Source organism: Paraburkholderia sp. BGA-UO-ETr-F21 (genome assembly GCF_059567925.1).
In genome coordinates this window covers 343,557-458,899 of the sequence record NZ_JCAQOY010000037.1, presented here as the reverse complement: position 1 = coordinate 458,899, position 115,343 = coordinate 343,557, and the positions used below count along the sequence as shown (strand labels likewise).

Annotated in this window: 98 protein-coding genes and 1 pseudogene (2 of these 99 cut by a window edge); 49 read left to right on the top strand and 50 right to left on the bottom strand. The window is 63.6% G+C overall.

Translation table 11 applies throughout. From position 1 onward, the window contains the following. The 4 genes from AC57B1_RS25715 to AC57B1_RS25700 all read left to right on the top strand — a co-directional run. A protein-coding gene (locus tag AC57B1_RS25715) for a 2-hydroxyacid dehydrogenase (RefSeq protein WP_496419076.1) crosses the window boundary here: on the top strand, window positions 1-755 show its 3' portion. Its footprint begins 172 nt before the window's first position; the window shows 755 of its 927 coding nt (coding positions 173-927); its start codon lies beyond the left edge, outside the window; the stop codon is at window positions 753-755. A gap of 183 nt (window positions 756-938) precedes the next feature. Then, complete coding sequence (locus AC57B1_RS25710; protein ID WP_408353816.1) at window positions 939-2,336, top strand: aspartate aminotransferase family protein; 1,398 nt, start codon at window positions 939-941, stop codon at window positions 2,334-2,336. A gap of 51 nt (window positions 2,337-2,387) precedes the next feature. After that, window positions 2,388-2,885 carry an Lrp/AsnC family transcriptional regulator gene (locus tag AC57B1_RS25705; RefSeq protein WP_011491802.1) on the top strand — a complete coding sequence of 166 codons (498 nt, stop codon included), beginning with the start codon at window positions 2,388-2,390 and terminating at the stop codon, window positions 2,883-2,885. Window positions 2,886-3,026: 141 nt separating this feature from the next. Beyond that, window positions 3,027-3,425: a hypothetical protein gene (locus AC57B1_RS25700; protein WP_408482840.1), complete on the top strand. Its 399-nt coding sequence runs from the start codon at window positions 3,027-3,029 to the stop codon at window positions 3,423-3,425. 36 nt (window positions 3,426-3,461) lie between these two features. Here the strand turns inward: AC57B1_RS25700 and AC57B1_RS25695 are convergent, their stop codons facing one another. Continuing rightward, a complete protein-coding gene (locus tag AC57B1_RS25695; RefSeq protein WP_408353820.1) occupies window positions 3,462-4,403 on the bottom strand; it encodes a LysR substrate-binding domain-containing protein in 942 nt (313 codons plus the stop codon). A 167-nt stretch (window positions 4,404-4,570) separates the two neighbouring features. Between AC57B1_RS25695 and AC57B1_RS25690 the strand changes: the two genes are divergently transcribed. From AC57B1_RS25690 to AC57B1_RS25665, 6 genes are all read left to right on the top strand, one after another. Next, window positions 4,571-5,653: a tartrate dehydrogenase gene (locus tag AC57B1_RS25690; RefSeq protein ID WP_496419075.1), complete on the top strand. Its 1,083-nt coding sequence runs from the start codon at window positions 4,571-4,573 to the stop codon at window positions 5,651-5,653. A 43-nt stretch (window positions 5,654-5,696) separates the two neighbouring features. Further along, on the top strand, window positions 5,697-6,686 hold the full coding sequence (locus AC57B1_RS25685; protein ID WP_496419074.1) for a succinylglutamate desuccinylase: 990 nt from the start codon (window positions 5,697-5,699) through the stop codon (window positions 6,684-6,686). A gap of 33 nt (window positions 6,687-6,719) precedes the next feature. Continuing rightward, window positions 6,720-7,064: a cupin domain-containing protein gene (locus AC57B1_RS25680; RefSeq protein ID WP_408184811.1), complete on the top strand. Its 345-nt coding sequence runs from the start codon at window positions 6,720-6,722 to the stop codon at window positions 7,062-7,064. 349 nt (window positions 7,065-7,413) lie between these two features. Continuing rightward, window positions 7,414-8,631 carry a porin gene (locus AC57B1_RS25675; RefSeq protein WP_286162094.1) on the top strand — a complete coding sequence of 406 codons (1,218 nt, stop codon included), beginning with the start codon at window positions 7,414-7,416 and terminating at the stop codon, window positions 8,629-8,631. Between the two features lie 77 nt (window positions 8,632-8,708). Continuing rightward, a complete protein-coding gene (locus tag AC57B1_RS25670) occupies window positions 8,709-10,067 on the top strand; it encodes an MFS transporter (protein WP_408353826.1) in 1,359 nt (452 codons plus the stop codon). Window positions 10,068-10,298: 231 nt separating this feature from the next. Further along, window positions 10,299-10,625 carry a hypothetical protein gene (locus AC57B1_RS25665; RefSeq protein WP_408299466.1) on the top strand — a complete coding sequence of 109 codons (327 nt, stop codon included), beginning with the start codon at window positions 10,299-10,301 and terminating at the stop codon, window positions 10,623-10,625. Between the two features lie 22 nt (window positions 10,626-10,647). Here AC57B1_RS25665 and AC57B1_RS25660 read toward each other — a convergent pair whose 3' ends face one another. The 6 genes from AC57B1_RS25660 to AC57B1_RS25635 form a co-directional block, all read right to left on the bottom strand. Beyond that, the gene (locus AC57B1_RS25660; RefSeq protein WP_496419073.1) at window positions 10,648-11,808 is read right to left on the bottom strand and encodes a glycoside hydrolase family 53 protein; all 1,161 of its coding nucleotides are present in this window, start codon (window positions 11,806-11,808) and stop codon (window positions 10,648-10,650) included. Between the two features lie 126 nt (window positions 11,809-11,934). After that, entirely contained in the window at window positions 11,935-13,899 is a 1,965-nt protein-coding gene (locus AC57B1_RS25655) for a beta-galactosidase (RefSeq protein ID WP_496419072.1), read from the bottom strand. 37 nt (window positions 13,900-13,936) lie between these two features. Continuing rightward, complete coding sequence (locus AC57B1_RS25650) at window positions 13,937-14,788, bottom strand: carbohydrate ABC transporter permease (protein ID WP_091803125.1); 852 nt, start codon at window positions 14,786-14,788, stop codon at window positions 13,937-13,939. Between the two features lie 20 nt (window positions 14,789-14,808). Continuing rightward, window positions 14,809-15,714: a carbohydrate ABC transporter permease gene (locus AC57B1_RS25645; RefSeq protein ID WP_408184816.1), complete on the bottom strand. Its 906-nt coding sequence runs from the start codon at window positions 15,712-15,714 to the stop codon at window positions 14,809-14,811. 85 nt (window positions 15,715-15,799) lie between these two features. After that, the gene (locus tag AC57B1_RS25640) at window positions 15,800-17,053 is read right to left on the bottom strand and encodes an ABC transporter substrate-binding protein (protein WP_091803132.1); all 1,254 of its coding nucleotides are present in this window, start codon (window positions 17,051-17,053) and stop codon (window positions 15,800-15,802) included. A 119-nt stretch (window positions 17,054-17,172) separates the two neighbouring features. Further along, window positions 17,173-18,312 carry an ABC transporter ATP-binding protein gene (locus tag AC57B1_RS25635; RefSeq protein ID WP_408353832.1) on the bottom strand — a complete coding sequence of 380 codons (1,140 nt, stop codon included), beginning with the start codon at window positions 18,310-18,312 and terminating at the stop codon, window positions 17,173-17,175. A 203-nt stretch (window positions 18,313-18,515) separates the two neighbouring features. Between AC57B1_RS25635 and AC57B1_RS25630 the strand changes: the two genes are divergently transcribed. From AC57B1_RS25630 to AC57B1_RS25620, 3 genes are read left to right on the top strand one after another with little or no spacing between them, the layout of a single operon-like run. Next, window positions 18,516-19,532, top strand: coding sequence for a LacI family DNA-binding transcriptional regulator (locus tag AC57B1_RS25630; protein WP_091803138.1), 1,017 nt, complete (start codon window positions 18,516-18,518; stop codon window positions 19,530-19,532). A 2-nt stretch (window positions 19,533-19,534) separates the two neighbouring features. Beyond that, entirely contained in the window at window positions 19,535-19,747 is a 213-nt protein-coding gene (locus AC57B1_RS25625) for a hypothetical protein (protein ID WP_143048395.1), read from the top strand. Next, entirely contained in the window at window positions 19,722-21,194 is a 1,473-nt protein-coding gene (locus AC57B1_RS25620) for an NAD-dependent succinate-semialdehyde dehydrogenase (protein ID WP_091803140.1), read from the top strand. Before AC57B1_RS25625 ends, AC57B1_RS25620 begins: the two co-directional genes overlap by 26 nt. Before the next feature lie 114 nt (window positions 21,195-21,308). Here the strand turns inward: AC57B1_RS25620 and AC57B1_RS25615 are convergent, their stop codons facing one another. Continuing rightward, a complete protein-coding gene (locus tag AC57B1_RS25615; protein ID WP_496419071.1) occupies window positions 21,309-22,034 on the bottom strand; it encodes a haloacid dehalogenase type II in 726 nt (241 codons plus the stop codon). A 313-nt stretch (window positions 22,035-22,347) separates the two neighbouring features. Here AC57B1_RS25615 and AC57B1_RS25610 point away from each other — a divergent pair, with 313 nt between their 5' ends. The 10 genes from AC57B1_RS25610 to AC57B1_RS25565 all read left to right on the top strand — a co-directional run bounded on the left by AC57B1_RS25610 (window position 22,348) and on the right by AC57B1_RS25565 (window position 31,835). Further along, complete coding sequence (locus AC57B1_RS25610; protein ID WP_408353836.1) at window positions 22,348-23,706, top strand: MFS transporter; 1,359 nt, start codon at window positions 22,348-22,350, stop codon at window positions 23,704-23,706. A 72-nt stretch (window positions 23,707-23,778) separates the two neighbouring features. After that, complete coding sequence (locus tag AC57B1_RS25605; RefSeq protein ID WP_496419326.1) at window positions 23,779-24,981, top strand: acyl-CoA dehydrogenase family protein; 1,203 nt, start codon at window positions 23,779-23,781, stop codon at window positions 24,979-24,981. 23 nt (window positions 24,982-25,004) lie between these two features. Next, window positions 25,005-25,556 carry a 4-hydroxyphenylacetate 3-monooxygenase, reductase component gene (gene hpaC, locus AC57B1_RS25600; RefSeq protein ID WP_408353838.1) on the top strand — a complete coding sequence of 184 codons (552 nt, stop codon included), beginning with the start codon at window positions 25,005-25,007 and terminating at the stop codon, window positions 25,554-25,556. Between the two features lie 2 nt (window positions 25,557-25,558). After that, complete coding sequence (locus AC57B1_RS25595; protein WP_408353840.1) at window positions 25,559-26,266, top strand: EthD family reductase; 708 nt, start codon at window positions 25,559-25,561, stop codon at window positions 26,264-26,266. 29 nt (window positions 26,267-26,295) lie between these two features. Next, window positions 26,296-27,270: a LysR family transcriptional regulator gene (locus AC57B1_RS25590; RefSeq protein WP_408353842.1), complete on the top strand. Its 975-nt coding sequence runs from the start codon at window positions 26,296-26,298 to the stop codon at window positions 27,268-27,270. Next, the gene (locus tag AC57B1_RS25585) at window positions 27,267-28,166 is read left to right on the top strand and encodes a LysR family transcriptional regulator (RefSeq protein ID WP_408353844.1); all 900 of its coding nucleotides are present in this window, start codon (window positions 27,267-27,269) and stop codon (window positions 28,164-28,166) included. Before AC57B1_RS25590 ends, AC57B1_RS25585 begins: the two co-directional genes overlap by 4 nt. A 124-nt stretch (window positions 28,167-28,290) precedes the next feature. After that, a complete protein-coding gene (locus AC57B1_RS25580) occupies window positions 28,291-29,613 on the top strand; it encodes an MFS transporter (RefSeq protein ID WP_496419070.1) in 1,323 nt (440 codons plus the stop codon). Between the two features lie 97 nt (window positions 29,614-29,710). Next, window positions 29,711-30,760 (top strand): amidohydrolase family protein, encoded by a 1,050-nt coding sequence (locus tag AC57B1_RS25575; RefSeq protein ID WP_496419069.1) that lies wholly within the window; start codon window positions 29,711-29,713, stop codon window positions 30,758-30,760. Next, window positions 30,757-31,425, top strand: a complete 669-nt coding sequence (locus AC57B1_RS25570) for an RraA family protein (protein ID WP_496419068.1) — start codon at window positions 30,757-30,759, stop codon at window positions 31,423-31,425. The genes AC57B1_RS25575 and AC57B1_RS25570 overlap by 4 nt, the downstream gene beginning before the upstream one ends. 11 nt (window positions 31,426-31,436) lie before the next feature. Then, window positions 31,437-31,835, top strand: coding sequence for a hypothetical protein (locus AC57B1_RS25565; protein ID WP_496419067.1), 399 nt, complete (start codon window positions 31,437-31,439; stop codon window positions 31,833-31,835). A gap of 27 nt (window positions 31,836-31,862) precedes the next feature. Here the strand turns inward: AC57B1_RS25565 and AC57B1_RS25560 are convergent, their stop codons facing one another. The 3 genes from AC57B1_RS25560 to gcvA form a co-directional block, all read right to left on the bottom strand. Further along, complete coding sequence (locus AC57B1_RS25560) at window positions 31,863-32,717, bottom strand: AraC family transcriptional regulator (RefSeq protein WP_091803181.1); 855 nt, start codon at window positions 32,715-32,717, stop codon at window positions 31,863-31,865. Between the two features lie 26 nt (window positions 32,718-32,743). Beyond that, on the bottom strand, window positions 32,744-33,457 hold the full coding sequence (locus AC57B1_RS25555; protein ID WP_091808848.1) for an alanyl-tRNA editing protein: 714 nt from the start codon (window positions 33,455-33,457) through the stop codon (window positions 32,744-32,746). A 105-nt stretch (window positions 33,458-33,562) separates the two neighbouring features. Next, entirely contained in the window at window positions 33,563-34,453 is an 891-nt protein-coding gene (gene gcvA / locus AC57B1_RS25550; RefSeq protein ID WP_177205117.1) for a transcriptional regulator GcvA, read from the bottom strand. A gap of 131 nt (window positions 34,454-34,584) precedes the next feature. Between gcvA and AC57B1_RS25545 the strand changes: the two genes are divergently transcribed. The 7 genes from AC57B1_RS25545 (at window position 34,585) to AC57B1_RS25515 (ending at window position 43,597) form a co-directional block, all read left to right on the top strand. Next, entirely contained in the window at window positions 34,585-35,430 is an 846-nt protein-coding gene (locus tag AC57B1_RS25545) for a transketolase (RefSeq protein WP_091803187.1), read from the top strand. Next, entirely contained in the window at window positions 35,427-36,425 is a 999-nt protein-coding gene (locus tag AC57B1_RS25540) for a transketolase family protein (protein WP_496419066.1), read from the top strand. The genes AC57B1_RS25545 and AC57B1_RS25540 overlap by 4 nt, the downstream gene beginning before the upstream one ends. Window positions 36,426-36,517: 92 nt before the next feature. Further along, entirely contained in the window at window positions 36,518-37,282 is a 765-nt protein-coding gene (locus AC57B1_RS25535) for an SDR family NAD(P)-dependent oxidoreductase (RefSeq protein WP_091803195.1), read from the top strand. A 156-nt stretch (window positions 37,283-37,438) separates the two neighbouring features. Next, complete coding sequence (locus tag AC57B1_RS25530) at window positions 37,439-38,482, top strand: TRAP transporter substrate-binding protein (RefSeq protein WP_091803200.1); 1,044 nt, start codon at window positions 37,439-37,441, stop codon at window positions 38,480-38,482. A 4-nt stretch (window positions 38,483-38,486) separates the two neighbouring features. Beyond that, window positions 38,487-40,346, top strand: coding sequence for a TRAP transporter large permease (locus tag AC57B1_RS25525; protein ID WP_496419065.1), 1,860 nt, complete (start codon window positions 38,487-38,489; stop codon window positions 40,344-40,346). Window positions 40,347-40,552: 206 nt separating this feature from the next. Continuing rightward, complete coding sequence (gene tkt / locus AC57B1_RS25520; protein ID WP_496419064.1) at window positions 40,553-42,613, top strand: transketolase; 2,061 nt, start codon at window positions 40,553-40,555, stop codon at window positions 42,611-42,613. Window positions 42,614-42,631: 18 nt separating this feature from the next. Further along, complete coding sequence (locus AC57B1_RS25515; RefSeq protein WP_496419063.1) at window positions 42,632-43,597, top strand: D-2-hydroxyacid dehydrogenase; 966 nt, start codon at window positions 42,632-42,634, stop codon at window positions 43,595-43,597. A gap of 90 nt (window positions 43,598-43,687) precedes the next feature. Here AC57B1_RS25515 and AC57B1_RS25510 read toward each other — a convergent pair whose 3' ends face one another. Beyond that, complete coding sequence (locus tag AC57B1_RS25510) at window positions 43,688-44,464, bottom strand: SDR family NAD(P)-dependent oxidoreductase (protein ID WP_408353936.1); 777 nt, start codon at window positions 44,462-44,464, stop codon at window positions 43,688-43,690. A gap of 193 nt (window positions 44,465-44,657) precedes the next feature. On the opposite strand from AC57B1_RS25510, the gene AC57B1_RS25505 reads away from it, so the two are divergent. Together AC57B1_RS25505 and AC57B1_RS25500 are read left to right on the top strand one after the other, a co-directional pair. Further along, window positions 44,658-45,245: a TetR/AcrR family transcriptional regulator gene (locus AC57B1_RS25505; RefSeq protein ID WP_408353862.1), complete on the top strand. Its 588-nt coding sequence runs from the start codon at window positions 44,658-44,660 to the stop codon at window positions 45,243-45,245. A 292-nt stretch (window positions 45,246-45,537) separates the two neighbouring features. Further along, a complete protein-coding gene (locus AC57B1_RS25500) occupies window positions 45,538-46,200 on the top strand; it encodes a hypothetical protein (RefSeq protein WP_496419062.1) in 663 nt (220 codons plus the stop codon). A 64-nt stretch (window positions 46,201-46,264) separates the two neighbouring features. On the opposite strand, the gene AC57B1_RS25495 is transcribed toward AC57B1_RS25500, so the two are convergent. The 7 genes from AC57B1_RS25495 to AC57B1_RS25465 form a co-directional block, all read right to left on the bottom strand. Beyond that, window positions 46,265-47,134, bottom strand: coding sequence for an alpha/beta fold hydrolase (locus AC57B1_RS25495; RefSeq protein ID WP_408353866.1), 870 nt, complete (start codon window positions 47,132-47,134; stop codon window positions 46,265-46,267). A 93-nt stretch (window positions 47,135-47,227) separates the two neighbouring features. Next, window positions 47,228-48,472: a 3-(3-hydroxy-phenyl)propionate transporter MhpT gene (mhpT, locus tag AC57B1_RS25490; protein WP_408353868.1), complete on the bottom strand. Its 1,245-nt coding sequence runs from the start codon at window positions 48,470-48,472 to the stop codon at window positions 47,228-47,230. Between the two features lie 94 nt (window positions 48,473-48,566). Next, window positions 48,567-49,583 (bottom strand): 4-hydroxy-2-oxovalerate aldolase, encoded by a 1,017-nt coding sequence (gene dmpG / locus AC57B1_RS25485; RefSeq protein WP_091803227.1) that lies wholly within the window; start codon window positions 49,581-49,583, stop codon window positions 48,567-48,569. Between the two features lie 13 nt (window positions 49,584-49,596). After that, window positions 49,597-50,538 carry an acetaldehyde dehydrogenase (acetylating) gene (locus AC57B1_RS25480; RefSeq protein WP_496419061.1) on the bottom strand — a complete coding sequence of 314 codons (942 nt, stop codon included), beginning with the start codon at window positions 50,536-50,538 and terminating at the stop codon, window positions 49,597-49,599. 24 nt (window positions 50,539-50,562) lie between these two features. Next, entirely contained in the window at window positions 50,563-51,375 is an 813-nt protein-coding gene (locus AC57B1_RS25475; RefSeq protein WP_496419060.1) for a 2-keto-4-pentenoate hydratase, read from the bottom strand. Window positions 51,376-51,393: 18 nt separating this feature from the next. After that, the gene (locus AC57B1_RS25470; protein WP_408353876.1) at window positions 51,394-52,344 is read right to left on the bottom strand and encodes a 3-carboxyethylcatechol 2,3-dioxygenase; all 951 of its coding nucleotides are present in this window, start codon (window positions 52,342-52,344) and stop codon (window positions 51,394-51,396) included. A 1-nt stretch (window position 52,345) separates the two neighbouring features. Next, window positions 52,346-54,196, bottom strand: coding sequence for a bifunctional 3-(3-hydroxy-phenyl)propionate/3-hydroxycinnamic acid hydroxylase (locus AC57B1_RS25465; protein WP_496419059.1), 1,851 nt, complete (start codon window positions 54,194-54,196; stop codon window positions 52,346-52,348). Between the two features lie 248 nt (window positions 54,197-54,444). On the opposite strand from AC57B1_RS25465, the gene AC57B1_RS25460 reads away from it, so the two are divergent. Further along, window positions 54,445-55,257 carry a DNA-binding transcriptional regulator gene (locus tag AC57B1_RS25460; protein ID WP_408353880.1) on the top strand — a complete coding sequence of 271 codons (813 nt, stop codon included), beginning with the start codon at window positions 54,445-54,447 and terminating at the stop codon, window positions 55,255-55,257. Window positions 55,258-55,442: 185 nt separating this feature from the next. Next, window positions 55,443-55,733, top strand: a complete 291-nt coding sequence (locus AC57B1_RS25455) for a hypothetical protein (RefSeq protein ID WP_091803241.1) — start codon at window positions 55,443-55,445, stop codon at window positions 55,731-55,733. A gap of 235 nt (window positions 55,734-55,968) precedes the next feature. On the opposite strand, the gene norR is transcribed toward AC57B1_RS25455, so the two are convergent. Beyond that, the gene (gene norR / locus AC57B1_RS25450; RefSeq protein ID WP_496419325.1) at window positions 55,969-57,561 is read right to left on the bottom strand and encodes a nitric oxide reductase transcriptional regulator NorR; all 1,593 of its coding nucleotides are present in this window, start codon (window positions 57,559-57,561) and stop codon (window positions 55,969-55,971) included. Between the two features lie 111 nt (window positions 57,562-57,672). On the opposite strand from norR, the gene hmpA reads away from it, so the two are divergent. Beyond that, on the top strand, window positions 57,673-58,854 hold the full coding sequence (gene hmpA / locus AC57B1_RS25445) for an NO-inducible flavohemoprotein (RefSeq protein ID WP_408353884.1): 1,182 nt from the start codon (window positions 57,673-57,675) through the stop codon (window positions 58,852-58,854). 39 nt (window positions 58,855-58,893) lie between these two features. On the opposite strand, the gene AC57B1_RS25440 is transcribed toward hmpA, so the two are convergent. From AC57B1_RS25440 to AC57B1_RS25425, 4 genes are all read right to left on the bottom strand, one after another. Then, window positions 58,894-59,181: a hypothetical protein gene (locus AC57B1_RS25440; RefSeq protein ID WP_408353886.1), complete on the bottom strand. Its 288-nt coding sequence runs from the start codon at window positions 59,179-59,181 to the stop codon at window positions 58,894-58,896. A gap of 71 nt (window positions 59,182-59,252) precedes the next feature. Continuing rightward, window positions 59,253-59,564, bottom strand: a complete 312-nt coding sequence (locus AC57B1_RS25435) for a hypothetical protein (RefSeq protein WP_143048396.1) — start codon at window positions 59,562-59,564, stop codon at window positions 59,253-59,255. A gap of 104 nt (window positions 59,565-59,668) precedes the next feature. Then, window positions 59,669-60,193 carry a phasin family protein gene (locus AC57B1_RS25430; protein ID WP_091803257.1) on the bottom strand — a complete coding sequence of 175 codons (525 nt, stop codon included), beginning with the start codon at window positions 60,191-60,193 and terminating at the stop codon, window positions 59,669-59,671. 374 nt (window positions 60,194-60,567) lie between these two features. Further along, window positions 60,568-61,599: an alpha/beta fold hydrolase gene (locus tag AC57B1_RS25425; protein WP_408353888.1), complete on the bottom strand. Its 1,032-nt coding sequence runs from the start codon at window positions 61,597-61,599 to the stop codon at window positions 60,568-60,570. Window positions 61,600-62,001: 402 nt separating this feature from the next. Between AC57B1_RS25425 and AC57B1_RS25420 the strand changes: the two genes are divergently transcribed. The 4 genes from AC57B1_RS25420 to AC57B1_RS25405 are packed head-to-tail and all read left to right on the top strand — an operon-like array spanning window position 62,002 to window position 68,505. Next, window positions 62,002-63,513, top strand: a complete 1,512-nt coding sequence (locus AC57B1_RS25420) for an efflux transporter outer membrane subunit (protein WP_496419058.1) — start codon at window positions 62,002-62,004, stop codon at window positions 63,511-63,513. Further along, the gene (locus AC57B1_RS25415) at window positions 63,510-64,583 is read left to right on the top strand and encodes an HlyD family secretion protein (RefSeq protein ID WP_496419057.1); all 1,074 of its coding nucleotides are present in this window, start codon (window positions 63,510-63,512) and stop codon (window positions 64,581-64,583) included. The genes AC57B1_RS25420 and AC57B1_RS25415 overlap by 4 nt, the downstream gene beginning before the upstream one ends. A gap of 20 nt (window positions 64,584-64,603) precedes the next feature. Further along, window positions 64,604-67,378 (top strand): ribosome-associated ATPase/putative transporter RbbA, encoded by a 2,775-nt coding sequence (gene rbbA, locus AC57B1_RS25410; RefSeq protein WP_496419056.1) that lies wholly within the window; start codon window positions 64,604-64,606, stop codon window positions 67,376-67,378. Window positions 67,379-67,380: 2 nt separating this feature from the next. Beyond that, window positions 67,381-68,505, top strand: a complete 1,125-nt coding sequence (locus AC57B1_RS25405) for an ABC transporter permease (protein ID WP_496419055.1) — start codon at window positions 67,381-67,383, stop codon at window positions 68,503-68,505. A 72-nt stretch (window positions 68,506-68,577) separates the two neighbouring features. Here AC57B1_RS25405 and AC57B1_RS25400 read toward each other — a convergent pair whose 3' ends face one another. From AC57B1_RS25400 to AC57B1_RS25360, 9 genes are all read right to left on the bottom strand, one after another. Continuing rightward, window positions 68,578-69,030 (bottom strand): CBS domain-containing protein, encoded by a 453-nt coding sequence (locus tag AC57B1_RS25400; protein WP_408299401.1) that lies wholly within the window; start codon window positions 69,028-69,030, stop codon window positions 68,578-68,580. Window positions 69,031-69,363: 333 nt separating this feature from the next. Then, window positions 69,364-69,693, bottom strand: a complete 330-nt coding sequence (locus AC57B1_RS25395; protein WP_496419054.1) for a chaperone modulator CbpM — start codon at window positions 69,691-69,693, stop codon at window positions 69,364-69,366. Continuing rightward, window positions 69,690-70,640 carry a DnaJ C-terminal domain-containing protein gene (locus AC57B1_RS25390; protein WP_496419053.1) on the bottom strand — a complete coding sequence of 317 codons (951 nt, stop codon included), beginning with the start codon at window positions 70,638-70,640 and terminating at the stop codon, window positions 69,690-69,692. Before AC57B1_RS25390 ends, AC57B1_RS25395 begins: the two co-directional genes overlap by 4 nt. 189 nt (window positions 70,641-70,829) lie before the next feature. Continuing rightward, the gene (locus AC57B1_RS25385; protein ID WP_496419052.1) at window positions 70,830-73,139 is read right to left on the bottom strand and encodes a glycoside hydrolase family 65 protein; all 2,310 of its coding nucleotides are present in this window, start codon (window positions 73,137-73,139) and stop codon (window positions 70,830-70,832) included. Further along, entirely contained in the window at window positions 73,126-73,878 is a 753-nt protein-coding gene (locus AC57B1_RS25380; RefSeq protein ID WP_496419051.1) for an HAD family hydrolase, read from the bottom strand. Before AC57B1_RS25380 ends, AC57B1_RS25385 begins: the two co-directional genes overlap by 14 nt. A gap of 174 nt (window positions 73,879-74,052) precedes the next feature. Continuing rightward, the gene (locus tag AC57B1_RS25375) at window positions 74,053-75,216 is read right to left on the bottom strand and encodes a response regulator (protein WP_408353906.1); all 1,164 of its coding nucleotides are present in this window, start codon (window positions 75,214-75,216) and stop codon (window positions 74,053-74,055) included. Beyond that, a complete protein-coding gene (locus AC57B1_RS25370) occupies window positions 75,213-78,179 on the bottom strand; it encodes a PAS domain S-box protein (RefSeq protein WP_496419050.1) in 2,967 nt (988 codons plus the stop codon). Before AC57B1_RS25370 ends, AC57B1_RS25375 begins: the two co-directional genes overlap by 4 nt. Further along, window positions 78,172-83,181: an ATP-binding protein gene (locus AC57B1_RS25365; protein ID WP_496419049.1), complete on the bottom strand. Its 5,010-nt coding sequence runs from the start codon at window positions 83,179-83,181 to the stop codon at window positions 78,172-78,174. The genes AC57B1_RS25370 and AC57B1_RS25365 overlap by 8 nt, the downstream gene beginning before the upstream one ends. Before the next feature lie 25 nt (window positions 83,182-83,206). After that, window positions 83,207-83,887 carry a response regulator transcription factor gene (locus AC57B1_RS25360; RefSeq protein ID WP_091803302.1) on the bottom strand — a complete coding sequence of 227 codons (681 nt, stop codon included), beginning with the start codon at window positions 83,885-83,887 and terminating at the stop codon, window positions 83,207-83,209. A gap of 360 nt (window positions 83,888-84,247) precedes the next feature. Between AC57B1_RS25360 and AC57B1_RS25355 the strand changes: the two genes are divergently transcribed. Beyond that, window positions 84,248-85,717 (top strand): ATP-binding protein, encoded by a 1,470-nt coding sequence (locus tag AC57B1_RS25355; RefSeq protein ID WP_496419048.1) that lies wholly within the window; start codon window positions 84,248-84,250, stop codon window positions 85,715-85,717. Window positions 85,718-85,769: 52 nt separating this feature from the next. Here the strand turns inward: AC57B1_RS25355 and AC57B1_RS25350 are convergent, their stop codons facing one another. The 3 genes from AC57B1_RS25350 to AC57B1_RS25340 form a co-directional block, all read right to left on the bottom strand. After that, a complete protein-coding gene (locus AC57B1_RS25350; RefSeq protein WP_496419047.1) occupies window positions 85,770-86,207 on the bottom strand; it encodes a response regulator transcription factor in 438 nt (145 codons plus the stop codon). A 13-nt stretch (window positions 86,208-86,220) separates the two neighbouring features. Then, window positions 86,221-86,847: a response regulator transcription factor gene (locus AC57B1_RS25345; protein WP_496419046.1), complete on the bottom strand. Its 627-nt coding sequence runs from the start codon at window positions 86,845-86,847 to the stop codon at window positions 86,221-86,223. Between the two features lie 88 nt (window positions 86,848-86,935). Next, on the bottom strand, window positions 86,936-88,441 hold the full coding sequence (locus tag AC57B1_RS25340; RefSeq protein WP_496419045.1) for an ATP-binding protein: 1,506 nt from the start codon (window positions 88,439-88,441) through the stop codon (window positions 86,936-86,938). A gap of 468 nt (window positions 88,442-88,909) precedes the next feature. Here AC57B1_RS25340 and AC57B1_RS25335 point away from each other — a divergent pair, with 468 nt between their 5' ends. Further along, a complete protein-coding gene (locus AC57B1_RS25335; RefSeq protein WP_408353920.1) occupies window positions 88,910-89,323 on the top strand; it encodes a hypothetical protein in 414 nt (137 codons plus the stop codon). A 50-nt stretch (window positions 89,324-89,373) separates the two neighbouring features. Then, window positions 89,374-89,631 carry a hypothetical protein gene (locus AC57B1_RS25330; protein ID WP_408353922.1) on the top strand — a complete coding sequence of 86 codons (258 nt, stop codon included), beginning with the start codon at window positions 89,374-89,376 and terminating at the stop codon, window positions 89,629-89,631. 130 nt (window positions 89,632-89,761) lie between these two features. Here the strand turns inward: AC57B1_RS25330 and AC57B1_RS25325 are convergent, their stop codons facing one another. Continuing rightward, the gene (locus tag AC57B1_RS25325; RefSeq protein ID WP_408353924.1) at window positions 89,762-90,232 is read right to left on the bottom strand and encodes a hypothetical protein; all 471 of its coding nucleotides are present in this window, start codon (window positions 90,230-90,232) and stop codon (window positions 89,762-89,764) included. A gap of 323 nt (window positions 90,233-90,555) precedes the next feature. Between AC57B1_RS25325 and AC57B1_RS25320 the strand changes: the two genes are divergently transcribed. From AC57B1_RS25320 to AC57B1_RS25310, 3 genes are read left to right on the top strand one after another with little or no spacing between them, the layout of a single operon-like run. Then, window positions 90,556-92,904 carry an FdhF/YdeP family oxidoreductase gene (locus AC57B1_RS25320; RefSeq protein WP_408353926.1) on the top strand — a complete coding sequence of 783 codons (2,349 nt, stop codon included), beginning with the start codon at window positions 90,556-90,558 and terminating at the stop codon, window positions 92,902-92,904. Next, window positions 92,894-94,291 (top strand): cytochrome ubiquinol oxidase subunit I, encoded by a 1,398-nt coding sequence (locus AC57B1_RS25315; RefSeq protein ID WP_496419044.1) that lies wholly within the window; start codon window positions 92,894-92,896, stop codon window positions 94,289-94,291. Before AC57B1_RS25320 ends, AC57B1_RS25315 begins: the two co-directional genes overlap by 11 nt. A gap of 25 nt (window positions 94,292-94,316) precedes the next feature. Then, the gene (locus AC57B1_RS25310) at window positions 94,317-95,306 is read left to right on the top strand and encodes a cytochrome d ubiquinol oxidase subunit II (protein WP_496419043.1); all 990 of its coding nucleotides are present in this window, start codon (window positions 94,317-94,319) and stop codon (window positions 95,304-95,306) included. 79 nt (window positions 95,307-95,385) lie between these two features. On the opposite strand, the pseudogene AC57B1_RS25305 reads toward AC57B1_RS25310, so the two are convergent. From AC57B1_RS25305 to poxB, 12 genes and pseudogenes are all read right to left on the bottom strand, one after another. Then, window positions 95,386-96,282, bottom strand: a pseudogene (locus AC57B1_RS25305) (IS3 family transposase). Between the two features lie 120 nt (window positions 96,283-96,402). After that, entirely contained in the window at window positions 96,403-96,816 is a 414-nt protein-coding gene (locus AC57B1_RS25300; protein ID WP_496419042.1) for a DUF3331 domain-containing protein, read from the bottom strand. Window positions 96,817-96,971: 155 nt separating this feature from the next. Beyond that, a complete protein-coding gene (locus tag AC57B1_RS25295; protein WP_496419041.1) occupies window positions 96,972-97,160 on the bottom strand; it encodes a hypothetical protein in 189 nt (62 codons plus the stop codon). Then, entirely contained in the window at window positions 97,147-98,103 is a 957-nt protein-coding gene (locus AC57B1_RS25290; RefSeq protein ID WP_496419040.1) for a helix-turn-helix domain-containing protein, read from the bottom strand. Before AC57B1_RS25290 ends, AC57B1_RS25295 begins: the two co-directional genes overlap by 14 nt. Before the next feature lie 342 nt (window positions 98,104-98,445). Further along, window positions 98,446-99,144, bottom strand: a complete 699-nt coding sequence (locus tag AC57B1_RS25285) for a response regulator transcription factor (RefSeq protein ID WP_496419039.1) — start codon at window positions 99,142-99,144, stop codon at window positions 98,446-98,448. Then, window positions 99,134-100,957, bottom strand: a complete 1,824-nt coding sequence (locus AC57B1_RS25280; RefSeq protein WP_496419038.1) for a PAS domain-containing sensor histidine kinase — start codon at window positions 100,955-100,957, stop codon at window positions 99,134-99,136. The genes AC57B1_RS25285 and AC57B1_RS25280 overlap by 11 nt, the downstream gene beginning before the upstream one ends. 347 nt (window positions 100,958-101,304) lie before the next feature. Further along, window positions 101,305-101,742 carry a PRC-barrel domain-containing protein gene (locus AC57B1_RS25275; RefSeq protein ID WP_408353649.1) on the bottom strand — a complete coding sequence of 146 codons (438 nt, stop codon included), beginning with the start codon at window positions 101,740-101,742 and terminating at the stop codon, window positions 101,305-101,307. A gap of 212 nt (window positions 101,743-101,954) precedes the next feature. Beyond that, the gene (locus AC57B1_RS25270; protein WP_408353647.1) at window positions 101,955-102,911 is read right to left on the bottom strand and encodes an HlyD family secretion protein; all 957 of its coding nucleotides are present in this window, start codon (window positions 102,909-102,911) and stop codon (window positions 101,955-101,957) included. A 63-nt stretch (window positions 102,912-102,974) separates the two neighbouring features. After that, complete coding sequence (locus AC57B1_RS25265) at window positions 102,975-103,175, bottom strand: DUF1656 domain-containing protein (protein ID WP_091803346.1); 201 nt, start codon at window positions 103,173-103,175, stop codon at window positions 102,975-102,977. Continuing rightward, entirely contained in the window at window positions 103,159-104,688 is a 1,530-nt protein-coding gene (locus tag AC57B1_RS25260) for an efflux transporter outer membrane subunit (protein WP_496419037.1), read from the bottom strand. Before AC57B1_RS25260 ends, AC57B1_RS25265 begins: the two co-directional genes overlap by 17 nt. After that, entirely contained in the window at window positions 104,661-106,838 is a 2,178-nt protein-coding gene (locus AC57B1_RS25255) for an FUSC family protein (RefSeq protein ID WP_496419036.1), read from the bottom strand. Before AC57B1_RS25255 ends, AC57B1_RS25260 begins: the two co-directional genes overlap by 28 nt. Window positions 106,839-107,311: 473 nt before the next feature. After that, window positions 107,312-109,033 (bottom strand): ubiquinone-dependent pyruvate dehydrogenase, encoded by a 1,722-nt coding sequence (gene poxB / locus AC57B1_RS25250; protein WP_496419035.1) that lies wholly within the window; start codon window positions 109,031-109,033, stop codon window positions 107,312-107,314. Window positions 109,034-109,363: 330 nt separating this feature from the next. On the opposite strand from poxB, the gene AC57B1_RS25245 reads away from it, so the two are divergent. Next, window positions 109,364-110,284, top strand: a complete 921-nt coding sequence (locus tag AC57B1_RS25245) for a LysR family transcriptional regulator (RefSeq protein WP_408353639.1) — start codon at window positions 109,364-109,366, stop codon at window positions 110,282-110,284. Window positions 110,285-110,291: 7 nt separating this feature from the next. Here AC57B1_RS25245 and AC57B1_RS25240 read toward each other — a convergent pair whose 3' ends face one another. Continuing rightward, window positions 110,292-113,234, bottom strand: coding sequence for an ATP-binding protein (locus AC57B1_RS25240; RefSeq protein ID WP_496419034.1), 2,943 nt, complete (start codon window positions 113,232-113,234; stop codon window positions 110,292-110,294). 286 nt (window positions 113,235-113,520) lie between these two features. Here AC57B1_RS25240 and AC57B1_RS25235 point away from each other — a divergent pair, with 286 nt between their 5' ends. From AC57B1_RS25235 to AC57B1_RS25225, 3 genes are all read left to right on the top strand, one after another. Then, the gene (locus AC57B1_RS25235) at window positions 113,521-114,240 is read left to right on the top strand and encodes a TetR/AcrR family transcriptional regulator (RefSeq protein ID WP_408353635.1); all 720 of its coding nucleotides are present in this window, start codon (window positions 113,521-113,523) and stop codon (window positions 114,238-114,240) included. Window positions 114,241-114,450: 210 nt separating this feature from the next. Then, on the top strand, window positions 114,451-114,936 hold the full coding sequence (locus AC57B1_RS25230) for a VOC family protein (RefSeq protein ID WP_408353633.1): 486 nt from the start codon (window positions 114,451-114,453) through the stop codon (window positions 114,934-114,936). Between the two features lie 2 nt (window positions 114,937-114,938). Beyond that, window positions 114,939-115,343, top strand: the 5' end (the start) of a protein-coding gene (locus AC57B1_RS25225; protein ID WP_496419033.1) for an FAD binding domain-containing protein. It continues 819 nt past the right edge of the window; 405 of the gene's 1,224 nt are visible here — the first part of the coding sequence; its start codon is at window positions 114,939-114,941; its stop codon lies beyond the right edge, outside the window.

The following is a 115,343-nucleotide window of genomic DNA, read 5'->3' as shown; positions in this document are numbered from 1 at the left end:
ACCTGGAAGTCGTGTTCTCGGTCGGCGCGGGCATCGATCAGTTCGATCTGTCCGGCGTGCCGGAGCATGTGCCCGTGGTGCGCATGATTGAGCCGGGCATCGTGGAAGGCATGGTCGAATATGTCACGCAGGCTGTGCTGACCATTCATCGCGATCTGTTCGATTACGGCCTTCAGCAACAGCAGCAGGTCTGGCGCGAGCTGCCGCTCAAGCCCGCCAGTCAGCGCCGTGTCGGTGTGCTCGGGCTCGGCGTGCTCGGCACGGCCGTGCTGGAACGGCTGCGTCTGTTCGGTTTCGACTGTGCGGGATGGAGCCGTTCGGCTCGCGAGATCGAGGGCGTCGACTGTTATGCCGGTGAAGGCGCACTGGATGCGTTTCTCGCTCGCACCGACATCCTCATCTGCCTGCTGCCGCTCACGCCCGCCACGCGCGGGCTGCTCAATGCGCAGTTGTTCGCGAAGCTGCCGCGCGGAGCCTCGCTGATTCAAACAGGGCGTGGTCCGCATCTGAATCAGCAGGATTTGCTCGCGGCGCTCGAGAGCGGTCAGTTGCACAACGCCATTCTCGACGTCACCGATCCCGAGCCGCTGCCCGCCGGTCATGTGTTGTGGACGCATCCACGCGTGCGTATCACGCCGCATATCGCGAGTGCGACGCGGCCCGACACCGCCGTCGACGTAGTGCTGGAGAACCTGCGCCGCCATCGCGCGGGCTTGCCTATGGTTGGCCAGATCGACCGCGCGCAAGGCTATTGAGGGCAGAACCGGACGAAATGCCCGTGCGACACGGCTTTTCAGCGTTCGCAGCATAAAATGCTGAGGTCACGCATCAAAACGCGTCGTGCGCGCTTTTCAGGCAATTGTTTAGGTGAGCAGGCGATCGCCGCTGATCAGTAGTATGGGACGGTCAACAGCCCCTTCCCGCGACGAGAAACCATCATGCCGATTCAATCGCTTATCGAAGCCGACCGCAAGCATCTGATTCACCCGGTCATCAACTACCGCGCCCATGAAGCACGCGGCGTCACCGTCCTCGAGTCCGCCAGCGGCGCGTTTCTGCGCGACGCGGCCGGCAACGAACTGCTCGACGCGTTTTCCGGACTCTGGTGCGTGAACGTCGGCTACGGCCAGCAAAGCATTGTCGACGCCGCTACCGCGCAGATGCAAAAACTGCCCTACGCAACCGGCTATTTCCATTTCGGCTCGGAGCCGGCCATCGAACTCGCTCAAAAGCTGGTCGAGGTGTCGCCTGCTTCGCTGCAGCACGTCTACTTCACGCTCGGCGGTTCGGACGCGGTGGATTCGGCACTGCGCTTCATCACGCATTACTTCAACGCCACGGGGCGCGCGTCGAAGAAACACATCATCGCGCTGCAACGCGGCTACCACGGCTCGTCGACGACCGGCGCCGGCCTCACCGCCCTGCCCGCGTTCCACCGCAACTTCGATCTGCCGCTGCCGAACCAGCATCATCTGCCGTCGCCGTATGCGTACCGCAGCAACTTCGCCGACGACGCTGCGCTGATCGCCGCCTCGGTGGCCGCGCTCGAAGCGAAGGTGGCTGAACTCGGCGCCGACAACGTCGCCGCGTTCTTCTGCGAGCCGATTCAGGGCTCGGGCGGCGTGATCGTGCCGCCGGTCGGCTGGCTCACGGCAATGCGTGAAAGCTGCCGTAAGCTGGGCATCCTGTTCGTCGCCGATGAAGTCATCACCGGCTTCGGCCGCACCGGTCCGCTGTTCGCCTGCCAGGGAGAAAACGTCGAGCCGGATCTGATGACGGTGGCCAAAGGCCTGACCGCGGGCTATGCGCCGATGGGCGCCGTGCTGATGTCGGACGAAATCTATCAGGGCATCGCCAACGGCGACGCCGAGGCGGTGGTCGGCCATGGCCATACGTATTCGGCGCATCCGGTGAGCGCGGCGATCGGCCTGGAAGTGCTGCGCCTCTATCACGAAGGCGGGCTGCTGGCGAACGGCGTGGCGCGCGCACCGCGCTTCGCGCGCGGCCTCGACGCGCTGCTCGCGCATCCGCTGGTGGGCGACTCGCGCCACCGTGGCCTGCTCGGCGCGCTCGAACTCGTCGCCGACAAGGACAGCAAGGCGGGCTTCGACCCGGCGCTCAAACTGTCTGAACGGATCGCCGCCGCCGCGTATGAAAACCGCCTGATTTTCCGGGCCTTCGGCGACAACATTCTCGGCTTCGCACCGGCGCTCTCGTACACCGAGGCCGAGTTCGATCTGATGTTCGAGCGGCTTGAAAAGACCCTCGACGACGTGCTCGCACAAGCCGATGTGCGCGCCGCATTGAAGGTCAAAACTCATGCCACCGCATGCTAGAGTAGAGGGCCATCCCAGCCCCACACCGATCGCCGGAGCGATAACGTTACGATGAGCAGCGACTGCAAGCTAGACCGGATTGACCTGCGCATACTTTCCCAGTTGCAGAAGAAAGGCCGCATAACCAACGTCGAGCTTGCCGACGCGGTCGGCCTTTCGCCCAGTCCTTGCCTGATCCGGGTCAAGCGTCTGGAGAAAGCCGGCTACATCATCGGCTACGGTGCGCAGATCCAGCTCGAAAAGCTCGGCGATGTGCAGATCGTGTTTACCGAAGTCACGCTCGCCGATCACCGGCGGGAAGACTTCATCAAGTTCGTGAATGCGATCCGCGACGTCGACGAGATCGTCGAGTGCCATCTGGCGAGCGGCGGCTACGACTACCTGCTGAAGTTCGTCACGCGCAGCGTGAGCCATTACCAGAGCATCGTGGAAGGACTGCTGGAACGCGACATCGGGATCGAGAAGTACTTCAGCTACGTGATCATCAAGTCGCCGTTCGTGAAGAGCCACTACCCGCTCGAAACGCTGTTCTCGCAGAATCATCACTAGGCCGTCTCTGGAACCTTGCATGATTGGGATATGCGGCCCTGCGAAGCTGAGTCGAGGACTGCTGAACCGACGTCAGCGCGAATCCGCGCCATTCAGACAGGGGGCGCGATGATTCGACGCCTACTATTCGCAGCTTTCGCCATGACGTTTGGTGCAGGCACCTCCGCCGCACAGACGAAGTCCCCTTCGGTCGGCGATTTCGTGGGCAAGTGGGTCGTCACCGACGTGGTGGACTATTCGGATATATCTGGCGGTATCCCCGAGGCAAAGCGGATTCTCGGCAAGACCATGACGATTACGCCGAAGTCGATTGCGTTCGACAAGGAAAGCTGCGTACCGCGTCCAGGCTTTACAGTTATCGACGTGGATACAGAGACAGAGTTGAACAGGCAATTCGGACTCACCGTCAACGAAACCGGCTTACCCGCGCGAACGACGTTGCTCCATAGCGAAAACTGCTTCGCAGTCTTCGGAATGAGCGACTACAAAATCGTGTTCGGATGGGACGGGATCATCGTGCGCGCAATACGCGAAAAGTAAGCGTAATGATCCGATCGATCAGCAACGCGCGTCAGGTCACCCCATCTCCCCCCCGGCCGCACCCTCGGCCGGCGGACTCCACTGTGCGAATTCCTCACTCAGAAAGTCGACGCAGACCCGCACCTTCGCCGACTGCGCGAGCCGTGCCGGATACACCGCCCACAGATTCGCCGGTTGCGTGACCTCGGGCAGCACCTGCTGCAACTGACCGCTTTCGAGCAGCGGCCGCACGTCCCACATGGAACGCAGCACGATGCCGCGCCCGGCCAGTGCCCACTCCACCGCCACTTCGCCGTGATTGGTCGACAATGGTCCCGTGACCTTGATCGAGACCGTCTCGCCGCGCAACGTCAAACGCCAGAGCCCGAACGGATGGTCGCGCTCCTTGATCGCGAGACACGCATGCGAGGACAACTCGGCAAGCTGGCGCGGCGCGCCATGCCGCGCAAGGTAGCCGGGCGACGCACATAGCACGCGATGATTCGACGCGAGCCGCCGCGCGATCAGATGCGGCGCGATCTCGTCGCCAATGCGCACATCCAGATCGAAGCCTTCGCCGCCCACATCGACGAGACGGTCGAACAGATCGAGCCGCACGCTCAACTGCGGATAGCGCTCGGAAAAGCGCGCGAGCGCGGGCGCGACGAAACGGCGGCCAAAGCCGAAGCTGCTGGAAATGCGCAGCTTGCCGCCGGGTATGCGGCGGGTGGTGGAGACGTCTTCCACCAATTGATCGACGTCGTCGAGAATCTTTTCGGCCCACGTGTAGACGCGCTCGCCCGCTTCCGTGATCGCCACCCGGCGCGTGGAACGGTGCAATAAACGCGTACCGAGCGTAGTCTCGAGCACGTTGATGCGTTTGCTGACGTACGCCGCGGACACTGACAGGGCCTCCGCCGCCGCGCTGAAACTGGACTTGCGCGCCACTTCGCAAAACACGCGCAAGTCGCCGAGATCGGGTGATGGGACGGCGCTCATAGGTCGATGGATGGCAACGGAGTTTGTACACGAATCGTGCACAGTGGCTTAACTAAAGCGATCATTTTAGTCTCAAACAGCAGGAATAAAATAGCCGTTATCGAATCGTCCAGCTACCCCAAACAGTCCCAAGCAGCCCCAAACAATCCCAAGCGGAGGAGCACAACATGTCGAAGAAATATCGGATCGCAGTCATTCCCGGCGACGGCATCGGCGTCGAAGTCATGCCGGAAGCCATTCGCGTGCTGGAGGCGGTGAAAACGCGCTTCGGCATCGAGCTGGAGTATCAGCACATTGAATGGGCGAGCTGCGAGTACTACGCGACGCACGGCAAGATGATGCCGGACGACTGGAAAGCGCAACTGCAATCGGCGGACGCGATTCTGTTCGGCGCGGTCGGCTGGCCCGACACGGTGCCCGACCATATTTCCCTGTGGGGCTCGCTCTTGAAGTTCCGCCGCGAATTCGACCAGTACATCAATCTGCGCCCCGCGCGCCTCTTTGCCGGCGTGCCTTCGCCGCTCGCGGGCCGCAAGGCGGGCGACATCGATTTCTGGATCGTGCGCGAGAACACCGAGGGCGAATATTCGTCGGTGGGTGGCGTGATGTTCGAAGGCACGGAGCGCGAATTCGTGCTGCAGGAATCCGTTTTCACGCGGCACGGCAGCGAACGCGTACTGAAGTTCGCGTTCGATCTCGCGCAACGGCGCGAACGCAAGAAGATCACGGTGGCCACCAAAAGCAACGGCATCGCGATCAGCATGCCGTGGTGGGACAAAGTCGCAGCCGGCATTGCCGCGCAGTATCCGGACGTGACGTGGGACAAACAGCACATCGACATTCTCTGCGCGCGCTTCGTGCTGAACCCGGATCGCTTCGACGTGGTGGTCGCCACCAATCTGTTCGGCGACATTCTGTCCGATCTCGGCCCCGCCTGCACCGGCACGATCGGTCTCGCGCCGTCGGGCAATCTGAATCCGGACCGCAAGTTTCCGTCGCTGTTCGAACCGGTGCACGGCTCGGCACCGGACATCGCTGGCAAAAACATCGCCAATCCGATCGCGATGATCTGGTCGGCCGCGATGATGCTCGACTTCCTCGGCAACCACGCCGGCAAGGAGCGCGAGGCGCACGACGCGATTCTCGCCGCAATCGAGGCGACGCTGGTTGAAGGTCCGCATACCGGCGACCTCGGCGGCAAGGCGAACACCACCGAGGTTGGCCGGGCGATCGCGGCAAAGCTCGCCTGAGCTCGCCGGTCAACCCGCACACTCTCTGCAAGGACACACTCGCATGAGCACGGAAGCCTACCCTATCGAAGTCGAATTCCCCGATATTTCGGGCCACGAACAATCGGCATCCGGTATCGCCTATGTCCACGCGTTCGACTCGGGTGCGCCGGGTCCGCACGTGATGATCAACGCGCTCACACACGGCAACGAAGTGTGCGGCGCGATCGTCGTGGACGAGTTGCTGCGGCGCGCGCTGCGGCCACGCCGTGGACGCCTCACACTGGCGTTCGCGAACGTCGACGCATATCGGAGTTTCGATTCGGCGCAGCCGGACGCGGCCCGCTTCGTCGATCAGGATTTCAACCGCGTATGGACTGCCGCGGTGCTCGACGATACTTCGCGCACGTCCAGCGAACTGGAGCGTGCGCGCGCGATGCGGCCCGTGATCGACAGCGTCGATCTTCTACTCGATCTGCACTCCATGCACGAGAAGAGTAAGCCTTTGATCGTGGCGGGACCGCTGCAAAAAGGCATCGACCTCGCCGTGCGACTCGGCACGCCCGCCACCGTGATCTGCGACGAAGGCCATCCGGAAGGCCGCCGCATGCGCGATTACGAAGGCTTCGGCGACCCCGCCAGCGCAAAGAACGCGCTGCTGATCGAATGCGGACAGCATTGGGAACGCAATGCGGTTGCGGTCGCGCGCGATACCACCGCGCGCTTTCTGCTGCTGGCCGGCGTGGTCGATGAAGCGGATCTGCCGGCCGGCTGGCTTGCGCCATTGCCGGGCGTGCAGCATATCGTCCGCGTAACGCAGCCGGTGGTGGCCACCAGCATGGATTTCCGTTTCGCGGCGGCGTATACCGGTCTCGAAATCTTTCCCGAGGCCGGTGCCGTAATCGGCTGGTCGAACGGCGAGGCCATCACCACGCCCTACGACGACTGCATGCTCGTCATGCCATCGCTGCGGCAACTGCGGCCGGGCGTGACCGTGGTGCGGCTGGGCAAGATCGAGCAGACCGTGACGAACACCCCAACCCATGGCCAATGAAACGGCCCATCCACACTCAAAGGTAACGTAGCGATGAAGGTACAGCAGCTCAAGCAAAGCGTGAATCTGCAGAATCTGGAGGACTGGGGCACGGCCGGGCTGCCCGGCACGACGCCGATCCAGGTGTCGGGCGTGCAACGCGTCATCAAGGGCAGCGAGGCCATCGACACCGGCATTTTCGAATGCACCGCGGGCACTTATCGCCGCTCGGTCAAGCAGGCCGAAGTGATGCACTTCATTGCCGGACGCGGACGCTTCACGCCCGATAACGAGGAGACCATCCACTTCGAGAGTGGCGACACGCTCTTCTTCGAAGCCAACACCGAAGGGCTGTGGGAAGTCGAGGAAACCATGCGCAAGGTGTACGTCATCTTCTGACCACCGTTTCACGCTGTTCACCGAGCGCCGCGCTGCACCATGCCGGCCCTGCGAGGGCCGCGCTCGCCCTTCTGCCAACACCCTGTCTCACCCCGGCGCGCCAAAGCGCGCCGCGGCCTCCGTCGTTCTTCGCGCTGTCCAGCGCCTTCTCCCGGTCGATGTGCATCCGCAACAGAGTGGGGTAATCCCGCGTTGACCCCTCGTCGCCATCTTACTTACAGTTCAGTCTTGTTCGCACAAAGAATCGCTGTTCTACATACGAACAGAACGGCGGAGAAAAATCAAACGACGACCGGGTCGCCAACCACGCTCAAGTCAGTCGAAGCAGGTCGAATTGGAGAATACCTTTATGAATCGCAATATCACTATGACCCGGATCGCATGCGCGATCGCCGCTCTCGCCAGCGCACCGGTTTTCGCGCAAAGCAGCGTCACGCTGTACGGTATCGTCGATGCCGGTATCGGCTATCAAAGCAGCGCAAGCTCGCTTGGCTCGAACGCCGGCGGCAAGTCCAAAGTGAACATGATCAACGGCGTATGGGCCGGCAGCCGCTTCGGTTTGAAGGGCGGCGAAGATCTCGGCGGCGGCACCAAGGCCATCTTCCAGTTGGAATCCGGCTTCAACTCGAGCACCGGCGCCCAGCAATACACGAATGCGATGTTCGGCCGCCAGGCATGGGTCGGCGTGACGAACCCGACCTACGGTACGCTGCAGGCCGGCCGCCAGTACACGGCTTACTACTCGCTGCTGTCGCCGTATAGCCCGACCACGTGGCTCACCGGCTACTACGGCGCGCACCCGGGCGACGTCGACGCGCTCGACACGATTTACCGCGCGAACAACTCGCTCGTCTATACGTCGCCGAAACTGTACGGCTTCACGTTCAGCGGTTCGTACGCCCTCGGCGGCGTGCCGGGCAGCCTGAACCGCGGCTCGACCTGGAGCGGCGCGGTGCAGTACATCAACGGCCCGGTTGGCGTCGCGGTGGGCTTCATGCGCATCAACAACTCGACGCTGGGCGGCGGTGCCTACGGCGCGGATTCCACCGTGTCGAACAACGGCGCGCAGCCGGGCGTGTCGGCCGTGACCAACGGCTATCAAACGGCACAGGCGCAGCAGCGTTTTGCCGTGACCGGCGGCTATAACTTCGGCAATGGCTGGGACGTGTCCGCGGCGTACTCGAATGTGCAGTACATTCCGGGTATCAACTCGAGCTTCCGCGACACGGCGATCTTCAATACGGGCGGTGTCGTGCTGCACTGGAAGCCAACTGTTTCGTGGGACTTCGCGACCGGCTACAGCTACACTCGCGCTACCAAGGCGAACGGCATCACGAGTTCGGCGCAGTACCAGCAGGTCAACCTGTCCGAGTACTATTCGTTGTCGAAGCGCACCGGCCTTTATGCATTGCAGGCGTTCCAGCGCACCAATGGCAATACGCTGGGCACGGCCGGCTCGGGTCACATCATCAGCGCGACGGCAACCATCGGCGACGGCTTCCAGAGCGCGCCGTCGTCCTCGCGTAGCCAGTTCGCCGCAGGCGTGGGCATCGTGCACCGCTTCTAAAACCGGCGCACGATCGTAAAAAAGAGGAAGGCTCGTTACGGCGGGCCTTTCCGTATTCCGCAGTCAGGAGACACATCATGAGCCGCAGCAACGCTGTGAACGTTCAGACCTTCCTCAACGAACATCCCTTTTCGCCGTTCCAGTGGCTCGTCTTCTTCATGTGCTTCATCATCGTCCTGCTGGACGGTTTTGACACGGCCGCGATCGGCTTCATTGCGCCTTCCCTGATCGCCGAATGGGGCATCACCAAGCCGGCGCTTGCGCCGGTGCTGAGTGCCGCGCTATTCGGCCTCGCCTGCGGCGCACTCGGCTCGGGACCGCTGTCCGACCGGCTCGGGCGACGTTCGCTGCTGCTCGGCTCGGTGCTGCTGTTCGGCGTGGCATGCCTCGCCTCGGCCTTCTCGAACAGCATCGGACAATTGACGACGCTGCGCTTCATCACCGGCGTGGGTCTGGGCGCGGCCATGCCGAACGCCGTCACGATGATGGGCGAATACTGCCCGGATCGCCGCCGCGCGACCGTGATCAATCTGATGTTCTGCGGCTTTCCGCTCGGCGCCGCGTTCGGCGGATTTCTCGCGGCGTGGATGATTCCGCATTTCGGCTGGCGCAGCGTGTTGCTGCTCGGCGGCATCACCCCGCTCCTGCTGCTGATCCTGCTGGCGATCAAGATGCCGGAGTCGGTGCGCTACATGGTGGCCAATAGCCAGCCGGTCGAACGGATTCGCGCGGCGCTCTCGCGCATTTCGAGCGAAGCGGCGCAAGCGGGCACCTTCATCATGACCGAAACCGCGCCGCAAACCGGCGGCAAGGGCGTGGCGGTGGTGCTGTCGCGCTCGTACATCATCGGCTCGGTGATGCTGTGGATCACCTATTTCATGGGCCTCGTCATCTTCTACGCGTCGATCAACTGGATGCCGATTCTGCTGAAGGACGCCGGCCTCACGCCGCAACGCGCGACGCTGATTTCCGCGCTGTTCCCGCTCGGCGGCGTGGGCGCCGTGCTGTGCGGCGTGCTGATGGACCGCTTCAACGCGAACCGGATCATCGCGGCCTGCTATGCATTGACGGCCGTGAGCGTGTATTTCATCGGCCAGGCGGTGGGCAACGTGGGCGCGCTGGTGTTCGTCGTGTTCGTGGCCGGCGTGTTGATGAATACCGCGCAGTCGTCGATGCCGGCGCTCGCCGCCGCGTTCTACCCGACCGAAGGCCGTGGCACGGGCGTGGCGTGGATGCTCGGCATCGGGCGCTTCGGCGGCATTGCGGGCTCGTTCCTCGTGGCCGAACTGACGCGCCGCCACTTCACGTTCGCGGGCATCTTCGCCATGGTCGCGGTGGCGGGTCTGATTTCGTGCGTGGCGTTGCTGATCAAACAGGCGGCACGGCCGCATGTGTCGAACGTGAGCGCCTCGAAGACGGAGTCGTTCGGGCATTGAGCGTATGAGGCGTGCGCATGCTGCGGATGCCATCCGGCAAGGGATGCGCCGCATGACCCGATGGCTGTTTGAAGCCGCCCTGCGAGGCGGCTTTTTCTATCGCGGCGTCGCGTGAAAAAACGCGGCGCGCCACTTCCCGATAAACTACGTGCCTGTTGGCAAGTTCGGTTGCCGCGTTGGCGCATGCCATCGCGCTGGCAACATTGCTCATCTCACCACAGGGTTCAAGGAATGAAACGCGTAGTCGTTGCCGCGCTGCTCGCGGCGTGCCTCGCGCAACCGGCCGCTCAGGCCGTCGCGCAAACCGTCAGCGATCAGTGCTTTGCGATCGGCGATATCGCCGGCCAGGTCGCGTCGTGGCGCGCGCATAAAAAGACCAAGGCGCAAGCGCTCGACCAGGCGGCCAAATACTACAAGGACGCGGCTGACCGGCAAGCGGTCAGCACCATCATCGAGAAGATCTACAGCCCGGACGCGCCGCGCATGACGCCGGACCAGGCCAGCATGGCGTTTACGTCGGACTGCGCGAACCGTCAGGCGCAGGCGCCCGCGAAGTAGCGCCCGCGCGCTCAACTAGCCACTAACGTTTGCGAAAGGCATCGAGCGACGTCAGCGCGTTGCCGTGGAAATCGAACAGCGTGTTGTTGTCCCACTGATCGCCGGCGCCGAGCTTCCATCCGACATTCGGCGTCGGAATCCATTCCGGCTCCCACCAGAACACGCCTTTGCCGTGGCCATCCGGTATCGCCTCGACAATGTCCGTCAACGCGCCGAGAAACTGCGCCTGGCCCGCCGGCGTCTGCGGATAGCTCGCCGTCCCGACGTTGGTCATCGCGTTCGGTTCGGAATCGCCGTCGCTGGTGGTCCATGGATAGGCCGTCTCGACCACCATCACGTCCTTGTCGTAGCGCGTTGCGAGATCGTTCGCGTTGTTCTGCAGATCGCTCAGCGAGCCTTGCCACTGCGGGTAGTAGGACAGGCCGATCACATCGAACGTAACGCCGCGCTGGGTCGCGCTGTCGAACCACCAGCGGCTCGTCGCGTTGTTACCGCCGCTGTCGATATGCAACATGACCTTGATGCGATCGTCGACGGATTTGACCGCGTCGTGCCCCGCTTTGAGCAATTGGGCGAGGTTGTCCCACTGATCGTACTTGCCGAGCGGCCACAGCATGCCGCCGGTGATCTCGTTGCCCACTTGCACCCACTCCGGGTGCACGCCGTCGCGCTTGAGCATCTTCAGCACATTCGTCGTGTACTCCGACAGCAACGCGCAGGTCTGCGCGATATCCTTGCCGGCCCACGCGTGCGGCGGATACTGCTTGCCCGGATCGGCCCACCAGTCGCTGTAGTGGAAATCGATCAGCACTCGCATGCCGAGCGCGGCCGCGCGGCGCGCAAGCAGGCGCACATGGTCCGCATTGTTGTACCCGGCGGCGGGACTCTGATCGGCCGGATAGAAGTTCGGGTTGCCCGGATCGTTCCAGACCTTGATACGAATCGAATCGACGCCATGCCTTCTCAGCAGCAACAGACAGTCGTGCGGCACGCCGTGCTCATAGAACTTCGCGCCGTTCGCCTCCAGTTCGAGCAGCGTCGATACGTCGGCGCCTTTCGCAAAGCGACTGCCACGCCCCGAAGCCTGCAACTCCGCCGCGAGCGCCGGCGCGCCGAGCGTTGCGCCGACACCGGCTGCGGCCGCCGTCGACGCGAGCCAGCCGAGCATTTCTCTTCTGTTCATCTGTCATCCTCCATCTATTGATGGGCGGCTCTTCCGAAGGCCGCCTGGTCCCAGGTTGAAGCGCTTGAGTGTCACCCTCCGACTACACACACTGTTGGATCCGATTCCGTCGAACAGCCAATCAGATCATTCGCTCTTCCATGCGCACACGTCACCTGTTTTCAGCAGCGCACCGCCGAGCACGAACGTCGCAGCAACCGGCGCCGGCGCATGCACGGGCTGCGCACCGAAGTTGAACGCGAAGGTCAGAGCGCCGCGCCGCCGGATGCGCAAGCCTTCCGCCAGCCGTTGCGTTTCGATGCCGGCATCGCGCGCGGCCTGCTCCAATACCGTGCGATGCAACGCATGCGACAACCAGCCGGCCACGTAGCGAACCTTGCCGTGCGAGAGCACTGCGGGCCACGTGTCGTCGAATTGCGCCTCGACCTGCGTATCGAGGTTGGCCCGCACGTGCTCGCGCCAGTGCATCGCCACACCGTGCGTGCCACCAATCGACACCGCGGGTGCCAGCGTGGGCCGCAGCGTCTCGACTTCGAGCACCTGCATCGGCAGAACGCGTTGCAACGCGCCGGGCGGCAGCGTGGAGGGGATCGCGAAGCTGTCGGTTTTCGAGCCGCTGCGCGGGCCGAACACCCATTGCGCCTCGCTTCGCTCGATCTGATGCACGAGCGCCTCGTCGACCACGGCGATGCTCGGCACGACCACCATCGCATAAGCCGACAGATCCGCGCGGCTCGACACGATATCCACGTCGAGCCCGAGTTCGCGCAACGACTCGTAGTAGTCGAACGCCAGCGTCTGATAGTCGAAGGTCTTGCCATGACGCTGAATCTCGAACATCCATTGCGTCTCGTAGTCGAATACGACTGCAACAGCCGCACGCGCCGGTGCGTCGAGTTCGGCCAGTGCGGCGCTCGCGGCGATTTCCCGCGCCGCCTGCTGCACCTCGAGGCCACCCGGCGACAGTTCGTTGTTCGACAGATTGAGCCCGGAATGCATCTGCTCCTGCGCATACGGACACTGACGCCAGCGGAAATACGACACCAGTTCCGCGCCGTGCGCGAATGCCTCGTAAGCCCACAGCCTGACCATGCCTTTCGCCGGCACCGGATTCCACGGCGCCCAGTTGACCGGACCGGCCTGCTGCTCCATCACCCAGAAACGCCCGCTGCCGATTGCCCGATAGCGATCGTGGTCGAACGCGGAAACGTCGGGGTGCGCGGTGCGTGCATAGAGCGCTTTCTGTTCGTCGGGCAGCGAGATCGATTCAGTGCGCGCGATCGGGTAGCTGTCCCATGCGGCGACATCGATCGCATTGTCTTTGGCGAAACGGTAGTGATCGAAGGTCGTGAAAAATCCCATGAAGTTGTGCAGTAGATCCGCAGCCGGCGCATGCTCGCGCAACACGTCGATCTGCTCGCGATGAAAACCCGCCACCTCGTCCGACATGAAGCGGCGGAAGTCGAGCAGATGAATCGGATTGGCGTCGGTGGGCGTAAGGTTCGGCAAGCCGATCGCCTCGAACGACGGATACTCCATGCTCCAGAATACGTTGCCCCATGCGTCGTTGAGCGCTTCGACGGTTTCGTAGCGCCGCCGCAGCCACGTCTGAAAGCGCGCGAGCGCGGCCGGCGAATAGCTGGGCACGGTTTCGTGACAGCCGAGTTCGTTATCGGTCTGCCACGCGACGATCGAGGCATGCCGCCCGTAGCGCTGAGCCATCGCCGTGACGATCCGCAAGCACTCGCGCCGATAGGTTTCGCTGGATATATCGTAGTGCCGGCGTGAACCGAAATTCCAGCGCGTGCCATCGGCGCGCACCGGCAGCACGTCGGGATACGCGTCGATCAGCCACTTCGGCGGCGAAGCGGTCGGCGTGCCGAGCACCAGTTTCAATCCCGCGGCCGCCAGTGTGTCGACCGCTTCGTCGAGCCATTCCCACACGAATTCGCCGGCGCGCGGCTCCATCCGGCTCCACGCGAATTCAGCGATCCGCACATGGGTGATGCCGAGCTCGGCCATACGTTTCGCGTCGTCGGCCCACATCGTGCGCGGCCATTGTTCCGGGTAATAACAGACACCAAGTTGCATGAGAGATTCTCGTTGTTAGATAACGTCGGACCGGCGCTCAGCCCTTGCTTGCACCGAAGGTCAAACCGGCTACGAAGTGCTTCTGCATCAGGAAGAACATCAGCACGGAAGGCAACGCGGCCAGCACCGAGCCCGCGGCGACCAGGTTCCACGCGGTCGTCCATTGGCCCTTGAGCGCCGCGACGCCCACCGTGATCGGCGCGGCGTCGTCGCCTTGCGTGAGACATAGCGCCCAGAAATAGTCGTTCCACACGAACGTGAACACCAGAATGCCGAGTGCGGCGAGCGCGGGCCGGATCAGCGGCAACACGATGCGCAGATAGATGGTCCATTCGCTCGCGCCTTCCACGCGCGCGGCCTCGATCATTTCGAATGGCAACTGTTTGATGAAATTGCGCAGAAACAGCGTGCAGAAGCCGGTCTGAAACGACACGTGGAAAATCACGAGCGCCCACACGCTATTGAACAGTCCGACCTTCAGCGCCATGTCGCGCACCGGGATCATCAGGATCTGGATCGGCACGAAATTGCCGGCGACGAACGCGAATAGCACGGCCGTATTGCCCGGGAACCGGTAGGTCGCCAACGCAAAGCCCGCCATCGACGCCAGCACGATCGCGCCGAGCACCGAAGGCACCGTGATCAGCACGCTGTTGGCAAAGTAATGCAGCATCGGCGTTTGCGTGAGCGCCGTGCCGTAGTTTTCTAGCAGCGCAAAGTGCTTCGGCCAGCCCCAGTAGTCGCCTTGCGACAGCTCGTCGGATGAACGGATCGACGTGACGAGCACGGCCAGCATCGGCAGAAGCCATATCAACAGCGCAATGGGCAACGACACTTTGTAGAGCGTGCGATTGAGCGGTTTCCAGCGTTCGACGGGAAGCGGATACATGACGCGCAACTCCTTGGAGATCAGCGTTCTTCGCGCAGCATGCGGCGCAAATGGAACACGATGTAGACGAGCATGATGGCGAACAGCACGACGGCAATCGCCGCGGAATAGCCTTCGCGGTAGTACTTGATGGCCTGGTCGTACATGTAATAGGCGAGCACGGTGGAACTGTCGAACGGACCGCCGCCGCTCATCACCGCGATCAGGTCGAAGCTGCGCAATGCGCCGATCACCGTCAGCACCACGGCCATGAACGTGGCGGGCCGCAGTTGCGGCAGGATCACGTGCCATAGCAGCTTCACGCCTTTGGCGCCTTCCATGCGCGCCGCCTCGACCACTTCCGGATTGATACCCGTCAGGCCCGTCAGGTAGAGGACCATGCAGAACGGTGTTTGCGGCCATAACGCGGCGAACACGATGCCGAACGTCACCGTATGCGGATCGCCGAGCACGGGAATGCCATGACCGACGATCAGGCGCAGCAAACCGAAGCCCGGATCGTAGAACCAGCTGAACACGAGACCGACCACGACGCCCGAGAGCACGAACGGCGCGAAGAACAGCGACTTCACGACGCGCATGCCGCGGATATGCTGGTTCAGATACAACGCGAACAGCAGCCCGAGCGGCGGCGCCAGCAGAAACAGCGCGAGCCAGATGAGGTTGTTCTTGAGCGCCGTATAAAACGTGTCGGCATGAAACAGCTCGATATAGTTGTCGAAGCCGGCGAAGGTCTTCGGCGTCATGCCGTCCCAGTGATAAAAACTGAGCGAAATGCTGCTGATGATCGGATACACCACGCACAGGCAAAACAACGCACAACCCGGCAACAGGAAGAAGAACGCGGCGCGATGCTGATGACGGCGCGTGGTCGAGACGTGACGGTGCGAAGCCGCGGGTAAGCGGCGCGCTGCGGAATGAGACATGGATCGGGCCTCGTCGGAAAGCGAAGGCGATTCGAAGACGAGCGCCGGCCGTTGCTACGCCGCCGGCGCTCCGTGACTGACTTCTTTACTTCTGGTAGATGCGCTTACGGGTCGCTTCGAGGCGCACGAGCACGGCGTCGAGTTGCGACGGATCGCTGTAGAACTGCTGCATCGCTTTCATACCTTCGTCGGCCATTTCCTTCTGCATGTCGCGATCGTAGAACTGCGCGATACCGCCCTTGGTGTTGGCGAGCGTCTGGAAGCCAACCTTCGAAATCGGATCGTCAGGCTCGGTCGCCAGACTGTTCGACGGCAGCGTTCCCCAGCCCTTCGCGAGATCGGCGTTGATCTGCGGCTGTTCCATGAAGGCGAGCAGCCTGCGCGCGTCGGCCTTGTTTTTCGCCTTTGCGGGAATCAGCAGCACGTTGACCGGACCGTCCTCGGCCATCGGCACGTTCGCGTCGATCACGGGGAAGCGGAAGAAGCCGGTTTGCGGCTTGAGGTTCGCCGGAATGCTCGCGGAGAAGAACGTGCCCATCAGCATCATCGACGCCTTGCCGTTCACGAGAAACGGTGCGATCGAATCGAGGTCGTAAGAGAGCGCATTGTCGATGAAGTAGTGGTCATCGATCAGCGTTTTCCACGCGGCATAGACCTTTTTCACGCGTGCGTCGGTGTACGGAATTTCGCCCGCCATCAATTGCTGATGGAATGCGTTGCCGTTGATGCGCAGATCCAGATAGTCGAACCAGGCGGCAAGCGTCCAGCTGTCGCGCGCAGCCACGGCGATCGGCGCGACGCCGCTGGCCTTCAGCTTCTTGCAGGCATCGAGAAATTCATCCCACGTTTTCGGCTCGCTCTTGATGCCGGCCTTCTCGAACAGATCCTTGCGATAGAAGAAACCGTACGCGTCGTAGCCGAGCGGCGCCGCGTACTGCTTGCCCTTATACGTCGACGCATCCTTCACCGACGCGTACTGCTGCGACCAGCCATTTTTGCTCCAGTCCGCCGACAGGTCTTCGAGCAGGCCGCGTTGCGCGTAATACGCCATGCGCTCGCCGTCGTGCCACGAGACGACGTCGGGCGGATCGGTGGCAAGCCAGCCGCTCATCTGCACCTTGTACGCTTCTTCGGTGATGTAGGTCACTTTCAGATCGACATCGGGATTGGCCTTCTTGAACTTGTCGAACGCGTCCTGCCATGTCGAGCGCTGATTCCCGCGCGCCGATACGTTGACGTTGAGCGTGGCGGCGTCGACTGCGGCACAGCAGAGCGAACCGGCGACCAGTGCGGCTGCGATCGACACGTGTGCAAGACGGCGAAGGCGAAAAGCAATCATCTTGTGTCTCCTTGATACCTTGTTGGCCGGCAGCGCGGCTGCCGGCAATGTAACCCGCTCTGTGGCGGAATTCGGCTTTGATGAATCAGTTGTTGCTTCAAACGCTCACGAACCAAAACTCAAGCGGCGGCGCGTTCGGGCTCGAACGCGCTGCGCCGCAGTGCAATCCCATCCGCGTCGAACAGATGACAGGCAGAAGGCGGAACGTGAATGGCAATACGCTCGCCCGAACGGATCGGCGTATCGCCCGCGGCCTTGGCGATGAGCGTGCCCGCCGCATGATCCGCATGGATATAGCTGTGCTCACCGAGCCGTTCCGACAGCACCGTCGTGCACTGCACGGACTGCCCGGCGCCGTCGAGGCGCAGATGTTCCGGCCGCACGCCGAGCGTGACCGGCTGGCCGCGCTGCAAACGTTGACCGTCGACCTGTGCGGTCAAGCGCTCGCCGCTTTGCGTCAGCGTGACCGTGACGCTCCCCGGCTCGATCGAATCGACCACGGCGTCGATAAAATTCATGCGCGGCGAACCGATGAAACCCGCCACGAAGCGCGACTTTGGATGGTGATACAACTCGAGCGGCGCGCCGCTTTGCGCAATGCTGCCGAAGCGCTCGGCGTCAGCACCCGCATGCAGCAGCACGATCCGGTCGGCGAGCGTCATCGCTTCGACCTGGTCGTGGGTCACATACACCACGCTCGCGTTGGCAAAGCGCTGATGCAAACGCGCGATTTCGACGCGCGTCTGGCCACGCAGCGCGGCGTCGAGATTCGACAGCGGCTCGTCGAACAGGAACACGCCGGGCTCCCGCACGATCGCGCGGCCGATCGCGACGCGCTGTCGCTGCCCGCCCGAAAGCGCTTTCGGATAGCGCTCCAGAAAGCTGTCCAGTTGCAGAATGCGCGCGGCTTCGCGCACCTTGCTGTCGATCACGTTCTTGGGTTGTTTCGCGAGCTTCAGACCGAATGCCATGTTGTCGAACACGGTCATGTGCGGAAACAGCGCGTAGCTCTGGAACACCATGGCGACGCCGCGCGCCGCGGCAGGCACGTCGTTCACCAGACGCCCGCCGATATGCAGTTCGCCTTCGCTCAGGTCCTCGAGCCCCGCGATCATTCTCAGCAGAGTCGACTTGCCGCAACCCGAAGGTCCGAGAAACACACAGAATTCGTGCTGCGCTATCTCCAGATTCACGCGCCGGATCACCGGCGGATGGTCACCGTACGACTTCTGCACGTTCGTCAAACGAATTGCCGCCATGCTGCCTCCGTGGATTTAACCGCTTAAATTTCTAGGAAAAATAAGTGACCAACCCTTGCACGGCAGGCATTTAATCGCTTAAATTCGAGTTCGAGGGAAAAAGTCATGGCGGGTGTCTCCTGGATGTTTTCCAGCAAGTTATCAACGTCGCCCGCAGCTTGCAACATTTGAATCGCATTCCCTGAATATGGGATAAAGAAGTTATGGTCACTCTGTCCGAAGTTGCGAAGCGCGCTCACGTCACCGCCGCGACTGTCTCCAACGTGCTGCGCAACCGCGAGAAGGTGCGCCCCGAAACGGCTGAACGCGTGCTCAAGGCGATCGCCGATCTCGGCTACCGGCCCAACCTGAATGCACGCGCACTGGCCGAGGGCCGCTCGTCGACGCTCGCGTTGATGCTATCGAATATCTCGAACCCGTTCTACCCTGAGTTCGTGCTGGCCGCCGAGCGTGCCGCGCGCAAAGCCGGCCACTTCCTGATGGTTTGCAATACTGACGATGACGCCGAGATCGGCCGCGCGTATCTGAACCAGATCGCGGGCACGCTGGCCGACGGCGTGCTAGTCATGAACACGGACATCACGATTAACGATCTGTGTGCGTCGGCTACGCACAGCGCGCCGATTTTGCTGGCCATGTGGGAACACCCGGAATCGCCTCCCGCGCTGCCTTGCATCGCCGTGGATTTTCATCTCGCGGGCGAGCTGGCCGCGCGGCATCTGCTCGAGCTCGGCCACCGCGAAATCGGCCTTCTGATCGGCGACGGTTGCGGCGGCTTGCAGGATGCGCGCTCCAACGGGTTTCGCGCCGCGATGCGCGCCGCCGGTATCGAGACCGACGCGGCGGCGGTGCTGCAAATCCGCGACTCGATCGACGCGGGCTACGCCGCCTGCATGCAACTGATGGCGAACCGGCCGCATCTCACCGCGATCTTCGCGACCAACGACCTGCTCGCGATCGGTGCGGCACAGGCGCTGCTGACGCTGGGCCGAGCGGTGCCGAACGACGTTTCGGTGATCGGCATTACGGACATTCAACTGGCGCACCAGGTGCATCCCGCTTTGACGACGGTCGCGATTCAGACCGCGGCGATCGCTGAGTTGTCGGTCGAGAGTTTGATCCGGCTGATCCAGACGCCGGACCAGCAGCCGTCGATGCTGCTCGCCCCGCCGCCCACGCTCATCGTGCGCGCGTCGACCGGGCCACGACGGCCGAAATGAATTTGCAAGCCATTCAGCAGAAAATGCTGTCACAGCACGAAAAAAAAGGCGTGCAAACCGCCGACGCCCCGATTGTCAATTTGATCGATTGCGGCACAGGCGTAGCATCGATCCATCAATCGGCCCACGGTACGCGGCCGCGCCGCCGCGAGCCTCGCCGAATCAAGGGCAACCTGAAGGAGCAACCCGATGTCTCTCGCATTGACGCGCAGTGAACTGATTCGCCCGCAGAACCTGATCGACGGAAAATGGGCCGGTGCCGCCGACGGCGCCCGCTTTGCCGTCACCAACCCGGCCACCGGCGAAACGATCGTCGAAGTGGCGAACAGCGGCGCCGCGGACGCGCGCGCCGCCACCGACGCCGCAGCCCGCGCGTTCCCCGCCTGGCGCGATAAGCTGCCGCGCGAGCGCGCCGAGATCCTGCGCCGCTGGCACGCGCTGATCGTCGCCAATACCGACGATCTCGCGAAGCTGATGTCGATGGAACAGGGCAAGCCGCTCGCGGAAAGCCGCGGCGAAGTGGCTTACGGTGCGTCGTACGTGGCGTGGTTCGCCGACGAAGCGACCCGCATCTACGGCGATCTGATTCCGCAGCAGCAGCGCGGCAAGCGCATGAGCGCGGTGAAGGAACCGGTCGGCGTGGTCGCGGCCATCACCCCGTGGAATTTCCCGCTGGCCATGATCGCCCGCAAGATCGCGCCCGCGCTCGCGGCCGGTTGCACCGTGGTCGCCAAACCCGCCGAAGACACGCCGCTCACCGCGCTCGCTCTCGCCGCGCTCGCGCAGGAAGCCGGTCTGCCGGACGGTGTGTTGAACATGCTGTCGGCCTCGCGTGAACAGGGCATTGCCGCGGTTGCCGATTGGCTCGCCGACGCGCGCGTGCGCAAGATCACGTTCACCGGCTCCACGCCGGTCGGCAAGCATCTCGCGCGTGAATCGGCGGGCACGCTCAAGAAGCTCTCGCTGGAATTGGGCGGCAACGCGCCCTTTATCGTATTCGACGACGCCGATCTCGACGCCGCCGTCACCGGTCTGATGGCGGCGAAATTCCGCAATGGCGGCCAGACCTGCGTGTGTCCGAACCGCGTGTATGTGCAAGCCGGCGTCTATGCGCGCTTTGCCGAGCTGCTCGCGCGACGCGTCGCCGCCTTGAAGGTTGCGCCCGCAACGGACCCGGACGCGCAGATCGGCCCGATGATCAACGAGCGCGCAATCGAGAAGATCGCCCGTCACGTGGAAGACGCCGTCAAACACGGCGCGAAAGTGCTGACGGGCGGCAAGCGCCTGACGGAACTCGGTCCGAACTACTACGCGCCGACCGTGCTGACGGACGCGCGCGACGACATGCTGGTCTGCTGCGAAGAAACCTTCGGCCCGGTTGCCCCGCTCTTCAGTTTCGACGACGAAGCCGAAGCGATCCGCCTCGCCAACGACACGCCGTTCGGCCTCGCCGCCTACTTCTACACGCAGGACGTGCGGCGTATCAACCGCGTGGCCGCACAGCTCGAAGCGGGGGTGATCGGCATCAATGAAGGCGCGGTGTCGAGCGAAGCGGCGCCGTTTGGTGGTGTGAAGGAATCGGGCTATGGCCGCGAAGGCTCGAAGTACGGGCTCGACGATTACATGTCGATCAAGTACTTGTGCCAAGGCGGGCTTGATTGACGAGCCGCTATCCCGCTGGCAACTGAACGCCTGACCTGCACACTCTGCCGCCTCGGCGCAGCGCCTTACATTCCAAAGAGGCGCTGTACCGAGGCGGCAGTTTTCATTCAATCGCTATTTGGCCTGCAAAGCCCGCTGATGCGCTTTCACCAGATCACCCATGCTGTTGAAGCGGAAGTCGATCTTCGGCTGTGAGCCCGGATCCATCGTCGCACCGAAGCCCTGCTTTGCGTGCCGGCGATAAATCCAGCACGACGAGAGGCCGAATTCGTTCGCCGGTTTGTGGTCGTGGAACAGGCTTTCGGCCGTGTGCAAAATCTTTTCCTTCCTGATGCCTCGCTCGCCGAGCTTTTCCAGCATGTACTCGAAATTGCGCGGCGACGGCTTGTATGAGCCAATATCCTCGGCCGTGAAAATCGCGTCGAATTCGACCTGTAATTTCGCGTTGCTATAAGCAAAGCTTTCGTTATCGACGTTCGACAGAATCACCAGCTTGTAATGCTGCTTCAGGTATTGCAACGACGCAGCGGAATCGTCGAATGCCGGCCAGTTCTGGATGGACTTGCCGTACGCCACGCAGTCGGCGAGCGTGTACGGCACATTCCACTCTTCCGCGAGACGCTTGTAGACGATCGGCAGTAGCTCCTGATAACGCCGCCCCGGCGTGTATCTCTGCTGCGACGATTCGTGCCGCGCGTGTGCTTCGAGCACCTGGTCGCGCGTGAGTGGCGGTTCCACACGCGCGAGAAGCGTCCGCAAGCCTTCGAAAATGCCGGTTTCCCAGTCGATCAACGTTCCATAGCAGTCGAACGTCAGCGTATCGAAATCGGTCAATTGCATGCCAGTTCTCTCCTTGTTTCGCCGAATGTGAACACAGTGTAGAGCGATGGCCGCGCTTCGCCAAATCTCAGTTCCCCGAACAAACCGCCAGTCCGGTCTCGTTGGAACCCACACGCGCAAGTGCCTGCAACGGCCGCGCGTGCAATAGCGTAACCGTCATGCACACGATTCATGACGGCCATTTTTGGCCCGAATTTGACCGCGCTTTTTCACGGTCCTATCGTTCGACATGCCTGCCGGATTCGTCTCGCCGCTCCTGCCGATCAAAAAGGCGGGAGCGCGCGACCCTTCACCTCGTGACCCTCCCACTGCCATGAATTCTGACGCGACAGCTGTTCTGACACCCCTGCCCGCCATCCGGCCCACCAGCAAGGTTCGTCGCGCGGTGACGACCGCCGTGCTCGGTCAGGTTCTCGAATGGTACGACTTCTTCCTCTATGGCACCGCCGCCGCGCTCGTGTTCGGCAAGCTGTTCTTTCCGGTTGGCAGCGATCCGCTGACCGGCACGATCGCGGCATTCGGCGGCTTTACGGTGGGCTTTATCGCGCGGCCCATCGGAGGCGTGCTGTGCGGCCATATCGGCGACCGCTACGGCCGCAAGACGGTCATGATGCTGACGCTGCTCGTCATGGGCACGGCCACCGTCGGCATGGGGCTTCTGCCGACCTATCAGCAGATCGGCCTCGCGGCGCCCGTCATGCTGGTGCTGTTGCGCATTTTGCAAGGCCTCGCCGCAGGCGGCGAATGGAGCGGCAGCATTCTGCTGATTCACGAAAGCGCGCCCGCCTCCCGGCGCGGCGCGCTCGCGGCCTGGAGCCCGTGCGGCGCAGCGTTCGGCTTCGTGCTGTCCACCGCCGCGTTTCTGCTCGTGCAAACGCTCACGCCCGCCGACTTTCACAGTTGGGGCTGGCGCGTGCCGTTCCTCTGCAGCGCCGTGCTGGTCGCGCTCGGCCTGTGGATGCGCCGCTCCGTCGACGAAAGCGCGGAGTTCGCCGAAGTCAAGGCTACGCGCCGCGATGCCCGCATGCCGGTCGTCGAAGTGCTGCGCCAATGCCCGCGCCAGGTGTTGACCGTGTTCGGCCTGCGCTTCGGCGAAGGCGCGGCGTCGTACATCTTCTTCGCGTTCTCGATTGCGTATGGCCAGTTCATCGGCCTGAAATCGAGCTGGGTGTTAGGCGGCTTGACCGTGTCGATGTTGCTGATGATCCCCGTGTCGCTGTTGATGGGGCGTCTCACGGACCGGATCGGCCGCAAGCCGGTCTATCTCGCCGGCGCCGTGGCGATGGTGCTGGTCGCCTACCCGTATTTCACGCTGCTCGGCTCGGGCGTGCTGTGGAAAGTCATCACAGCGCTCGTACTCGCCAACAGCATCACGCTCGGCATTCTGGAAGGCGCACAGCCCGCGTTCATCAGCGAGTTGTTGCCGGTTCATCTGCGGTTTTCGGGGCTCGGTATCGGCCGCGAGATTTCGTCGGTACTCGGCGGCGGACTCTCGCCGATGGTCGCGACCGCGCTGCTCGCGCATTACCGCAGCGCCGCACCGGTGGCGATTTATCTGGTCGTGCTCGGATTGATCACGGTAGCCGCCACCTGCTTCGCACCGGAGACCTTTCCCAAAGCGCTGCGGCTCGAGGCGAAGGCCAAAGAGCATGCAGAGCGCGAAAGCGCTTGACGTCCCCGCCGACGCCAATTCGTCCGAACTCATTTACTCCATTTTCAAGCCGTCATCATGCAAAGCCTTCCGATGAGCAATGTTTCGACCTACGCTTACGAACCCAGGGCGCTCGATCATGCCGATCCGTATCCTGAGTACGCCGGCCCGATCACACTCGACGCGCTGATCAGCGAAATCGAGCGCCGCCGCGACGAGTTCGATCGACTCTCCCATGTCCCGCGCGACATGATCTCGAAGATGAAGCGCGCGGGCATCTTCCGCGCCAGCACGCCGCAACGCTTCGGCGGCGACGCGCTGCCGCCGGCGCAATTCCTGCGGATGCTCGAACGTATCGCGATCGCCGACGGCTCCGCTGCCTGGGTGGCCGCGTTCGGCTCGGCGAATACGTATCTCGCCGCGTTACCGATCGAAACACAGGAGCAGATTTACGTCACCGGCCCCGACCAGGTTTTCTCGGGCGGCCTCTATCCGCTGCAACCCGCTGCCCAGGCGCCGGGTGGCTTCGTGGTCAGCGGGCAGTGGCGCTTCGCGAGCGGCTGCAAGGGCGCCGACTGGATCGGCGTCGGCATCGGCGGCACGCCCGCCAACTCCGGCGCGGCGGCCGCAGGCAAGCCGTTCACCGCGGTGTTTCCCGCGCATGAGGTCGAGATCGTCGAGAACTGGAACGTGGTCGGCATGCAGGGAACCGGCAGCCACGATTTGCGGCTCCAGGATAAATTCGTTGAGACGCCATGGACCTTCGTGCGCGGCGGCGCGGCGCTGATCGACGAACCGCTGTACCGCTACCCCGCCGTCGCCTATCAGGCCCAGGTGCACGCTGCCGTCAACATCGGTCTCGCGCGGGCGGCGCTCGATCTGTTGACAGGCATGTCCGGCTCGACCAAAACCACCACCGGCGCGCCGCGCCTCGCCGACCGCGGCTATTACCGCTCCGGCCTCGCGAAAGCGGAGGCCAACTGGCGCAGCGCCCGCGCGTTCTTCTACGAATCCGCCGAGGCCGCATGGCGGACGATCATCAACGGCGATGCCGTCTCGCAGGAGCAGGCGAATCTGTTGCGCCTGAGCGCGACGCACGCCGCGCAGATCGGCGCCGAAGTGGTGATGCAGGCGTATCAGATGGCGGGCGTCGCCGCGATCTATCGCGAGAACCGCTTGCAGCGTCTCGTGCGGGATTCGATCGTGGTGACACAACATGCGTTTCTGGGCGAAGGCACGTATGACGCGTCTGGCGCGCTGTTCGCGGGCGTGCCGCCAGTCACGCCTTTTCCGTAACACGGCGCGCCCGGCCTCCTGCCATGCAAAAGGAAATGAACGTGACGATCGAAGACACCAGAAAGCGTTTCCGCGACGCGATGGCGTGCCTGCCGGCCGCCGTCAACATCATCACCACGGATGGACCCGGCGGCCGCTGTGGCATCACCGCAAGCGCGGTGTGCTCCGTGACGGACGCGCCGCCGACCATGCTCGTCTGTATCAATCAGGCCAGCTACGTGCATGACGTACTGCATCGCAACCGCAGCGTGTGCATCAATGTGCTTGCCGCGGAGTGCCAGGAACTCGCGCGTGATTTTGCCGGCATGACAGCATGCTCGATGGACGAGCGCTTCGGGCGTCACGCTTGGACCGTGGGCGAGTCGCCGGCACCGGTGCTGCAGGATGCGATTGCCAGTCTCGAAGGTGAGATCGTGGACATCAAGACGGTCGGCTCGCACTCGGTCATGTTCGCGCAGATCCGCCACATTGCGCTGCGCTCGGACGGCGACGGGCTGATTTATTTCGGCCGGCAGTTTCATCGCTTGAGCAGGCCGTCAGCAACCGCGCCGCATACCGCGCAAGCAACGAGGTGAACGTGGAAGTCTGCTTCTTTCTGATTGGCCACGGTGCGCCTGAGCGAGAAGCGCGCCCCCCCGAGCTGTCACGGCTCGAAGCGGCCTCGCGCGACACGGAGGGATTGCGCCGTTTCGCGATTCACGTGCCCGAGGAATCGGACGACTGCGATCCTTTGTCGACGACCGACACTTCCGCCCGCCCCCGCTGCGTGCTGCAATGGTATTTCGACGATCTCGAACCGCTTGAACACGCGCTACAAGCGGGGAGTGCGTTGCACGACGTGGTCGAAGGCGCTTCGACCACGGGTCTCACTTTTACGCAGCAGGCCATGGCGGTCAGGCAGTTCGCCACGCCGAATCCGGGTGACCCCAGCGCTCGCGCCGAGCGCTGCACATACCTCGTCAGCTATGAAGGCGAAGCGCAGGACTTCAACGCGTGGCTCTCGCATTACCTCGCGCATCATCCGCCACTCATGGCGCAATTGCCCGGCATTCGCGAACTCGAAATCTACACGCGTCTGGATTACGGTTCGGGCCTCGACGTGGCGCGCGCCACGTCCATGCAACGCAACAAGGTGGTTTTCGACGATGCCGCGTCGCTGGCCGCGGCCCTCGCGTCGCCGGTTCGGGCCAGCATGAAGCAGGACTTCAACGCTTTCCCGCCGTACAGCGGAGCGACGCTACATTTCCCTATGCGCAGCATTTACGGTAATCTGAAACCCAAATAAATACCCTCCCTCGCCGCGATCCGAACGTCATGAGCAAGTCGCAACCCGGCATTACGGACTTGAACCTGCTGCGCGTGTTTCTCGCCATCTCCGATCTGCGCAGCCTGACCGCCGCCGGGGAACGTCTCGGACTCACGCAGCCTGCCGTCAGCCACGCGTTGCGCCGGCTGCGCGTGCTGTTCGACGACCGGCTCTTCGTTCGCACGCCCACCGGCATGATTCCAACCGACGCCGCCTTGCGCCTGCACGCGCCGCTCACGCAGGCGTTCGGGATCATCAACGACGCGGTCCAGCAAATCGCCAAGTTCGATCCGGCCACGGCGCAGCGCGTCTTTCGCGTGTCGATGTCGGATATGTCGGAGTTCTATTTCCTGCCGCCGCTTCTGTCGATGCTCGATCGCAACGCGCGCGGCATTCGCCTGGAAATTGCGAACGTCTCCGTCGACTCGGTGAGCTCGGCCATGCGCAGCGGCAAGATCGATCTCGCGCTCGGTTACGTGCCCGGCCTCGACCCCGGTTGCATAAGCAGAACGCTCTTCGTCGACGAACATGTGTGCGTGGTGCGCGCCGGTCACCCGCTGCGCAAACAGAAGCCGACCAAGGAAGATCTCGCGAGCCTGCGCTATGTGTATGCCAGCACCAATGCGACCGGCCACCGGATGGTCGAACAATGGCTGGAAGAATTGAATTTGCGCCGCGATATCGTGCTGCGCCTGCCGCATTTCGTGGTGGCGCCGGAGATCGTCCAGCATACCGACCTCGCCGTGATTTTCCCGCGGAGTATCGCGCAGCGTTTCAACCGCAATAAAGGCTTTCGTATTCTGCCGTTGCCGTTCGCGCTGCCGCCCATTGAAATTCAGGTTCACTCGCACTTGCAATTTGCCGCGGACCCGGGCATTGCGTGGCTGCTCGATGAGATCTACGGCATGTTCCATCGCCCGGCGCTCAGCGCGCAAACGCCAGCCCTCGCACCGCGACAGGCGCGGAGAAAAGAACCGATATGAACGTCAGAGCCCTGCAGTGCTTCGTGATTCTCGCGGAGGAGCTCAACTTCAGCCGCGCCGCCGAACGTCTGCATATCGCGCAGCCCGCACTGAGCCAGCAGATCCGTTCGCTCGAAGAACGACTCGGCACGCAACTGGTAGATCGCGCGAGGCGTCCGCTGAGCTTGACCGAGGCGGGCCAGTATCTATGCAGCGAGGCGCGGCAAATACTCGGCACGCTGGAACAGATGACCCTTGTCGCGCAGGAAATAGGCGTAGGCCGGCGTGGCTGGCTGAGCATCGGCTTCACCCGCTCGTCGATGTACAGCGTTCTGCCGCCCGCGCTGAAAGCGTTTCACGAGGCGTTTCCGCAGGTCGAACTCAAACTCTTCGAGATGCTCACCGAAGAACAGGCCGATGCGCTGCGCGACATGCGTATTCACATCGGCATTGGTCGGCAGCCGCTCACGATTGAAGGTTGCACGTCGTATCCGCTGCTGCGCGAGCGCGTCATGGCCGCGCTCGAACCGGGGCATCCGCTTGCCGCGCACAAGAAAGTGCGCATTGCCGAACTCGCCGATACTCCGTTGATTCTGTACCCGAAGCATCAGAACGCTCAATTCAAACGCTCCGTGCAATCGCTCTACCGCGATGCGGGCATCACCCCGATCGTCGCGCACGAGGCTTATGAAATCCAGACTGCAATTGCACTGGTGGCCGCGGGTCTGGGCGTGACCTTTATCGGCGAATCGGTGGCGCGGCACGGGCGCACTGATGTGGTTTTCCGCCACCTCACCGGACCCGGCTCGTCGTATCGCTCCACACTCGCAGCCACTTTCCGCACCGACGACCCTTCGCCTCATCTGCGAGCGTTTCTGGGCTGCCTTCCCGCGCCGCTGCCGGGCCCAGCACTATAAGCAATCAGTTATAGAAGCATAAGCAAGCGGTCTTGGACTCCCTCCGCGCGGGTTCTTATCATTGGCTCACATATGATTAGAACGCAGCCACGGCTACGGCCGTCGCCGCAAGGTAGGAGACAGGATGGACGCGATCAACGAAGCCGTAACCATGCGAAAAGTCTACGGGCGCCTGATGCCCCTGCTCTTCGCGATGATGTTCTTCAACTATCTCGACCGGATCAATATCGGTTTCGCCGCGCTGGACATGAACAGGCAGCTCGGGTTCAGTCCGGCCGTGTTCGGGTTCGCGGGCAGCATCTTCTTCGTCGGCTACATGTTGCTGGAAGTGCCGAGCAACCTGTTGCTGCATCGCGTGGGCGCACGCCGCTGGATCGCGCGCATTCTCCTGACCTGGGGCGCGGTCGCCGCCGCCACGGCGTTCGTGTTCAACGATTCGAGCTTCTACGTGCTGCGCTTTCTGCTCGGCGTCATGGAAGCGGGTTTTCTGCCGGGCGTCGCCGTCTACCTGACGAAATGGTTTCCCGTGCGCTACCGCGCGCGTGCGGTGGGCGGCTATATCATCGCCGGTTCGTTTTCCGCGGTGCTGGGCGGTCCCATTTCCACCGCGTTGATGACCTACGCGAACGGCATTCTCGGTTTGCAGGGCTGGCAATGGATGTTCATCCTCGAAGGCGTGCCGGCCATGCTGCTCGGCCTGCTGACGCTGCGCGTCATGACCGAACGCCCCGCCGATGCCGACTGGCTGTCCGTCGACGAAAAGCGCTGGCTCGAATCGACGCTCGCCGCCGAGCGCGAAGCCGTGGGCGGTAACGCGCATTTCCCGCTGCTGCGCGTGGCGGGCGACATCCGCGTATGGAGTCTTGCTTGCCTGTTCGGTTGCGCGCTGGTTGGCATTTACGGCCTGTTTCTGTGGTTGCCGCAAATCGTGAAGAGCCTCGGCCACCTGACCAATCTCGAAGTCGGCTTTTTATCGGCCGCGCCGCCTTTGCTCGGTGTGCTGGGCACGTTCCTCATCAGCCGCAGTTCCGATCGCACCGGCGACCGCAAGAAGCACCTCGCATTCGTGTACGGCATGAGCGCGCTGGCCATTGCCGGCAGCGCCTATGCACCGAACCCCGTGATCGCCTATGGGCTGCTGTGCGTGACCGGTTTGTTCATCTATGCGGGCAACCCACTGTTCTGGAGCCTCGCATCGTCATTCAGGACCGGCGCCGCGGGCGCCGCGACGATCGCGCTGATCAACACGATTGCGCAATTCGGCGGCCTGGTCGGGCCGTGGAGCATCGGCCTCGTGCGCAGCGCAACCGGCAATTTCAAGCTGGCCTTGCTGACGATCGCGGCCTTTCTGGTTGTTGCGACGATCATCGCGCTGGTCATGCGGGTCTCACCGGCGGAAGACGAAGCAACTTCCCTCGCCGCCGGCGACCCCGCCCCGCGCGCCTGAGAAGCGGCACGGCCGGGCGGACCGGTTGAACAGACGGCGGATCGAATCTGCGCTCTGCGCATGCACGCGCAGCGACATCTCACAGGATTGGCACACCATGATCATCGATTGTCACGGTCATTACACGACCGCACCGAACCAGCACGAAGCCTGGCGCGCGCAGCAGATCGCCGCGCTCAAGGACGGCGGCACGCCGCCGCCACGGCCATCGATCACCGATGACGAGATTCGCGCGAGCATCGAAACCGGCCAGCTGCGGATCCAGCGCGAGCGCGGAACGGACCTCACGATCTTCTCGCCCCGCGCCGCCGGCATGGGCCATCACCTCGCCACCGCCGAAGCCAACGCGCTCTGGTCAAGCGAATGCAACGACCTTGTGCATCGCGTGTGCGAACTGTTTCCGCGCAACTTCGTCGGCGTGTGCCAATTGCCGCAGGCGCCGGGCGTGCCGCCCGCCAACTGCATCGCCGAATTGCGGCGCTCTGTCGAAGAGCTCGGCTTTATCGGCTGCAATCTGAATCCGGATCCGTCCGGCGGCCACTGGTCCGGTCTACCGCTCACGGACCGCTCCTGGTATCCGCTCTACGAGGCGATGGTGGAACTCGACGTGCCGGCGATGATCCACGTCTCGTCGTCGTGCAATCCGAACTTCCATGCAACGGGCGCGCATTACATCAACGGCGACACATCGGCGTTCATGCAATTGCTGCAGGGCGATCTGTTCGCCGACTTTCCCTCGCTGCGCTTCATCATCCCGCACGGCGGCGGCGCCGTGCCGTATCACTGGGGACGCTATCGCGGACTCGCGCAGGACATGAAGCGTCCGCTGCTAAGCGAATACCTGCTGAACAACGTGTTCTTCGACACCTGCGTCTATCACCAGCCCGGCACCGAACTGCTCGCCAAGGTCATTCCGGTCGGCAACATCCTGTTCGCGTCGGAAACCATCGGCGCGGTACAGGGTATCGATCCGGAAACCGGCCACTATTACGACGACACCCGCCGCTATATCGACGCCATCGACTGGCTCAGCGACGCCGACCGCCAGCGTATCTACGAAGACAACGCGCGCGCCGTGTATGCGCGGCTCTCGCGTCAATTCGATCGACAACTCGCTACACCAGCAACTCAAGGGGCAACGGTATGAATCCAATCGGATGGCGCGAATACGAGTCCGCGCTGCAGGCGAGGCCGGCCACGCTAGACGCATTGCGTGAACTGGCCGTGTCGCTGCTGAGCGACAACATGGCGCGCGCGAGCGGCATGGTGGGCTTGCGGCCCTATCACCAACCGAGACCCATGGCAGGCACCGCCGTCACGGTCCACACCCGGCCAGGGGACAATCTCGCGATTCATCGCGCGTTCGACTTTTGCCGCCCCGGCGACGTGCTCGTGATCGACGGCGCGGGCGATCTCACGCAGGCGCTGATGGGCGAGATCATGGCCAGCTTCGCGGAAAGTCTCGGCGTTCAGGGTCTCGTGATCGACGGCGCGATCCGTGACGTCGGCGCGCTGCGCCAGCGCGATTTTCCGGTGTACGCGCGCGGCGTCACGCATCGTGGGCCGTACAAGAACGGACCGGGCGAAATCAACGTGCCTGTCACGGTCGGTGGCATGGTCGTGCATCCCGGGGATATCATTGTCGGCGACGAAGATGGCTTGCTCGCCATCGCGCCCGCCGACGTGGAAGCGGTGATCGAAGGCGCGCGTGGCCAGCATGCGAAAGAAACAGCGGCGCTGAAGTCGATTGCCGACGGCAGATTCGACCGCTCGTGGGTCGTTCCGCACCGGGAACGAATGATGAACAACTGATTGTGGGCCACATGGCGCAATATCTGAACACGGCAACACTCCTCGACCTCGCGCGCAATGCGCAAACGCGCGCTACCGCGCCCTGCTCGTGCACGAAAACCCCGCTCGACGGCTGGCAATCTCAACCTTTGTCGCTCGATGAAACGCAGTTCGAGGAAATCGGCACGCTGTTGCCGGAGGACGATCCGGAGCCGACGTTCAGTGAGTATCTGCCGGGCAAAACCAGTTACTGGGCGGCGGACGCGCCTATCGCGCCGAAATACTTTCCGTATAACCGGTGCGCCGTGTGGCAATGCTCGTTGTGCGGGAGGCTTTATCTGCGTTACGTGGAAGGCGGAGGGTACTTCGTCGACCGCAGGATTCGTGCGGTGCGGGCGGCGCTGATCGAGGATGTGCCTCTGCCCGCATGATGGTGGCGGCGAAACGCGAGCCGCGGCTCAATGCCCCGGCTTCAACGCCGCATACGCGCCAGGCGTGATGCCATACGCGCGCTTGAACAACCGGTTCAGATGGCTCTGATCGTAAAAGCCCACCGCTACCGCGGCCGTCGCCGCATTGTGGCCGGCAGCGAGCATCCGCTTCGCAGCCAGCAACCTCACCTGGGTCGCGTAGGCGTGCGGCGGCAAGCCAAATTCCTTGCAGAAAGCGCGTGTGAGGTAAAAACGGCTCAGCCCGACCAGTTCCGCCAGTTCGTCGACTGAGATATCACGCTCGTAATTGGCCGCGACGTACTCGCGCACCTGCTCCATCTTGCGCGCTTCGCGCCGGGGCTCGACCGGCTCCTCACCGGAGCGCCCATAGCGTCCGACCAGCATGCCCATCGCGGCCCACCAGTTCGCCTGACGCTCCATCAGCGAGACAGCGCCCTGTTCATCCATGCTCGCGTGCGCCTTGACCAGCAAACCCGCGAGGTGCGGATCCTGATAGAGTCCCGGCGGAATCAGCAGCGGCTTGTCGGCGCGCGCATCGGGTGAGAACACCGCGCTCAGCGCGCCAAGCCCTTCCATGTCGAGATAGATCGCGCGATAAATCCATTCGCGGCCCTCCCATACCTCACCGCTATGATATTCGCCCGGCCCGAACACCAGCACGCTGCCGGGTCCGGCAATCTCGCTGCCCGCGCGCGTATGGCATTGGCCCGCGCCGGCTTCCGTCATAACGATGACGAGTTCGTCGTGCAGATGGCGGTCGAACTTGTGGTTGCCATAACGTGCGCTCGCGAGACACGCGCCGTCGAGCGCGCCGTCTCGCCAGCAGACCACTTCCGGCTCGCTCTTATCCGATGTCTCCATAGCACACGCTCCCTTCTGAACACCCATCAAACCAGCTCGATTCTGACACGGCGATTGCGACGGCCTTTGTTTTCGATCTTCGCGATGCGAATGGGCCGCGACTGCGCGGTGTTGGTCAGATGCGTGCCGCCGCACGCCTGCCGGTCCAGATCGCCGATCTCGACGATACGCACGTTACCGTCCGGCGTCGGCGGCGGCGCCACCGAGAGGCTGCGGATCAGGCCTTGCGTTGCCTTCGCTTCGTCGGCGCTGACATAGTAGACGCGCACGTCCATCGCATTGCGGATCACTTCGTTGGCGGGCTCTTCCAGCAGACGCAGGGCGTCGTTATCCGCGTCGGGCAGATCGAAGTCCATGCGCGCGGTGCCGTCCGCGTTGATCTGCGCACCGGTCACGAGCGCGCCGGCAAAACGTTGATACACCAGCGCATTGAGAATATGCGTAGCGGTATGGAGTTGCGCGACCGTGGCGCGGCGCGCCGCGTCGATGGCCACGTGCACGTTGCCGGCCAGTTCCAGCGGTTCGTCGAGCAGATGCCACAGCATATCGCCTTCCGCCGCGACGCCTGTGATGCGCACGGCGCCGTGCGCATGCGTGAGCATGGCCGCGTCTGAGACCTGCCCGCCGCCGCCCGGATGCAGAGCGGATCGGCCCAGCACGACAGCGCCGGGCCGCGCCGCGATCACGGTCGTTTCGAAGTCCAGCAGGTCCGGCTGCTCATGGCAAAGATAGTGCGCCACCTTGTTGTCCTCGCATGCATTGACTGAATATGGCAAGCATACCCAGTCCCGTGCGAGGCCGTCTTGGTTAAAAATGCCCTGGAAGGCGGCCATGCAAGGAGCGCCTTACCTCTCCAATTCGGCAAACAGCCAATCCTGAAAGCTGCGTAGCTTCGGCAAATCCGCACGCGACTTCAGCAGATTCAGCGTATAGCCGCTTACGCTGAGGCCGTCCGCGCCGAATGGCGCGACGAGGCGCCCGGTCTCCAGTTCGCGCTGCGCGAGCAGCAGGCTCTCCAGACACACGCCCAAGCCATCCACCGCGGCGCTCAACGCCATGAACGAGCGGTCGAAGCGCGGCCCGCGTCCAATATCGATCCGTGTCTTTCGATGCAAACGCATCCAGTCCCGCCAGCCGACCAGACAGCCTTCGCTATGGATCAGCGAGTGGTGCTGAAAGTCCTCGATGCTGCGCAGCGGATGGTCGCCGCTCATGAGCGCCGGCGCGCATAGCGGCACGATCGTCTCCGGCGGCAATTCCAGTACCAACGTGCCGGCCGGTTGCAGCTTGCGCGGACCATAGCGGATGTCGATATCGACCGCTTCCGAAATCAGATCCGCCGCTTCGGACGACGCGTTCAAACGCACGTCGATATCCGGATGCGCCGCGCTGAAACGCGCGATTCGCGGCATCAGCCACTGGGTCGCAAAACTCGGCGTGCAATGAATCGTGAGGATGTCGCTCTTGGCCACGCGGCCGATCTCGCGCGTCGCCGCGTCGATACGCGCGAACGCCGAGGTGATTTCCTCTGCGTATTGCCGCCCCGAGTCCGTCAACAGCACCGTGCGATGCAGCCGATGAAACAGACGAATGCTCAATTGCTCTTCGAGCAGCTTGATTTGATGGCTGATCGCCGAAGGCGTCACGAACAGTTCTTCTGCTGCGAGCGCGAACGACGAAAGCCGCGCGGCCGCTTCGAACGCTTGTATCGACTTGAGTGTGACGCGATTGTGCATGGCAGCATCCACGTGAATTCAATTCATCCATCGGCCATCTTAATTCGTTTGAGCGCTGGTGGGCGGACGGTTACGCTTGTCATCACTGGCTGCGGCATCGATGCAGCCCACGCAAACAAGGAGACGAGACAATGAACCTGAGAGAAGCCGCGCCCTTTCCCGAGCTCGCGGAGCACGCCTACCAGATCCGCCGCAACGCGCTGCGCATGGGCGAAGTGCAAGGGCAAGGCTATATCGGCCAGGCGCTCGACATCGCCGACGTGCTGGCCGTCGCCTACTTCCGCGCCATGCGATATCGCGCCGACGATCCCGACTGGGAAGGCCGCGACCGCTTCCTGCTCTCCAACGGCCATTACGCGATTGCCCTGTACGCGGCGCTGATCGAAGCCGGCATCATCGCCGACGAAGAACTGGAGACCTACGGCAGCGACGACAGCCGCCTGCCCATGTCCGGCATGGCGAGTTACACACCCGGCATGGAGATGTCCGGCGGCTCGCTCGGCCAGGGCTTGACGATTGCGGTCGGCCGCTGCCTGGGTCTGAAGCGCAAGGGTTCGGACGCCACCGTCTACACGCTGTTCTCGGACGGCGAACTCGACGAAGGCGCGGTATGGGAAGGGCTGATGTCCGCTGCGCACTGGAAGCTCGACAACCTGATCGCGATGGTCGATGTCAACAACCAGCAGGCCGACGGACCGTCTTCAGCGGTCATGGCGTTCGAACCGTTGGTCGAGAAACTGCAGGCGTTCGGCTGGTTCGTGCAGCGCGTGGACGGCAACGATCTCGCGGCGGTGGTCGCCGCGTTCGATGCGGCTCGCGCGCATTCTGAAGCGCAACCGCGCATCATCGTCTGCGATACGCGTATGGGGTACGGCGTGCCGTTTCTCGAAGCACGCGAGAAAAACCACTTTATCCGCGTCGACGCGCACGAGTGGCAACTCGCGCTGCAGGCGCTCGAAGCCGGGAGAACCGTATGAGCGCCGCCGCACCGAAACCACGCCTGAAAACCTCGGCGATGATCGCCTCGATCGCCGGTGAAGGCCAGATCACCCGCTCCGCACCATTCGGCCACGCGCTGGTGGAACTCGCGCGCAACCGCCCCGAAGTGGTCGGCATGACCGCCGACCTCGGCAAATACACCGACCTCCATCTGTTCGCGAAGGAATACCCCGAGCGTTTCTATCAGATGGGCATGGCCGAGCAACTGCTGATGGGCGCAGCCGCCGGCATGGCGCACGAAGGCGCGCAGCCATTTGTCACCACGTATGCGGTGTTCGCCGCGCGCCGCGCTTACGACTTCATCCACCAGGCGATCGCCGAGGACAACCTCGACGTCAAGATGGTGTGCGCGCTGCCCGGCCTCACGACCGGCTACGGTCCGAGCCACCAGGCGGCCGAAGACCTCGCTCTCTTTCGCGCGATGCCGAACCTCACGGTGATCGACCCGTGCGACGCGCTCGAAATCGAACAGATGGTGCCGGCGATCGCCGACCATCGCGGCCCGGTGTACGCACGGCTGTTGCGCGGCAACGTGCCGGTCGTGCTCGACGAATACGATTACCAGTTCCAACTCGGCAAAGCGAAGCTGCTGCGCGACGGCGCCGAAGTGCTGATCATCTCGTCCGGGATCATGACGATGCGCGCACTCGAAACGGCCAAGGCGCTCGCCGCCGATCGCATCGACGTGGGCGTGCTGCACGTGCCGACCATCAAGCCGCTCGACACGGTCACGCTGCTGCGCGAAGCGCGCCGGCCGGGGCGCCTCGTGATCGTGGCGGAGAACCATACGGTGATCGGCGGACTCGGCGAGGCGGTGGCCACCGTGCTGCTGACCAACGGTGTCACGCCGGCCTTCCGCCAGATCGGCCTGCCCGACGCCTTTCTCGATGCCGGCGCGCTGCCGACGCTACACGATCGCTACGGTATTTCGACCGAGGCGATGTGCGACACGATCAAGGGCTGGCTGCGCTAGGCGTCCGTCGATTTGATCGGCACAAGCAAGCGTATTAACCGATAGCAAAGAAAGCAGCAAACCATAAGCATCACATTCAGGAGATCCGCATCATGTCAGAGTCACGTCTTCTCGACGGCAAGGTCGCCGTCATTTCGGGCGGCGCGTCGCCGCGCGGCATCGGCATGGCGACCGCCCGCAAATTCGCCGCTCACGGCGCGCGCATCGCCATTTTCGATCTGGACGAAAAGGCCGCAATCGAAGCCGCCGCTTCGATCGGGCCGGAGCATCGCGGCTATGCGTGCAACGTCACCGATCGCGGCGCGTGCCAGGCCGCCGTCGAGCGCACCGTCGCCGATTTCGGTTCGATCGATATCCTGATCAATAACGCCGGTATCACCCAGGCGGCCAAGCTGCTCGACATCGACCCGGAGAGCTGGGATCGCATTCTCGACGTCAATCTGCGCGGCGTGCTGTATCTGTCGCAAGCGGTCGTGCCGCAAATGAAGAAACAGAAGAGCGGCTCGATCGGCTGCATGTCGTCGGTGTCGGCGCAGCGCGGCGGCGGCATTCTCGGCGGCCCGCATTACTCGGCGGCCAAAGCCGGAGTGCTCGGTCTCGCGAAAGCGATGGCGCGCGAACTCGGCAACGACGGCATCCGCGTGAACTGCGTGACTCCGGGCCTGATCCAGACCGACATCAACGCCGGCAAGATCAGCGACGACAAGCGCGTCGAGATTCTCGCGGGCATTCCGTTGAATCGCCTCGGCGTACCCGACGACGTGGCCGGCGCATTCCTGTTCCTCGCGTCGGACCTGTCGTCGTATATCACCGGCGCGGTGATCGATGTGAACGGCGGGATGCTCATTCACGGCTGATCCGTCCCGGCAGGACGGGCCGTCTGGCGGGAGGCCGGCGGCGGCGATGGAAACCTGGCAGTAGACAGCAAACGGGCGCGGCGCGCGACACGTGCAGCCGCCGCGCTCGAGATTCCAGCATAACCATAACGACACGCCATATTGGAGGAAGACACCATGACTACCCGTTCGAACGCCCCGCAGGGCATCAGCCGCCGCACCTTTCTGAAAGCCGGCGCCACCTTGTCCGCAGCCGTGCCTTTGTGGAGCGTCTCGCGGCGCGCCATGGCCGCGCCCGAGTTTTCGTACAAGCTCGCCACCGGCCAGGATCCGACTCATCCGGTGAATATCCGCGCCCAGGAGGCGATCAATCACATTCGCGAAGCGACCAACGGCCGCCTCGATATCAAGCTGTTTCCGCAGAACCAGCTCGGCTCCGACACCGACCTGCTTTCTCAAGTGCGCAATGGCGGCGTGGAGTTCTTCAACCAGGCGTCGTCGATTCTCGCGACCCTCACGCCGGCTGCGGGCATCGTCAACACCGGTTTCGCGTTCAAGGACTATGACGCGGTGTGGAAAGCGATGGACGGCGATCTCGGCAATTACATTCGCGCGCAGATCGCCAAGTCCGGCATCGTGTCGGTCAGCAAGGTGTGGGACAACGGCTTCCGGCAGATCAGTTCGTCCACGCGTGCGCTGCGTGCGCCCGCCGATCTGAAGGGCTTCAAGATCCGCGTGCCGCAGGCGCCGATGCTGACGTCGCTCTTCAAGGCACTCGATGCGGGCCCGGCGCCGATCAACTTCAACGAACTGTATTCGGCCCTGCAAACCGGCGTGGTGGAAGGCCAGGAGAATCCACTGCCGATCATCGCCACGGCCAAGCTCTATGAGGTGCAGAAGTACATCAGCCTCACGTCGCATGTGTGGGACGGTTACTGGATTCTCGGCAACCGCGCCGCGTGGGAACGGCTGCCGGCGGATATCCGCACCATCGTCACGCGCGAATTCGAAAAAGCCGCGATGCTGCAACGCGCGGACATCGCGAAGCTGAGCAGTTCGCTGCGCGACGATCTGAAAACCAAGGGCATTACTTTCATCGACGTGGATCGCGAGTCATTCCGCGGCGCGCTGGCCAAGACGAGCTTCTACCACGACTGGAAGAGCAAATACGGCGACGAAGCCTGGAGCCTGCTGGAGAAGTCGGTCGGAAAACTGGGGTGATGCGATGATCTCGATCTCTTATTCGCACGAGCGGCAGCACCGCTTCGCCTGTGCGCTCGATTCCGCGCTCGGGCACCTGGTGGAGATACCCGCTGCCCTGCTGGTGCTCGCGGAAATCGCCGTGCTGCTCGCCGGGGTGACGAGCCGCTATCTGCTGCACTCGCCGCTCGTGTGGTCCGACGAACTCGCCTCGATGCTGTTCCTCTGGCTCGCCATGCTCGGCGCCGTGATCGCCTTGCGGCGCGGCGAGCATATGCGGATGACGGCGCTGGTCGGCATGGCGCCGCCGGGCGTGCGCGCATTTCTCGACGTGGTGGCGATCGCCGCGCCGATCGCGTTTCTCGCGATGGTGATCGGCCCGGCGATCAGCTTCGCGCAGGACGAGTCGTTCATCACCACACCCGCGCTCGAACTGTCGAACTCGTGGCGCGCCGCCGCGTTGCCGGTCGGCTCGGCGCTGATGCTGCTGGTCGCGGTGGTGCGGCTCGCGCGGCTCGGCAACTGGCGTCTCGTGCTGGGCGCGCTCGCGACGGTCGGCGCGCTGGTCGGCGTCTTCATCGCGCTCGGGCCAGTGTTGCGCGACCTCGGCAATGTGAACCTGCTGATCTTCTTCGTCGGCCTCGTGGCGCTCGGCGTGCTGAGCGGCGTGCCGATCGCGTTCTCGTTCGGGCTCGCCACCTTCGGCTATCTCGCGCTGACCACGAACACGCCGATGCCGGTCGTCGTGGGCCGGATGGACGAAGGCATGTCGCATCTGATCCTGCTCTCCGTGCCGCTCTTCGTGTTCCTCGGCCAGTTGATCGAAATGACCGGCATGGCCGCGGCGATGATCGCGTTTCTCGCCAGCCTGTTGGGTCACGTGCGCGGCGGTCTCTCTTACGTGCTGGTCGGCGCCATGTATCTGGTGTCCGGCATCTCGGGATCGAAAGCCGCCGATATGGCGGCTGTCGCGCCGGTGCTGTTTCCGGAGATGAAAGCGCGCGGCGCGAAACCGGGCGATCTGGTCGCTCTGCTCGCCGCGACCGGTGCGCAGACCGAAACGATTCCGCCGAGCCTCGTGTTGATCACGCTCGGCTCGGTGACCGGCGTGTCGATCTCGGCGCTCTTCACGGGCGGCATGCTGCCGGGCATCGTGCTGGCGATTACGCTGTGCATCGTCGTGCAGTGGCGTTATCGGCGCGAGGATATGTCGAACGTCAAACGTGCAACGCGCGGCGAGATTCTGCGCAAACTGGTGATCGCGTTTCCGGCGCTCGCGCTGCCGTTCGTGATTCGCGCGGCGGTGGTCGAAGGCATCGCGACGGCGACCGAAGTTTCCACCATCGGCATTGCTTATGCGGTGTTGGCCGGCTTGCTGATCTATCGCCGTTTCGAGTGGCAGCGGCTCAAGCCCATGCTAATCGATACCGCCACGCTGTCCGGCGCGATCCTGCTGATCATCGGCTCGGCCACCGCCATGGCGTGGGCGTTGACGCAATCCGGCTTCTCGGGCCAACTCGCGCAGACCCTCGGCGCATTGCCGGGCGGCGCGGCGATGTTCATGGCGGCCTCGATCTGCGTGTTCGTGATTCTCGGCAGCGTGCTCGAAGGCATTCCGGCCATCGTGCTGTTCGGCCCGCTGATGTTCCCGATCGCGCGCGCCATGCATATCCACGACGTGCATTACGCGATGGTCGTGATTCTCTCGATGGGCGTGGGCCTGTTCGCGCCGCCGTTCGGCGTCGGCTACTACTCAGCTTGCGCGGTGAGCCGCATCCATCCCGACGAAGGTATGAAACCGATTCTCGGTTACATCGCCGCGTTGATGGTCGGCCTGATCATTGTGGCCGCCGTGCCGTGGATTTCGACGGGGTTCCTGCATTGAGCCGTTGATCCCCTGAAGCGCGAGGCATGCGCCGCGCTGCCTCGCGCGATGTTCTTCAGCACGCTTTTTTCGCCTGCTTCTTCGGGCCGCTTATTTGGGCCGCTTATTTGGGCTGCCTGATCAGCCCGCTCATTTGGGTCGCTTCGTCCAAGTTATCTATTGCCGCCCGCTGCACGTAACGCAGCGGCGTAGAGGAGACTTTTGCCATGTCCACCACCGAAGCCACGTCTGCCGCACCGAACACTGCGCTTCCATCACTCACGCAGCTGTCGCGCGCCGCTCCTGCTGCCGCTCAGCCCGCGCCCTTGCCGTTGGCCGACGCGATCCGCTTCCTTTCCATCGACGCGATTCTGCGCGCCAGCGAAGGCCATCAGGGCGTGCCGCTCGGCATGGCCGAAATCGCGACCGCGCTCTTCACCCGCCACCTGAAATTCAATCCCGCCGATCCGACCTGGCCCGATCGCGACCGCTTCGTGCTGTCCAACGGCCACGGCTCGCTGCTGCTCTACGCGCTGCTGTATCTCACCGGCTATGACGCCATCGGACTCGAGCAGATCAAGACCTTCCGCGAACTCGGCTCGCATTGCGCGGGCCACCCCGAGTACGAACCGGCCCACGGTATCGAGGCCACCACCGGCCCGCTCGGCCAGGGCATTGCCAACGCGTTCGGCATGGCCATCGCCGAAGCGTATCTCGCGGCGAAATTCGGCAGCGAGCTCGTCGACCATTACACGTATGCATTCGTCGGCGACGGCTGTCTGCAGGAGGGCATCGGCCAGGAAATGATTTCGCTCGCCGGGCATCTGCAACTGGGCAAGCTGATTCTCTGCTGGGACGACAACCAGATCACCGACGACGGCAGCACTTCCCTCTCCATCAGCGAGGACGTCTGCGCGCGCTTTCGCGTGGGCGGCTGGCAGGTCATCGAAGTCGACGGGCACGATCTCGAAGCCGTGTCGGCAGCGCTGACGATCGCCCGCTCGGACCCGCGACCTTCCATGATCGCGTGCAAAACCGTGATCGGCCGCGGCATTGCGCGTTTGCAAGGACAGCGTGGCGGCCACAGCGGCAAGCTGTTCCAGACAGACGCGGACGCGGCGCGCGACACCCTTGGCTGGCCGCACGCGCCGTTCGAGATACCCGCGGAGATCCTCGCAGCATGGCGAGCGGCAGGACGGCGTAGCGACCCGCAGTATTACGCATGGCACGATCGTCTCGCCGCGCTGCCCGCCGCAGAGCAGGACGAGTTCGAACGGGTCCTGTCGGGCCACCTGCCGCAAGGCTGGCGCGACGTGCTCGACGACTACCGCAAACGCGCCGTGGAGCGCGGAGAACCGCAACCCGGCATCACCGTCTCGGGCGAAATCAGCGATCTGCTCGCGCCGCTGTTGCCGGAACGCATGGTCGGCTGTGCCGATCTCGAAGCGCCCACGGGCCACAAGCGTCAGTTGCATGCGTTTACCGCCGAGGACCATAGCGGCGCCTACGTTCACTGCGGCGTGCGCGAACACGTGATGGGCGCGATGGCCAACGGCATGGCGGCGCACGGCGGCGTGATCGCGACGAGCGTCACCTATCTCGCGTTCTCGGACTATCAGCGGCCGGCCATGCGCATGGCGGCGCTGATGGGCCTGCCGGTGCACTTCGTGTTCAGCCATGATTCGATTGGCGTCGGCAAAAATGGGCCGACGCATCAGCCCGTCGAAATTCTCGCCTCGCTGCGCGCAATGCCGAACATGCGCGTGTTGCGTCCCGCCGATGCCGTCGAGGCCGCCGAGTGCTGGGCGCTCGCACTCGAACATCGGCGCGGGCCGAGCACACTGGTGTTCGCGCGCCAGGCGCTGCCGCTGGTGCGCACGGCACATAGCGCCGCGCCGTTGTCGCAACGCGGCGCTTACGTGCTGGCCGAGGCCGAAGGCGGAGCGCGCGCCGTGACGCTGCTCGCAACCGGCTCCGAAGTCGCGTTGGCCTTGCAGGCGCGCGGCCAATTGCAGGACGAAGGCATCGCGACGGCCGTGGTGTCCATGCCGTGCTGGGAGATTTTCGACGAGCAGGACGACGCCTATCGTGCCGCCGTGCTCGGTCCGGGCACCGTGCGGATCGGCGTGGAAGCGGCATTGCGTTTCGGCTGGGACCGTTATCTCGGCGAACGTGGCGGCTTTGTCGGCATGACGGGCTTCGGCGCGTCCGCCTCGGCCGAGACGCTGTACGAGCATTTCGGCATCACCGCGCAGCACATTGTCGCTGAAGCGAAGCGACATCTGTAAATCATCGGATACCTAATCATGCATAAGATCGTTTTTCTGGACCGCACGACTCTCGCGCCGCAGATCGTGCTACGCGAGCCGCGCTTCGAGCATCAGTTGATCGAGCACGACCGCACTGCGCCGGATCAATTGCTCAAGCGGCTCGCTGGCGCGTCGATTGTGATCACCAACAAGGTCGCGCTGACGAGTGAAGTGCTGGAGCAATTGCCGGATCTGAAACTCGTCGCAGTGGCGGCGACCGGCACGGACTGCGTCGACAAGGCCGCCGCTCAGCGGCTCGGCATTGCAGTGAGCAATATTCGCGGGTATGCGATCAACACTGTGCCAGAGCACACGTTCGCGCTGATCCTAGCGCTGCGGCGCAATCTGGTCGCTTATCGCGACGACGTGCTCGCCGGCGAGTGGCAAAAATCCGGGCAGTTCTGTTTCTTCACGCACGCGATTCACGATCTGGCCGGCGCGCGGCTAGGCATCATCGGCGAAGGGGTGCTGGGGCAGCGCGTGGCGGAACTGGGCAAGGCCTTCGGCATGCAGCCGATGTTCGCCGCGCACAAGGGACGCGAAGGGCTCGGCCCGCTTTACACGCCATGGGACGAAGTGCTCGCGACCAGCGACATCATCACCGTGCACAGCCCGCTCACGCCGCACACGCGCAACATGCTCACCATGCCCGAGTTTCGCGCGATGAAATGCCGGCCGTTGATCATCAACACGGCGCGCGGCGGCCTCGTGGATGAAGCCGCGCTCGTGCAGGCGCTCGACGAAGGTCTGATCAGCGGCGCGGGCTTCGACGTGACCGCGGGCGAGCCGCCCGCCGACGATAATCCGTTGTTGCGCGCGGCCAACCGGCCGAACGTGATTCTCACGCCGCACGTGGCATGGGCGTCGGACGAGGCGCAGCAGAGCCTCGCCAATCAGTTGATGGACAACATCGAGAACTTTGTCAGCGGGGCGCCGACGAATCTGGTGAGCGGCGCTTATTGAACCACGGCCCAGCCATTGCCGAGTCGCTGCCGCGCCACAGCCGCGCCGCCGACTCATCGCGCGGCGCGGCCAATGACATCAGACGCCGCCTCAACCCTGGCGGAAAATCGGCGCGCCCCACGGTGCACCGGTCGTGCCGCCATCCACGACGATCTCCGCACCCGTCATTCCCGACGCATCGTCGGAAGCGAGGAACAGCACCGCCGCCGCGACTTCTTCCGGCGCGGCGAGACGCGCCATCGGCACGCGCGGCGCAAGGGCCTGTTCGGTTCCGTCGAGCGTCGCGCCCGCGCGCGCACCACGCGTCCAGATCGGCGTGCGCGTGCCGCCCGGGATCACGGTATTCACGCGAATACCGCGCTGCACCAACTCCGACGCGAACACCTTCGCCATGCCCGTGATGCCGGCCTTGGTGGCCGAATACGCCGCCGAGCCCGGCGAGCCGAGCTCGCGCATTACCGAGCCGTTCAACACGACCGCGCCACCCTCGCTCATCAACGGCAGTGAGGCTTGTACCGTCAGGAAGACCGCCGTCAGATTGGTGCGAAGAATGGCCTCGAACGCCGCGGCCGTGGTGCCGCCGAGCGGCGTGGGACCGGAGATGCCGGCATTGGCGAACACGATATCCAGCGACCCGAATGTGCTCTTGATCTGTTCGAACAACGCGCCGATTTCCGCTTCGTCGTCCAGGTTGGCCTTTACGCCCAGCGCGTTTTCGCCGAGTTCGGACACGGCCTGATCCAGCTTCGCGCTATCGCGGCCGGTGATCACCACGCGGGCGCCTTCGGCAATCAGCCGCTTCGCCGTAACGAAACCAATGCCGCTATTGCCACCGGTCACCAACGCTGTTTTTCCGTTGAATCGCATCATCTCTCTCCTTGATTGCGCCGCCGAAGCGCCGGAGAGCCCGGTCGCGCGACGCCTGTACCAGTCAAGCGGCCAAAAAGCCGCCGCATACGGACATCCGCGGAAGATGCCCTCGCCCAACAATCTGCATGTTGATCATCATGCACATTTTCAGTATTATGCTCGTCATGCAGATTGTCAAGAGGGGACGGAGATGGGCTACTCGCAGGCGCAAAAAGCAGAAAGCCGGCAACGTGTGCTGGAAACAGCCGCACGGCAGATCCGGGAAGACGGGATCGAGGCGCTCGGGGTGGCAGACTGCATGCGGCGCGCGGGGCTCACCCATGGCGCGTTCTACGGCCACTTCGAGTCGCGTGACGCGCTGATCGTCGAGGCGCTGGAATATGCGGTCGCACAGAGCGAGAAGCGGATCGCCGCGACACTCGCGGCGGCGAACGGCAACGGGTCCGCAAAGAAAGAACCACTGCAGACGATCGCCGAGATGTTCCTCAGTGAGAAGCACATCAGGAATCCGGGTAACGGCTGCGCGCTGTGCGCGCTTGCCGGCGAGGCGCGGCACGCGGCACCGGAAGTTCGCGAGAGTCTCACGCAATACGTGCACAAGCTGGCAGCACGCATCGCGCAGACCTTGGCAGGCCATAGCGAGAGCATTGCACTCGGCATCGTTGCGACCATCGTCGGCGCGGTGACGCTCGCGCGTGCCGTTGACGACCCCGAACTCGCGAGATCGATTCTCGCCGGCTCGCTCGATCTGATCCTCGCGCAAGGCGGAGACGCCTAGTCGAGCACCTTGGCGGCTCCGGCTAGAAAGCGCCACGCCGAAGCCGCTTTCTCAACGCATGGGCGTGCTTATGCGCGAGCGTTCGATGCCTTGGGACTACGGCGCGAAATGCGGAGAGCCGGCGGGCGGTTCCTGAACCCAGCTGATGGCCCAACTGACGGGGGTGTCAAAACGGTGTCAATACGTGTGGAGAAAACCGAATAAATCGCATTGCAAAACGCCCGCGCAGAATGTTTTTTGGCGGTCGATTATCATGGTTCGATCATCTCACTCGAACGACTCGGTGTTGGATATGACGAATACAGGCAAGGCGTTGATAATCGCGCTGGTTCTGGTGGACGTGGGATTCATCTCTTACCAGCTTCTCCCTAAAGGCAATCACTCCGAAGCCGCGCCAGACACGGTGACGGCCAATTCGGTCACGGCGTCGGCAGCCGGTTCGCGAGTGGACGGCACGCACGTGAGCGCGGGCAATGTGGTGTCCACTTCGCCATCTGCGAATAGCACGGGCGAGATCACGGCCGCGCCGCAGCCAGTCAAACCGGCTCCCATCGCCAATGACGCGCAAGCGCTGCCGCAAACATCGCGTCATAAACAGCCGGGCCGCGCGTTAGCGTCGGCGGATACGCGCGAGTCCGTCGCCGCGAAAGCAGATACCGCGCAGCCGGTTGCCCATGCGCGCGCCGATCTGACCCGGCACGGCTCGAATGCCGTCGCGGCGGCCATGACGGAGCAGCTTGTCAAGGAATCGTCCAAACCCGACCCGTCGTTGCCGATGCCGCCGCAGACGCAGACTCAAACGCAAACGCAGACTCAGTCCGCGCCTGTCAGCCAGGACCACCACGGCTCGAACCCCGTTGGCGCCGCGATGACGCAGGCGCTGGTTCGGGAATCCGCCCGGGTCAATTCGGCTTCGTCGCAAACGCCGTCGACAACACCGACTGGTACGCAGTAAGACTGCAGTCCGAAACACTTTTGACGCTCGCGTGCCTCCACGCGGCGTCCCCGGCTGCCACGGCTCAATGCGCGAGAAAGTCCACCACCATGCGGTTGAATTTTTCCGCATGCTCCCACTGCGCCCAGTGGCCGCAGCGGCTGAAAATATGCATCTCGGCGTTCTGCATGCCGGCAACCAGACGCAAACCCACATCCATCGGCACGAAACGATCGTCGCGCCCCCAGATCACGAGCGTCGGCGCCGCAATCTCGCCAAGACGCGGACCGAAGTCGTTGAACTGCTTCGGATTGGCCGCGAGACTCTTCACGAAGTTTTCCAGATGATCGCGGCGTCCCAGCATATTGTCGAGACGCGCCTGCATCAGATCGTCGGTCAACGCGTTGGTGTCGAACACGAAGACGTTCATCATCCGTTTCAGGTTTTCGATCGTCGGTTCGCGATAGAGGCCTTGCAGCAGCTTGATGCCTTCCGTCGGCATCGGCACGAACTGACTGGGGCCACCGGTTCCGCCACCCATCAACACCAGTTTGCCGACACGCTGTGGATTGGCGAGCGCGAACGCGACGGCGCTATGGCCGCCCATCGAATTACCGATGATGTGCGCGCGTTCGATGTCGAGAGAATCGAGCAAACTCTTCAGCGAGCGCGCGTTGAGTTCGGAGCGCGAGCCGTCGCACACAACCGGGTCGCTTTTGCTCCAGCCCAGGCAGTCCATCAGGATGACCCGATAACCCGCGGCGACGAGCGGTTCGACATTCCGGTTGAAGTTCGCCCAGCCGCTCGCACCCGGGCCCGAGCCATGCAGCATCACCACCGTTTCGGCGCCCTGCCCGGCGTCGTTGTAGTGCAACTGCACTTCCCGCTCGCCTTCCTTGATACGCACGAATTGGCTGGTCGATGCTTCGGTGATTGCCGATACATTCGAGGTCATGTTGCTTTCCTTGATCTGAAGAGAGTTGATTGACCGCGCACGTCGCACAGTCGTGCGCGGATAGCATTGGCGGCGCTATTGAAGCGATGAACGTTATTGCGCGGTAGCCGGCGCATAAACCGGCGCGGACTTGCCGACGACGAGCCAAGCCGCGACCGCCGCAACGGCGATCAGCGGAATGCTCGCGCTCAGCAACACGGAGGCGCTCTGGCCGATCGCGAGCAGTTGCCCGGCGATCAAAGGCCCGAGAATCGAGCCCATGCGCCCCACCGCGACCGCGGCGCCCACGCCGGTGCCGCGCACCTGTGTCGGATAGATGCTGCTTGCGAGCGCATACAACACCGACTGTCCGCCGACCAGAAACAGGCCCGCGAGCAGGCCGCCGCACGCCATCGATACGCTGCCGCTTGCCGCCACGAGCGCGGCCAGCGCCGCGGCGATGCCGAGATACATGCCGGTCACGGTGCGGCGCTTGCCGATGCGATCCATCAGGCTTGCGATCACGATGGCCCCGATGCCGCCGCCGATGTTGAACATCATCTGCACGACGCTCGATTGCACGCGCGAGAGTCCGCGGCTCAGCACGAGCGACGGCAGCCAGTTGATCAGGAAGTACAGCACGATCAACGTGCCCAGGTAGCTGATCCACAATGCGACGGTCGTGCCGGCCCGCCCTTCCTTCCACAATGCCTGCGCGATGCCGGACGGTGTCTCGCCCACTCCACGCGCGCCGGCCACTCCCGAGCGCGCGGCGACGAAATGCGCCGACTCGCGCATGAAGATCGCCAGCAACGGCAACACGAGCAGCGGCCCAACTCCGCCGACATAGAAGATATGCCGCCAGCTCGCATCGCCCGGACTCACGATGCCGATCACCGCCGCGAGCGCGGCACCGAATGGCATGCCGCAATACATCGCGCCGACTGCGGTGTTGCGTTGATCCGGCGACGCCGCTTCGGCGCACAACGCGATCAGGTTGGGCATCGCGGCGCCAAGCCCGAGCCCGGTGAGAAAGCGCGCGGCCAACAGGCTGTTCAAGTCCCACACTTGCGTAGTGGCAATCGAAAACAGGCCGAACAGCGCGACCGACAGCATCAGCACGCGCTTGCGGCCGAGCTTGTCGGCGAGCCTTCCGCCGATCGCCGCGCCGGGCAGCAGGCCGAGCGCGCCGATGCTGAATGCCCAGCCCATCTGCGCGACCGCGAGATGAAACTCGCGAGCCATGCGTGGCGCCGCGACGCCGGTCGATTGCAGATCCAGCCCTTCCAGTAATGCGACGATCAGGCATAAGCCGATCGTGACGGCGCCGGTGGCGCGAGTGTTGTTTGATCGCTGCATGAAAAGTCTCCAATGTGTTTTCAGCATCGCTCTTGGCGGCGATAACGCTGGGTTGAGGTCGGCGGCGCAGACGGCCGCCAGCAGGACAAATGCGCTAGACGCCGGCCGCGCGCTTCAGGTCCAACGCCACGTCGACGATCATGTCTTCCTGGCCGCCGACCATGCGCCGCTTGCCCAGTTCGACCAGAATGTCGACGGCTTTCAGGCCGTACTTCTTCGCGGCCACTTCGGAGTGCCGCAGAAAGCTCGAATACACGCCCGCGTAACCGAGCGCCAGGGTTTCCCGGTCCACGCGCACCGGACGGTCCTGCAACGGCCGCACGATATCGTCGGCGGCGTCCATCAACGTGTAAAGATCGGTGCCGTGGTGCCAGCCGGCGCGTTCGGCGGCGGCAATGAACACCTCCAGCGGCGCATTGCCCGCTCCCGCCCCCATGCCCGCCAGACTCGCATCGATGCGGTCGCAACCTTCTTCCACTGCGACCAGCGAGTTCGCGACGCCGAGGCTCAGGTTGTGGTGCGCGTGCATGCCGGTCTTCGTCTCCGGCTTGAGCACGGCCTTCAATGCGCGAAAGCGCGCGCGCACGTCGTTCATGTTCATCGCGCCGCCGGAGTCGACCACGTAGATGCATGTCGCACCGTACTGCTCCATCTTCTTCGCTTCGACCGCGAGGTTTTCCGGCGTGGTCATGTGGCTCATCATCAGGAAGCCAACCGTGTCCATGCCGAGTTCGCGCGCGTATTCGATGTGCTGCTTCGAGATGTCCGCCTCGGTGCAGTGCGTGGCGACCCGCACGATGCGCGCGCCGGCCTGGTACGCCGCCTTCAGATCGTGAATCGTGCCGATGCCGGGCAACAGCAGCGTCGCGATCTGCGCGTGCCCGACCACGTCCGCCACCGCTTCGATCCATTCGAGGTCGCTATGCGCGCCGAAGCCGTAATTGAAACTCGATCCTTGCAGGCCGTCGCCATGCGCGACCTCGATGCTGTCCACTTTCGCCTTGTCGAGCGCGCGGGCAATCTGCTGCACGTTGTCGATCGAATACTGATGACGGATCGCGTGGCTGCCGTCGCGCAGCGTCACGTCGGAGATATAGAGTTTTCTGTCCATGAGATGCGTCTCCTTAAGCCTGAACCAGGGATTGCGCCATGCGCTCAGCGGTCGCGAGCGCAGCCGAGGTCATGATGTCGAGATTGCCCGCATACGCCGGCAGATAATGTGCGGCGCCTTCCACCTCGATGAACACCGAAGTCTTCAAACCGCTGAAACGGCCCAGGCCCGGAATGTTCAACGGCGCGTCCACGGCGATCTCGTCGAACTGCACTTTCTGCTTCAGGCGGTAGCCCGGTACATAGGCATTCACGGCAGCGGCCATGGCTTCGATCGAGGCTTCCACTTGTGCGCGGTCGGCGAGATCCGACAGCACATAGACCGTATCGCGCATCATCACAGGCGGCTCAGCCGGATTGAGCACGATGATCGCTTTGCCTCTGGCGGCGCCGCCCACCGCTTCGATCGCCTTCGAGGTGGTTTCGGTGAACTCGTCGATATTCGCGCGCGTGCCTGGACCGGCCGACTTGCTGCTGATCGACGCGACGATTTCCGCGTAGTGCACCTTCGCCACGCGCGAAACCGCGGCCACCATCGGAATCGTGGCCTGACCGCCGCACGTCACCATGTTGACGTTGCGGCTGTCGAGATGCGCGTCGAGATTCACGACCGGCACGCAGTACGGACCGATCGCGGCAGGCGTGAGGTCGATCAGGCGGATGCCCGGTTTCAGCGCGCGCAGGTAAGCGTCGTTCTTCACATGCGCGCCAGCCGAGGTGGCGTCGAACACGAAGTCGATGTCGTTGAACACAGGAAGACGGGTCAGTCCTTCCACGCCTTCATGCGTGGTCGCGACGCCCAGCCGCGCTGCGCGCGCGAGACCGTCGGATGCCGCGTCGATGCCGACCATCGCCGCCATTTCCAGATGCTCGCTGTGCCGCATGATCTTGATCATCAGATCGGTGCCGATGTTGCCGGAGCCGATGATCGCGGCCTTGAGTTTTTCGCTTGCCATGTCAGTCCTCAATCGGGTGATTGCTTATGCGGAAAAAATCGCGCGAACGCTGCCGAGGCCTTCGATCTGCGCGTTGAAAGTGCCGGGCCGCGTCACCGCGACCATCGGACCGAGCGCGCCGGTCATCAGAACGTCGCCGGCTCGCAGTGGCGTGCCGAGCTGTTGCATGCGGTCCGCGAGCCACACGGCGGCGTTCAGCGGATTGCCCAGACACGCCGCGCCGTTGCCGCGCGAGAGCGTTTCGGCGTCGTTCGAGAGGGTCATCGCGCAGGCCGCCAGATCGACGTCGCGCAGCAATACCGGCCGGCTGCCGAGCACGAAACGCGCGCTCGATGCGTTGTCTGCGACGGTATCGACGAAGCGGATATTCCATCCTTCGATGCGGCTGTCCACGACTTCAATGGCGGCGACCGCGTAGGCCGTCGCGCGAATCAGGTCGGCGTAGGTGTGTTTTTCATGCGTGAGGTCGTGTTCGAGTACGAGTGCGATTTCCGCTTCGACCTTCGGCTGGATCAGTTCGCCGAGCGCGATCGGCTGGTTGTCGCCGTAGGCCATCGACGCAAACAGCGCGCCGAAGTCCGGTTGATCGACGCCGAGTTGGCGCTGCACCGCGGGCGAGGTCAGGCCGATCTTGCGGCCAACGATGCGCTCGCCCGCCGCCACTCGCGCCTCGACGTTGATCTGTTGCACCATGTAGGCGAATCCGGCGGCGGTGGCTGGATTCAAATGGGTGAAGCGCTCGTCGTCGCGCAACGGCGCGATGGTCTGACGCGTGCGTTCGGATTCGCGCAGCCGCAGGGCCAGCGCTTCAGCATTGCTTCGTTGGGTCAGGGTCATGGCGGGTTCCGTGATTTGTCATGCGGTTTCGGCAATGGGCCGCGCGTGCATCGCGCCAAAGCCCGCGATCCATTCGGGGATCGGCCGGTAGTAATCGAGCGTCGCGCGATAAGGTCCGTACGCCTGCAGCGCGCCGAATGCGGCGATCCACGTGCGAACCTCATGCGCGGATTTGCCCGCGTCGCGCGTGATCGCGGTGTCGGTCAAGCCGTCGAGCGCGCACAGTTCCCCTTCTTCGAGCGTTTTCAGAAACGCGCGGTCCCATTCGGGATTGAGCGGATGCAGCCGGCTATCTCCCGAGGCGAATGCACGGGCCGCCGCGACGGTGCGAGCCTGGCGCGCCGCGCGCGCTTCGGGCGACGGATTGCGGCCGGCGATCAGCCGCTCGGCGACTTCATCCGTTGCGCCCGCGAGTTCCGGCACCGGCGGCTCGTGCGAAATGCCGCCGGAGCCGATCACCAGCACACGTTGGTCCGAACGCGCGAGGCGGCGGCCCAGTGCGTCGCCGAGCAGTCGCGCCCGGCGGCACGACGCCATGGGCGGCGCGACCGAATTGATGAACACCGGCACAACCGGATAACGGTCCAGTGCGCCCGTGAGAATCTCCAGAGCCTGCGCACACCCGTGATCGACCTGCATCCGGTACGACACGGCGACGTCGACATCCGCGGCGAGCGTGGCTTCCGCGAGATCGAGCGCCGTGGCGGCGGGTACGGCAAGCTGCCCCGCCAGACTGCCGAAGTCACCAATCGCGCTCGCCGACGCGCCGATGCAGAACGGCGGCATCACGTCGTAGAAGAAGCCGTTGTAGTGGTCCGGTGCGAACACGACGACCAGTTGCGGATCGAAAGCGGCCACACGTGCGCGCGCCGCCGCGTGAATCCGCGCGACTTCCGCGACAATGTCCGGCGCCGGGTCGCAATAGCCGCGGAGCGGCGTGTGCGAAAGACATTCGAGCAACATCGGCATATCAGGCTCCCGCCGCGATGGCGACATCGCTTTCGGACGCCTTCGCCGGCGTGCTCACCGCCGCCGTGGCGACGGCCCGCTCGTCGGTCTTCAATGTCAGCTTGACGGCAAGCTCGCCGATGCACGCCGACACCTGTTGCGGCGTGCACATGCCCGCAACAAAACGATCGGGCCGCAGCAGCACCACGGATTCCGGCACGCGCGAGAACCACTCTTTCAGACGGCCTTGCACATCGCCGACGGCGATCACGCCGTCGGACACGTCGTCATGAAAAGCGAGCTGGGTGTCGGGTTTCGCGAGCACGAAGCAGCCGCCGAGGCGCTGCCAGGTTTCACGCGCAAGCGGCGACAAGCCGAACGTGGGATCCGAACCCCAGCCGATAATCGCGAAGCGATTGCCGAGCACGTCGTCGAGACGCGCAACGCTGCCGTCCAGCGTGCGCACGCGCGGCTGAATGAACATACGCCCAACCGGCGAATGACACGACGGATCACGGCCATACACGAGGCGGCCGAGCAGCGACTCGCGCTTCTCGCTCATCAGCCCGAGCAGCCGGCCGGGCGCGGAATGACCGGAACGCTCCAGCATGCGAGCCAGCACGCCATGCTTGCGTTTGTGCTCCGCCAGCAGAACGACGCCCGTTTCATAGCGCGGCATCGGCTTGAAACGCATCTCCACGAAATAGCGCTTCATGGCGGGGACCACGTTGAAGGTCCGCACGAAGGTGTCGCGAAACTTGATGCCGAAGCGGCTCGTCGGCGCGAAAATGTCGCCGGCCACTTCGGACAGATGGATCATGGAGCGGGCGTGCGCGCGCCGCTCCGCCGTATAGGTGTCCAGCAACGCGTCGCTGGCGATCTGTCTGACCACCATCGCCAGCTTCCAGCCGAGATTGCTCGCGTCGCGGATCCCACTGTTGTAACCCTGCCCCTGCCAGACCGGCATGATGTGCGCGGCGTCGCCGGCCAGCAGCACGCGATCCACACGAAAGCGGCTCGCGAGGCGCGCATTATGCGTATAGACGCGCTTGCGGATGTAGTCCACCTTTTGCGGATCGGCGACCACCTTGCGGATCAGCTCGGCCATGTTCTCCGGCTTCGACAATTCCTCTTCGGTTTCGCCGGGCATGACCATGAATTCGAAGCGGCGAATGCCATGCGGCAGTGCGGCCGACACGTACGGCCGTTTCGGATCGCAGTGCATGTAGACATGCGGCGAGCCGATCGGATCGTTGCGCACATCCACCACGATCCATTGATTCGGCTTGGTGCGTCCTTCGAACGGCACGTCGAGCATGCGGCGCACGAAGCTGTTGCCGCCGTCCGCGCCGACCATGTACGACGCGCGTACTGTGCGGCGGCCGCCTTTCTCGTCCTCCGCTTCGATCGTCACGCCGGTCTGATCCTGCGTGAAACCGCTCACGCTAGTGCCGAATAGCACCTGAACGTGTGGGAAGCGGCGCAGTCCTTCGTACAACACACGATCCGCGAGCGGCTGAATGAATGCATTGCGGCGTGACCAGCCGAACTCGTCGGTGCGCGGTTCGATCGACGCAAAGCAGTGACCGGTGTGCGTGACAAAACGCATCCAGTGATCAGGCGTGGTGTGCGGCAACAGCACATCGGCGAGGCCGACTGACTGGAACACCCGCAGCGCTTCATCGTCGAGGCCGATGGCCCGCGGGTAGTCGATGATCTGCTCGAGTTTTTCCAGCAGCACCACGCGCACGCCCTGCAAGCCCAGATAATTGGCAATCATCAAGCCGACAGGGCCGGCGCCGATAATCGCCACATCGGCGGACACGGTTTCGCTGCGGCCGCTCGCGGCCGCCAGATCGGTGGATGGGAACATTCTGTCTCCTTTCTCGCGAACGGCACACGGCGCCGTCGCTTCAGATAGCGGACTCGTTTGGAATATTCAGGGAGGGCACGGCGTGACGATCGCGTATCGCCATGGCGAAAAGTCGCGCATGGGACGCGGCATCTCGCGTCTCCTTGAATCGTAGATTTGATCGCAGTCTAGGACTCGCACCGGATCACCTCAACAATTTGTGAAAAATGTGCATACAATGCACACAGTTGATTTATTGAGGTTTTTCGGTGACGAAATATACGAGTGTGCGAGGTCTCGCGCGCGGCCTGCAAGTGTTGCAGGCGCTCAACTCCATGGACAGCGGCCGCGCCACCAGCCAGCAGATCAGCGACCTGACCGGCCTGCATCGCACCACGGCGCGGCGGCTGCTGGAGACGTTGATGGAGGAAGGATTCGTGCGTCGTAGCGCGTCGGACGACAGTTTTCGCTTGACGCTCCAGGTGCGTTCGTTAAGCGAAGGTTTTACGGACAACGAACGGATTGCGACGATTGCGCCGCCGATCATGGGGCAGCTATTGCAGCGCGTTGCGTGGCCTTCGGATCTGACCACGCCGGACGGCGACGCGATGATCATCCGCGAGACGACGCATCGCTTCAGTCCGCTCTCGTTTCACCGTTCTATGGTCGGGCGCCGTTTACCAATTCTGCTGACCGCCGCTGGGCGCGCCTACTTCGCGATGTGTCCCAACGGCGAGCGCGAGGACATTCTCGACTTGCTGCGCTCAGGCGCGGGCGGTGAAGAACAGAAAGCCCTCGCCTCGAACGACAAATTGATAAAAAGCCTGGTCAAGCGGGTGCGCGCGGACGGCTTCGGCTCCAATCACGGCGACTGGTCCGCGCAAAGCAAGATCGGGGCGGTCGCGGTTGCGATCGTCTCGCGCGAACGTGTGCTGGGGAGTCTGAATGTGGTGTTTCTCTCGCGAGCAGTGACGCTCGCGGAGGCAAAACGGCGCTACGTGCCGGAACTCCAGATCGCGGTGCGCGAAATGGTGGCGGAACTGGAGTCGCAGGACGAGCCAGAGGGAAAGAAGCCTGAGTGAGAAGATGCCGCGCCGCCGGGGGTTTCTTAGGGTTTACTACAGCCCGCAGAGCGTCTATTCTTCAGCGGAATACTTCGCCCACCCAACTACCGCAGATTGACCAAAAAACAGGCTTCTGTTCGACGGATTGAAACCCGCCCTGCCGGAGCACACTGTCATCATGCCAATCCCGCCAGGAGCCTGCGATGTCTTCCCGCCACGACAAAGATAACGAATTCGAAATCGGCTTGCCGGCTGTTTCGAGCACTGAATGGACCAGCCCGGTGCCGGGCGCCGACGCCGGAACGATGCGCGGATTGCACCTCGCGTCGGAAAGCGTGTTGTGCCTTGCGACGCAGACCTACGAAGCGGTGGCACGCGGCGACGCGGCAGGCGCGGAATCAGCGCGCGCATCGCTCGAACAGCAACTGGCGGTCGCCACGCGTCTGATCGACGAACTCCTGTTCGACGGCGCCGGTCCGCATACGACACATTGACCGGCCGGCAGGCCGGGCAGCACCAATCGCAGTCTCAACTTCTGATAACTGAAATGAGCGCTCTAACGGTAATTCTCTGCATCTGGTCCATGGTGGCCATTTGCGCCATTCTCTTCATTCGCGGCGCCAACCGGCGCATTGAGCGGCCCCGCAAAGCACCGCAAAAGCGGCCGGCGCGTTTTTCAATCGCGGAGTAACAGCCGGCCGGCGGCGTGGATCCGTTCTCGACGCCGGCTCATTTGAGTCCAAGCCGTTTGGCTAAGCGGTTCAGATTCGCCCGATCAAGGCCGAGTTCACGCGCGACGGCCGCCCAATTCTGATTGTGACGCGCCAGCGCGTCGAGCACAGTGGCCCGCTCGAACTCGGTCACCGCGCTGCGGAAGTCCCTGGTTTCGCTGCCTGCTGTATCGGCGGGCGTCTCACTTCTGGTTTCGTCTGGCGTGGACGACAGCGCCAGGTCGGCGGCGGTCAACGTCAGGATCCGACGGCGCTCCCGGTTTGCGGCGAGTGCCTTGAGCGCGCTTCGCCCGATCAGATGCTCGAGTTCACGCACGTTGCCCGGCCACGGATAGCGCAACAGCATGGCTTGCGCATCCGCCGCGAGACGCAGGCTCAGCAGGCCGAGCCGCGAGCGATTCTCCTCAAGAAAAAAACCGGCAAGGAGCAGCACATCGCGGCCGCGCTCGCGCAACGGCGGCACGCGTAACGGATAGACGCTCAAACGATGGTAGAGATCGGCGCGGAACCGCCCCGTGCGCACCTCTTCGGCGAGATCGCGATTGGTGGCCGCGATGAGCCGCACGTCGACCTTGTGTTCGTGGTCCGAGCCGATTCGTTGCAGCTGGCCGTTTTGCAGCACCCGCAAAAGCTTGGCCTGCACCATAAGCGGCAACTCTCCCACCTCGTCGAGAAAAATCGTTCCGCCGTCCGCCAGCTCGAACTTGCCACGCCGGTCCGACGACGCGCCGGAGAACGCTCCGCGCACATGCCCGAACAATTCACTCTCGACCAGCGTATCGGGTAGCGCAGCACAGTTCAGACTGATGAGCGGCTTGTTCGCCCGCGACGAAAGCGCATGGATCGCGTTGGCCACGAGTTCCTTGCCAACTCCGGTCTCACCGGTGATCAGCACGGTCAGATCACTGCCCGCTACGACTTCGATTTCCCGCACCAGTTGCGTGTGGGCTTCACTGCTGCCGATCATCTCGCGCCGGCTCTGGCTGCTCGCCTGCCGGTAGGCTTCGGCGCGGCGCCGCTCTTCCTCGCTGCTGCGCGCCAGCGTATCGATTCGCTCGACGACACTCACCGTGGCGGCAGCGAGGCCCAGAAACGCCTGCAACGACGCCATGTCGATGCTGTCGAAGCGCGCCGGATCCAGCGCATCGAGCGTGAGCAGACCCCATGGCCGGCCACGAACGAACAGCGGACATCCGAGGCAATCGTGAACTTCGAGATGCCCGGACGTGCCTTGCACGAGGCCGTCATAAGGATCCGGCAAATCGGAATCGGCGGCGAAACGGGTCGGCTCGGGCCGCGATAGAAGTTGCTCGAAGCGCGGGTGGTCACTGACACGAAAACGCCGCCCAAGCGTATCGCTGCTCAATCCGTCGATCGCGAGCGGCACGAGCGTGTCGCCCTCCAGACGCAACAAAGCGGCAGCATCGCCGGGAAACAGCGCCCGCAAGCTGCTGAGCAGGCGCCGGTAGCGCTCGCGGTCGGTCAAGTCGCGCGAAAGATCGAGGATCAGGGGCGTCAGGACATCGAGTAAGTCTTGTGCAGTCAGATTGACTCCTGCAGGAGTCTTTCCGACCAAGGTCGAATTGACCATCATGAAATTCACATCATTGATTTAATTGCATTTTATACCTGGCACGAAACATGGATAGAAAAGCACGACAGTCGAAGCTGACTGACTATCCACCACCAACCAGGACTTCCTATGCTTTCCGCCGAACACCGCGCCATCGTCAAAGCCACCGTTCCTCTTCTCGAAAGCGGCGGCGAAGCGTTGACCACGCACTTCTACAAGATGCTCATCAGCGAGCATCCGGAAGTGCGTCCCATGTTCAACCTCGCGAACCAGGCAAGCGGCGCGCAGCAACGCGCGCTGGCCAACGGCGTGCTGATGTACGCGCGCCACATCGATCAACTCGAACAACTCGGCGGACTGGTCTCGCAGATCATCAACAAGCACGTCGCGTTGAATATCCTGCCGGAGCACTATCCGATTGTCGGACAGTGCCTGCTCAGATCCATCCGCGAAGTGCTCGGCGCCGAAATCGCAACGGATGCGGTCATCGAAGCGTGGGCCGCCGCCTATCAGCAACTCGCCGATCTGCTGATCGGGCTCGAAGAAAAAATCTACGCCGAGCGGGAAGCGGCGCCGGGCGGTTGGCGCGGCACGCGGCTCTTTCGCGTCGCCCGTAAAGTGCGGGAGAGCGACGAGATCACGTCGTTCTATCTGCGTCCCGACGATAACGGCGAGTTACTCGCGTTTCATCCGGGACAATATATCGGTGTGCGGCTTACGGTCGACGGCGAAGAAGTGCGCCGCAATTACTCGCTCTCGGCCATGTCGAATGGCCGCGAATACCGTATCAGCGTGAAGCGCGAACCGAGCGGAAAGGTATCGAACCATCTGCACACGCGCGTCAACGAGAACGACACAGTGGAACTGTTTGCGCCGGCCGGCGACTTCAAGCTCGAACACAGCGACAAGCCGCTGGTCCTGATCAGCGGCGGCGTGGGCATTACACCGACGCTGGCCATGCTGCAAGCCGCGCTGAATACCGATCGTACCGTCCACTTCATTCACTCTGCGCGCCATGGCGGCGTGCATGCGTTCCGCGACGCGATCGAGCAACTGGCCGCGCGTCATCCGAAATTGAAGCGTTTCTATTGCTACGAACAACGCCGCGCGAACGATGCCGACGCGCACGGCATCGGCTATCTCGACGAAACGCGTCTCGATGCGTGGCTGCCGGAAACGCGCGACGTCGACGTCTATTTTCTCGGACCGATCGCGTTCATGAAGGCCGTCAAGAAGCACCTGAAAGCGATCGGCGTGCCGGAGTCGCAAAGCCGATATGAATTCTTCGGCCCGGCCGCGGCGCTGGAATAACAGGTAGTGAATGGGTCACGGTTGTCCCGGACATGCCGCTCAGCAAAGCGTCGCGCTTGTCACCCACGGCATGCTCCTGAAGCGCGCGATCATGGCGTCCACCCATTCGCATTGCGCTTGCGCGAGGGCAATCGTGACCTCCTCGAAACCGCTGCCGGGCAGCGTCGTCACGTCGACCTTTTCGACGTTGCGGGAAAATGGCAATAGCACCTGCCAGATGGCGGCAATGCGCGTACCGTGAAGCGCCGCGCGCACCACGAGTCGATAGCGGCCTGAAGCGTGGGCCGACAGCACTTTCAAACCGCTCTCAGAACCTTCATGGGTCATGTCTTTCCCCTGAGGACTTGGCTATTTCCGCGTTTGCCGCGGTATTCGGATGTCCGCTCGATTCTTACGCTTTACGATGACGTTTTGACGATGCCGCGCAGCCGCCTGAGCAACGCGTCCGCATGTTCGCGATCGACTTTGGATATTTCGCGCTGATTCAGTATCGCCTCGATGCGCCGACGCCAATAACCCGGCTCGTTCACTAACGACGTGCAAGCCACCGAATCACCTTTTGAAGTCAATCTCTCAAGCGTTGTGACTATCGTTTCGATATGCAAAAGATCGTTCTTAAAAGACGCGTGACTTCCCATTACATTCCCGGCTAACTTAAAAGCGCCTTCGGATCGCCCTTCGAACGAGTTGGCAAGCAATGCGATACCCATTTCGTCTCCGAATCGGCTGATCCGTCCTGCTTGCAGGAAAGCGAAACAACAGGCCTGACATGTTTCCGCCAGGCTGCATGAGCATTGCTGTTGGCTGATTGTCTTTATTTGGCGCGCGTCGGCACAGGGCTTGTCGGCTGACCTGCCTGCGCCATGGCAATGGCTTGCGCGGTGGCTTTGCGCATTGCGTCGTAGGCGGCGCCCGCGCTGGAAACCGCCGACTTGAAGACCGTGACCGCGACCTCGGAACCGGCCGGGGCATTGCGCGCAAAGTCGTCTACGACCGTCTGCATTCTTGCGTTGGACTGGGCGCAGCGATCTTCGAATACCTTCAGAAACTCGGCCTGCGCGTGATTCGCAATGCCAAGTACGTGACTGTTATAAGACAGCACTTTCTCCGCCGCCGGTCTAGCGTTACCGGCTTGCTGAACGAATAATTCGACGGGTGTCTTACCGGAGAATGCCAGTTGCCAGGCCTGTTCGCTCTCGGCGAGCGTGGCCTTGGCGGCCTGCAGGTTCAATCTGGTCAGGTCTTCAACATACTGGAATGTTTGCTGTACCAACGAAAACGCGACAGCAACATTGGCACTTTGCATCGAGATAAATTGATCTGGCGTCGAAAAAACCACTCTGCACTCCTTCGTTAAGCCCACAAATCGCTCGATACGAGGTAGGCGAAAACAGCTCGCAAGCATGCAGATGCTGACCCAACAGCCCCCGGCCCCCTCGAATCGCTTCTGCCGTGCAGAATTAGATGAAACATTCTAACTTTGTTAAACCGGCGTCTGGCGTACTGTTTTGTAGGTAAATACCCCTGGTCGATCAGGGTGATTTGACTGAAGAATCGAGCGATTTGGGACGGTGGTGAGTGCGGCTTTTTGGCAGCGGCGGCAGGTCGGTCAATGGGTGATTCAAACGGGTGGGCGTGATGCGCACGAGCGCGCCATGCAGCGCGGCCGCGTCGAATAGATCGACGCGGCCGGCGTGGGACGGTCAATCGCCCTCAGAACCGGGCGACGTCGATGATCGCATCGGCGAATGCTTTGGGCGCCTCTTGCGGCAGGTTGTGCCCGATACCGCCGCCGATGTTCCGGTGCGCATACTTGCCGGTGAACTTCTTCGCGTACGCGGCCGGTTCGGGATGCGGCGCGCCGTTCGCGTCGCCCTCCATCGTGATGGTCGGCACCGTAATGACCGGTGCCTGGGCGAGGCGCTTCTCCAGCGCGTCGTATTGCGCTTCGCCCTTGACCAGCCCCAGACGCCAGCGATAGTTGTGGATCACCACCGCGACGTGGTCCGGATTATTGAACGATTCCGCCGAACGCTCGAAGGTCGCATCGTCGAAATCCCATTTGGGCGATGCCGTATGCCAGATCAGCTTGTTGAAGTCGTGGCGGTTCGCTTCGTAGCCCGCATAGCCGCGCTCCGTGGCGAAGTAGAACTGATACCACCATGCCAGTTCCGCCTTCGGCGGCAACGGCGTCCGGTTGGCTTCCTGACTGCCGATCAGATAGCCGCTCACCGACACCATCGCCTTGCATCGCTCCGGCCACAGCGCCGCGATAATGTTCACCGTGCGCGCGCCCCAGTCGAAGCCGCCGAGAATCGCCTTGTCGATCTTCAGCGCATCCATCAACGCGATGATGTCCACGGCGACGACCGCCTGCTGGCCATTGCGGGGCGTGTCAGCCGACAGGAACCGCGTCGAGCCGTAGCCGCGCAGATACGGCACGATGACCCGGTAGCCGGCGGCGGCGAGCAACGGTGTGACTTCGACGAAGCTGTAGATGTCGTAGGGCCAGCCGTGCAGCAGGATCACCACGGGTCCATTCTGCGGGCCCGCTTCCGCATATCCCATGCTGAGCGTCCCGGCGTTGATCTGCTTCAGGTTATCGAAGGACGTGACGCGCGATCCCGCCTTCGTGCCGCTGGACTGCGCGTGGGCGAGTCCGCTCAGCCCGAGTTCCATCAGGCTGAGGCCCGCAACGGCCGTCCCCAGCAAACGACGACGCCGATCATTGATCTGTTCAGACATGGCTATTCCCCTTATGTGCGAGTGCGTTGAGCCAGATGAACCGGCCTGGGAGCATTAAACCTTCCGCACGTATCTGGCTTGTGTCGCCAATGTCCGCGAATGAAACGTCATGTATCGGGCCGCGGAGTGGATACATTGCGATACACAGAAAACGGGCCCGACCAGTCCGTAACGGGATGATCCAGATCAAGTTGTCCCATCAGTAGCGTCGGTTATAAGTATTTGCAGGATAAGCGCTTCAGGATCCGGTCGCGGGTCCGGTCTTGACGCATGCAACGCGTCGACTCGAACGTCATCGCTCGCCTGCCGGGCGGGCGCGATGCGCATTGCGTAGTCGACGCCGGCACAGGCCATTGCCTCGCTCGAAGCATCCCACCGAATTCACCAGACTCAGACGCTCTCATGTTCTCATCGTCGCACTCACGACCGCCGCCAGCAACACGCCGCTCGCCTCACTGCGGCACAGGGTTCGCATCGGCGCTCGTACTGGCGGCGGCGCTCAACCTGGGCGGATGCATGTCGCTCGCGCCGTCCTATGTGCGTCCCGCGCTGCCGGTTCCGGATACGTGGGCCGGCGCTCCAGCACCCGCCGACGGCACATCGCCAACGGTCCAGATCGACTGGCGCAGCTACTTTCCCGACACCCAACTGCAGGCCTTGATCGAGCAGGCGCTCAGTGGAAACCGCGATCTGCGCATTGCCGTGAGGCGCGTCGAAGAAGCGCGTGCAACCTACGGCATCCGCCGCGCCGATACTTTTCCGACAATCGCCGCCGGCGGCTCCTATGTCCGTTTCCGCGCGCCCGGCGTGCTGTTGCCGGGCGGAAGTATCGACGCCCAGGCGTATCAGGTCGGACTAACCGAAAGCAATTGGGAACTCGACTTCTGGGGCCGCGTACGCAGCCTCAAGGACGCGGCCCTCGAAGAATTTCTGGCGAGCGACGCCGCGCGCCGTGCGGCCACCCTCAGTGTGATCGCTAACGTCGCGGACAATTACCTGCTGCTGCGCGAACTCGATGAGCGCATTGCCGTGGCCCGGGAGACGATCGCGAGCCGTTCCGAATCGCTGCGCATCTTCCGCCGACGCTTCGAAGTCGGCGCGATCTCGAAGCTGGATCTCAGGCAGTCGGAAATTCTGTTGCAGCAGGCGCAGACGCTGGTTGCGCAGCTCGAACAGTCGCGCGCCACTCAGGCCCACGCGCTCGCCGTACTGGTCGGCGCACCCGCCCCGCTGCAGCCTGCCCCGCTGGACGACGCAAGCGTGTACGCGGACCTGCAGGCAGGACTGCCGTCGTCGTTGCTGGAAAGGCGTCCGGACATCGTCGCGGCGGAGCACCGGCTGCGCGCCGCCAATGCGAATATCGGCGCGGCGCGCGCGGCGTTCTTTCCACGCGTCACGCTCACTGGTGCGGTCGGCTCGACGAGCACCGATCTGCATAGCCTGTTCGCCTCGGGTAGCGGCGCGTGGATCTTCATGCCCAACATCTCGCTACCCATCTTCGACGCCGGGCGCAATCGCAACAACCTGGAACTTGCCAACGCCCGCGAAGGCGAAGCGGTGGCGCAATACGAAAAGACCATTCAGCAAGCGTTTCGCGATGTAGCCGACGCACTCTCGGCGCGAGAGTGGCTTGCCGCGCAGGTTCAGGCGGAAACCGACACGCTCGTCGCGCAGTCCGAGCGGGCGCGCCTTGCCAGGCTCCGGTACGACAACGGCGCGACGCCCTTTCTTGAAGTGCTCGACGCACAGCGAGACCTGCTCAACGCACGACAGGAACTGATCCAGACGCGGCGTGCCTTGCTCGCGAGCCGCGTCGCGCTGTATGCCGCGCTCGGTGGAGGCGTGCAGGAGGCGGAACCGACGCTGTCGCCTTCAGCCGCTGACATCACACTCAAACAAGGCCCATTGCCATGAGCCCCAGCAGAAAGAAACAGATCGCCGCCGTTGCCTTACTGGCCGTGATCGTTGCGGCCTCCTACTACGCGTGGACGATGGTGCACGACTCGGGTCCCGCGGCAGGTTTCGTGAGCGGCAATGGCCGCGTCGAGGCGACCGAAATCGACGTGGCGACCAAACTGCCTGGCCGTGTCGAAACCATTACCGTCGACGAAGGCGACTTCGTCAAGGCGGGGCAGCCGCTTGCGACGATGCAAGTGACCGTGCTCGACGCGCAACTCGCCGAAGCCCGCGCACAGCATCAGCAGGCGATCAACACCGCGCTCAGCATCGAAGCGCAGGTCGTGCAGCGGCAGAGCGACAAGGTGGCAGCCGAAGCCGTCGTCTCCCAGCGCGAAAGCGAACTCGACGCCGCGCGCCGCAAACTGGCGCGCTCGGAAACCCTGTCGCGCGACGGCGCGTCCTCCATGCAGGAACTCGACGACGATCGCGCCCGCGAGCGCGGCGCGCAAGCCACGGTGCGCGCCGCGAGCGCTCAGGTCACCGCAGCCCAGGCCGCCGTCGATGCAACGCGCGCGCAACTCGTCGCCGCGCATTCCGCGGAGCATGCCGCGCTCGCGACCGTGGCGCGCGTGGAAGCCGACATCAGCGACAGCCAGTTGACGGCGCCACGTGACGGCCGCGTGCAATATCGGATCGCCGAGGCCGGCGAAGTGCTCCCAGCAGGTGGCAAGGTCCTGAATATCGCCGACCTTTCCGATGTCTACATGACGTTCTTCCTGCCGGAGACGGTAGTCGGCAAGGTCGCACTCGGCGCCGAAGTGCGCGTGATACTCGATGCGGCGCCCAACTATGTGATTCCCGCGACCGTTTCGTTCGTGGCCAGCACCGCGCAGTTCACGCCGAAGACCGTGGAAACGACCAGTGAGCGCCAAAAACTGATGTTCCGCGTCAAGGCGAGGATCAACCGCGAACTGCTGCTCCAGCATCTGAAGCTCGTCAAGACAGGCCTGCCGGGTGTCGCGTGGATCAGGATCGATCAGCATGCCGCGTGGCCCGCTTCGCTCGCGATCAAGGTGCCGCAGTGAAAGGCGCAGTGAGCGGCGCGATGACGGCAGACGCCCCGCCGGTCGTCCAGCTGCGCGACGTCGCGCTGCGTTACGCGAAGACCGTTGCGCTCGACAACCTCACACTGGATTTTCCCGCAGGCCGCATGACCGGGCTGATCGGCCCGGACGGCGTCGGCAAGTCCAGCCTGCTGGCGCTCGCCGCGGGCGCCCGCGCCATTCAGCAAGGCGCCGTCGAAGTGCTGGGCGGCGACATGCGCTCGCGCCGGCACCGCGCGCTCGTCTGCCCTCGTATCGCCTACATGCCGCAGGGTTTGGGCAAGAATCTGTACCCGACGCTGACGGTCGAGGAGAACCTGCAATTCTTCGCGCGGCTCTTCGGCCACGATGCCGCCGAGCGCCGCCAGCGCATCGACTCGCTGACTCGGAGCACCGGCCTTCAGGCGTTTCTCGCGCGACCGGCGGGCAAACTGTCCGGCGGCATGAAACAGAAGCTGGCGCTCTGTTGCGCGCTGATCCACGACCCCGATCTGCTGATTCTCGATGAGCCGACCACCGGCGTCGATCCGCTCGCTCGCGCGCAATTCTGGAATCTGATCGCGCGTATTCGCGCGGGCCGCCCCAGTATGAGCGTGATCGTCGCGACGGCTTACATGGACGAAGCTCAACGCTTCGATTCGCTCGTCGCGATGGACGCGGGCCGGATCCTCGCGACCGGCGAGCCGCGCGCCCTGCTCGCGCGCACGAACAGCGACACGCTGGAAGCGGCGTTCATCGCGTTGCTGCCCGAGGAACGGCGCCGCGGTCACCAGCCGGTCGTCGTCGAACCACTGCCCGCCGATGCCGCGGGCGAGCTCGCCATCGAAGCCCGCGATCTGACCATGCGCTTCGGCGACTTCGTCGCGGTCGACCACGTCAGCTTCCGCATTCGCAGCGGCGAGATCTTCGGCTTTCTCGGCTCCAACGGTTGCGGCAAGTCGACCACGATGAAAATGCTCACCGGCCTGCTGCCCGCGAGCGAAGGCACGGCCAGGCTGTTCGGACGCGAAGTCGATCCCAACGACATCGACACGCGCGCCCGCGTCGGCTACATGTCGCAGGCATTCTCGCTGTATGGCGAACTGACGGTTCAGCAGAACCTGATCTTGCATGCACAGCTCTTTCATGTGCCGCCAGAGGCGATTGCCGCCAGAGTCGACGAAATGGTGAGCCGTTTCGGCCTCGACGAAGTACGCGACGCGTTGCCCGACAGCCTGCCGCTCGGCATGCGGCAACGCCTCTCGCTGGCCGTCGCCATGGTCCACAAGCCCGAGCTGCTGATACTCGACGAACCGACTTCAGGCGTCGACCCCGTCGCTCGCGACAATTTCTGGCAGCTGATGATCCAGCTCGCCCGCCGCGACAAGGTCACGATCTTCATCTCGACGCATTTCATGAACGAGGCAGAGCGCTGCGACCGCATCTCGCTGATGCATGCCGGCCGCGTGCTCGCGACCGGGTCGCCGGCCGAACTCGTACGCTTGCGCGGCGCGGCGACGCTCGAAGAGGCCTTCATCGGCTACCTGGTCGAAGCGGGTGCGGACAAGGCGGAAGAAGGCGGCAGCGCCGAAGCCACGATCGAAGCGCCCGCAAGCGCGAGCGAGTCCGGCACGGGCGCGTTGCCCGAGTCGCCGAACCGCTCACGCCCGCGCGCCTTCAGCCTCAGCCGCGCGTTCACCTATATGTGGCGAGAGGCGCTCGAACTGCGCCGCGACCCCGTGCGCGCCACGCTCGCCCTGCTCGGTTCGCTGGTGTTGATGCTCGTGATGGGCTATGGCGTGAGTCTCGATGTCGAGAGTCTCACCTATGCCGTCCTCGACCGCGACCAGACTGAACTGAGTCACGACTATGCGCTGAACATGTCGGGCTCGCGCTACTTCGTGGAACAGGCCCCGCTCAGCGACTACGACGAGTTGGACAAGCGCATGCGCGGCGGCAAGCTGTCGCTCGCGATCGAAATTCCGCCGCACTTCGCACGTGATCTGGAGCGCGGCACGCCCGTGCAACTCGGCGTGTGGATTGACGGCGCCATGCCGCAGCGCGCGGAAACCATCCGTGGCTATGTGCTCGGGCTCCATCAAGCCTGGCTGATGGAGCAGAGCATTCACCGGCTCGGCATGACGCCGGCCCCGCAGGTCAACATCGAAACGCGCTTTCGCTATAACCCCGACGTGAGGAGCGCGCCCGCGATGGTGCCCGCGATCATTCCGCTGCTGCTCCTCATGCTGCCGGCCATGCTGACCGCGCTGGCGGTCGTGCGGGAGCGTGAGCTCGGCTCGATCATCAATCTGTATGTCACACCGGTTACGCGCAGCGAGTTCCTGATGGGCAAGCAGGTGCCCTATGTGTTACTGGCCGTGCTCAATTTCCTGCTGATGACGCTGCTGGCGCGGATCGCTTTCGGCGTGCCGGTCAAAGGCAACTTCCTGACGCTGCTCGCCGCCGTGCTGGTGTACAGCATCGTCGCGACCGGCATCGGCATGCTGGCATCCACGTTCACCCGCAGCCAGATCGCCGCCATTTTCCTGACGATGATCGGCACGCTCATTCCCGCGATCCAGTTCTCCGGCCTGATCAATCCGCTGTCGTCAATGGAAGGCAGCGGGCGGATTATCGGCTCCATCTATCCGGCGACCTACATGTTCACGATCAGCCGCGGTGTCATCAACAAGGCGCTGGGCTTCGCCGATCTTCAGGCGCAATTCTGGCCGCTCGTGGCCGCCATACCGGTGGTTCTCGGCTTGACCACGGCGTTGCTCAAGAAGCAGGAGACCTGACTGTGCGCCGCCTCTCGAACATCTACCGCCTCGGCGTCAAGGAACTGTGGAGCCTGTGGCGCGACCCGACCATGCTGGTGCTGATCGTCTACACCTTCACGGTGGCGATCTATTCCGCCGCTACCGCACAACCCGACACGCTGCATATGGCGCCGATCGCGATCGTCGACGAAGACGCCTCGCCGTTGTCCGCCCGTATCGCCTCGGCGTTTTTCCCGCCGCAGTTCGGCGTTGCGCGCCTGATCACCCCCGCTCAGGTCGACCGCGGGCTCGATACGGGCAAATACACGTTCGCGCTCGACATTCCGCCGAACTTCCAGCGCGATGTGCTGGCCGGAAGACCCGCATCGATCCAGTTGAATGTCGACGCGACCCGCATGAGTCAGGCGTTCACGGGCAGCAGCTACGTGCAGCAGATCGTGACCGACGAGATTGCCGCATTTGCGGCGCGCTACCGCGACACCGCCGCGCCGCCCGTCGATCTCGCCGTGCATATGCGCTTCAATCCGAACCTCGATCAGACCTGGTTCGGCGCGCTGATGGAAATCATCAACAATGTCACGATGCTGTCGATCATCCTCACCGGCGCCGCGCTGATCCGCGAGCGCGAACACGGCACGATCGAACATCTGCTCGTCATGCCGGTCACGCCGGCAGAGATCATGCTGGCGAAAATCTGGTCGATGGGGCTCGTGGTCATGGTGGTGGCCACGGCTTCGTTGACGTTCGTGGTGCGCGGCGCGCTGCATGTGCCGATTGAAGGCTCGGTGGCCCTGTTCATGGTCGGCACCGCGCTGCATCTGTTCGCCACCACCTCGATGGGCATTTACATGGCGACGCTCGCGCGCAGCATGCCGCAGTTCGGCATGCTGGTAGTCCTCGTGCTGCTGCCTTTGCAGATGCTGTCCGGAAGCATCACCCCGCGGGAAAGCATGCCGAAGATCGTGCAGGACGTCATGCTTTTCGCACCCACGACTCACTTCGTCGAGCTTGGGCAGGCCATCCTGTATCGCGGCGCCGGCCTCGATGTCGCGTGGCGGCCGTTCCTGATTCTGATCGCGATCGGCTCGGTCCTGTTTGCAATGGCATTGCAGCGTTTTCGCAGAACCATCGGTCAGATGGCCTGACTTGCATGCCTGGGCCGACGCACGCCAGACGACCCTCGTGCCCCGCACACATGCCTGATGCGGCAGAAAAGCTCAGGCGCGATTTTTCTCCTCGAAATGCGGCTGCCGCGCTGTCACAAGGGATAGTTCGGCGAGGAATGCGCATGCCGCGTCGAGGAGATCGTCGAACGAAAGCAGCCCGACCAGTTCACCCGACTCGCTGACCACCGGCATGCGCCGTATGGCGTGCAATCGCATCCGCTTGACGAGTTGCCACACGTCTTCCCCCTCGTACGCGACGATGAGCGGCGAGGACATGACATCGCCGACGAAAAGCCCGAACGCATCGACTTCACGTGCTACGACCGCCAGCACGATATCGCGGTCGGTCAGCACGCCACGGGCATGAAGCTTTCCATCCGCGCTCGTCTCCACGGCCACGACATCGCCCACGTGACGATCGCGCATGATCCGGCATGCTTCCAGCACGGTCGTGTTCAGTCCGCACGTCACAACGTTTCTTGTACAGATATCGCCCGCATTCATTTTCCGTATCCTCCCGAGAAGAGAGTCCATGACTCGCCGGGACTCAATCCAATTCAGATTAGCCGGATGAACGAACCAACCATTGACTACAGTCAACTGAGAGAGTGTCCGAATGGCCGATACGCGAACGCACGCGCGATACCGCGTTGCACCACGCGGCACGCCGCTCGACAACTGCAACTACGAATGGGTTGATTTGCATCAATCGCCCTTCGAACATGGCGCCTGAGATGGGTTCAACCGACGCAATACTGCGTCGCCCTCGAAGCGCCGTGTCGCGGCGATATCAGACAGGGGCTTGCGTGTCTAACGCTGAATGACGCGCAGACTCGCCTAAGTCCCTCGAACGCGTTTTACATGCGAGCGCAACAAGTCGATCTCGTCGAGCAGATCGAGCGCCAGCGCGACGCCCGGAGCATTGATCTGGAAGTCGTGCGCCAGCCGCTGCGCAGTCTGCACGCGCCGCAGCGCGGCGCCGCTGAAGCGCCATTCCTGCGGCCGCTCGCCCTTGGGCTCGAACACGCCTTCAGCCACCCAGAGCGTCAACTCCTCCTCCGATGCCCCGCTCACCCGGCTCAACTCAACCAGCGTGAACTCCACGTTCTCATCGACAATCTGGCCTTGCAAATAGGTCGTCGTAGTCGTCTCTTTCACGATGATCACCGATAGAAGTGTGCGCGCGGATCGAAATTGAACGCCTGCCGCATCGCATCGTAAGCGGCCTTCGCTGCGTCGCTATCCGCTGGTGGCAGGACGATGTTCAGAATCACATACAGATCGCCAGGCGGGTTGGCCGGAATGCCCTTGCCTTTGAGCCGCAAGCGCCTGCCGCCGGCAGAACCCGCCGGCACCGTCATCTCGACGGAACCATCGGGTGTGGGCACGGTAACCTGCGCGCCGAGCGCGGCCTCCCACGGAGCCACCGGCAAGTCGAGCGAGACGTCGCGGCCGTCCACGTGAAAGCGCGGGTGTTCCCGAAAGGCGATTTCGAGGTAGAGGTCGCCGGCCGTTTCGGGCGTGGCGCCCGCGGCGCCCTGGCCGCTCAGCCGCAGATGCTGGCCCGCGCGAATCCCCTTTGGAATGGTGACATTGAGCGTTCGCGTTTCCAGCGAAACATGCCCTTGCGGATCGACTACGGGCATTTGCAAAGAAATCGCGCGCTGCGCGCCGCGATACGCGTCTTCGAGATCGATCAACACCTTGGCGTGATGGTCCTCGCCGCGCGCATCGAAAGGCCGCTGCCGAGGATGCGCGCCACGAGCACCGCGCGCGCCGCCAAACATCTTCTCGAAGATATCGTGGAAATCGGCGTGCTCGCCGGCCTCGTTGCCCGCGCCGCTGAATTCGAAACCCTCGTCCCAGTTCGGCGGCGGCTGGAATTCCTGGCCGTTGCGCCAATCGCTGCCCATGCGATCGTAGGCCGCGCGCTTCTCGGGGTCCTTGAGCACCTCGTAGGCTTCGCCCAGCTCCTTGAAACGGTCTTCGGCGTCGGCATGCTTGCTGACGTCCGGGTGATACTTGCGCGCGAGCTTCCGATACGAACGTTTAACGTCATCCTGAGACGCGCTTCGCTCGAGACCCAGGACTTCGTAATAGTCTTTGTATTTCATACTGGCGGCAGACCCATGAGGGATGGGAGCGGCAATGGGTATCCATCGCGTGACGATTACGGACTGACTTTATACCAATCCGGCCGGGCCAGCAAAATTGCGCGTTCGCTACACCGCGTCGGTTCAAAGCGGGAAAGGCGGTCTGCAGGAAGTCTCGTCGATCAGGCGCGGATACGCTGCAGCTTGCTTTTATGCGGCCGGTACAACGTGCGTTTTGCGACTCACGAGCAGCGGCTCCGCGCGGCTCAACATGAACATCTCACCCCCGACTGCAAGCTTCATCGCTTCGCCCATTTCCAGCGTTACACGAATGCCGTCACTCGCCTCACCCATGCTGATCCGCAGATGACGACCCCGCCATTGCATCGCGAAGGCAACGTTCTTCCACGACGCGGGCAATGCCGGGGCCAGACCTAGATGGTCATCGGCAAGCGACACGCCCGCAAAACCCAGTATCGCCATCATCCACATGCCACCGAGGCTGGCAATGTGCACGCCACCCTCCATGGCGGCATGCGTGTCGTCGAGATCGATGGCCGAGGTTCTGCGAAAACAGTCGAGCGCCGTTTCGGACTGCCACAGTCTGGCCGCGACTACACCATGCATGGCGCGACTCAACGAACTGCCGTGACCGCAGCGCGGTGCATAGTAGTTGAAGTTCGCCGCCGCAGCGTCGCCAGGAAACTCTTCAGGCAGCAGCGCCAGCAGGGCGACGACATCGGCCTGTTTGGCAAGCTGGGATCGCTGGATGCGCTCGCGGCCCAGCACGACGTCGATCGGCACTGAACGGGCCGCATAGGCGGCGATGTCGATGTCTTCGAGCGCGAAGAATCCCGCGAACTGCTCGAACAAACCGGTGTTCGAATCAAAGCCCGTGACTATCGCCTCGGCAACCGTGCTCCAACGTTGCAGTTCGGCTTCGTCGAGATTGAGTTGCTCCGACAGACGTTGCCAACTCTCTGGCCAGCGCGCACGCAGTAATGCCGCAGTCTCGACGGCACGCCGGATATTCCAGCGCGCCATCACGTTCGTAAAGGCATTGTCGTCAATCGATTCGTGATATTCATCCGGACCGATCACGCCGCGAATATGACAATGGCCGTCCGCTTCCCTCTTCGCGCGGCTCGCCCAGAAACGTGCCGTCTCCAGAAGAATCTCGGCACCGGCCTCGCGGAGGAATGCGTCATCTCCAGTGGCCCGCCAATATTGCCAGACGGCGTAGGCAACGTCCGCGCTGATGTGCTGTTCCTGCTTACCGCATTTGACATCCACCAGCTTCCGATCAGGGCCGACAACTTGAGCGGGGCACGCCTCCGCGCCGGTATCGGCGGACTCCCACGCATACAACGCACCCTGCCAGCCCATTGCCGCGGCTTTCCCCCGCGCCCCGGCCAGTGTGTGAAAGCGATACATCAACAGCGCCCTTGCTGCCTCGGGCCACGTCAACGTGTAAAACGGCAACAGATGGATTTCCGTGTCCCAGAAGACATGTCCGTGATAGTCGTCGCCCGTTAGCGCCCGCGCGGCGATCGATACATAGTCGTCGGCTGGATTGGCCGCGCCGTTCAGATGGTAGAGCGCGAATCTGAGAGCGCGTTGTGCGCGCGGATCGCCGTCGATCTCGACGTCGCTGCATGCCCAGCGCTCTTCCCAGGCCTTCTCGTGCGCCGCAATCACGGACGGCCAGCCGAGCGTCTGCGCGGAATCCAAAGCGGCCTGCGCGCTGCGAGCGGGATCGATAGCTTCTTTGCCTGCGCGTGCCATGGCGACCGTCCGCGCGAGACAGACGACCTGCCCCGGGGTCGAGGTCCACTTCCACGACCATTGCGACGGGCCGCATACGGTAGAAGGAACCAGCTGGTGGTCGATGTGCAGCGATACCGCGGTGGCCATTGCAAGGCGTGTGCCGGAGGATGCCGCGCGCCACACGCTAAGGCCCTGCTCCGCGCGTTCGGACACGAGACCGATATCCACTGCATCGATCGACGCTTCCAGCGTCACCTCGATCCCTCCCTGCTCCATTTCCAGCAGGATGATCTGCATTCCAATCGCGCGCTGGCTGAGAGAAGCCATATGAAAACTGCGCAACTTGACGCCGAAAGCAGACGCGTTCGACAGGCGCGCCTTGCTGATCACCGCACCGCGCCGCATGTCGAGAATCCTCTCCTGCCGCGTTTCGTCGTGGTCGTGGTGAATCAGAGGTTGCCCTTGCAGCAGAAGCCGAACTTTCAGCCAATCGGGCGCGACGGCGAGCTTGGGAATGCCAGGTTCTTCACTGGCCGTATCGAAGAGTCCCGCAACGAGGGTCCGCGAGGTGGCCACCCAGCGGCCGCCACGGTGTATCGCGCGCGCGCCGCGCACACCGAAAAAACCGTTACTGATCGCGAAGCGCGCGGCGCGGCTGCGTTCAAGCAACGAGTCATAGCTACCTTCGGCCACGATCCAGCTCAAATCGGCGGTTGGGCGCATCACTTCATCGAACTGTTCAGGACTTTTCATGAATCCGCCGGCAAAGCCTTCCACGAGACAGTTGATCGAGATCAACTTCGTCCAGACTGGTCACGACGAGATCGGCGCCCGCCGCTTGCAGCGAGGTCGCGTCGTGCAGGCGCGCGACGCCAAGTGCCGCCATGCCAGCGGCGCGGGCGGCCTCGATACCAGCCGGCGCGTCTTCGACCACGAAGCAGTGCTCGGGCGCGGCGGGCAGCTCCGCGGCAGCGAGCAGGAATATCGCCGGGTCCGGCTTGCCGGCGGGCAAATCGCGGCCGCACACATTGGCGCCGAATACGTCGAACAGGCTGTGGTGATCGTCGAGCGGGATGCGCCGCATCATGTCGTTCGCGTTTTTCGAGGACGACGCAACGGCAATCGGAAAACCCAACTTCCTCATCGCATTGACGAAGCGAAGCGCGTCCGCGAAAGCGGACACGGCTCCTGCGCCTATCAGCGCCTCCAGCCGCCTCTGCTTGCTCTTTGCGTAGGCTTCGGCACGTTGTGCGGCATTCGGGACACCCAGCGCTTGCAGCGCGGCAAGCGCGCCGCTGAACCGTGGCTTGCCGGCCACCTGGGATTGATAGATCGCCGTGGTGAAGCGTGCTGGGTCGGCGAAGCCTGTGAGCGCTTCGCGCCAGGCTCGTTCATGGGGCGACGCGAGCAGCACGCCGTCGACATCGAAAATGGCGGCGGAGAGTATGCGATGGGGATCTGGCGGCGGGGCTCGGGATTGGCGGACTGTCATGCGTGGCATTTGTCCATGAGTGATGGCGGGCGGCCGCAATCTACCGCGCCTGGCTACGTTTGACGCAACGAATCGCGTCGCATCTGGATGCACAATAGCCGACAAACGCTCGATGGGTCAGGAAAACATTCAAGCCCGCAAAAACCTGCTCGATGAATCGAGGCGCTTCAAACCTCAAAGACGACAACTGACACTTAGCGTCGCAATCAGGCCAGGGTCATTGTCAGCAAACTCCAGCGATCCGCGGTGCAGCGTCGCCACCGCCTTCACAAGCGCCAGGCCAAGCCCCACGCCGGGGGTTCCGCGACTTGCGTCGCCACGATAAAAACGCTCCGTTACCTTGGGCTTTTGCGCGTCCGGAATGCCAGGACCATTGTCCGTCACCGAGATCGAGATCATGTCGCCGTGGCGAATCGCAACCACTTTGGTTTCACCACAGTCCGGCGCAAACTTCAGCGCGTTGTCAATCAGATTGCCGATCGCTTGCGCCAGCAAAAGCTGATCGGCCACGGCCGTGAGATCGTCCCCGCATTCCAGCGACAACGCGACCCCGCGCAATTCAGCCACAGGTTGATAAAATTCAACGGCATCCGAAACGATCGTCTTCAGATCGCACGGCGCAAAACCCGAGCGCCTGACACCCGCGTCGATTTCGGCAAGACGCAATAGCGCGTTGAAGATACTGATCACCCGGTCGACATCCGACAGCGCCACCTCCAACTCCGGCAGTATCTCCTCATTGCCCAGCCGTTTCGACGTGCGAGTCAGCACTTCGAGCCGCGCACGCAATTCGGTCAACGGCGTGCGCAAATCATGAGCAATGGCGTTCGACACGTTGCGCACACCATGAATCACTTCGATCAGCGCCTCTTCGGCCTGCTTGCGGGTCTTCACTTCCTGTTGCAACTGGACATTGTGCTTTTCCTGCAATTGCTGCAATGCCCGCAGTTTCAGGTGCGTATCCACTCGCGCGGCCAATTCTTCCATCTGCAACGGCTTGGTAATGTAGTCCACCGCGCCTGCACGAAAGCCCGTGATCTTATCCTCGGTACGCGTCAGGGAAGTCATGAAGATCACCGGAATGTCGCGGGTTTTCTCCATCGCCTTGAGTTGCCGGCAAGTTTCGAAACCGTCGAGTCCCGGCATCATCACGTCGAGCAGGATCAAATCGGGTTGCGCCAGTTCCGCACGCCGCAATGCCTCCATGCCATCGCGGGCGATCGCCACCCTCAGGTTATTGCTCTCCAGACATTCGACCACCAGCCCGAGATTGGCGGGCGTGTCGTCAACCACGAGCACAACGGGCGTATCGGTATCGAATGGTTCGGCTAAGCTCACGAGTTGAGATCCAGATGTTGTTCTATCAGCGATAGCAAGGCTTGCGACTCGTAGCCTGCTGCCAGACGGCGCAACTGCGCCGAAAAGGGTTCGTAACGGCTGTCGAGGCTGACGAGACGATCCGCATGACGGACGATGTCGCGCATCGACCCCAGCAACGCAAAGCGATGCAGCACGGCCAGTTCATCGCGCGGCGGAGCGATCAGCGCGGCGTCCGCTCCGACCGGCGTTGGACGAATCGAACATTTCAAGCAGAGTAGCGCGGCGATCTCCTTCAACAGCCGGTCGAGATCGAGTGGCTTCTCGAGAAAAACATCCGCCCCCGCACCGAGGTTCGCCTGCGCATTGCGTTGCGATGCGTCTGCGGACACGGCGATCACCGGCACATGACGCAACTCGTCCGAGGCGCGAATATGCCCGAGCATTTCGATGCCGCCCATCACCGGCATGATGGTGTCGAGCAGGATCAGGTCGGGCGGCGATGCCATTGCTTTGGCCAACGCATCGCGGCCATCGGCACTCTCCGAGACGCGAAAGCCGCAGCGTTGCAGCGCGTCGACGATCAGCGCGCGATTCGCGGCAACGTCGTCGATCACCAGCACATGGCGCTCATTGCCGTCACAGCCCAGGATCTCCAGCGCCGGAGCGCAATCCGAGGCCTGCGCATACGAAACCGGCGCATCGAGCTGGAACCAGAACATGCTGCCCTGACCGACGACGCTCACCACCTTGATTTCGCCGCCCATCATGCGCACCAACTGACGGCTGATCGCGAGCCCGAGACCCACGCCGCCGGTGCGCCGGGTGAAATCGCCGGCCTGCTCGAACGGCTGAAAGATCGTCTCGAGCCTGTCCGGACTCACACCGACGCCGGTATCGCGCACCTCGAATCGCAGCCGTGAGTCGCTAATCACGCGTACGGCCAGCGTCACTTCACCGTGGTCCGTGAATTTGACCGCATTGGCAAGCAGGTTCAACAACACCTGGCGAAGGCGCTTCTCGTCGGCGCGAATCACCTTCGACAGATTTGGCGGCACCTCGTAGTTGAGGATGAGTTGCTTCTGGTCGGCGCGAACGCTCACTATCTCGGCGATTACGCGCAAGAACGGCCCGAGCGGCACGTCCGTCACATTCAGTTCGAGTTTGCCCGCCTCGATACGCGCGAAGTCGAGCAGGTCGTTGATGAGCATGAGCAGATGCTCGCCGCTCTGTTCGATGACACTCAGGCTCGCCAATTGCCGCTCGGTCATTGCCGCATCGCGCCGCAAAATCTGCGCGTAACCGAGAATGCCGTTCAACGGCGTGCGCAATTCGTGGCTGATGTTGGCAAGAAACTGATCTTTCGCGCGGTTCGCCGATTCCGCCGCGTCTTTCGCAACCCGCACGGTATCTTCGAGCGCCTTTCGCGCCGAGATATCCTGGAGAATCGCAATGGTGTGGATCGCCCGTCCGCTCGAATCACGCTGAAGCGCGACTGACACGCTCACCCAAACCCGCGAGCCGTCGCGCCTGAAAAGCGGCATTTCCTCCGAATAGTGCGAGAGTCGGCCTTCGCTCAACTGCCGCAATTTCTCCGCGCTCGCGGCAAGGAATTCCGGGGCGGCGATGTCCTGGAAGCGCCTTTCCAGCAAACTCTCGCGCTCATAACCGACGATATCGCACGAGCGCTGATTCACGCGCAGGAACCGCCCGTCGAGATCGCAGTGCACGATCCCGACCGCGGCATTTTCGAAAGTGCCGCGAAAGCGCGCCTCGCTCGAACGCAGTGCCTGTTCCGTGAATTTCAGCTGGGTAATATCTACCAGACTGCCGACGAAGCGAATCGGTTTGCCGTCGGCGTCCCACGTTGCCATGCCGCGCACGAGCACCCACCGCACGGTTCCGTCGCTATGGCACAGGCGGTTCTCCACCTCGAACACATCGACCTCTTTGCCCAGGTAGCGGAGCATCGCGGCTTCGGTGCCCGCGCGGTCCTCCGGAAGCAGGATGCTCATATACGCGTCGTAGTCCAGCAAGGTCTGCGGACGCGTATAGCCCAGCCACTCCCAGATGTTCGAGAAGCGCGCGAAGCCCCGGCGATGATCGCCCTCGGGCATGTCGATTTCCCACACGCCGACGTTGGACCCGTACATCGCCGATTCGAGGCGTGCATTGGTCTCGCGGAGTATTTCGGCCTCTTCGGCGCGACGCCGCTGCGTCACGTCGCGAAACACCAGCACCACGCCGAGGATGTCGCCGCGCTCGTCGACGATCGGCGAACCACTGTCGTCGATCGCGATCTCGCGGCCGTCGCGCGCCAGCAGGACCGTGTGATTCGCGAGCCCGACGATCGTCCCGGCCGCCAGCACGGCTGCCACCGGGTCTTCGGCCGGCGCGCGGGTGGTCTCGTTGATCACGCGGAATACTTCCGCGAGCGGCCGCCCCATTGCCGCCTCGCGCGGCCAGCCGGTCAGCGCTTCGGCGACCGGGTTGATGAAGTTGATGCGCGACTCGCGATCGGTCGCGATCACCGCGTCGCCGATACTTGAGAGCGTGACGGCATAGCGTTGTTCGCTTTCGCGCAGCCGCCGTTCCGCGCCGTGCTTGTAGAGCGCCATTTCGACGACGGTCTTCAATTGCGTGTCGTCGAACGGCTTCAGAACGTAGCCGAACGGTTCCGTAACCGTGGCGCGCCGGACGGTGTCCTCGTCGGCATATGCGGTCAGGAAAACCACGGGCAGATTCATATTTTCGCGAAGCAGCCGCGCGGTGTCGATGCCGTCGAGCTTGCCTTCCAGCCGCACGTCCATCAGGATCAGATCAGGCTCGGTCTCGGCGGCAAGAGGCAAGGCGTCTTCGCCACGCGCCGTGATGCCGACCACGGTGTGGCCCGCGCGGCTCATCTGCTGCGCAATGTCTCGGGCGACAACGCGATCGTCCTCGACTATAAGAATGCGGGCGGGCGCCATAGTGTGCTTATCCACGTCCGGTTGCGTTGAAAAGAATGCTGCAGGTCGTGCCGCCGCCGCGGCTCAGCTCCACGGTGCCGTGCAACTGGTGGGTCAGGTCGTGAACCAGTTGCAGGCCCAGCGAGTCCGCCTCTTCCAGTGAGAATTCCGGCGCGATGCCGACGCCGTCGTCCGCGACAGTCAACCTGCACCGCTCGTTGTCGAGCGCGCCGAGTTCGACGCGCACGCAACCGCCGCGCCCGTGCGGAAACGCGTGCTTCAAGGCGTTGGACACCAGCTCGTTGATAATCAGCCCGCACGATACGGCGCGGTTCATATCGAGCTGCACATCGTCGACCTCGACCGACAACTCCACTTCCATCTGCCGCATGTCGTAGGCGCGCGCCAGATGGCCGCACAAATTCTTCACATGGGTCGCCATCTCGATCCGCGCAAAATTGCCGGCGCGATACAGGTTCTCGTGCACCAGCGCCATCGAACGCACCCGGTTGCGGCTGTCGGCGAAGAGTTCAGCCACAGCTCTGTCGGTCACGCGCGCCGCCTGCAAGTTGAGCAGGCTGCTGATCAGTTGCAGATTGTTTTTCACCCGGTGATGCACTTCGTGGAGCAAGGCTTCCTTCTCTTCGAGCAGCGCCTCTTTCTCTTCCAGCGACGCGTTTTCCAGCGAAATGGCCGCCTGCGACGCGAGAAGCTCCAGCACCGCGAGGCGCGCCGGCGTGAACACGCCCGGTGCGAGATCGTTTTCCAGGTACAGCACGCCGATCAGTTTCGCCTGCTTCACGAGCGGCAAACAGAGCACCGCGCGAGCACGGGTCGTACGGAAGTATTCGTCCGTCGAGAACGGATTGGGCAGTGACGCGTCGTCGAGCAGAACGCGCTCCTGCGTGCGAATGCTGGCATGCAGAATCGAGGCCGGCACATCGCGCGGGGTCACCACGGCGCTGTGAAGCCGAACCTCGATACCCTCGCGATTCGCGAGCGCCTGCGCCTCGACCCACAATTTCTCGTCACGCGGCAAAACGAGCAGCGCTCGTCCGGCGCCGGCATGTTCGAGCACGATGGTCATCAACGTGCGGATCAGTTTGTCGAAGGCAATCTCGCCCGAAATGGCTTGCGACGCCTTGACGACCGTTTCGACATCGAGTTGCTCCGCCACGATGCTGCGCGTCGGCGCAATGGCGGCCGGTTCGTGGACCAGGTTCGGATAGCGCCGGTCGAGCGCCTCGACCTTCCCTAACGCGCCCCACCGGAGGTAAGCGAGCCGCGCGTTGCCCAGATAGACGAATGCGATGGTCGTGAAGCCACGCGCCAGATAAAACGTGCCGGCCACTTCATGCGCCAGCCCTTCGATCAACGGAAACTCGTGCTCGTGGGCGAGACGGATTGCATTTTCGTATTCGCGCATCGCCTCGAATTCGTTGCCGTCGATACGCGCGATCTCACCGGCCACGAGCGCTGAACGGCAGGCGAAATTGCCCGGACAATGTTCGGCCCAGGTGACGAGTCTGGCTTGATGCTCGACCAGCGCCCGGTATTGCGCCTCATGCTGATACGGTGGCGCCTCGTCGTACCGGCGCGCGCAGGCCAAGGCAGCATAGAAATGATATTCGGCGATTTCGAAGTGACCGGACGAGGTCCACAACAGCGGCGCCGCTTTCGCGGCGGCCGCCGTCGCCGCCGTTATATCTCCCGCGAAATAGCGCCCTTGCAGCTTGCGGATCCAGTACCAGCACGTCGCGATCGAGAGACAGGGATCGGCTTCGAGATGCGCCTCGAAGGTAGTTTCGTCGAATGCCTCATCGTTGAAGGAGCCGAATGAGGGTGTCAGCCCGCGCAGGCTTCGAATCAGTTGCAACTGCGACCCGATAATGTCGACGATCAGCCCGAATTTCGCGGCCTGCACCACGCCCAAACGCTGCTGCGCCACGCGCTCGACATCGGCGAGCGGATCGCCCGCGGCCAGCAGGCTCGTGACGAGGCAGCAACTGCTGAAGCCGGTGTACGTGAGGTCGCCGCTCTCGCTGGCGACGTCGAACGCGCGCCGCAACAGCGGCAAAGCGGTGCGAATGTGTTTCGTCCACGGCATCACGTGATACGCGAAGCACATGTAGACGCGCGGCCTGAAACGTTGCAGCCCGCGTTCGTCAACGAGCGCGAGGCCGAGCCGGCCGAACTGGAACGCCGCCTCGTAATCGCCGAACACCGGGCCGGCCACCATGCCGAGGTAGGCATAACCGATCGACGACGCGTCGCTATTGCCGTGTTCGAGGCTCAGGTTCGCCATGCGGCACAGCACGAGGCAAACGAGATTCTCGTCGCTGAAAAAGGCCGGCGGCAGCACCGCGGTCAGCACATCGAGCGTGGCACGCCGGTCGCGATGAGTGAGAAGCGGCAGATCGATCAACGACTCGATCGGAGAATCGCCGATCTGCGCGAGAAGCCGGTCGTATTCGCCGCGTGCCTCCTCGCGGCTGGGATGAGGCTGCCAGTCGATGCCGACCTCGCGCAGATAATCAAGGCAGATCTGCACGGCCAGATCGCTCTGATCGAGCGCGGTGAACAGCGTGACACGCAACCACGCCACCGTTGCCCGATCCGGCAGATCGACCGCTCGCCGCGCGAGGTCCGCGAGCCGCTCCTTGGCCAAGCCGGTGTCGCCGGTGAGAAACTCGCACTCCGCGAGACCGCTCTCCAGCGCGAACTTGAGCGCGTAGCAGGTCTCCCATCCCGCGTCGCCGAGCATGGCGCTGCCGATAGACAGGTACGTCGCCGCCGACGCGTAGGCGGACGACGTCTTGGCGCGCCGCCCGGCAATCAGATTGAATTCCACCACCTGCAGGCGCTCGGCGAGGTCGTCGACGATTCCGATCGCGCGGTTGTACTGGTTGACGATCTCGAAGATGTTCTGCTCGATGTCCGCGGCGCTCGCGTTGGCCGCGAACATCCTTCCGATCCCCAGATGAGCGGCCGCGCGCTCGTTTTCGGGAATCAACGCGTAGGCCGCTTCCTGGACGCGGTCGTGCAAAAACGCATAGCCCTGCTCGCGCCGGAACACGAGGCCCGCTTCCACCGCATCGGCCAGCGCACGGTGTACGCCCGCGTCCGAATTGCCACTGACTCGCGCGAGCATCGCGGTCGCCGCGCTGTTGCCGAAGCACGCAAACTGTTTGAGCGCGGCCTGCGCGGCATCCGCCACACGTTCGATCTTGCCGACCATCAGGTCGACGACGCTGTCGGAAAAGTGCGCCTCGCGCAGCGCCGCCATGTCCCATACCCACACGCGGCTCACCGGATCGAACGCGAGGTGCCGGTGCTCGGCGAGCATCTTGAGAAATTGCACCGTGAAGAAAGGGTTGCCGCCGGTTTTCTCGACAATGAATTGCGCGAGCGGCGCGACCTCGGCCGGCGCGGCATGCAGCGCTTCGCCGATCAGACGCGCCACGTCGCCAGGCTGCAGCGGCGCGAGCACGATATCGTGGACGGGCACGCCCAACTCGCGGATCGCCACGAGCGCGCGCGCGAGCGGATGGGCCGACCCTACCTCGTTGTCGCGATAGGCGCCGATGAGCAGCAGATTACGCAGGTTCGGCGCGGCAAGCAGGCTTTCGAGCAGACTGAGCGTGCCGGCGTCGAGCCATTGCAAATCGTCGAGAAAGAGCACAAGCGGATGTTCCGGGTCCGCGAATGCGCCGATGAAGCGCCCGAACACGCCTTGGAAGCGAACCTGCGCTTCCTGCGCCGAAAGCTCGGGCACCGGCGGCTGCGGGCCGAGAATCTGTTCGACTTCCGGAATCAGGTTGACGATCAGTTGACCGTTCGCACCGACTGCCTCGGCGAGCCGCCCGCGCCAACGCGCCAGGTGCTCCGCGTCCTGGGCGAGGACATGCTGCGTCAGGCTCTGAAACGCCTGCCCGAGCGTCGCATAAGGGATATCGCGCTTGTACTGTTCGAATTTGCCCGCGGCGAAGTGCCCGCCGGACGGCCCGAGGCTGGTCCGCAGTTCATGCACGAGCGACGATTTGCCGATCCCGGAATAGCCCGACACGAGCACGAGTTCCGTCGCCCCTTGCCGCACCACGCGATCGAACGCGGCGCCCAGTGCCTGCGTTTCCGTTTCGCGGCCATACAGGCGCTCGGCAATCACAAGGCGTTCGGGCAAGTCGTGAGCGCCGAGTGCGAACGGTTCGATGCGCCCGTTTTGTTCCCAGGCATTCAGGCAGCGGCGCAGATCGTCTTCAAGACCCTGCGCGGTCTGATAGCGATCCTCGGCGGTTTTCGCAAGCAGCCGCATGACGATCGCGGCGACCTGTTGCGGCACGTTGCCGGCCAGTTCGTTCAACGGAATGGGGGTTCTGGCGATATGGCAGTGGATCCACTCGATCGGCGAGTTCGCGCGATACGGCGACTCGCCGCTCAACATCTCATACAACGTGATGCCGAGCGAATAGAGGTCGGCGCGCGAGTCGATCGCGCGATTCATGCGGCCGGTCTGTTCCGGTGCGAGATAGGCGAGCGCGCTCGCCGTGAAGTCAGGCAGCGCGCCGGCCAGCGCCTCGCCGCTCGCGTGCGAGGCAATGCCGAAACCAGTCAACGCCACGTCGCCCGTTTCCGGATTCACCAGAATATTGGCCGGCCGGATGTCCTTGTGGATCAGACCGCGCCCATGCAGCGCGCCGAGCGCCGCCGCGAGATTGGCGGCAACGAGCAGAAAGCGGCCAAGCGGCAAAGACTCTTTCGGCAGCGCGGCCAGCGACACGCCGCCCGGGTCTTCGAGCACCAGCGCCGTACTGCCGCGGTGTTCGATCAGCGCGTGCGGCCGGGTGGCGAACCGGCCGTCGAGCAGGCCACGCAACTCATACGCATGCTCGAGACGCGCCTGACTCGTGGCGCTGGGTTGCTGCGCCGGCAAGGTGACGGTGAGCCACGTTGGTGTGCCGTCGTGCCGGTCGATACGGGACAGCAGGAACTCGCCGTCATCACAGAGTGTTTCAAACCCGAAGCCTGCCAACTCGATCATGCTGCCCCCGCCTGCCCCTGTCGCGCTATTCGTTCGCCGTCAGCATGTAGCCGGCGCTGCGAACCGTCCTCAGCAAGGACCGCTCGAAGCCCGCGTCGATCTTGTGGCGTAATTTGCTTACGTGAACGTCGATGACGTTCGTTTGCGGATCGAAGTGATAATCCCAGATATTTTCGAGCAGCATGGTGCGCGTGACGACCTGGTCGGCGTGGCGCATCAGGTACTCCAGCAGCTTGAACTCGCGCGGCTTCAGCAAGATCGGCTTGCCGGCGCGCGCCACCTTGCGCGAGAGCAGATCGATCGAGAGATCGCCGACCTTCAGGGTCGTCTCGGCGTAGCTTTCATGCGCGCGACGCGTCAGCGCATCGAGCCGCGCCAGCACTTCGCCGAATGCAAACGGCTTGACCACATAGTCGTCACCGCCCGCCTTCAGGCCGCGAATCCTCTCGTCGACGTCGTCCAGCGCGCTCACGATCAGGATAGGCACCCGGTTGCCGGTCGCGCGCAAGGCCGTGATGATTCCCAGGCCGTCGATCCCGCCTGGCAACATGCGATCCATGATGATGGCGTCATAGGTTTCGCTGGCGGCGAGAAACATGCCGTCCCGGCCGTTGTCGGCCGAATCGATCACATGCCCCTCTTCGACGAGGCCTTTTTTCAGAAATCCCGCAACCTGTTCGTTGTCTTCGACGAGCAAGATTTTCATTTAACGCTCGCGCCTTCCCATCGTCATTTGATGCACCGCCGGGGGCAACAGAATGCCCTCGGGCGAATTACCCGCCAATCGGCCGATTATCCGCGAAAAGCGCGACATCCGATTTACGGATGCCATTAAATTTTTTTAATCTTTCCGCAAACTGGCGCCGGTAAAGTCACGGTTGTAAAAATCACCTGCGAATCACCTGCGAATCACCGGCGCATCACCCGCGTCTTTCGCGCCTTCAGGCTTTCCGAACTGCCGCGTTAACTATCGTTAATGATTTCCCCATCCTGAGGAGATCGCGCTGCTCATAAGATCGTCTCCATTGCCTGGATGTGCAATCACGAAACCCCAAGCGGAATGGTCATGATCAAGATCGGACGAGTCGACGTTTCGCCAGAGCTTCGGCAGCTTTATCTGGAAGGCCGGCCATTGCGCGTCGGCGCGCGCGCGTTCGATATTCTCGAAGTGCTGATCAACGCGAGCGGGCGGCTGGTCAGCAAAGAGGCGCTGTTCCAGCAGGTGTGGCCGGAAACGGTGGTGGAGGAAAGCAATCTGCAGGTGCATATTTCCGCGCTGCGGAAGTTGCTCGGCGAAGACAAGGATCTCATCAAGACCATTCCGGGTCGCGGCTATCGCCTGATCCGTACACACGACGCAAGCACCTCGGCGGACGAAGCGCCGGCCGACCCGCCACGCCTCGACGAGCGCCCCGCCGCGCACAACGTGCCGCACTGCTGCACCCCGCTGATCGGGCGCGAGCAGGCACTCGCGGACGTGATCGCCGCGCTCGATTCCGCGCCGCTCGTGACGCTGGTCGGCACCGGCGGCATCGGTAAAACACAGCTGGGTCTGGAAGTGGCGCGCTGCCAGATCGCGTCGTTCGAGGCGGTCCGCTTCGTCAATCTTTCGGTCGTCGAACACCCGGAGGCGACCTTGAGCGCAATCGCCGAAGCACTGGGATTGCATGCCACACAGGCCGAGACCACGCCTGAGCACCTGATTCAAGCCATCGGCGCACGCGAGCTGCTGCTCGTACTGGACAATTGCGAGCATGTGATTCAGGAGGCCGCGACCATCTGCGAGCAACTCATCGAGGCCAATCCCAATCTCAGGATCCTCGCAACGAGCCGCGAGCCCTTGCGAACCCGCATCGAACAGATCTACTGGGTGGCGCCGCTCGAGGTGCCCCGCGAAGACGTCGCGTCTGAAGACATTCTCAACTACAGCGCGGTCCACATGTTCATTGCGCGAACCCGCGCGCGTGATCCGCACTTTCGCCCCGACAGCGAGTGCCTCAGCCTGATCGGCACGATCTGCCGGCGGCTGGACGGCGTGCCGCTCGCGCTGGAACTGGCCGCGGCCCGAGTCACCGCGCTGGGTATCGGCGAACTGGTCGCGCAACTCGACAATCGCTTTCGCGTACTCACGGGCGGACTGCGCACCGCGCCGGCGCGCCAGCAAACCTTGAAGGCGGCGCTCGACTGGAGCAGTCAGTTTCTGTGCAAGCGCGAACGCACCGTATTGCGCCGACTCGGCGTGTTTCGCGGCCGCTTCCATCTCGGTGAGGCGTGTGCGATTGCCGCATGCGAAGACCTCTCCGTCGACGACGTGACCGAAGCGATCGCCGGTCTCGTCTCGAAGTCGCTGCTCATGTTCGGGCCGTGCGGTTCGGCCATGAGCTATTACCTGCTCGAAACCACCCGGGCTTACGCGCTGCAGATGCTGGCCGAGGCCGGCGAGAGCGAAACCGTCGAGCGCTGGCACGAACACTACGCCCGCACGCGCGGCGCCGCAGGGGACGCAATGGATGCACCCGCCGCGCGCTACGCCTGATCGCGTCTCGCGATCCCGGACCGTTGAACGGACGCGATGCGCACGCTTGCGCTCAGACCGCGCCTCTCCTGCGCCCAATGGCCAACTCGATCGAATCGAGCAGCACTTCTTCCGCGAACGGTTTGCGCAGGAAGCTGACGGCGCCGTGCCGCAGCGCGCGCGCCACCGTCACCTCGTCGCCATGCGCGGACATGAATACCACCGGGATATTTCTGCCCTCCGCGTTCAGTTGGCGTTGCACTTCGAGGCCCGGCATGCCCTGCATCCTGACATCGAGCAGGACACACAGCGCATCGTCAACCTCAGGAGAAGCAAGGAATTCCTCTCCCGACGAAAACGTCACAGCCGTATAACCCACCGCTTTCAGCAGGTTTCCGACACCACTTCGTACCGATGCGTCATCGTCGACGATGCAAACAAAGCTCATAGCTGCCAATACTCCAATTGCGCCGACGTAATCACAGAAAAAAATATCCGGCGCGATATTCACTGCTTCAGGAGGCTCAGCGCGTGCGGCGTATCACTTCCCACATTCTGGCGAGTTCGATGAGCGTCTTTGCCTGCATCTTGCTCATCACTCGCCGTTTGTGCACTTTCACCGTCACTTCCTGCGTGCCGAGTTCATGTGCCATCTGCTTGATCATCCTGCCTTCCACCGCCAGTTCGAATACGTCCATCTCGCGCGGCGTCAGCGCGGCGGCACGTTGCAGCACATCCGCATGGAACGCGCGCTCCACGAGGTTGGCCTCGTCTTCGGCCAACGCTCGCCGCACTGCTTCGAGCAGTTCTTCGTCGTCGATCGGCTTGGTGAGGAATTCATGCGCACCCGCCTTGATCGCGCGCACCGACATCGGAATCGATCCGTAACCGGTCAGGAAAATAATGGGCACCTGTACGCCCTGTTGCGCGAGTTGGCTTTGCACGTCGAAGCCATTCGTGCTTTTCAGGTTCATGTCCAGCAGAATACACATCGGCACGTGCGGAAATGCTTGCGACAACACCTCGGCGGGCGACGCAAAACCTTGCGCATTGATGCCTGCCGAACGCAACAGGCGCACTAGCGCGTCACGCACCGTTTCCTCATCGTCAATCACATACACCATCGGTTCGAGTTCCGAAGGAACAGGCATTGCAGAGTCCACAAAAAATTCGAGCGCCGTCATCGTACACGAGGCACGACGCGACAAACGGCTCTGCGAAACGCGGTCAATACCGATCTCATCGCGAGGCAACGGCTTCCATCGCCAGCTTGCCGCCGAGCGCCGCCGCACCGAACACGCGACCATATGGCTGCTCGTAAGCGGGCGCGAGGTAGGCCGCCCGTCTGCTCAATACTTCATCCGCCTCGTGCGATTCGTGCAGCTTGCGCAACGCATATTCACGGGTCGTCTCCAGCAGGAAATACTCTTTGGTCTTGCTGTCGAAAGTCGTCATGAGAAAGCACTTCGAAGCAAGGCCGACAATCGCCTCCGTCACTTCGTTGCACGACAGTCGTGCGCAGGCGGCGACGGCACACGCGGCTTCGAGCGAAAAGCGGCCCGGCAAAACGCCTAGCCGGTGCAGCACCAGGCGCTCCGTCGTGCTGAGCAGCTGATAGCTCCAGTCGAGCGCGGCCTCCAGCGTCTGCTGGCGCGGCGGCGCGGTTCGGCGGCCACCCGTGAGCGACTGGAAACGGTCGTCGAGTTCGGCAACCAGCTTGCGGATGCCGAACACCGCGGCGCGGGCCGCCGCCAGTTCGAGCGCGAGCGGCACGCCGTCGAGCCGGCGGCAGATCGTCGCGACCATCTCGAGGCTGCTGCGGTCGCTATCGACCGCCGCGTTGAGCGCGTTCATCTGCGTGAGGAACATGCGCACCGACGCGCAGCAGAGAATCGCCTGGGAACTTGCGCCCGCTTCGGGCGTGTCGAGCGGCGCGACCCAGTAGAACTTCTCGTCGCGCGTGCGCAGCGGCTCACGGCTCGTGGCCAGAATGCGCAGATCCGCGCTGGCCTGCACCAGCAGTTCGCAAATGGTGGCCGCCGACTCGATCACATGTTCGCAGTTGTCCAGCAGCACCAGCAGCTTGCGGCCGCGAATCGCGGCGACCAGCGACTGAAGCGGCAAGTCGGCGCCCGCGCGCACCACCCCGAGCGCGTCGGCGACGGTATTGATCGCAGCCTGGGCGTTCTGCACCGAGGCGAGCGTGATGAAACACACGTCCATGTCTGAGATATCCGCAATCGACTTCGCCACCGCAATGCCGAGCTGCGTTTTGCCGATGCCGCCCGAGCCGAGCAACGTGACGATCGGCGTTCCCTTCAGCGCGCGGGCGATGTCGCCAATGGCCACGTCACGGCCGATCAGGGGCGTGTGGCAGACCGGCAAGCTGCTCCGGCGAGCCGCTTCTGCGTGCCTCGCCGCAACGGCGCCGTGCAGGTCGGCCGGCCCGGACGGTTCGGCCGGAATGGTCAGTCGGTAGCCGCGTCCGGAAATCGTGCGAATCACCTGGCTATCGGCGCCGAAGATCTTCCTGAGCGACGACAACTGCACGTGGATGTTGTTTTCCTCCACCACCGAGTCCGGCCAGACATACCGAAGAATTTCGTCTTTCGTCACCGTTTTGCCCGCCGCGCGGATCAGCAATTCGAGAATATCGAATGCGCGCGAGCCGACCTGAAGCAATCGATTCTCCAGGTACACCTCACGCATTTCCAGAGACACTATGACTCGACCGATCTTGATCATGCTGCACTCACGCCTGGTTGATTAGCGGGACAGGCACGCTATGGCGATTTCGCCTGTTGCACCAACGCACTCAGTGCAAAGCTTGCGTCGTCGAACCCATACTAAATGGGAAAGTCATCTGAAACTATTATCCATAGGGATATGAGGCGGGCCGCCAGTGCCTGCCACCAGCGGACCCAGTCCCGGCTGGTGGCGGCCTGCGGCGTAATTGCCGGGTCGGCGGAGCCCGTCCCGTATCACACCAACGTATGACTGCGTCATGCGTCGGGCCGGTCCGGCCTATCCGCCCGGCTTTGCCCGCCAGGCAACGCATGACGAGCCAACGCCGCCTCTTGCGTGCGAATCGGCAAGCAACCGTGCTGCGGCGAAAGATCGAGGCCGCCCGGACCACGATACTGGGCCCCGTCAGTCATCCCTCACCCGATTCAATTGCGCAGCCCTTCGCGGCCGGCGCCCGGAGAACACGTCATGCGCATCGAGAAAGCCTTCCGGTTTCGCCCCGCTTACGGCTATGCAGCCGCCGTCGTGTGTGTTGCGCTCGCGGCCTGGGGCGCGGTGAATCCGCCGCCCACGCTCGGCATCGTACAGACGCTGGACCAGACCGACCTCGACACCCAGTTGCCGCTCGAACGGTTTGCCGTCGCGGCGGGCAACGCGGCCGCCTCGTCATCGCGAGCGCTGCGGCAGACCGAGCAGTCGTTACCGCTTCCATTGCCGCGGCATGCCGAGCGGGCCGTGCCGCAAGACCGACGCATCAATGGCGATACGCGCAATGAGAAGGCTGAGGCAGGCAACGGCTTTGCGAGGCTGAGCACGCCACGCCGGAAGAGCAACGCGCACGATGACTACCGGACGATCGAAAACTGGAAGAACTGGACGTGACCGAAACGTTCCCGCTCGTCCGACCACTCGCCAATCATCGGAGGTACTCCATGATCAACCCATCGCAGCGACCCGCCGTGCCCTCCAGTGTCAAACCGGCGGCCACCATCGCGGACCCGAAAATCTGGCGCTGGTATGCGGATCTGATGGCCGATCGGCGCCTGGTGTGCGAGCACGACGGCGCACGGTGGGTCGTCGCGGTCGACGGAAGACGCCTCGCCGACGAGCGCGCATTCGAAGCCGCGGTGCACAGCGCCTATGCGATGACGCGCGCGCTCTCGGCATTGGATAGCGCACGCGTGGCCTGAGCCGCCCGCAACAACGCCCTACGCGGGAAGCACGCAAGAAGCGGGGAAAAGCGGGGGAAAAGCGGGAAAGAAGCACGAAAGAAAGAAGCGAAGGAAACGCAAGCAAGCGCCGTAAGCGGCGCCTGCCCGATCATTCCTCGTCGGGATACACCCCGGCCGACACGATGCATACAAAGGCGGTCGCTTTCAGCAGACACTCCACCGAAGACAGCACGAATCCCAGCGGAAACACGCGATATTCGACCGGCAGCCCGAAGGCCACCGCCATCAGGCCGATCGTGCAAAGGAACGCGTAGACGATCCGCGCCATCCGGCTGCCGGACAGAACAAAGCCCACCAGCGCGACCCACAGCAATTTGGCGATGACGCACGCAGCCGCATCGCGCGTGGACTGGCTGACCCAGATCTCGAACGGCAATTCGAAAACCGACCAGACCGCGGTCGCGACAACGACCCGGCGCGTCCAGCGCCCGAGCGCGGCGGGTTCGACCGGCGCCAAAACCTGAGCGCGCCAGTCCATCGCGTCGGCGCGCTCGGCGGCCGGCACAAACATCAGATCGGTGCCGCTCGTGTCGCGGTGTGATTCGTTCAGATAGCGCATCTCGATGCTCCGGTGGTGCCCAGGTGTCGGCGAGGAATGAGTCGCAGGGAATGAGTCGCAATGAATGCGGCGCCGCTGCGCAGACTTCGCGTGGCCTCGCCGGGTGGAAACCATTATTCGCCGCCCCACTGCGCCGATCTTTTCAGAACGCCTGCGAGCTTTCGAAAATGCACGGCGCGTGCCGCCATGTTGTCCTGGCGCCGCCGGCCCACACCGTATCCGGCGTGCGAATCCGAAACAGACGGGCATTTAAACAAGATCCCAGTGCGGGCGCGGCCCATCCTTCCACTTCATGTCCCTCAACGAAACACCTGGAAACGGCCATGTCCAAACGAAAGACAATCCGCATCTACAGCGAGCCTGCGGGCGGCTGGGGTGCGCTGAAGGCAACCGGCGAAGCGCTCGCGCTGCAAGGCGTAGCGGTGTCCGGCGCGAAGACGCTGTTGCGGATGAACCAGCCGGAAGGCTTCGACTGCCCGGGCTGCGCGTGGCCGGATCCGAAGCACACGTCGTCGTTCGAATTCTGCGAAAACGGCGCCAAGGCGGTGGCGTGGGAAGCCACCGCGAATCGCTGCACACCCGGCTTTTTTGCCGCGCACAGCGTCTCGGAGCTGGCCGCGTGGGACGACTACGACCTCGAAATGGCCGGCCGCCTGACCCACCCCATGGCCTACGACGCAGCCTCCGATCGTTATCTGCCGATCGAATGGGACGATGCCTTCGCGCTGATCGCGCGGCATCTGAACGGCCTCGCTAGCCCCGATCAGGCCGACTTCTACACCTCCGGACGAGCGTCCAACGAAGCCGCGTTTCTGTACCAGATCTTCGTGCGCGAGTTCGGCACGAACAACTTCCCCGACTGCTCGAACATGTGCCACGAGGCGACCAGTGTCGGCCTTCCGGAATCGATCGGCGTCGGCAAGGGCACGGTGCTGCTCGAGGATTTCGAGGAAGCCGACGCGATTTTCATCTTCGGTCAGAATCCCGGCACCAACAGCCCGCGCATGATGAGCGATCTGCACAGCGCCTCGCGGCGCGGCGCGAAAATCGTCTCGTTCAATCCGTTTCGCGAGCGCGCGCTGGAGCGCTTCGCGTCGCCGCAGAATCCGCTGGAAATGGCCACGCTGGGCTTCACGCAGATCAGCTCGTTTCTGTATCAGGTGCGCGTGGGCGGCGACGTCGCCGTGCTCAAAGGCATGATGAAAGCCGTGATCGAGGCGGACGACGCGGCGCTCGCCGCCGATGCGCCGCGCGTGCTCGATATCGAGTTCATCGAAGGACATACGCACGGTCTGGCGGACCTGGTCGCCGATCTGCGCGCCACCCGCTGGGAGGCGATCACGCAGCAAAGCGGGTTGTCTCGCGACGACATCCAGAACGCCGCCGACATTTACATGAAGGCCAAGAACGTGATCCTCGTGTACGGCATGGGGCTCACGCAGCATCACCGCGGCACCGAAAATGTCCAGCAGATCGCCAACCTGGCGCTGCTGCGCGGCAATGTCGGCCGGCCCGGCGCGGGCGTGTGCCCGGTGCGCGGACACTCGAACGTGCAGGGCAACCGCACCGTCGGCATCACGGAGAAGCCTTCGCCGGCATTGATCGACGGGATCGAACGGGCCTTCGGCTTCCGGCCGCCCGCAGCGCACGGCCATGACGTGATCGCCGCGATCGAGTCGATGATGCGCGGCGACGCCAAAGTGTTCATGGCGCTAGGCGGCAATTTCGCCGCCGCGGTGCCCGACTGGATCCGCGTGCAGGCGGCGATGCGCAAGCTGGACCTGACGGTGCACATCGCCACCAAACTCAATCGCAGCCACCTCGTGCACGGCAAGGACGCGTTGATTCTGCCGTGCCTCGGCCGCACCGAGATCGACATCCAGGCGGACGGTCCGCAGTCGATCACCGTCGAAGATTCGATGTCGATGGTGCATGCTTCCGGCGGCCGTAACGAGCCTGCGTCCCCGCATCTGAAGAGCGAACCGGCGATCGTCGCGGGCATTGCGCGTGCAACGCTCGGCGCGCACTCCCACGTGGATTGGGAACACCTCGTGGCGAGCTACGACCGCATTCGCGACAAGATCGAGATCGTCTACCCGATCTTCCAGGCGTACAACGAACGGATTCGCGTGCCGGGTGGCTTCCATCTCGCTTCGAGCGCGCGCGAACGCGTCTGGGCCACGCCGACTGGCCGCGCGAATTTCCTCGTCTTCAAGGGACTCGACGAAAACCCGGTTCACAACGATCCCGACGCGCTGTGGCTCACCACCATGCGCAGCCACGACCAGTACAACACCACGCTCTACTCGCACTCGGACCGTTACCGCGGCGTGTTCGGCCAACGCGACGTGATTTTCATGAACACGCGTGAATTGCAGAAACGCAACCTGCATCCGGGTGACCGGGTGGATGTGTACGCGCTGTCCACCGATGGAATCGAGCGCGTGATCCGCAGCTTCAAGGTGATCGACTATTCGCTGCCCGACGGCTGCTGCGGCGCGTATTACCCGGAGGCCAATCCGCTCGTGCCGCTGTACGCGTTCGATCCGAAAAGCCGCACCCCGTCGTACAAATCCGTCCCGGTGAAGATCGCGCGCGCCGCGGCGGTCGGTCCCGACTCCACTCATCAGGCGGCGATTATCGGCGCTGCGGGAGCCCATCATGCATCTTAGTGACGTCCTCGATCTGTCTCGCGCCCAGTTCGCGATGACGGCCATTTTTCACATTCTGTGGCCGATTCTGACCATCAGTCTATCGGCCTTCCTCGTTCTGATCGAAGTGCTGTGGCTGCGTACCGGCAACGTCGGCTATTACCGGCATGCGCGGTTCTGGAGCAAGCTGCTGGTGCTGAATTTCGCGGTGGGCGTGGTCAGCGGCATTCCAATGGAGTTTCAGTTCGGCACCAACTGGGCCGGCTTTTCGCGTTATAGCGGACAGTTCTTCGGCAATATTCTCGGCTTTGAAGGCGCGATGGCCTTCATGCTCGAAGCCGGTTTCATCGGCGTGATGCTGCTCGGCTGGGGCCGCGTGCCGCGCGCGGTGCATCTGTTCGCCACCTCGATGGTCGCGCTCGGCTCCAGCATCTCGGCCTTCTGGATCATGGTCGCCAATTCGTGGATGCAGACGCCGGCGGGCGTGACGGTGGAGAACGGCAAGATCATCGTCACCGACTATGCCGCGGCGATCTTCAATCCGGATATGGTGTGGGGCGTCACGCACATGTGGGTCGCGGCGATCGAAACGGGCATGTTCGTGATCGCCGGCATTTCCGCGTGGAACCTGTTCAAGCGCCGCAATCCGGAGTTCTTCGCGCGCTCGTTCAGGATCGCTTTGCTGGTGCTCGTCGTCGCCGCGCCGCTGCAGATCTGGCTCGGCGATTCGAGCGGCGGCAGCGTGTTCGAAACGCAACCGGCCAAAGGCGCCGCAATCGAAGGACACTGGACCACCAACCAGCCCGGCACCGCCGCCTCGTGGTCGCTGCTCGCCTGGCCGGACCAGAAAGCGCAACGCAATGACTGGTCGATCGAAGTGCCCGGCATGTTGAGCATTCTCGCCACCCATACGCTGCACGGCCAGGTCAAAGGCCTCAGCGACTTCGCGCCGGCCGACCAGCCGCCGATGTTGCCGCTGCTCTATTACGCGTTCCGCGTGATGGCGGGTATCGGTTTCGCTTTCATGGTACTGGCCTTCTGGACCGCATACGTGCTGCGCAAAACTCGCGGCAATCTCGAACGGCTGCTCGAACAACGCAAGCTGCTGTTTGCCTGGGTGCTGTGCATTCCGCTGCCCTATGTCGCGGTCGAAGCCGGCTGGATCGTGCGCGAAGTGGGACGTCAGCCGTGGGTCGTGTACGGCTTGCTGCGTACGAAAGATGCCGTGTCGACCGTGGCGGCGTCGTCGGTGACGCTCAGCATGGTGATGTTCTTCTGCTTCTACGTCGTGTTGCTCGGCACCTTCTTCGTGCTCGCGCGCAACTGGCTGCGCGCCGGCCCCGACCTCACGCTGAACCCGCCCGCGGCCATCAAGGCCGAAGCGGCGGCGACCGTCACCGAGTACTAAACCATTCCCGTTGCAAGGACATCTCATGGACAGCTCCACTCACACGATGCTCGCCATCACCTGGTTCGGCCTGATCGGCCTGATGCTGGTGTTCTATGTCGTCACCGACGGCTTCGATCTCGGCGTGGGCATACTCAGCCTGCTGCGCAAGCGCCGCGAAGATCACGACGTGATGGTGCAGAGCATCGGCCACGTCTGGGACGCCAACGAAACATGGCTCGTCGTGCTTGGCGGCGCCCTGTTCGGTGCCTTCCCCGCCGCGTACGCGCTGCTTCTGCAGGACTTGTATCTACCGGTAATGCTGTTGATTGCCGGCTTGATCATGCGCGGCGCCGCGATCGAATTCCGTCACAGCGTGTCGCACGGTCCGGCCTGGGACAAGGTGTTCGGCATCGGCAGCCTGGTCGCCGCGATCGCCCAGGGCGTGATACTCGGCAAGGTGATCACCGGCCTGATTCCGGGTGACATGAGCGGCGTGTTCATCGTCGTGACCGCTATCGGCGTGGTGGCGGGTTACACGCTGCTCGGCTCCACCTATCTCGTGAAGAAGACCGTAGGCTCGATCGAGCAATGGTCGCGCCGTCTCGCCTTGCTGAGCGCATTCGTCACGGTAGCCGCAGCCGTCGTGCTCACCGCGGCGACGTGGTTCATCAGTGAGGTCGGACAGAATCGGTGGACGCAGCACGGCGTGTTTCATCTGCTGGCTGCGCTGGGGCTCGCCTCTGCGCTGGCCTTCGCCTACATCATGGGGTCGCTCTATCTCGGCAGTGCGCGTGGGCCGTTTCGCGCCTCGGTTGCGTTGTTCGTGCTGTCGTTCGTCGGGCTGGCCGTCAGCCTGTTCCCGGACTTCGTTCCAGGCAAGCTGGGGATTGTCGAGGCTGCCTCCGATACCTCCACGCTGGTATTCATGCTGATCGGCATCGGCCTGATCTTTCCGGTGATGATTGGCTACAACCTGTACCAGTACTACATCTTCCGCGGAAAGGTGATTGGCGAGGCGCATGCCGGCGAGTAATGGGCGGGCCTCCGCGAGGGCGGCGGAGGTTGTCGTAACGGGTTGTCGTATGTCAAGTCCTGGAATAGGTTGACAGTAGTCAGCCACTGAGCGCCCGATGCACCGCATCGGGCGTTTTGTATTTCAGAGCGGCATGCGGTCGCTCCTGGTTGTAGATGCGCACGGCCTGTTCGAGGTTGGCGGGACGCTGCAACAGGAATTCGCCCTTGAGGATGCCGTTGACCCGTTCGGCCAGGGCATTCTGATAGCAGTCGTAGCCGTCGGTCATCAAGCAGCGCAAGTCATAGCGCCGATGGATGTCCTGATAGTAGGTCGAGCAATACTGGATCCCGCGATCGGAGCGATGGATCAACGGTTGGCGGCTCCTGCGTGTGCGCAACGCTTTCTTCAGCGCCTGACTGACCTGTTCGGTCTGCAGGCTGTCGTGAACGTGATGGCCGACGATCTTGCGCGAGAACGAATCGGTGACCAGGCTCAGATATACAAACGGGCCCGCAGTCGGCAGGTACGTGATGTCGGCAACGCTTGTAATACGCTTGCCGGCTGATGCCCATATAACGGCAGGCCCGCTCGACGCTCAGCGTTTCGATCCGCTTTTGCCCGACGACCTGCCCGAAGGCTTTTTTACCGTGATCCCGTAATCCTCGCGCATCACGTCAAGCACAGCCTCGAACAACGCGGCCTTCTCCCGCGCTTCGCGCAATTGCGTTTCCAATTCCCTGATGCGCTGCTCTGGTGTGAGCGGCTTTGAGTCTTCCTTCGGCATGGCCCAATCCGATGAGGCACGACCGGATGGATCAGCCCAATCCTGCAAGCCGTGCTTGCGTAACCATACCAGCACTGTCGAGCGACCCTGAATGCCGTAGCGCCACTGCGCCTCCTTGTACGTCAGTTCGCCTTTTTCGACCTGCTCCACCACCGACAGCTTAAAAGCCAGACTGTAGTCCCGTTGCGTCCGCTTGATCCCTTGCTCCACTTGCCACCTCTTCAATTCGTCGAAAAAGTGTCAACCTATTTCACGACCGGTCACAGCCAACAAAAAAGGCGCGAATCCGAATTCGCGCCTTGTTCTCTTCCTGCCGCATACATTCCTCGATCAATCCAGAACCGCCTCATTGACCACTCGCTCCAGAATCATCGCCCCGACATTGAGCGGTGCCGGCCTGCAAGGCCTGGGCTTATAGATCGCATCGCCCGGACGAATCGCCCGCCCGCTCACCGCACAAATACCGGCCACTCGTGCACGGCTGGCGTGCCAGACCTGGTCGCCATACGAGCAATGCGTCGGGTCGCGCCACACCACCGTGGCGGTGGATTGCGACGGCCGGTCGATCACTTGCACCTGAACCTCGAAGCGCTCGCCCATCACCGGCAAATGCGCCTCTTTGCGCCCACCATGAGCCGCCACCGTGGCTACGTCGACGGCCGCAGCGTCCGTATTGCCGGACAGGACAGACAACAACCCAATGGTCTGCAGCCACGGATCGGTGAAACTCGCTTTCATCAGCATGATTGCACTCCTGTTTCAGATAAACCCATTGATCATCGAGACGGCCCGGCCGGAATTGCCGGCGCTGTGGGCCGAGCAACGCATCTGCATGCGCTCGGGCACCATCCGGTCGATATGCCGGCATGACGCCGCGGCCTCGACCACCATTTCCGCTATTACCCTTGTTGCCTGTTGCCCGTTTCCTGCTGAACGAGCAATGCGCCAACCCGCAATACGCTGTCGTCATGCGAGGCACGCGCGCCGCTCGGCGGCGACCCTGCGTCGCTCATCATCCCGACCGCGGGCTGCCGCAGGAATGTCTCGCTCACTTCCAGAAACGCATGAATCTGTTTACCGATCGACATTCGCTTTCATCCTCCAGCAGTAAGGCGTTTCTCCAACAATGCGTTTGAAGACCGTCGTAAAGTGAGCCTGCGAACGGAAGCCGCAACTCAATGCGACGTCGAGCACGTTGTATTTCGTCTCGCGCAAAAGCGTCTGTGCATGTTCGATCCGGCGACGCAACAGGTAGTCGTGCGGACGCATGCCGGTCGCGCGACGAAACTGCGAGGCGAAGTGCATTCGCGTGAGCCCCGTGCTGTTGGCGATATCGGCGAGACCGATCGGTTCGGCAAGATGCGCTTCGACGAATTCGATCGCGCGGCTAAGCCGCCATGCCGGCAACGCGCTTGCCTCGCGCGTCTGCCGCCCGGTCACGGTGAAGTGCCGTGCGATCACGCGCGACACGATCGCGAGGCTCACGCTGTCGGTGAAGACCTTGCCGAGCGCGGCGTCTTCGGATTGCGAAACGGCGAGCGCCTGTCCAAGACGTTCGAGCGCGGGATCGCGCACGAGCCTGGGATCGTCGATACGGATGTCGCCCGCGTGCGGCCGGCCGAACGTGTCTTCGAAACATTCACCCAGCACCTGCTGCGACACGAACAGATGCAGCACGTCGGCGGGCGACTCGAACACGGCGCGGCACGCCACCTCCGGTGCGGTGATCTGCACGGCGCCCGCGGTCACTCTGCCGCGCACGAGCGTACGGTCGGCATGGGAGAACGTCAGCGACGTGCATTTGAGATTCATCGCCACGCAATGGTGCGCGACGCTGCCAGGATTGACGACCGCGATCGGCTGCGTGTCGTGACGGGTCCAACGCGACACGAGAATGTTGCCGCGCTCATGCGCGCCGGTATCCTCGTCGGTGGGACAGCGCCATTGATGCTCCGTGCCGACCCGGCTCACCAGCGTCCTGCGCACGACATCCGTTGCGGTTTCGGGATACGACATCGACGAACTGATCATGATCGGGTCATCCGGGTAAGTGATGTGACAGTGCCCGGTGAGAGCGGCACTGCATGGACTCCAAGGTATCGCACGGCAGTGGGCCCAACCAGCCCTACATACGGTTGCCTGAAATGACCAATGGTTGGGTCGTTTCATATTCAGGTTTAGTCGCGCTGCGAACCGCGCAGGCAGCGCTACGCCGCGCCTCGCGGGCGCAAGCGCCGGGCGCGTGTGAGAATGGGTTGGAACGGCCGTGCTTCCCTGAACAGAAGCGGTGAACTACCTATACCTGCGTATGAGTCCGCTAGCCCGAGGGTCGCGGACCCTACGCACTAACTGCGCCGTCGCGCACGGCAGCGCTCAACTGCGCGAACTGCGCGCCGGCGTGGCCATGCCTTGCGGCGGCTTGATGCCGAGCGCCTCCGCCTTCAGCACGAAATCGGCGAGCGAGCGCGCGCCCATCTTGCGCATGGCCTGACCGCGATGAATCTTGACGGTGATCTCGCTCAGATTCAGCTCGCCCGCAATCTGCTTGTTCATCAGACCGGCGGCGACGAATGCCATGACTTCGCGTTCGCGCGCCGTCAACGATTCGTAGCAGCGGCGCAGGTCCGCCACGGAGCGCCTCGCCGCGCGGCGTTCCTCGTCGCTCGCCAGTGCATGTGCGACGGCGTCCAGCATGTCCTGATCGCGAAACGGTTTGGCCAGAAAATCCTTGGCACCGGCCTTCATCGCCTTGACCGTCATGGCAATGTCGCCGTGCGCGGTCATGAAGACAATCGGCAGACCCAACTCGCTCGCTGCGATCTGCTCCTGCACCGCAAGCCCGCTTTGTCCTTTCAGACGCACGTCGAGGATCAGGCAGCTCGGCACGTCAGGCATGTCGAAAGCGAGAAACTCCTGCGCGGAGCCAAAGGTTTCGACACTCAGACCGACCGAGCGCAACAGATTCCTGACGGCGTCGCGCATCGACTCGTCATCGTCGACCACGTACACCATCGAGCTGATTGCGTGAGTGCCGCTATCGGCGCTCACATCGCTGTGCGGATCACTGCTCATGACTTCTCCCTTCATCGACGGGCAGAACGAACTTCAGCACCGCGCCGCCCGCTTGCGGCGATTCGGCCCAGATGAGGCCGCCGTGCGCCTCGACGATCGAACGGCAGATCGACAGTCCCATACCCATGCCATCGTCCTTGGTCGTAAAGAACGTATTGAACAAACGCCCGGCGTTTTCTTCGCTGATGCCCGTGCCCGAGTCCTGCACCATCACCTCGGCCCGCTCGTCGTCGAAGCGGCGCGTGGAGATCAGCAGCTTGCGCGGCCCGGCCACCTCCGCCATGGCCTGTACGGCGTTCATGATGAGATTGATGAGGATCTGCTGCAGTTGCACGCGATCGCAGTAGGCGGTCAGCGGCGGCACCGCGAGGTCGACGTGCAACTCGATGCGATGACGATCGAGTTCGCGCCGCACCAGTTCGATCGACTCGCCGACGATCCCGTCCAGATCCACCGTCGCCGGCAGACGGTCGCGCTTTCTCGCCATCGCGCGGATGCGCTGGATCACCTCGTCCGCGCGTTTCGCGTCGCGGATCATCTGCGCGATGGACTGCGCCGTTTCGTTGATTTCCGGCGCCGGACGGTTCAGCCAGCGCAGCGCCGCGCCGCCGGATGTCATGATCGCCGCGATGGGCTGAGTGACCTCGTGCGCGATGGAAGCGGCCAGCTCGCCGAGCATGGTGATCCGCGTCGCGTGAGCGAGTTCGTCGTTGGAACGGGCGAGCGCTTCCTGGGCGCGCCGGGCCTCGGTGATATCCATCAGCGCGCCGACATACTCGCTGTAGCCCGGCTGCCGGGTCGCGAGACGGGCAACGTAGTGAACATACTTGACGCTGCCATCCGGCATGACCAGCCGGTGCTCGATATCGACCCGCGTTTCGCCGCCAGCGGCCTGTTCGAATCCGCCACGCACCAGCGCGAGATCATCGGGATGCGTGCGCGCGAGCATGGCGTCGATCGATGGCACGGTATCGCGCGGGTAGTCGAAGATGCGGTAGGCCTCGTCGGACCACCAGGTCTCGCCGTCCGGAAAGCGCACGGCGATGCTGCCGGTGCTGCTCAGCCGTTGCGCATCGCGCAAAAAGGCCTCGCTGCGCTCGAGCGCCTGCTCCGCCCGCTTGCGCCCGGTAATGTCGTTGTTGGTCGCCAGCACGGCGCGCGGGTTGCCCTTCTCGTCGCGCCAAAGCGCGGCGCGGCTCGAAATCACGACGACACTGCCGTCGTGCCGCACGCGCGTGAGTTCGCCCACCCAGCGGTTCGAGCGCAGCAACTCGGCGCGAATCTCATCATATGGGACGGGAAAGACCGTCTGCGTCATTTCCTGCAACGATTGCCCGATCGCCTGCTGAGCAGTCCAGCCGTACAGCGCCTGGGCGCCGTGATTCCAGAAGGTGATGCGGTCGTTCATGTCGTGCACGACGATCGCGTCGTGCGCGAGGTTGAGCAGTTCCACCTGCTCCCGCAACGTGGTGGTCGCGGCCTGGTTCCTCAACGCCAGCATCGACGTGGTGGCGATCGCCAGCAGGCTCACCGCGCAGCGGGCGACCGCGCCGCTCGAGTAGGCCTCGTCGTGCGACATCACGAAGCCCAGCAGCGTCAGCACGACGCAACCCCAGGCGGTCGTGACCGTGAACGAGCGGTTGCCGGTCGAAGCGATCAGCAGCACGACCACGACGTACAACACGGCTATTGCGATATCGAGCGGCGTCAGCGCGTCGATCACGAACACGGCGAGCGCGATGGCGGCGGCCAGCATCGTCACGACATGGGCGTCGAGCGGCACCGTGGGGAGAGCGCGGCGGCAAGCCTTCATGACGGCCGGATCAGCGGGCCGCCGCACGGCAACGGCGCGCAACAGAATAGGTAGGCGTGTACATGGTGTTCGAAACGGGCATGCGTGGACGAATACCGGCAGCCTGCCCGTCAGTTTGACAGCCAGCTGGGCTGTCAACGCACATGACTGTCAGACCTACCGGCGAGCGGTAGCTTTCTATCTGAAATAGATCATGCGCGAGCCCGCGTCAATGGGGGTACTTATTTTTCCTTAAACCTTCCAAAAACGTGGCCGTGACAGATCCGTGCGTTCGGGCTGAAAGCCCCGTCGCACGAGTGTTGAGGCGGCGCGGCGGCCGTTTCGGGCCGCCGCGCGAAGCTCGTCCATTAATGGTGGCCGTAGTCCTTGCGGGCGATAGGAACTGCGCGAACCTTCGCATAGACGAACGTCGGGAGCTCCTTGACCACCTGACGCGTGGCGCCGGCCCAGACGAGCTTGCCGTTCACATAGTCCAGTTGCGACATGGGAATCGCCACGTCGTGCTGGGACACGCCGAGGAACTGGTGAGCCGCCACGATCCCGAAGGAGACGGCGTTGTCCGGCGCGATAATGATGTCGTGAAGCACGCCGACTTTCTCTCCGCTGTCGTTGTAGATGCTCTTGCCGAGCAGGCTCTTCTTGACGCTCCAGCCTTCGACGACGAGTTCAGCCTGCTCCACGCTGATGCCGATCGGCTGCGCGCCCGCCACCTGCGCGTTTGCCTGCTGGCACACCGCGCCGAACGCCGACGCTGCCAGAAACACGAGTGTCCACTTTGCCTTCATGATGATTTTCTCCGCAAGATGCGTTTGTTGGAAAACGATGAATCGCAACCCGGCGACGGCATCTGACGTGCCGACTGCCGGGGTCGCGCTGACCGACACTGTGAACCGGTTGCAGCCGCGACTTTTTCAAATTCGCACGATGGCGTAGCTCGCTCGCCCAACCCGCGGTTTGCCAGAGCCTGCCCCACGCCGGGGCGGGCACGGCGTCGCGATCAATGGCTTTGCGGCCGCAGCGTGACCGTGCAGGTCATGCCCATCGCGAGCTTGACGCCGGCGGGAATCTGGTCGAGGTGGATCCGCACCGGCACCCGCTGGGCGAGCCGCACCCACGTGAAGATCGGATTGACGTCCGCCAGCAGATCGCCGTTGCTGGTCGGGTTGTCGCGGTCGGCAATCCCGCTCGCCAGGCTGTCGACGTGCCCCTGGATATCCTTGCCGCCCGACATCAGCCTCACCACCGCCTGATCCCCGACATGCACGCGCGGCAGTTTCGTTTCTTCGAAGTAGCCGTAGACCCAGAACGAGTGCGAGTCGATCAACGCCATGCGCGCCGTGCCGGCCGTGGCGAAATCGCCCGGATACAGGTTCAGGTTGGTGATGAAGCCGTCCGAGGGCGCGCGCACTTCGCTGCGCGTCAGATTCAGCACGGCCGTCTGCTGCGCCACCACGGCCGCCTTGACCGCGGCTTGCGCCGCGCCGTAGGCGGCGACGTCGGCGGAATAGTCGGCTTCGGACTGTTTGGCGAGCGAGGCCGAATCCAGCCGCGTTTCGTCCGAGATCACATCGCCGGTCAGGTTGGCGCGGCGCGCCGCCTGGGCGCGCTTCATCGCGAAGCCGGATTCGCTCGCGGCCATGCGCGCCTTGGCCTGCGCCAGTTGCGCCTGGGCGCGCAGAAGGTCGGCGTCGGCCTGCGCGACCGCGTAATGGAAGCGCGCCGGGTCGAGCACGAAGAGAATGTCGCCCTTGCGCACCAGCTGGTTGTCCTTCACGCGCACTTCGCTCACCAACCCCGACACATCGGTGGCGACCTGCACGACCTGCGCGCGAACCCGGCCGTCGCGCGTCCACGGCGAGAACATGTAGTCGAGCCACAGCATGCGGACCAGCGCGATCGCCACCACGAGAAGCGTAAGCGTAAAAATGGCGCGCAGGATGGATTGCGTTTTCATCTTGGTGACCTGGCGTGAGCGTGAACAGTCAGTGGGTTCATGGGGATGAGTGAAGGACGGCGCTCATTGCCACAGCAGCAGCGAAGCGCCGCTGAAGAGCGCAGCGAAGAGCGCCACCCGGAACAGGCTCGGATGCCAGGTGTAGCGATAGAAGCCAAGCCGCGCCAGCACCAGGTCGAGCACGACGAACAGCAGCACGCAACCGGCGAGAATCGGCAACAGGCCGGGCACGAGCAGTGAAAACAGGTCAATTTCGCCCGGCATCGGCCACTCCTTGCGGCGCGTGATCCGGCGGCGCGGAGGCAAAACCGCCGCCCAGCTCCTTCATCAGCAGCGCCCATGCATCGAGCCGCTTGGCCTGCACCGCCGCCAGGCTTTCCTCCTGCTGCAACTGGACGGCCTGCGCCGCCAACACATTGAGAAATTCAGTGATGCCGCTGCGATAGCCAGCGTCGGCGAGCTGAAACGATTTGCGCGCCGAACCGAGCGTGTTTTCAATCGACGCCTGCTGCTCTTCGAGCGAACGCAGCGAGACGACCTGCGCTGCGACGCCCTGCATCGCATTCACCACGCTCTGGTTGTACGCATCCACGGCGGCATCGCGCGACGCCACCGCGACACCGTAATTGCCGCGCCGCCGGCCACCGTCGAAGATCGGCAGCGAGATCGCCGCGCCCACGCCGTGGCCCAGGCCGTCGCTGTTGACGAAGTTGAAGAAACCGCCGAAGGTCGCCGCCGACCCGAGCGACGCGGTCGCGATCAGATTGATGTCCGGATAGAAGTCGGCGTGCGCCGCGTCGATACCCTTGTCCGCTTCGAGCACGCGCCAGCGCCCCGCCACCACGTCCGCGCGGTGGCCGATCAGCTCGGCCGGCAGCGAGGCCGGCAAGACCACCGGCACGCTCAGCGCGAGGCTCGGACGGCGCAGCGTATCGCCATACCCCGGCCCCTTGCCGATGAGCGCGGCGATGCCGATGCGCGCGAGCGCAAGCTGCTGCTGCGCCTCGCGCACCCGCGTCGTGCTCATCGCAAGCTGGGTCTGCGCCTGGCTGACCTCGAGCCCGCTGCCGACGCCCGCGCGCCAGCGGCGCGTCGCGATGTCGACGGTGCGTTGCTGTTCGGTTTGCACGGCGTCGTAGACGTCGAGCAACGCATACTCGAGCGCCAGTTGCACATAGCTGCGCACCACGGCGGTCTGCAGTTCGACCTCCGCGAAGCGCGCGTCCGCGGCCGCCGCATGCACATTGTCCAGCGCGCCTTCGCGAAGGGCGCGCGACTTGCCCCACAGATCGAGGTCATAGGAAAGGTCCGCCTGGATATTGTTGCTCCATACCGTCGTGCCGCCCGGCGGCGCCGGGGTCGTGTAGCGCGCGTAGCGCCTGCGCTCGAAGCTGCCGCTCGCGTCGAGTTGCGGCAGCTCGGCGGCGCCGGCGATCTGCGCCTGGAAGCGCGCCGCCTCGATCCGCTGCTCGACCGCGCGTAAGCCGGGGTTGCCCTGGGTGGCGTCCTGCACCAGCGTATCGAGTTGCGGATCGTTCCATTGACGCCACCACCCGCTCGCCGGCCACTTCGCGTCGGCTTGCGTGGCGCGCAACGCGGCGCCCGGGTCGAGTGTCGCGGGATCGAGCATCGACTCGTGCGTATGGATGCCGCCGCTGTCGATGCAGGCCGACAGCAGCACGGCACACGCGAGCGCGGCCGCCACCGGGCGGCACAGCGTGCGCAGGGACCAGCATGGGCGCGCGGGCTTCATGTCCGCACCCCGCTGGTTTGCCATAGGGCGAGGCTCTCGTCGCGCAGCGTCAGTTCGGTGAAATGCAGCAGCGCCCGCATCCGGTAGCGCGCGAGCGTCTGCGCGTCGACGGCGATATTCGGCCCGAGCGGCAGCAGGTCCAGCGCCCTGCGCGTCGCTGTCAGCGCGCGTTCGGCAGCCTGCGGCGTGGCTTCCACGAACACGTCGGCAAGCGCCCCCAGCCACGCGTCCTGCTCCGCGGGCCAGCCCGCCGGCAGGATCGCGGCGAGCCGTTCGCTATCGAGGCGCACCTGGATCATCGAGCGGCCGATCTCCAGCGCGGCGAACGCCCAGCCGATCAGATGATCGCGGTCCACGCGCGCGTCGACCGGCGCGGACGCGATCTGCAGAACGAAGTCCCGCAGGCTCAATTCGAAGCTGTACAGCAGATCGTCGAGGTCGCCGTCGCGAGCGTCATGCGAGATCAGCCCGCGAATCTGCTTCATGTATTGCGCGGAAATCCAGTCGCCCGCGCGTGGCGCGAGCACCGAAAACGCGACGGCGGCGACCGCGATGCCGCACAGCAGCGCGAAGCCTGTGTCGAGATAGGCACTCGGGTTATAAACGGTAGGATTCGTGATACCGACAATGAAACAGAAGTACAGGCTAAAGCCGAGCCCGAGGATCGCCGTCTTCGTAAAGGTATTCAGATAACTGCCCACCATCACGATGATCGCCATCGAAGCGGCAAGCAACTCGAACGTATCGATATGCGGCAGCACGAGAAAGTTGAACGCGAAGCCGGTGAGCCAGCCGCCAAGGCAGCCGGCGAAGATCTGCCAGCTTGCCACCGCCGGATTGGGCGCGAGCGTGAACAGCGCACTCGTGATCGCCACCGCGACAATCGCGGTCGCGCCGCCGACCCAGCCGGAGCCAATCCATACCGCGCCGACTATCAGCACCGCCACGGCCGAGCGCGCGCCGGCGATCGTCGCGGCTGCACGGTTGGCGGTAGCGCGGGTTCTACCGATCCGGGTAATGGCCTGCAGCACCGACTGCGACCACGGCAGGCGGCCCACCGTGCGTGCGTCGACGTAGCTTCGGCACATCAGGCGCAAATCCGCGATCGAGAAGAACAACGCCGCGCCGGTGGTCGCCACGAACTGACGTTGATGCGGCGAGAGATCGGCGAGCGAGGCGAGCAAGCGGCCCAGAAACGCCGGCAAGTCACGCTCGAAGGCGTCGAGGCGGCTCGACATGGCCTCGACCTGTTCCATCGTGACCAGCTCCGGCGGTGCGTCGTTCGGCACAATGGCGAGCAGGCCGCCGATCAGCTGCTCGACTGCCGCGAGCGCGCGCGGCTCGGCCTCGGCGGCGACCCGCGCCTTCAACTGGTGCAGTGCATGAATCCACGTGACGGTGTCGAGAAAACTCCGGTCGAGATCGAGATAGACATGGTTGCGCAGACGAATGGACGGGTCCTCGAACACCGCGCCGCTGCGCAGACTTTCCACGCCGACGCGCTCGCGGATCAGATCGAGAAAGGTGTCGAAGCCCGCGACGCTCGTCGCGCGGTCGAGCACCGTATGCATCGCGTTGAGCAGGTTCGTGAAGTTCTTGCGGCTCGCCGCGTAGAGCGCCGGCGCGACCGACTGCGGGAACACCACCGCGCTCACCACGCTCGCGCACACCACGCCGATCGCGACTTCGCTGACGGTGAACACGACGTTGTCATAGACGCCGTACGGATTCGACCAGACGGGTATCGCGGTGATGGCCGTGCCGTAGCCGGTCAGCACGAACCCATATGACTGGAAATTGCGGTAGTAGGCCGCGCCGAACACGCACACGCCGATCCACACGGCCAGCGCGGTCAGAAACAGCAGCGGCTGTTGCGGGAACAACGCGATCAGCACCAGACCCGCGAAGCTGCCGCCCACCATGCCCAACCCGCGATAGAACCCTCGCGCGATCACCATGCCGCTTTGCTGATGCATCATCACGATCACGCACGAGACCATCGCCGTGGCCGGCGTGCGCAGTTCGAGGCGCATGCACAGACCCATCGCGAGCGTCATCGCGACGGCCACCTTCGCGATATGGCGAAAGCGCGGGCCGTCGTCCTTCCAGTATGTGTTCAGCTCGTCGCGCCATCGAGGCAGGGCCGCGCTGGTGGCATCCGCTTGCTGGGTCATAGGGCTCTCGTGAATCGCTCGACTTGGGTTGTTCGCGCGCTTGTTGGGGCTTGTCGGCGCTTGTTAAAGCGCCCGTTGGTGCATTTGCCAGTGCGTTGTTTTCTCGTCCGCCGGCCGTACGCCCAAGCGAATACCGCTATCTGTCTACGCTGCGTAGTTTGCGATGCGCGGGGGCGGCGCATTTGCGGATTCGCACGTTTTTTGCACATGCGCTGTGCGGCATGCGTTTGGGTTGATGCGTTTGGGTTGATGCGTTTGGGTTGATGCGTTTGGGTTGATGCGTTTGGGTTGATGCGTTTGGGTTGATGCGTTTGGGTTGATGCGTTTGCGTTGAATGCATCGGCGGGCATGCAGTCTCGTCCCATGAGTTGCGTGAACCCGTGCGCGGCAGCCCCCCTCGGCGCATACGAACGTTGCCCCACGGGCGCCCGGAACCCCGGGCGCCTCGCTTCACCGCGACCTGCTTTGCGCGGCTAGCGCAGGTTGGTGCGCGCCAGTTCGACGATCTCGTCGCCGCGACCGTTGAGGATCGCGCGCATCATGTAGAGGCTAAAGCCCTTGGCCTGGGCGAGCTCGATCGTCGGCGGCATGGCCAGCTCGTGTTTCGACGTGACCACGTCCACCAGCGCCGGGCCGGGATGGTCGAATGCCTGCTTCAGCGCGCCCGCCACGTCTTCCGACTCTTCGACGCGAATGCTGAAAATGCCCGCCCCTTTCGCGATCGCCGCGAAATCAGTTTTGGCGAGATCGACGTTGGTGTCGAGATAGCCGCCCGCCTTCAACTCCATCGAGACGAAGCCAAGCAGGCTGTTGTTGAACACCACCACCTTGATCGGCAAGTCGAGCTGCCGCGCGGTGAGCAGATCGCCGAGCAGCATCGACAGCCCGCCGTCGCCCGACAGCGACACGACCTGGCGCCCCGGATGCGCGCCCTGTGCGCCGAGCGCCTGGGGCATCGCATTGGCCATCGAGCCGTGGTTGAACGAGCCGTGCAGCTGGCGCTTGCCGTTCATGGTCAGATAGCGCGCGGCCCAGACGGTTGGCGTGCCGACATCGGCGGTAAAGATCGCGTCGTCGCTCGCGGCCTCGTCGATCATCTTCGCCAGATACTGCGGATGGATCGGGCGGCCCGGGCCGGCTGGCGTCGCGAGATCGTCCAGCCCCTTGCGTGCGGACACGTAGTGCTTGCGGGCGTTGTCGATGAACCCGCGGTCCGTCTTGCGCTGCAGCTTCGGCAAGGTGGCGGCGACGGTTTCCTTGACCGTGCCGACGAGGCCCAGCGCGAGCGGCGCGCGATGCCCGAGCTGGGAGCCTTTCCAGTCGACCTGGATGATCTTCGCGTCGGTCGGATAAAACGGCCGATAGGGAAAATCGCAGCCTAGCAACAGCAGCGTGTCGCACGACATCATGGCGTGATAGCCCGAGCTGAAGCCGATCAGCCCGGTCATGCCGACGTCGTACGGATTGTCGTACTCGATGTACTGCTTGCCGCGCAACGCGTGCACCACCGGCGCGCCGAGCGTGTCGGCGAGCGCGACCACTTCGTCGTGCGCGCCTTGCGTGCCGCTGCCGCACATGATCGTGACCGCGTCGGACGCGTTCAGCAGCGCCGCGAGCCGATCGAGATCCGCCTCGGCGGGGATGATGCGCGGCGGTGCGCTTTCGCTCCACGACGGCGCTTCAGCCGGTCCCTCGCTCAAGGCCACGTCACCCGGCAGCACGATCACGGCGACGCCGCGCTGTTCCACCGCGGTGCGCATCGCGCGCGCCAGCACGCGCGGAAACTGCGCTGCGGAGGACACCAGCTCGACGTAGTGGCTGCACTCCTTGAAAAGCTCCTGCGGGTGCGTTTCCTGAAAGTACCCAAGGCCAATTTCCGTCGACGGGATATGCGCCGCGATCGCGAGCACCGGCTGTTGATTGCGATGGCAATCGAACAGACCGTTGATCAGATGCAGGTTGCCCGGGCCGCAACTGCCGGCGCACACCGCGAGACGCCCGCTCGAAGCCGCGTCGGCGCCGGCCGCGAAGGCGGCCGCTTCTTCGTGACGGGTATGCATCCAGCGGATCGAGCCGACCTCGTCGAGGCTGAAGGCGAGACCGTTCAGACTGTCGCCCGTCACGCCCCAGATCCGTTCGACGCCCGCTGCCGCGAGCGTGCCGGCGAGATAGGCGGCAATGGTTTTGTTGGCCATGCTTGACTCCTTTTCACGGTAATTGGAAATCGACCGGGCGCTGAAAACGTCGCGACCGCGGCCGGCAGATCAAAAGAAAGCGCCGAAAAAACGTCGCCCGAGGACGGCGCGGCTCTGCTGTGCCGATCCCCCTAAACTAGGCGAGTGTCGGCAGAATGTCCTGAAATAGCTCTGAAAACACCTGAATCACGCGGATATCAGACAGCCGGCGCACGCTCGCTGAAGCTGATTGAAAGGTGCTGGAAACCGGCGCCGCCAGCCGGCGCGCAACGGGCTCGCGAAGCCGGGATTCCAGTATGCTGACGTACCCCCCACTGCCGGCTGTACGACATGAATCTCTCGTTCGAAGTTCTGCAGGTGCTCGACGCCATCGATCGAACCGGCACCTTCGCCAGTGCGGCTGAACAGCTTCACAAGGTGCCGTCTTCGCTGTCGTACCTGGTCCAGAAGCTGGAGCTCGATCTCGGCGTCAAACTGTTCGACCGCAGCGGCCGTCGCGCGATCCTCACGCATGCGGGGCGGGTGGTCGTGGAGGAAGGGCGGCGTCTTCTGGAGGCCGCGGAAGATCTCGAATGCAAGGCAAAACGCATCCAGCACGGCTGGGAATCGGAGCTGCGCATCGCCGTCGACGAGATCATTCCGTTCGACCTGTTATGGGACCATGTGGACGCGTTCTACAAGCTGCAGATGGATACGCGGCTGAATCTGTCGAAAGAAGTGCTGGGCGGCTCGTGGGACGCGCTGTTGACGCGCCGCGCCGACCTGGTCGTCGGCGCAGCCGGCGAGCCGCCGCAAATTCCCAACCTGGTCGCCAAACCGATAGGCTCGCTGCGTCATCTGTTCGTGGTGGCGCCGCAGCATCCGCTCGCCGCGGTGCCGGGGCCGCTGACGCTGGCGACGGTCGCCCGGCATCGCGCCGTGGCGATCGGCGACACGTCACGCAAGCTCGCGCCGCGCACCATCGCGCTCGCCGCCAATCAGGAAGTCATGACAGTGCCGACGCTCGAGGCCAAACTCGCCGCGCAAATCAAAGGGCTCGCGGTCGGCACGATTCCGGAGTGCCTGGCCGCCGAGCCGTTGAGCCGGGGCGAACTGGTGCAGAAGGAAGTGCTGGGCATGCGCGATGTCACGCATTTCTTTCTCGCGTGGCGCAGCGACGAGACCGGCAAGGCGCTGCGCTGGTGGGTCGACCAGTTGGACCAGCCGGATCTGATCGACCAAGTGGCGCAACAAAGAATGTTGCACGGCTGAGCGCCGTTCAGTTGCGCGCCTTGATGCGGCGTGGCGGCGCAACGTCGAGCGCGTCCGCCGTGCTGTCCGATGCCGTGATCCGCAGCAGATGCGCGGCGGCCTGGTAATCGTCCCAGTCGAGGCCTTCGGTAACGCTCGCGCAGGCGGATTGCAACAGCTGCGCGGCGTCCGCGCTTCTGCCTTGCAGGTGCCAGAGGCCGCCGAGCGTGGTCGCGGCGCGCAACTGCAACGAGCGGCAGCCTTGCACCAGCGAGAGTTCCAGCGCCGCCAGCAGACAGGCCTCCGCATCCCGGATCGCCGACCCGGATTGCGGCAGGTCGGCCTGCCCCATGAACAGCAACTCGCCGTGGATACGCCGGAGTTCCGCGGCATACCAGTGGTCGCCGGTTTCGTCGCAGCGCGCCAGCGCGTCGACCACGGCGGCGATGCCCTCTTTGCGCCGCCCCGCGCGTCCGAGTGCGAGGCTGTATTGCCCGATCAGCATCGCGCGGGGCGCACCGAAGTCGAGCGACTCCAGATCGTCCAGCGCCGCGCGAAACGCTTGCAGGTCGTGCGCGCCATCGTCGCGCATCGACCGCAGATATTCGTCGAAGCAGCGGCAGCAGGCCTGCGCCACACTCAGGCCCGCGCGCCCGGACGCTTCCTGTAGCAAAGCGATCGCTTGCGCCGCGCGTTCCCGTTTGCCGGACAGGAGCATCAGCGGCACCATCGCCTCCACCAGCACATAGCAAGTGACAATCGCCTGTTGCTGATCACATGCAGCAATGACGCAGTCTTCCGCGAGCTTTAGCGCCTGGTCGCGCAAGCCCTGCAGCCACAAGACCCGCGCGAGGGTCGCGCGGCCGACGATGCGCTGATCCACGGACTGCCCGAGCGGCAGGCCATGTTGCAGGTTCTCGCTGTGCTCCAGCAGTTGTTCGAGCGATGCACGCGCCTGCTGTTGATCGCCGCAGTAATGGGCCGCGATTCCGAGCAACCGGTAGCCCAGAATCGTTCCGCTCGTGTCACCCACCTCGGCGGCGAGCAAGGCAAAGCGGCGTGCAAACGCCTGCGCATTGCGAGCCGCGCCGGACGACTGGTTCGCATTCCACATGCCCCACAAAGCACGCGCCTCGAACACGGGGTCGCCCAGCGCGATCGCCGACGCCAGAATCTCCGACCAGATGCCAAAGGTTTCCCGGCTCGGTCCGTTGAGGTAGACGAGCGCCGCGGCAAGCCCCGCATGAAGCTGCATGCGCACGCGCAGGTGACGCGTCGAACCCGAACCCTGATGCGCCGCGTCCACCGCGTCGAGGGCCCGTTTCGCCCACACGCGGCATTCGTCGACGAGCGACAGCTCGTAGAGCAGAAAGACGAACTTCACGGCCAGGGTCTCGCCGAGCATGTCGTCACCTTTCGGCGACAGGGCCCAGGCCAGCGCCGCGCGCAGGTCGTCGAGCAATGCGCGCATGCGCTGGTGCCAGCCCTCGCCGAGCGTGAGCGCGGGGTCGGCGCGACGCGGCGCCTCGCGCTCCAGCACGCTCAGAAAGTAGCGCGCATGCTGCAGCGTGACGAAGCGCCGTTCGCCGTTGTCGTCGAGCTTCTGCGTAGCGTAGGCGCGCGTGGTCTCCAGCAGGCGATACGTCGCTCTGTCACGCTCCATGCGCGTCACTACCAGCGATTTTTCGACCAGTCCCGACACCGCTGTGACCACGTCGATCTCATGCAACGCGCCATCGCCGGCGACGGCGATCGCCGCCTCCATCGTGAAGCCGCCCGCGAACACGCCGAGCCTGCGCAGCGTGGTGCGCTCCGCGTCCTCGAGCAGCGCATGGCTCCAGTCGAGCGTCGCCTTCAAGGTCTGATGCCGCGGCAACGCCGTGCGGTTGCCGCCCGTCAGCATGTTGAAGCGGTCGTCCAGATGGCCGGCGAGCGTTTCAATGCCGAGGATCGCCGCGCGCGCCGCCGCCAGTTCGATGGCAAGCGGTATGCCGTCGAGCCGGCGGCATACCATGCCGGTCAAGTGAATGCTTTTTTCATCGGAGGAAAAACGCGCGTCGATCGCGCGAGCGCGCGACAGGAACAACTCGACGGCGCTGCATTGCAGGACATCCTGGCTCTGATCGTCCTGAGCGGGCACCTGGAGCGAAGCGACCCAATACAGATGCTCGTTCACGATGCGCAGCGGCTCGCGGCTGGTCGCCAGCACGCAGACCGCCGGACCCACGCCGAGCAGCGTCTCGGCGAGTTCGGCGGCGGGGCCGAGCACGTGCTCGCAGTTGTCGAGCACGAACAGCACGCGCCGCTCGCCGAGTTCTTTGCCCACGCGCGCGAGCGTGAGCGGACCGATGGCCGGATTCACGCCGACGCTGGCCGCGAACGCCGCGAGGACACTGTTTGCGTCGGAAGTGGACGCGAGTTGCACCAGATAGACACCGTCCGGAAAACGTGGCAGCAAGCCGCGCGCGACTTCGACCGCGAGGCGCGTCTTGCCGATGCCGCCTGAACCGACGAGCGTCACTTGCCGGGCTGCGGCGAGCGTCTGCGAGATGTCGTCGAGCGCCTTGTCGCGTCCGATCAGCGCGGAAAAATGAACCGGCAGATTGTGCTGGACGTTGCGGCTTTGAGCGGGCTCCTCGGGTTGGTCGCCGGCATCGGGCGTTAAGGCCGCGCTCGCCGCCGATCCGCTGTGCACCAGCCTGTAGCCGCGCCCCGATACGGTTTGTATCAGCCCGCGGCTGTCGCCGAGCAGCTTGCGCAGCGTGGACATATGCACTTGCAGATTGTTCTCTTCGACGACCGCATTCGGCCAGACCTGCCTGAGCATCTCGCTCTTCGACACGAGGCCGCCGTTCGCGGCGATCAGCACAGCCAGCATGTCGAACGCACGGCTGCCGATCCGCACAGGTGTGCCGTGAAGAAATACTTCGCGACGGTCGATGTCCACCTGAAGCGGGCCAATGCAAATCATGCGGAGTATCCAGGACGCGACGATTAGAGAGAGAACAGAAGAAGAGAAGAAGTGCGGAATCGCTGCCGGGCGTCGCGTCCCAGAAGTCTAGAGCAACGGGACATCTGCGTGCGCGAAAAAAACTGACCCTATTGTTCGAATTTTTTGCACTAAACACTCACTGACTGAACGCCATCAAACGTTCGCCAGCGCATCGCGCCACGCCGTCCGGCGGCACACCCTCGCCTAGCCAGACCAGGCTAATGTTTGTATGATGCGTCCCAACATACTGGGTACCGAACTAGCCATGCCGAGAAAAGTACCGTCGGTCGATACAGCGTCGAAGCCCGAGATGCATGACAGTGCGAAGACCGTCACGCGCCGGCTCGCTCCTGAAGTGCGGGAGCGCCAGATCGTGCTGAAAGCGGTCGACCATTTCGCCACGCATGGCTTCTCCGGCAGCACCCGCGAACTCGCGCGTCAACTGGGCGTGACCCAGCCGCTGCTGTACCGCTACTTTCCCAGCAAGGAAGCATTGATCGACCGCGTGTACGAGGAGGTCTATCAATGGGACACGAGCTGGGAGAAGCTGATCAAGGACCGCTCCGTTCCGATCCAGGAGCGCATGGTCCGGTTCTACTCGTCGTATTCCGAGGTGATCTTGCGGCGCGAGTGGATCCGCATTTTCATCTTCGCCGGTCTGACGCGTGAAGGCATCAACTCCAAATATCTGGCGCGGCTGCGCGAACGCGTGTTTCTGCCGGTCATGGCGGAAATACGCTCGGCCTACGATCTGCCCGCGCCCACCGGCGCGAAACAACGCGAGATCGATCTCGAACTGATCTGGAGTCTGCACGCGAGCATCTTCTATCTCGGTGTGCGCAAATGGATCTACGGCCTGCCGGTCACGGACGATATCGAAGACCACATCGCCCGCCAGGTCGACGCGTTCCTCAACGGCGTACCCGCCGCCCTCGAACATGCGGCGAAAGAATCCACTCGCGCGAAAAGCGGCGCCAAGGCCTGACACCACTCCGCCGCAAGGCTTGCAATAAGCGTTGCAAGAAGGCCGGCCAGCGAGCCGGCCGCGCTTTTCATCTCCCATCGCATCACTCCCACGCCTCACATTTTCCAGGGTAAACACCGGCAATACGCCGCTTTCTCCTGCATGCGCATTCACCTACAATTTATCCATCGATCACTAATCGATCGATAAATAGCAAAGCAGGAGTCGATCATGCCCGTTTCAAAGCTTGCCCACTACTCGATTCGCACCTCGGATCTCGAACAATCCTGCCGCTTCTACGAGCGGATCCTCGGTTTCACGCAGGGCTACCGTCCGCCCTTCGACTTTCCGGGCGCGTGGCTTTACAAAGGCGGCGATGAAGCCGAGTTCGGCACCGTCCACATCATCGGTGTCGATCCAGACAACCCGGCCGGGCTCACCGCGTATCTCGGCGACAAGGCGCTGCCCGCGAGCGGAACCGGCACGGTCGACCACATCGCGTTTCTCGCCACGGGCGTCGAAGCGATGTGGCAGACACTCCAGGCCGAAGGCGTTGCGTGGCGCGATCGCACGGTGCCGAGCCTCGGCTTGCATCAGGTCTTCATAGAGGACCCGTCCGGCGTGACCATCGAGTTGAACTTTCCCGCCGAAGAGATCAGCCGCCTCAACGAAGCAAAGGCGGCCAACGCGCAATCTTCCAATACCGCAGGAGCATGACCATGACCCAAACTTCCGCACGCGCGCGGGCGATCATAGTAGGCGGCTCGCTGGGCGGCCTGTTCGCTGCCAATCTGCTGGTCCGCAACGGCTGGGTGGTGGACGTGTTCGAACGCGTCCCCGATGAACTGGCCGGACGTGGCGCCGGCATTGTCACGCACCCCGAATTGTTCGACGCACTCGCGGCGGCCGGTATCGAATACGACGATTCCATCGGCGTCAAGGTGCAATCGCGCGTCACCTTCGCGCAGGACGGCGCGGTGTTGTCGGCGCGCGAGCTGCCGCAAACGCTCACCGCGTGGGGCAAGATGTATCACGTCCTGCGCGCCGCCCTGCCCGACGTGCATTACCACGCCGGCCGCACAGTCACATCCGTGCAGGACGGCCCCGACCAGGCCGTCGTGACG

Bases quoted from the DNA above. Each gene is read 5' to 3' on its own strand.
- AC57B1_RS25710 (WP_408353816.1), top strand. From the start codon at position 939: ATGCCGATTCAATCGCTTATCGAAGCCGACCGCAAGCATCTGATTCAC.
- AC57B1_RS25705 (WP_011491802.1), top strand. From the start codon at position 2,388: ATGAGCAGCGACTGCAAGCTAGACCGGATTGACCTGCGCATACTTTCC.
- AC57B1_RS25700 (WP_408482840.1), top strand. From the start codon at position 3,027: ATGACGTTTGGTGCAGGCACCTCCGCCGCACAGACGAAGTCCCCTTCG.
- AC57B1_RS25695 (WP_408353820.1), bottom strand. From the start codon at position 4,403: ATGAGCGCCGTCCCATCACCCGATCTCGGCGACTTGCGCGTGTTTTGC.
- AC57B1_RS25690 (WP_496419075.1), top strand. From the start codon at position 4,571: ATGTCGAAGAAATATCGGATCGCAGTCATTCCCGGCGACGGCATCGGC.
- AC57B1_RS25685 (WP_496419074.1), top strand. From the start codon at position 5,697: ATGAGCACGGAAGCCTACCCTATCGAAGTCGAATTCCCCGATATTTCG.
- AC57B1_RS25680 (WP_408184811.1), top strand. From the start codon at position 6,720: ATGAAGGTACAGCAGCTCAAGCAAAGCGTGAATCTGCAGAATCTGGAG.
- AC57B1_RS25675 (WP_286162094.1), top strand. From the start codon at position 7,414: ATGAATCGCAATATCACTATGACCCGGATCGCATGCGCGATCGCCGCT.
- AC57B1_RS25670 (WP_408353826.1), top strand. From the start codon at position 8,709: ATGAGCCGCAGCAACGCTGTGAACGTTCAGACCTTCCTCAACGAACAT.
- AC57B1_RS25665 (WP_408299466.1), top strand. From the start codon at position 10,299: ATGAAACGCGTAGTCGTTGCCGCGCTGCTCGCGGCGTGCCTCGCGCAA.
- AC57B1_RS25660 (WP_496419073.1), bottom strand. From the start codon at position 11,808: ATGAACAGAAGAGAAATGCTCGGCTGGCTCGCGTCGACGGCGGCCGCA.
- AC57B1_RS25655 (WP_496419072.1), bottom strand. From the start codon at position 13,899: ATGCAACTTGGTGTCTGTTATTACCCGGAACAATGGCCGCGCACGATG.
- AC57B1_RS25650 (WP_091803125.1), bottom strand. From the start codon at position 14,788: ATGTATCCGCTTCCCGTCGAACGCTGGAAACCGCTCAATCGCACGCTC.
- AC57B1_RS25645 (WP_408184816.1), bottom strand. From the start codon at position 15,714: ATGTCTCATTCCGCAGCGCGCCGCTTACCCGCGGCTTCGCACCGTCAC.
- AC57B1_RS25640 (WP_091803132.1), bottom strand. From the start codon at position 17,053: ATGATTGCTTTTCGCCTTCGCCGTCTTGCACACGTGTCGATCGCAGCC.
- AC57B1_RS25635 (WP_408353832.1), bottom strand. From the start codon at position 18,312: ATGGCGGCAATTCGTTTGACGAACGTGCAGAAGTCGTACGGTGACCAT.
- AC57B1_RS25630 (WP_091803138.1), top strand. From the start codon at position 18,516: ATGGTCACTCTGTCCGAAGTTGCGAAGCGCGCTCACGTCACCGCCGCG.
- AC57B1_RS25620 (WP_091803140.1), top strand. From the start codon at position 19,722: ATGTCTCTCGCATTGACGCGCAGTGAACTGATTCGCCCGCAGAACCTG.
- AC57B1_RS25615 (WP_496419071.1), bottom strand. From the start codon at position 22,034: ATGCAATTGACCGATTTCGATACGCTGACGTTCGACTGCTATGGAACG.
- AC57B1_RS25610 (WP_408353836.1), top strand. From the start codon at position 22,348: ATGAATTCTGACGCGACAGCTGTTCTGACACCCCTGCCCGCCATCCGG.
- AC57B1_RS25605 (WP_496419326.1), top strand. From the start codon at position 23,779: ATGAGCAATGTTTCGACCTACGCTTACGAACCCAGGGCGCTCGATCAT.
- hpaC (WP_408353838.1), top strand. From the start codon at position 25,005: ATGCAAAAGGAAATGAACGTGACGATCGAAGACACCAGAAAGCGTTTC.
- AC57B1_RS25590 (WP_408353842.1), top strand. From the start codon at position 26,296: ATGAGCAAGTCGCAACCCGGCATTACGGACTTGAACCTGCTGCGCGTG.
- AC57B1_RS25585 (WP_408353844.1), top strand. From the start codon at position 27,267: ATGAACGTCAGAGCCCTGCAGTGCTTCGTGATTCTCGCGGAGGAGCTC.
- AC57B1_RS25580 (WP_496419070.1), top strand. From the start codon at position 28,291: ATGGACGCGATCAACGAAGCCGTAACCATGCGAAAAGTCTACGGGCGC.
- AC57B1_RS25575 (WP_496419069.1), top strand. From the start codon at position 29,711: ATGATCATCGATTGTCACGGTCATTACACGACCGCACCGAACCAGCAC.
- AC57B1_RS25570 (WP_496419068.1), top strand. From the start codon at position 30,757: ATGAATCCAATCGGATGGCGCGAATACGAGTCCGCGCTGCAGGCGAGG.
- AC57B1_RS25565 (WP_496419067.1), top strand. From the start codon at position 31,437: ATGGCGCAATATCTGAACACGGCAACACTCCTCGACCTCGCGCGCAAT.
- AC57B1_RS25560 (WP_091803181.1), bottom strand. From the start codon at position 32,717: ATGGAGACATCGGATAAGAGCGAGCCGGAAGTGGTCTGCTGGCGAGAC.
- gcvA (WP_177205117.1), bottom strand. From the start codon at position 34,453: ATGCACAATCGCGTCACACTCAAGTCGATACAAGCGTTCGAAGCGGCC.
- AC57B1_RS25545 (WP_091803187.1), top strand. From the start codon at position 34,585: ATGAACCTGAGAGAAGCCGCGCCCTTTCCCGAGCTCGCGGAGCACGCC.
- AC57B1_RS25540 (WP_496419066.1), top strand. From the start codon at position 35,427: ATGAGCGCCGCCGCACCGAAACCACGCCTGAAAACCTCGGCGATGATC.
- AC57B1_RS25535 (WP_091803195.1), top strand. From the start codon at position 36,518: ATGTCAGAGTCACGTCTTCTCGACGGCAAGGTCGCCGTCATTTCGGGC.
- AC57B1_RS25530 (WP_091803200.1), top strand. From the start codon at position 37,439: ATGACTACCCGTTCGAACGCCCCGCAGGGCATCAGCCGCCGCACCTTT.
- AC57B1_RS25525 (WP_496419065.1), top strand. From the start codon at position 38,487: ATGATCTCGATCTCTTATTCGCACGAGCGGCAGCACCGCTTCGCCTGT.
- tkt (WP_496419064.1), top strand. From the start codon at position 40,553: ATGTCCACCACCGAAGCCACGTCTGCCGCACCGAACACTGCGCTTCCA.
- AC57B1_RS25515 (WP_496419063.1), top strand. From the start codon at position 42,632: ATGCATAAGATCGTTTTTCTGGACCGCACGACTCTCGCGCCGCAGATC.
- AC57B1_RS25510 (WP_408353936.1), bottom strand. From the start codon at position 44,464: ATGCGATTCAACGGAAAAACAGCGTTGGTGACCGGTGGCAATAGCGGC.
- AC57B1_RS25505 (WP_408353862.1), top strand. From the start codon at position 44,658: ATGGGCTACTCGCAGGCGCAAAAAGCAGAAAGCCGGCAACGTGTGCTG.
- AC57B1_RS25500 (WP_496419062.1), top strand. From the start codon at position 45,538: ATGACGAATACAGGCAAGGCGTTGATAATCGCGCTGGTTCTGGTGGAC.
- AC57B1_RS25495 (WP_408353866.1), bottom strand. From the start codon at position 47,134: ATGACCTCGAATGTATCGGCAATCACCGAAGCATCGACCAGCCAATTC.
- mhpT (WP_408353868.1), bottom strand. From the start codon at position 48,472: ATGCAGCGATCAAACAACACTCGCGCCACCGGCGCCGTCACGATCGGC.
- dmpG (WP_091803227.1), bottom strand. From the start codon at position 49,583: ATGGACAGAAAACTCTATATCTCCGACGTGACGCTGCGCGACGGCAGC.
- AC57B1_RS25480 (WP_496419061.1), bottom strand. From the start codon at position 50,538: ATGGCAAGCGAAAAACTCAAGGCCGCGATCATCGGCTCCGGCAACATC.
- AC57B1_RS25475 (WP_496419060.1), bottom strand. From the start codon at position 51,375: ATGACCCTGACCCAACGAAGCAATGCTGAAGCGCTGGCCCTGCGGCTG.
- AC57B1_RS25470 (WP_408353876.1), bottom strand. From the start codon at position 52,344: ATGCCGATGTTGCTCGAATGTCTTTCGCACACGCCGCTCCGCGGCTAT.
- AC57B1_RS25465 (WP_496419059.1), bottom strand. From the start codon at position 54,196: ATGTTCCCATCCACCGATCTGGCGGCCGCGAGCGGCCGCAGCGAAACC.
- AC57B1_RS25455 (WP_091803241.1), top strand. From the start codon at position 55,443: ATGTCTTCCCGCCACGACAAAGATAACGAATTCGAAATCGGCTTGCCG.
- norR (WP_496419325.1), bottom strand. From the start codon at position 57,561: ATGGTCAATTCGACCTTGGTCGGAAAGACTCCTGCAGGAGTCAATCTG.
- hmpA (WP_408353884.1), top strand. From the start codon at position 57,673: ATGCTTTCCGCCGAACACCGCGCCATCGTCAAAGCCACCGTTCCTCTT.
- AC57B1_RS25440 (WP_408353886.1), bottom strand. From the start codon at position 59,181: ATGACCCATGAAGGTTCTGAGAGCGGTTTGAAAGTGCTGTCGGCCCAC.
- AC57B1_RS25435 (WP_143048396.1), bottom strand. From the start codon at position 59,564: ATGGGTATCGCATTGCTTGCCAACTCGTTCGAAGGGCGATCCGAAGGC.
- AC57B1_RS25425 (WP_408353888.1), bottom strand. From the start codon at position 61,599: ATGTCTGAACAGATCAATGATCGGCGTCGTCGTTTGCTGGGGACGGCC.
- AC57B1_RS25420 (WP_496419058.1), top strand. From the start codon at position 62,002: ATGTTCTCATCGTCGCACTCACGACCGCCGCCAGCAACACGCCGCTCG.
- AC57B1_RS25415 (WP_496419057.1), top strand. From the start codon at position 63,510: ATGAGCCCCAGCAGAAAGAAACAGATCGCCGCCGTTGCCTTACTGGCC.
- rbbA (WP_496419056.1), top strand. From the start codon at position 64,604: ATGACGGCAGACGCCCCGCCGGTCGTCCAGCTGCGCGACGTCGCGCTG.
- AC57B1_RS25400 (WP_408299401.1), bottom strand. From the start codon at position 69,030: ATGAATGCGGGCGATATCTGTACAAGAAACGTTGTGACGTGCGGACTG.
- AC57B1_RS25390 (WP_496419053.1), bottom strand. From the start codon at position 70,640: ATGAAATACAAAGACTATTACGAAGTCCTGGGTCTCGAGCGAAGCGCG.
- AC57B1_RS25385 (WP_496419052.1), bottom strand. From the start codon at position 73,139: ATGAAAAGTCCTGAACAGTTCGATGAAGTGATGCGCCCAACCGCCGAT.
- AC57B1_RS25380 (WP_496419051.1), bottom strand. From the start codon at position 73,878: ATGACAGTCCGCCAATCCCGAGCCCCGCCGCCAGATCCCCATCGCATA.
- AC57B1_RS25365 (WP_496419049.1), bottom strand. From the start codon at position 83,181: ATGATCGAGTTGGCAGGCTTCGGGTTTGAAACACTCTGTGATGACGGC.
- AC57B1_RS25360 (WP_091803302.1), bottom strand. From the start codon at position 83,887: ATGAAAATCTTGCTCGTCGAAGACAACGAACAGGTTGCGGGATTTCTG.
- AC57B1_RS25355 (WP_496419048.1), top strand. From the start codon at position 84,248: ATGATCAAGATCGGACGAGTCGACGTTTCGCCAGAGCTTCGGCAGCTT.
- AC57B1_RS25345 (WP_496419046.1), bottom strand. From the start codon at position 86,847: ATGCCTGTTCCTTCGGAACTCGAACCGATGGTGTATGTGATTGACGAT.
- AC57B1_RS25340 (WP_496419045.1), bottom strand. From the start codon at position 88,441: ATGATCAAGATCGGTCGAGTCATAGTGTCTCTGGAAATGCGTGAGGTG.
- AC57B1_RS25335 (WP_408353920.1), top strand. From the start codon at position 88,910: ATGCGCATCGAGAAAGCCTTCCGGTTTCGCCCCGCTTACGGCTATGCA.
- AC57B1_RS25330 (WP_408353922.1), top strand. From the start codon at position 89,374: ATGATCAACCCATCGCAGCGACCCGCCGTGCCCTCCAGTGTCAAACCG.
- AC57B1_RS25325 (WP_408353924.1), bottom strand. From the start codon at position 90,232: ATGCGCTATCTGAACGAATCACACCGCGACACGAGCGGCACCGATCTG.
- AC57B1_RS25320 (WP_408353926.1), top strand. From the start codon at position 90,556: ATGTCCAAACGAAAGACAATCCGCATCTACAGCGAGCCTGCGGGCGGC.
- AC57B1_RS25315 (WP_496419044.1), top strand. From the start codon at position 92,894: ATGCATCTTAGTGACGTCCTCGATCTGTCTCGCGCCCAGTTCGCGATG.
- AC57B1_RS25310 (WP_496419043.1), top strand. From the start codon at position 94,317: ATGGACAGCTCCACTCACACGATGCTCGCCATCACCTGGTTCGGCCTG.
- AC57B1_RS25300 (WP_496419042.1), bottom strand. From the start codon at position 96,816: ATGCTGATGAAAGCGAGTTTCACCGATCCGTGGCTGCAGACCATTGGG.
- AC57B1_RS25295 (WP_496419041.1), bottom strand. From the start codon at position 97,160: ATGTCGATCGGTAAACAGATTCATGCGTTTCTGGAAGTGAGCGAGACA.
- AC57B1_RS25290 (WP_496419040.1), bottom strand. From the start codon at position 98,103: ATGATCAGTTCGTCGATGTCGTATCCCGAAACCGCAACGGATGTCGTG.
- AC57B1_RS25285 (WP_496419039.1), bottom strand. From the start codon at position 99,144: ATGAGCAGTGATCCGCACAGCGATGTGAGCGCCGATAGCGGCACTCAC.
- AC57B1_RS25280 (WP_496419038.1), bottom strand. From the start codon at position 100,957: ATGAAGGCTTGCCGCCGCGCTCTCCCCACGGTGCCGCTCGACGCCCAT.
- AC57B1_RS25275 (WP_408353649.1), bottom strand. From the start codon at position 101,742: ATGAAGGCAAAGTGGACACTCGTGTTTCTGGCAGCGTCGGCGTTCGGC.
- AC57B1_RS25270 (WP_408353647.1), bottom strand. From the start codon at position 102,911: ATGAAAACGCAATCCATCCTGCGCGCCATTTTTACGCTTACGCTTCTC.
- AC57B1_RS25265 (WP_091803346.1), bottom strand. From the start codon at position 103,175: ATGCCGGGCGAAATTGACCTGTTTTCACTGCTCGTGCCCGGCCTGTTG.
- AC57B1_RS25260 (WP_496419037.1), bottom strand. From the start codon at position 104,688: ATGGCAAACCAGCGGGGTGCGGACATGAAGCCCGCGCGCCCATGCTGG.
- AC57B1_RS25255 (WP_496419036.1), bottom strand. From the start codon at position 106,838: ATGACCCAGCAAGCGGATGCCACCAGCGCGGCCCTGCCTCGATGGCGC.
- poxB (WP_496419035.1), bottom strand. From the start codon at position 109,033: ATGGCCAACAAAACCATTGCCGCCTATCTCGCCGGCACGCTCGCGGCA.
- AC57B1_RS25245 (WP_408353639.1), top strand. From the start codon at position 109,364: ATGAATCTCTCGTTCGAAGTTCTGCAGGTGCTCGACGCCATCGATCGA.
- AC57B1_RS25240 (WP_496419034.1), bottom strand. From the start codon at position 113,234: ATGATTTGCATTGGCCCGCTTCAGGTGGACATCGACCGTCGCGAAGTA.
- AC57B1_RS25235 (WP_408353635.1), top strand. From the start codon at position 113,521: ATGCCGAGAAAAGTACCGTCGGTCGATACAGCGTCGAAGCCCGAGATG.
- AC57B1_RS25230 (WP_408353633.1), top strand. From the start codon at position 114,451: ATGCCCGTTTCAAAGCTTGCCCACTACTCGATTCGCACCTCGGATCTC.